The following is a 96,453-nucleotide window of genomic DNA, read 5'->3' on the forward strand; positions in this document are numbered from 1 at the left end:
CGCAAAGCCGCCGCTCGAACCTACGAACCGCTTTGGCAGGTCGTCGGACACGTCTGCAACCTCTTCACTGAAGAAGAATGCTACAACTTCTTCAAGGCCGCAGGCTATGAAACCGAATAGATTGGGAACGCTCTAGCGTAAGTGATTGTTCCATTTCTGGAATAGTCGTCTATCCGCGCCTGCAAGTCCGAACGCGTGAGACTTGCCATGGGCGACGAAAGGAAATCTTTCAGTGTTCGCCTTAGCTCTCGCTCAACGGCCCTACCGGTCGATAGGCCGGACAAGCGCAGGTCGGCGTAGATCCGAAGCACTTGCTCGACTGAAAGCTGCGATGCTGCGATGCGCTCCGCCTCTAACCGTTCGACTTCCACCGCCGCGACCCTATCGACACCCCTGATTGCCTCGGCCTCGATTTCTGCGGCAAGAGCGCGGGCCTCGGACAACCTGACGTCCGGCCACGCGCCGAGGGTGTGCTTTCTCTTTGGGCCGCCTTTGACGCGCTTCTCGAACACCCAAGAGGATCGTTTCACCCCGACCCGTAGCATGAGCCCGCGTCGCAAGGCGTCCGCGTAGATATCCCGCCCTTTGATCGGCGGCTTGATGCTTTCCAGGAAACGGTCGGTCAGTTTTCGCTTGCTGTGATCTTTGGGGGACAATTGGGGGACATTTCTGCTTGGCTTCAGGGGGACTTCTATGGATGACAGTAGACAAAAACTGATTGGGGACAAGCGCTCAGGCCATTTAAAAACTTAAAATTTTTGCAAGTATCTCGGATGTGACTGGACGATGGCGGACGACTTGGCACGATACGCCCAATTCTAGATGGTCACTGACTTCTAATCAGCAGGTTCGGGATTCGAGTCCTCGTGGGGTCGCCAAGAATTTCTTTAGCTACTTGAATTTTATAGGGGGCTATTCTACCCAAGGCTTCCCCCTTTTGCGGCCGGAACAACGCGGAACTCAGACGCCAGAAGCCGCAGACGAAGAGCCGCTGCATACTCGAAAGGCCGACGCCGAGTTTCCTGTCCTTCCGCCACTCAGATCGCGTTCGCGCAGCGCAGCCGGAGGACGTCCATCACCAACTGCGGCAACTCGAGGCAGGGCTGTTCAATCACCTGGCCATCGAGCCGCAACACCAGGGTGTGGAAATGACCCGCCCCCTTTGCTTCGGCCGGAATGATCGAGAAATGGGTGAGCCGGCCATAGGGAACGAAGATGTCGTTGGTCGCGTACCAGGCGACGCCGCGGCGATGCGCGGGCTCACCCCGGTTGAGGATCACGAGTTCCTTCGGCGAGTCGAGGATCATCACCCCTGTCGAGACGGCCCGTTTCCCCGCCGCATCGACACAACTCCGTCCCGCAGATTCGAAATGCACCGGCTCCAACGGCCCTTCGGTGCGTCGGCGGATTTCGAGCAACGCCGAGCCGAAGACGATATCGGCATCGGTAAACTCGACCTCCGGGAACTCCGGAAGCGCCGCCTTCGGGACAGCAGGCGCCGGAGAGAGCTTCGCGCGGACGAAATCCGTGACCCTGTCCATCAACTCGGACGACACCTGGTTGAACTCGAGCTTCAGCCGGTTGGCGTCCTTAAGATACACCGTCCAGATTCCCTGAAGACGGTCGCTGAAGCTTCCGACCGCGGCCACGTCGTCCCAGGCGACCTGAGTCCGGGTCACGCTCCCGTCCTCGAGGCGCGCGAGGAAGAACCCGTCGTCATCGACGGCGAAGACAGCCTCGTACAGATCCATCCCTGGTCTGAGCTGCCGCCGGTCGGCATTGCGCGGAACCTTCAGGAGAAAACGCGCATGCTCATGTTCAGGAAAGAAGGTGCGGAATCTTGGCGGTATGTCTGCGGCGGCCTTAACTTCCGTGAGCCAGGGGCCGAAGGCGTCGTATTCCTTGCGGTCCTCGGGACTGGCGGCGTGATACCAGTTGACCGGTTTCGAGACGGTGTCATTGGCGTGTGTCATCGCTTCCTCCTCGAGTTTCCGGAAATGGGCCGACAGCAGGTCGAGCCCCTGCGACGCGGCAAGGCTGTCATCCGGCGCAAGGCGCGCGAAAGTCTCCCGCAGCCCCTGCCTGCGTCTTTCCGTTATGTGCGTCGCCAGCGCGGCGCCCGCCGGCGTCAGTTCGACCCGATAGCTGCGCTCGTCCTCCGGGATGTCCCGCCGCCCCAGGAGCCCCAGGTCCTCGAGACGGCGCAACACCGCGGTCAGGCTGCCCTTCTGCATATTAAGACCACGACTGATCCGCGTCGGCGAGAGCGGCCCGTCCTCGGCGAGCGCCATCACCACCATGACTTCGCTCTCGAGAAGACGCCTGCCACCAAACTCCGCGCTGTAGAGAAGCGGGGCGATGTGCACGGGCAAATGGCGCAGGAATTCACTCAGGCTGCGGCCGAGCCTGTCGGCAGAGGAGGCCATCACGGACTCCACATTGTTTGATTTCTAACTATACCGCGAAAGCAGTAAAAAGTCAAAGAAATCCGGGGCACAGTCGGCGTGGTCAGTGCTGTTCCCGACCTCAGCAGAAGAAGCTGGGACGGCATCGGCGGTGCCGAGGCGCGGGTGCGGTTTCCATCCTTCCAGGCCGGTGTCACGGGATCGCGAAACTCAGGCAGGCTCGTCCCAACGAACGGACGCGAGCAAGGTGCGGCGCGACGAGGCGAGGTGCACGCGAAACAGTGCCAGCGCCGCCCTGTCGTCACCGGCGTCGAGCGCCTCGATGATCGCGAGATGTTCGCGGCAGGCCACGCGGTTGCGTTCTGCCTCGTCCGCCTTGTTCCAGCGGTAGTGGTAGTGGAAGATCAGTGGCACGATCTCGAAGAAATCATCAGCGAAACGGTTCTTCAAAAGCTCCATAAGAAGCCTGTGAAACCGCTCGTCGAGCCGCGGAAGGGCAAGCGCGCTCGCCGTATCGCGCTCCGCGACCTCGCGGAAGGCCGGTGCCATGGCGATGAGCTCGGCGCGCGCTGCGCTCTCGGGTCCATCCGCCAACAGCACCTCGAATGCCTTCAGTTCGAACATCTCCCGCACGTCGAACAGTTCGATGGCGAAGGCGCGCGTGAAACCGCGCAGGACCCAATGCCGGTTCGGCTGCTTCTCGATTAACCCGAAGCGCGAAAAGCGGATCAGGAACTCGCGTACCGCCGAGGGGCTGGTGCCGAAAGTGCGCGCCAGTTCGCTCTCGCGCAAAACTGCTCCCGGCTCCAGATCGCCGCCGAGAACATATTCCATGAAACGCGTCTCAATCTTCTGCGCCGTCGTCTGTGTCTCCTCGTCGCCGAAGCGGTCGGTGCCTTGCGGCGCGCGAAGCACGGTCTTGTAGCGCCCGTTCCAGGCGATCAGGCCCTGCGCCCGCAGCCGGTCCAGCACCGCCCGGACCGTCGTGCGCGAGACACTCAAGTGTTCGGCGATGACGCTCTCCGAGGGCAACCGCCCCCGCGCACCGACGTCGTCCAGAATATCGAGGGCACGGTTGTAGGCGTCCTTGAAGACGGCACTTGATCTGGCCATGGCACGACTCCCGCGTAGGATGCGCATTGAGGTACTACGGCCGCGCGAGTATGTCGAACCGAACCGTGTAGTGTCTCGCTGACTGCCTGGGAGCGGGACACGGCCTGTCAATCGAACCGAGGCAACCGGGAGGTTCCGATGAAGAGATCCAAGATCAACGAAATCATGGCGGCGGCGGACGAGATGATCCGCTCGTTCGGCTTCACCCTGCCGCCGTTTGCCTATTGGACGCCCGAGGAGTTCCGCGACAATGCGGTGAGCGCGGCGCGGGTGATTGACGCTCGGATGGGCTGGGACATCACCGATTTCGGGCAAGGCGATTTCGACCGGCTCGGCCTCTTTCTCTTCACGCTGCGCAATGGCGAGCTGAGCGACCTGAGACGTGGCGGCGGCATGTGCTATGCCGAGAAGCTGTTGATTTCGCGACAAGATCAGATCTCGCCGATGCACCGCCACGTGGTGAAGGCGGAAGACATCATCAACCGGGGAGGCGCGACCATGGCGATCGAGCTCTTCGGTTCCGACCCAGACGGGAATTTCGACCAGGGCGCGGGCGGCATGGTGATGTGCGACGGGATCGCACGGCCCTTTAAACCCGGCGAGGTCCTGCTCTTCCAACCCGGCGAGAGCGTGACCTTGATGCCCGGCGACTGGCATGCCTTCTGGGGCGAGGGCGGCGACGTGCTGATCGGCGAGGTCTCGACGGTGAATGACGACCTGACCGACAACATTTACCGCGACCCGATCGGCCGGTTTTCCGAGATCGAGGAGGACGTCGCACCGACGCATCTTCTGGTGAGCGACTACGAGATCTGGCTGCGCTGACGCAGCCGATTCCAGACCCGCGGCTTAGGATAGCCACGTCGCAGCCGGCACAGCCCAAGCGTGTGGCCGCGGGTCAGGGCGTGACGGAGTCGGTCTTGGCTCCGCCGTCCGGCTGCGCCGGCGCCAGCGTGGCACACCCGCGGCCGGCCCGCTTCGAGGCGTAGAGCGCGTCGTCGGCCGCAGCCAGCAGCGCCTCAATGCTCCGGTAGGGAGCCCGCTCGCTCGTCGTCACCCCGATCGAGCCCGAGATCCGCAACCGGTCACCGCCTCTCTGGATCGGCTCCTCGAGCCGCCGGATAATGCGGCTGGAGATCTCCATCAGGAGAGAGGTATCGACCAGCCCCAGGAAGACCACGGTGAACTCGTCCCCACCGACGCGGGCGACGATGTCGTTCCGGCGCGTTTCGCGGACAAGACACCGGGCGACGATCTGTAGAACCTCGTCGCCGGCAGCATGGCCATGGGTGTCGTTGACCTGCTTGAAATAGTCGATATCGAGATGCAGAAGGCCGAAGGCGATCCGGTCGCGAACCAGTCGCGCCAGGACATGGTCCAAAGCGCGACGGTTTTTCAGCCCCGTCAACGTATCCGTGAATGCCTGCTCCTCGGCGGCGATCTTCGCTCCCTGCAGGCGCAGGTTCAGTTTTTTCGACTCGTTCAGCGCCGCGGATTTCGCCTCGACGAGATAAAGCATCTCGACGGCGAGATCCGTGACGGCGAAATCGGCGGCCGTCAGGTCATAGAAGCGGACCGCGTCGACAAGAGAAAACCCGAAGGAGAGGTTCAGGAGCGCGCCCTCCCGTTCGCCGAGCGACACGATGACCGCCTTCAGGTTCCGCTGTGATGCATTTGCCTGGGACAGCGTGAGGGAGAGCCGACCACCTTCGGCCTGGAGGAGATCAAAGACACTCCGCGCACCGCGCGGCCTGCGGATCTCGAAGAGCCGGAACAGGTTCTCGCCCACCAGATCGCGGCGCGGAAAGAGTTTCTGCAACGTCCGGGCGGCGCGGAGGATATGTCCGTCCGGTCCGACCACCATATGCATCGGCATCAGCCGGTCGAGCGCTGAGTCCGCAAGCGACAGCCCGGTCTCGGCGGCGGTCGAGCCTCCTTGGGGCCGGGAGCTGACGGTTGCGGACGTGACCTCGGGCCGGCTCACCGACGCACCTCCTGCACCCTGCTGAACGGTCGCGCCAACGAGAAACTACGGCCTTCGGAAAATTCGGCATCGAGAAGGCTGATCCGGATCACGATCTCCCCCCCATCCAGCTCCACGTGTTCGAGAAAAACGAGCGCTCCGTAATCGTCGGCCAGCGCCCGGAGGATCCCCATCAGAACGTAGGCGAAGCCGCGATCTGCACCGTGAACACGAAGCTCGAACTGCCCGTCCTCACCGCCGAAGAGCTCGAGGCCGGGCATCTCGAGATCGGGCACGGCGAGCCGCGCGCGATCCGGCAGATCGTCCAGAGACGATAGGAATTCTGCGAAGGTGACACCACCGAACCGCAAGAGGCGGCGGATCGCCTCGGTATTGGGGTGGCTGATGAGATAGGTGCCGACATCCTCAAGCACCATGTCCACCGGCTTGTCGAGCCTTTGCGTCACGTTATCAAGCAGATCATGCGTCAGCGTGTCGTCGTAGACGAGCATCGCCTCGAATCCGGCGGCGCTGATGCCGATCTTCTCGGCGATATCCGACCAGAGCGCATCCCCATAGGTGTCCCTGACGAAGCATTGGATGGATCGATTGACGAGACCGTGCATGGGATGGCCATTCCTCCGCCGAGGAGGCTAAGAAATTTGGCTTAAGAAAGTGACAACGTCGACCAGCGACCAATCGTAGGGAAGGGAAAAGAAGTGGTTCGGTCAGGCAAGACCCAGCCAGTCGGGAAGATGACCGATATCGGGAAGGACGACGGCGGCATGTCCGGCGAGATGCTCGCGCCTTGCCGGGCCGGACAGTACCGCAATCGGCACCATGCCGGCCGCCGCACCGGCGTGGAGATCATGGGTCGAGTCGCCAACCATCGCTACCTGCTCCGGCGGGAGGCCGATCGTCTCGCAGAAGGCAAGGCACTGGCCGGGATCCGGTTTCGCCCCATGACCGCTGTCTGCGCCGACGACGAAATCAAAACATGCAAGGGCACCAATGCTGGATAGCTGCTCCCTCGCAGCGGCCTCCGCATCGTTGGTGGCGACGCCAAGGACCAAGCCACTGGCCTTGAGCTGCGCCAAGAGCGGCACCAGCGGGACGGCCTCGACCGGCGTGAGCCACTTTGAGCTCGCGATCAGATAATCCACAAGTTGAGCGCGATCCATTTCCGGCAGTTCCGGCAAAAGTGCTGCGACCGAGTCATCCACTGTGCCAGCAATTGCCACGCTATCAGGCGCAAAGCGTCGCGCCAGCCGGTCGAGCCGGATGCGGCTGGCGAGAAGGTCGGCATGACCGGTATCGCCGTCGGCGAGGTCCAGAACGAGGTCGGCCGCCCATCCCCCCCAGGTCGCCTGAAAGTCGAACAGCGTCCCGTCCTTGTCGAAGAGCAATCCGCGGATCTTCGGCATCGCAGGTTCCTCTCAGGTCCAGTTCGGCAGCGCACCGCCTGAAAGCGCCTGCCGCGCCGCGAGCGGCGCACGATAGTCCAGCCGCGCCGAATCGCAGAAGGCAATAACCCAGTCGTCATCCATGACCAGGAAATCCAGCACGGAGGCAAGGAAGAGCGGGTCTTCCGCCCCGGCTTTCGCGTCTTGCAAAGACGCGCCGGTCGCGCCGAGAAAGACCGGCAGGAGCGCGTCATTCCCGATCAGCCAGGCGAGCGCTGTGATCGCCAGCGTCTCTGCGGAGTCTCTGTGCATCGGTGGTCCGTAAAACTCTGAGAAAGGTTTCATTAACCAATCTCAAGAATGATGCAACGGAACAAGAGCCGGAGAGAGCTCGACACAGGAGTGTGGCGATATGCCAGGCAGAATTCTGGTTGTTGACGATGTTGCCACCAACAGGATCATCCTGAAGGTCAAGCTCGCGAGCGCCGCCTACGAAGTGCTTCAGGCCGGTGGCGGCGCGGAAGCGCTCAGGATGGCACAGCGCGACCGGCCGGATCTGATCCTGCTCGATTCGGCGATGCCGGATCTGGACGGGCTGGAGGTCTGCCGCAGGCTCAAGGCCGACAAGCGCACGGCAGAAATCCCGATCATCATGGTGACGGCACGAGACGATCCGGCGTCCAGAATCGCCGCGCTGGAAGCCGGTGCAGAAGATTTCATGTCCAAGCCGCTGGACGACATCGGCCTGCTCGCGCGGGTGCGCTCGCTGCTGCGCGCAAGCGGGATCGCCTCGGAACTGGCGCTTCGGGAAGGGACGCGGCAGGCGCTCGGATTCGCCGAACCGACCTGCGACTTCGCGCCCGCCGGCCGGTTCTGCCTGATAGCTGCGGACGAGGCCACGGCCACCCTCTGGCGCCACGGGCTGGCCGACAGGCTGCGCGACCAACTGGAAGTCTGCGCTCCGCACGACGCGCTGAAGGAGGCCGGCAAGACCGCGCCGGATCTCTATGTGATCGCCGCCGACCTCACCCGCGACGGCGAGGGGCTGATGTTGCTGTCCGAGCTTCGCTCCCGCCAGAGCACGCGGCACGCCGGCATCATCATCGCTGTTGATCGCGCGGCGCAGACTGCGGCGAGCATGGCGCTGGACATGGGGGCATCCGACATCGTCACCCTTCCGATCGATTTTGACGAGTTGGCACTCCGCATGCGCGCGCAGTTCGCCCGCAAGCGCCAGGGCGACCGGTTGCGCTCCCGCGTCCGCGACGGCTTGCAACTCGCGGTGACCGACCCGTTGACCGGCCTCTTCAACCGCCGCTATGCGATGTCCCACTTGACCCGGGTGCGGGACCGGGCGCTCGCCGCAGACCGGACCTTTGCGGCCATGCTGATCGATCTCGACCGCTTCAAGCAGGTGAACGACACCCATGGTCATGCAGCCGGGGACGTCGTACTGAAATCGGTGTCGGAAATCCTCAGCGCCAACCTGCGCAGCGTCGATCTGGTGGCGCGGATCGGTGGCGAGGAATTCCTTGCCATCCTCCCGGACATCGTGCCGCGTGCCGCCAGGAAGACTGCCGAGCGTCTCCGCGAAGCTGTAAGCGGCCGGCCGATAGCCTTGCCGAGCGGGACAGTTGGCGGTGAACCTGTCACGATGCTCCAGACGGTCTCGATCGGCCTGGTGACCGGTGGCGGCGGACCGGCCGGCTCGGATGTCAGCTTGACCGAGTTGCTCGAGCGGGCGGACAAGGCGCTCTACGAAGCCAAGAAATGCGGCCGCAACCGCGTCGCTCTCGCCGCTGCGGGACGCGCGGCGGCCTGACCGCCACCTGTGAAGCCTCAGATAGCTCTTCACCCGGTTCCGAGGTAGGATGCAGTCGCCGAACTCCGGCCCGAGATACCGAAAAGATGATCAGTCCCCGAAGTGGCGCCCGCCTTGTCTCCTCGAACGAAGTCAGCGGTGGTGTCCGACTCCGATCCGGCGCGGCCGATCAACCGAAGTAGACGGCCTGGAACCGAAAGGCGTAGACGACGACGATCGTGGTGGCCGCGACGATATCGATCCAGGGCGTCACCATGCCGTAGCGCCGCGACAGACCGGCGGAAATCGGGAGCACGAACATCGTGCCGGCACCGAGACCCGCGATCATTCCATGCACTCCGGCAAGCTGAAATCCGATCCAGAGCCCGGAAATGCAAAGAACCGCCGAACAGGACTGAGCCACCGAATGAGCGCGGCTGTCGCCCTTGGCCAGGAGCGCACTCAAATAGGGCATGCAGAGAACCGAAATCGCACCATTGAGGGCCAAGAGAGCCAGATACCCACCTGCGTCGGAATACCGGGGGTCATAAAGGAACCTCACCAGCGGCTCGGCGAGAAAGGACAGGGCCGCAAAGACCGGCAGAGTTCCGGCGAAGATGAAAATTTTCATCTTGCGCATCACCGCCGGAAAGTCCTTCGGACGTTCGCCTGAGATCCGCGACAGCGTCGGGAAGGCTACGGATTCGAGAATCCTGACGACGAGATCGCCGAGCGCCCAGGACATTGTCGTGGCGATGGTGATCAAGCCAAGCGTATCAAGCGGGATCAGGAAACCCATGAGTGCCTTGTTTCCCTGGCCCGCGAAGTACGTCATCAGCGTCGCGAGCAGGATCCAGCGCCCAAAGGTGACGATTTCCACGAGGGCATCGCGTTCGAGCCGGAAGCGGTGCTCGAAAGGCGGCAACATCCGGTAGCTGAGGAAAAGCTGGAGGCAGGCGCCCAGCAGCCCTCCGATGACCAGCGCCCAGACATTCTGAAGATACCAAGCAACCAGGACGTTCAGCGCTGTCGTGCCGACCTGTACCAACAGCCCCAACAGCGTCAGACGGCCGAGTTGCATCTTGCGCCGGCAGGTGGCCGAGGAGATGGACGTCACGCCCTTGATGCTGGAGGACACCGACAGGGCACAGAGCAGTGGGAACAGCACGGGCTCGTCGTAGATCCGCGAAATCGGCCAGGCGAGCAGGCAGAGCACGATAGTGATGCCGACGCCGCGGATGGCCTGGATCGTCCATGCGGTCCGCAGGAATTCCGGATCGTCGCCTCGCGGGCTACGGATCACCGAGGGCACCGTCCCAAGGTCGCTCAAAAGCGAAAGCGCCATCATGAAGACGGACGCGAGGCTCATCAGTCCGAACACTTCCGGAGCCAGAAGCCGGGTCAGCACGAGCGTCGAGAGCAAACGGATCATGTATTGCAGGCCGAAGCCGGTAGTGGTCCAGACGGTCCCACGCAGGGCTGTCGCCCGAAGGCCGGACCCCTTCAGGACACGCGGGACGATATCGACGACAGACATGATGGTCGGTTGCTTTCCGCCAGTTTCTACAGCACTCGAAATGGACTTGGCGCCATCGGGAAATTGGCGAGGGAAGATGGCAATTTCCGGGCGAGCATTAGCCGATGCTCGGTCCGAGTTCCACTCAAAAGCTCGGATTGGAACAATACCGGATGGCGTCATCGGCGTTGGACGGCGACGCGCAAGTTCCCCAAGCACAGAAACGACACCTCGTTCGACAGCGTGAGCATTCCGCTTGACGCTCCTCTGCCGAAAACCTAAGAAACGCGGACTGTAGGGGTATAGCTCAGCTGGTAGAGCGACGGTCTCCAAAACCGTAGGTCGCGGGTTCGAACCCTGCTGCCCCTGCCATTCAGCTTGCACGGTTTGTTTGGCTCGCTTGGCGGTATCGGAAAGCCCCCGACGGGTCGGATCCGAGTGCCCTACCCCGCTCTTGACCCGTGATGCCCCACCTAAGTGAGAATCACGACCACACCGCATGCCTCCCGTCAACGCAGCACCGGGACTCCAAGCGCCGTCCGGACCGTTCCAGTCTGTATTCCCACATTGGCCGACAGAACAGCGGACTGTTGGGACCGGGTGTCCAGAGAGGGTCGGGCAACAGGCTGTCTGTCGGCTCGTCGGTCTCCACCTCACGCAAGCGCGGATGTGAGGATCGCGGCTTCACCGGATGTCAGGCGGCGGCGCGCCGGAGCGCTGTCGCCGAACAGTCGCTCAACCGGCAATCCGACATCTGTTGCCAATTCCGGGAGCGCGCCGACATCTTCGGGCAGGACAGTCTCGAAGCCGAATCCACCCGCGGTCAGGATCTCGTGCCGGTCCAACAATAGCTGCACATAGGTCACCGAAGTCGCTTCGAGATCGACCGATATCCCCGGCAGCGCGAGAAGATCCTCCGCCCGCACCAGCACTTCGGCGCCGGCGAAGAGCAGGCCGGTGCGCTGCCCGGCAATCAGGAGACGGTGCGACCGCGCGAGCCGGAGAGGGCCCTCCGGCTGACCGGCGCCAAGCGCCCCTGCGGCAATGCGCACGGGCCGAAGCTGCGGCGCCATGTGAAGCCGTATGCCGTTCACCCTTTCCAGCGCGACTCGGAGAACCGGTTGCGGGCTTGCATCGCGCGTCAGCACGAGATCGCCCGGCCGGATCGCCTCGACCGCACGCGGTCCGGCCGGGGTATCGATGAGCGTTCCCGCGACAACGCCGAGCACGGAGCGCTCAGGCCACCGACGCGCGCGTGCCTCGGCCCGCGGCGTCGTGGTGACCCGGGCGATCCACAGATCGGTGTCGGGCGGCGGCAGTTCGCCGATAAACAGAACCAGGGGCTGCCCTGCGCCAGCGCGCTCAATCCGGCTTGCCGCGTAGGCCCGGCGCCCGTCGGTCAGAACGAACCCACGATCGAGAAGCTGGTCGGCGTCAATCTCCACCGCATCTCGAACTTTCGGTGGCGCTACGCGCCCGCAGATACGTCGCGCGGTCCGCGCCGCACGCCGGTGAAGCTCGGCGCGTTCCGCGCCGGGGTCGAGGCGCACGATCCCTTCCGGCCCGTCCAGTCGCAGCGCCGCGCCGCTCCACCGCCATGTCGCATCCGGGCGCATGTCCTCCGCCGCCGCGCCCCGGACTCCGTCGACCCAGGTTTGCGACCAACGGATGGCGAAACTGCCCTGTGGGCCCGTTACCATCTGCATCTGACTGCTCGATCTCAATTTATCCTTATTACCCAACGGGTAGCATAAATCAGCTTAGACAGGAAGCCTGTCCGCACGAAGGCCCATCAAGATCCCACTTGAGTTCTGGACGATCACCACAGTTCGTCGCGGGGCCTCGCTGCGCGGACCGCAGGGTGAACGTCCGCGAGTGCCCCGACCACCCGGCGCTCAGGCTCCCATCCGCCGGTTCGGCCCTTTCCCTCCGGACCGCACACTGTCAGAACGGCAGCATGAAGGATTTTCTCGTCATCGGCGGCGGCATCGCCGGAGTTTCCGCGGCGGCCGAACTGGCCGCGCACGGGTCCGTGGTGGTGCTCGAGACCGAGGCGGCGCTCGGCTACCACGCTTCGGGCCGCTCGGCAGCGATGTTCCTTGAGGGCTATGGCAATCGAGTCGTGCGGGCTCTGAACGCGGCCAGCGCACCGGCGCACCAGGAGATCGGCGTGCTCACGCCCCGCAGCTTCCTGATTGTCGGCGGGCTGGGGCAGGAGGCGGCTTTCGCCGAAAGCCGGGAAGCCTTCGGCGCGGAGGAGATCACGCCGGCCGAGGCCGCTTCGATCTGGCCGATCCTCGACACCGGACATTGCACCAAAGCCGCCTGGCTCGACACGGCGGCGGATCTCGATACCGACCTGCTGTTGCAGCATTTCGCCCGCAGGGCCCGGAAGGCCGGCGCTGAGATCCTGACCCGAGCGCCGGCCACCGAGATCAGCCGCACGCCGGACGGTTGGCGCGTCGGCACGCCGGATGGACCTCACCACGCCCGCCATCTCGTCAATGCCGCCGGCGCCTGGTCCGACCTCGTCGCGCAGACCGCCGGCATCGCCCCGCTCGGCATCCGCCCTCTGCGCCGCTCGATGGCCCGCCTGCCCGCTCCGGACGGGCTCGACACCCGCGACTGGCCCTTCGTCGATGCCGCCGACGAGAGCTGGTATGCCAAACCCGATGCGGGCGCGTGGCTGGTCTCTCCGGGCGACGAGGACCCTGTGGAGCCGCACGACGCCTGGGCGGACGACATGGTCATCGCCGAGGGCCTGGCCCGCTATCAGGACTTTGCCCGAGTCGATGTCACCCGGGTCGAGACGACCTGGGCCGGGCTGCGTAGCTTTGCTCCCGACCGCGCGCTGGTGATCGGACGGGACCCGGCCGATCCCACCTTCCTGTGGTGCGCCGGCCAGGGTGGCTACGGTTTCCAGACCGCGCCGGCCGCCGCGCGCCTACTGGCCGCGCTCGCCACCGGCACGCCGCCAGACCTCGACGCCGCGCTGGTCGCCGCCCTCCTGCCTGCCCGCTTCGCCCGCTAGAGTCGCAGGCCCCGGAAAGCCTCGACCCGACCGAGCAGGCCGCGCCTGCGACGGTGGATCATATTGATAAATCCGGACTGCTATCCCACCTCTTCGCCGGCCAAAGGACGCACCGCCCTCCCCGACCGCGGACGCCCGGGCGCCGGATGCGGGTGATCGGCACGCCGCGCCGGCAGGACACAGGAAGATCCCGGAATGGACTGGAACACCTATCTCGACGAAATGAACCGCCACCTGAGCGAGCTCGGCAAGGCGACACCGGCGACCACCAAGGGCTTCGGAACGCTGACCCGGGCCGCCAAGGAGAACGGTGTTCTCGACCTCAAAGCCAAGGAATTCGTTGCCCTCGGCATCTCGATCGCGATGCGTTGCGAGCCTTGCATCGGCTTCCATGTAAAGGCGCTTCATAAGGCCGGCGGCACCCGCGAGGAGCTCGCCGACGTCCTGGCGATCTCGATCCAGATGGGGGGCGGCCCCTCGCTCATGTATGCCGCCAAGACGCTAAGCGCCTGGGACCAACTGGTCGGGGAGGCCGGCTGAGACCGCGACCTTGTGCGGGCGGCGCCTCGGTGCCGGCCGGTTGTCTCGCCACCGCCTCCGGGCTGGCGGCGCTGTGAGGCATGCCGGCCGCCGAGATGCCCGCGAACGTTGCATTTTTCTTCGAAGCGGGCCAGAAATTCCCTGACAGTTCTTTTTCCGGAGGTATTCCCATGCCGACCCGCCGCCGTTTCCTGACCGCCTCCGCCGCCCTCGCCGCGGCGCCGCTCCTGCCTGTGTCGGGACTGGCCCAGACCACCGCCGCCACACCCGAGGAGAGCGCCCAGATCGACCCACGCTTTCTGCCGCAGGTGGTCCGGATCAAACAGCAGTTCCTTCCCGGCCAGTTGCTGATCCTGCCGCGCTCGCATTTCCTCTATTTCGTTGTCGAACCGCGCAAGGCGATCCGCTACGGGGTCGGTGTCGGCAGGGCGGGGCTCGAATTCACCGGCACTGCAACGATCGACGTCAAGAAGGAATGGCCGACCTGGAGACCGACCGACGAGATGATCGCCCGCGAACCGGACACCTACGCGAAGTTCAACGGCACCGATTACGTGATGCCCGGTGGCCCCGGTAATCCGCTCGGCGCCCGCGCGCTCTATCTGTTCCAGAACGGCAAGGACACGTTTTTCCGGATCCACGGCACTAACGCACCCGACTCGATCGGCCGTTCGGTTTCCAACGGTTGCATCCGGATGCTGAACGCCCATGTCATCGACCTCTACGACCGCGTGCCACTCGGCACCGTGGTAACGGTGCTTTGACCGCGCCGGTTCATCCGCCCCGCATGCAGCGCTGCCGCCTCTGCGGCCAGCCGCTTGCAGTCCGACAGGACGGGGATGTCTGCGACGGCCCGACCTGCCGGACCCGCGCCCGGATCGAACAGAACTATGAGATTGCCGCCAGGCGGCAGGCGAAGAGGGACCGTTTCTTCGAAATGTCAGTCCGCCGCGCCGCGCCGCTCTTCGACGAGCTCGCCCGCCGCCTCGGCGTCGAGGACCCGGACACGCTTCCAAAGGTCATGACCCCCTATATCGAACCGCCAGTCGAGGCGCGTTCGCTGGACGAGGTTCTGGACCTCGCCAGCCATATCGCGAAGATCACCGAGAAGGCATTCGCCGACGGCGAGGCCGATCTGAATCTCTACGGACGGTTCACCGTGTCCTTCGGCGACGTCGAAGAAAAGCCCCGGATGACCCGGGACGAGTCACAGGAGACGCCTGCAACATCCGACGAGGCGACGACGCTCGAGGAGTTCTTCGAACGCCGCGAGGCGGAGGCCGGCGACGAGCCGCTCGCGCTCACCGCCACCTGCATCGCATGCGGCGGCAATTGTTGCACGCGCGGTCTCGCCCACCATGCCTACCTGACGCCGGTCGACATCGCCTATTTCAGGCACCGGCGGCCCGACGCCACTCCGGCAAGCGTTATCGCCTACTACATGTCGCACCTCCCGGCGCGGTCGATCGCCCGCGCCTGCCTCTATCTCACCGAAACCGGATGCGCGCAGCCGCGCGAACTCCGGTCGGTGACCTGCAACCGTTTCCAATGCGGCCCGCGGCGGGAGATGAAGGAACAGCTCGACGCGCAGGGCGCCGGGATGTCGGCTGTGGTCGGCCTCGCGATCGATCACGACCGGATTCCGGAGGAGACGGGCGAGATGATCCGCGTTGTCACCGTGAAAGACGGCAAGGTCACCGTCCACGACGACCTTCGCCTCGGCGCGCTCCCCGATCACGGCCCCGAGGATTGACTTTGTCGGCTATACCCTGATCGAAAAGCCAAGCTCAACGGCGTTGATCCGCAGACATGGCTCACTTGGGTCCTGTGCCGCATCGCCGATCACAAGATCACGCGCCTCGACGAACTGATGCCTTGGAGTTACGTTGCACAAGCAGCGTAACAGCCCTCGCCAGAACCCCACGGGGCAGGTCTGCCGGACAGCCCCCCGGAACCAGCCAAACCGTTGCAATCAGGCGGGGTCCATTTACGTCCACACATGACAGCCCCATTCAAAAAAAGGCGGCGCCGAAGCGCCGCCGTCTTGAACTTGGCAAGACCTGAATTCGGTCGCTTACGCGGCCTTTTTCTTCCGGCGCAGTGCGCCCAGACCACCGAGACCGGCGACCATCAGCCAGCCGGCTGCGGGCAGCGGCACAGGCGCGACGGCCCGGAACGAACCGATCAGCTGAGCGGTGTTTTCCTGGCCCTCTGCGGTCAAGAAGGTGTCAAGCAGGCTGCCGTTGAACAGGAAGCCCTGGATGTCGAATACATACTTGGTGCTGCCGATCATGAAGGTGTCGGACGCGCCGACATTCAAGGTCGCGGTCACGATATCGTCACAGTCCGAAACGCTTCCGATCGGGCAGCTGCCATCGTTGGGCGTTTCTTCATGCGTGAACGAGAACTTCGAGGTGATATCGCCATATCCCGCAACATTGACGGTGACGTCCAGATCAATCGACGCCAGCGAAGGCGAAAAGATTGGAAAGTTCAGGTGTACGAAATCGCCGAGCGTGAAATTGACCCCGTCGGTCGCATCGAAAGACGGCGGCGCGGCGCCGGTGAAATCATAGCCGCTTTGTGGACCGCTACTATCCACGGGATCGCCCCAGCGAGCAGAGACGGTGTTGTCGCCAACCCCGGTTCCGTTGTCGATCGTGATCGTTCCACCCGCGGGATTGGCGACGGCGTTGGACCAGGCACCTGTTACGCTGTTGATGGTCAGAGTCGCGGCCGAGGCGCCGGCCGCTCCGACGAGCAGTGCGATGGCCGACACCGCTCCAAGTTTTGTTACCAATCTCATCTTAGTCATGGATTCCCCCATTACCTGTTTCCTCTCAATTTTTCGACTTGCACGCTCAGGTGCCTACCAAGTGTCGACGAAGAGGCGGCTTTCCAGAAAAGTATGACACCTTCGCTTCGCGGGTGATCGCCCGTAAAGCACTTGAGAAGGCGCCGCGCGTTCAAATCGCCGCAGGAAAAGGTTAACGGATTTTTCAACGAAATGTGAACAAAAAACGTCATTTCTGAGGCAAGACTCGGCGAAAAGTGGCGCCTATCGGGCAGAGTGTTTCCATATCGTGGAAGATGCTTGGCCGTTAGGCCTTATTGTTTTGATTCAGGCACATTTTTCTTGGTGCCTCGGATATGATCGAGTGCGTTTAGCGCGCGCCTTTCTCGAGCCAGGATGTCTTTGTCAGAGCGAATCCGGTTGAGCGGGGCAGGACGCTTGCTTCCCGTCCCTGCTTGGTTCCCCTGCAACCATAGCCCACCCCAGTGCTGGGTCTGATCATCTCTGATCAATCGAGATTGGGAGGGATAGCTCCGTTGTGGATGCTCTCTCTTTGGGTATGCCCTAAGTCGAATTGCGAGGAACGAGAGATCACGATGTCTGCGGGCTTTGCACCGGCATCGGAAACAGGCTAACACTCATTGAACCGTTCTTCCCCCAGCCCGCGTCACCGCGCGCCGAAACCGATACGGGAACCCCGGCGATGAAGACCCTCCGCCCAAGTCTGCTGCGCCTCGGCACCGCTGCCCTTCTCGCCACTGCCTCCCTGCCGGCCGACGCCCTGGAGAGCGTCACGCTCACCGTTCCGGGCGGCGACCCAGCCCTGCTGAAGCGTCTGGAGAACGCCTCGATGGTGAAGCAGGCGCAGAAGGAGGATCGCACGGACACCGAGGACCTTCTGGCCACGGCGCGCGCCGAATACAAACGCATGATCTCGACGCTCTACGGCCTGGGCTATTACGGCGGCGTGGTCAGCGTGAAAGTGGATGGCCGCGAGGCCGCCGACATCTCTCCGCTGTCGCCGCCGAAGACGATCCGCAGCATCGACATCTCCGTCCAACCCGGCCCCGAGTTCCGTTTCTCGGAAGCCAGCGTGACGCCGCTGGCACCGGGGACCGAACTGCCGAAGGAGTATGCGCCCGGAGAGATCGCCGAGGCGAGCGTCATCGGCAAGGCCGCGGTGGCCGCGACTGGTGCCTGGCGCGACATCGGCCATGCCAAGGCCGATCTCGCGGCCGAGGACATCACCGCCAACCACGCCAATTCCACCATCCGCTCGCGCCTCACGCTCGATCCGGGTCCGAAGCTCCGCTTCGGCCCTCTCATCGTGACCGGCAACGAGCGGATGCGCACCGACCGCATCCGCGCCATCGCCGGCCTGCCCACCGGCGAGACCTATTCACCACAGGAGTTGAACGACGCCGGCGAGCGCCTGCGCCGCTCCCGCGTGTTCCGCTCGGTCTCGCTGCGCGAGGCGACCGAGATCGGCCCCGATGACCAGATCGCAATCGAGGCGACGCTGATCGAGCAGAAACCGCGCCGCTTCGGCATCGGCGCCGAGGTCTCGACCCAGGAAGGCGGCGTGATCAACGCCTTCTGGATGCATCGTAATCTCTTCGGCGGCGCGGAAAACCTGCGCTTCGACCTCGATATCGAGAATATCGGCACCACCGCTCCCGACAACGGCGTGGACTACCTGTTCTCGGCACTCTTCGTCCGCCCGGCGACCTTCATCCCCGATATCGACGCTCTGCTGCTTGCCAGCGTCGAACATGTCGACGATCCGGGCTATATCGCCAACATAGCCGAGATCGGCGGCGGCATCGCGTGGCACTATTCCGACAGCCTGGAATTTCAAGCCGGGCTGGGCTTTCGTGCCTCCAGCGTTGAGGATGCCTTCGGCGAGCGCGATTACACGATGCTGACGCTGCCGCTCGGACTCGTCTGGGACAAGCGCAACGATGAGTTCGACCCGAGCAAGGGGTTCTATCTCGGTGCGGACCTGACGCCCTTTGCTGGAATCTCCAACATGCAGGACGGCGCGCTCTTCGAACTCGACGCCCGCAAATATCTGGGCTTCGGCGAGGAGCGCAACACGGTGCTGGCGGGCCGGATGCAATGGGGCAGCCTGTTCGGACCGGAGATCCCGGAAGCGCCTGAAGACTACCTGTTCTTCGCCGGCGGCGGCGGCTCGGTGCGCGGTCAGCCTTTCCAGTCGCTGGGCGCGGGCTTTTTCGACGACACGATCTTTGGCGGCCGCTCCTATGTCGCGCTGTCGGGCGAGCTGAGGTCCTATGTCTCTGGCAATATCGGCGTCGTGGGCTTCGTCGACGCGGCCTATGTCGGCGCTGAGGAGTTCTACGACGGCTCCGGCAGCTGGATGTCGGGCGCCGGCGTCGGCCTCCGCTACAAGACCGGCTTCGGCCCGATCCGCGTCGATTTCGCTACACCGGTCGAGGGCGGCCCCGAAGACGCAGACCCGCTGCAGATCTATATCGGTATCGGACAGGCCTTCTGATGCGACATGCCCGCTACGCCGCACTCGCCGGCGCACTTCTGCTCGCCGCACCCCTGAATGCCCAGTCCGAGGAGGACGGCGGCGGCTTTATCCAGCGGTTCCTGCAGGACAAGCTCTCCTCGGCGGGCCGCGAGGTGCAGATCCGCGGCTTCGAGGGGTTGCTTGGCGGCCAGGCCCGGCTCAGGGAACTTACCATCGCCGATGCCGATGGCATCTGGCTCACCCTTCGCGACGCCCGGCTTGACTGGAGCCGCGCAGCGCTCTTGCGCGGGAACCTCCTGGTCGACACGTTGTCGGCGGGCGAGATCATCCTCGACCGCCTGCCCGCACCGGCCTCTCCGGATGAAAAAGCGCTTCCCGAGGCGCCGAAGGCCGAGGCTCCGGGCTTCGCGCTGCCGGAACTGCCCGTCTCGATCCGGATAGACAACCTGGCCATCGACCGCGCAGAGATCGGTCAGGCGGTGATGGGCGAGGCCGCAACACTCACCTTCGACGGATCGGTCCGGCTCGCCGATGGCGAGGGCGACGTCTCGCTCGTGACCCGACGGCTCGACGGCCCCGATGACGATATCAGCCTCGCTGGCGGCTTCTCCAACGAGACGCGCGTGCTTTCGCTCGACTTGAGCATGGAGGAAACCGGCGGCGGGCTCGTCGGCCGAATGCTCAAGCTGCCCGGCGCGCCGTCGCTTGCCTTTTTCGTGCGCGGTGAGGGACCGCTCGACGATTTTACCGCCGATATCGGGTTGCAGACCGATGGCGAAGACCGGATCGCCGGCCGGGTCGCGCTCGCCGGCGACGGTGCCGGCGGGAGCACCTTCGATGCCGATCTCGGCGGCAATGTCACCCCCCTGCTGCCTGAGGAGTTCCACCCCTTCTTCGGCGAGGAACTCCGCCTCAGCGCAGCAGGAAGCCGAAGCGCGGACGGTGTTCTCAACTTGCCCGACGTCTCGCTTAGCACTGCGGCCCTCGATCTCGCGGGCAGCCTGCGCCTCGGCGCGGATGGCCTGCCGACGGCCTTCGACCTGTCGGGCGAGATAGGCGATGCCGACGGCAAACCGCTGCGCCTGCCGGTCTCGGGGCCGGGCACTTTCATCGACCGCGCAGCGATCACCGCCGGGTTCGACTCCGCCCAGAGCGACCGCTGGACGCTGGTGGCCGATGTCGAGGGGCTCTCGGCCGAAACCGTGGCGCTCGACCGCCTCGGGCTCGATGGTGTCGGCCGTATCTCCCGCGAGAACGGCGCGAGCGTCACGGCCGACCTCATCTTCGACGTCTCGGGCCTCGCGCTCGCCGATCCCGGTCTCTCCGAAGCCATCGGGGACGCCTTCACGGGCGGCAGCTCGCTCACCTGGCAGCAGGGCGGCGCGCTGGAGGTCACGCGCCTTTATCTCGACGGCGCGGATTACGGAACGACGATGCTCGGCCAGGTGCGCGTCGCCCAGCGCAGCCTGAAGCTCTCCGGCGAGGGGCGTCTGCGTGCCGACGACATCTCGCGCTTCTCCACCCTTGCGGGCCGGCCGCTCACCGGCAATGCCGCGCTAGACATCGCAGGCCAGGGCGATCCGCTCGGCGGCCAGTTCGCAATCGAGGCCGATGTCACCGCCACCGGCCTCTCGATCGGCCAGGAAACGGCCGACCGGCTGCTCGACGGGCCGGTGACGATTTCGACGACGGCGCGTCGTGACACCGAAGGCACGCGGCTCGATCATCTCGACCTGCGGAGTCGTGCCGTCACGCTGGATGCCCGGGGAGAAGTCGGCAGCGGACGTTCCGATGTCAGCTTCGAGGCCGCGCTTACCGACGTGAGCCTCGTGCTACCCGGCCACGAGGGCGAGGCGACGCTGGCGGGGAACGCACGCGAGACCGAGCCGGGCGATTGGCAGGTAGGGATGGACCTTACCGGCCCGTATGCGCTCACGGGCTGGGTCGGCGGGCGGGTCAAGCCGGGCGAGAGCGACGTCTCGCTCGATCTCTCGATTCCGGACATCGCGCCGCTGGTGCCGGGCCACGAGGGCCCGCTCAACGTCAACGGACGCGCCGTCGAGGCCGCCGAGGGCGCGTGGGATGTCGATCTGGACCTTGCCGGCCCCTACGAATTGGCCGCCGCGGTCGTCGGGCGGGTCAACCCGGGTGCAACCGATGTCGATCTCGACATCAACTTGCCCGACATCGCGCCGCTGGTGCCGGGCCATTCCGGCGCGGTGGCGCTCAAGGGCAATGCCGCCGAGACCGGCACCGGCGGCTGGCGCTTCCGGCTCGGCGGCGATGGCCCCTATGAATCCAGTGTCGATTTCGACGCTGCCGTCGGCGATGGACCGGGCACGGTCAACTTCCGCGCCGCCCTGCCCGATGTCGCGCCGCTCGCGCCGGGCGTCACCGGCCCATTCAGCGCGGAAGGAACGGCATCGGAGACCGGCGGCGGGCGCTGGAACGTCGATTTCGACGCCTCCGGCCCCTATGACGCAATGGCGGCCATCAAGGGCGTGGCCGGCGGCGGGCAGAGCGATCTCGCACTCGATGTCTCGGTGCCCGATCTCGGCCGACTGGTGCCGCAGATGCCCCAGCTCGCCGGTCCGCTCCGCGCCCGCGGCACCGCCGCCGAGGCCGGCGACGGGCGTTGGAAGATCGATTTCGACGCCTCCGGACCGCAGGCCGCGACGGCCGCGCTCAACGGCCTCGTCGGCGCGACCGGCTCCGATGTCGCGCTATCTCTCGCGCTGCCCCGCGTTTCTGCTTTCGCGCCCGGCGTGCCCGGATCGCTTCGCGCCGACATCACGGCGAAGCAGGACGCCGACTCTGTCTGGCAGGTCGGCCTCGACGCGACCGGCCCCTATCGGAGTAGCGTCACCGCCGATGCCAGCTATGGCGGCACGGAAACACGCGTCGATTTCAGGGCCGGCCTGCCCGATATCGGCGCCCTCGCCCCGGCCTATTCAGGGCCGATCTCGCTTGAAGGCAGCGCAAACTCTGCCGATCTCGCGCTCTGGAACGTCCTGCTTGACGCCGGCCTGCCCTATAACGGCACCGCCTCGGTGGCCGGCCGCGTCGCCGGCGGGGACACCGAACTCAAACTGTCGCTCAGTCTACCTTCGATCGCCCCCTTTGCCCCCGGCCTTGTCGGCGGCGTCTCCGCCGATGGAACAGTGTCGCAGGCGACCGGCGGATATCGCGTCTCGCTCAACACGCGCGGGCCGCAGAGCGCATCCACCACGATCAGCGGCACGGTCGCCCAGGACTTCGCCACCGTCGCGCTTTCCGCGCGTGGCACCGCACCGCTGGCGCTCGCCAATGCCGCGATTTCGCCGCGGGCACTTCTGGGCACGGCCGCCTTCGACATCTCGGTCAATGGCCGGCCTGCGCTCGACTCCGTGTCGGGCAATGTCACGGTGAACGGGGCCGAGCTGGTCCTTCCGACGCTGCGCCAGCGCTTCACCGGCATCAATATCGGCGTCGGTTTGTCGGGTGGCAACATCCGGCTCGACGCCTCGGCGCAAAACACCAGTGGCGGCGGGGTCGCAGCGAGCGGCACGATCGCGCTTGCCAGCCTGGCGGCGGATCTCCGCGCCACGCTCGATGGTCTCGTGCTGGCCGATCCAACGCTCTTTACGACGACGCTCAACGGCGCGCTGTCGGTCTCCGGCCCGCTCACCGGAGGCGCCGCGATCACCGGGCGGGTCGATGTCGGGCGCACCGAGATCCGCGTCCCCGATGGCGGGCTCGGTTTCGGCGGCACGATCCCGGACATGCGCCATGTCAACGAGCCGGGCGCGGTCTATTTGACCCGGCAGCGCGCCGGCCTCGTCGAGACCGAGAGGTCGTCTTCCGGTGGCGGTGGCGGTGGCGGACCTGCTTTCCGGCTCGACGTCACGGTCAATGCACCCGAGCAGATTTTCATCCGCGGGCGTGGCCTCGATGCCGAGCTCGGCGGCGCGCTGCTGGTGCGCGGCACCACTGCCGTGCCGGAACCGGTGGGCGAGATCGAGCTGATTCGCGGTCGACTCGACATCCTCGGCCAGCGGCTCAACATGACCAATGGCCTTGTCACTCTCGCCGGCGGGCTCACGCCCTACATGAACCTCACCGCCAGCGCCACGCGCGAGGAATTCGAGATCCTCGTGCAGATTATCGGCCCGATCGACGATCCCGAGTTCAATCTCTCCTCGGTACCGCCGCTCCCCGAGGACGAGGTACTCGCGCATTTCCTCTTCGGCAAGAGCGTGACCGACCTGTCGCCATTCCAGGCGGTGCAACTGGCCAACGCTGTCGCCCAGCTGACCGGGCGCGGCGGCATCGGCCTCCTCGGCGGGATCCGCGAGGGGCTGGGACTCGACGATCTCGACATTGCGGAGGGCGATGACGGCAGCACCGAGGTGCGGGCCGGGAAATACATCTCCGACCGGATCTACACCGAGTTCGTGGCCGACAGCGACGGTGACACCGAGGTCGACGTGAATATCGACGTCACCAAGTATTTCACGATCAGGGGCACCGCGGATTCCAACGGCGAGAGCGCAATCGGTATCTATTTCGAGCGCGATTACTGAGGTCGCCGCATGCCGGACAATGTGTCATAGCCATCGGGACAGCCGATGGCATATCCTGTCGCGTGAAGACGTCAGTCGAAGAAACGGAGCTATTCATGCGACAGAGACATGTCCTTCTCGCATCGCTCGCCGGCCTTCTGCTTGCCGGGTGCGTCTCGAACACCCCGCCCGGCAAGAATGGCGGCACTGAGCAGCTCCGCGCGTCTCTGACCCCGACGCTCCAATGGGCCGGCGTGTCGGACGCCTGCATCGCGCAACTGCCGTCCTCGACGCTGGCCGAGGTCAAGGGGATCACATCCAAGAGCGCGCGGAGCAGCATGGATGTGCTGCAGCGCCGCCAGCGGATCCGCACTGCCGCCGGCAAGGTCTGCACGACGATCTGAAGCTGCGGATCGCGCGCGCAGGATCAGCTCCCGCGATAGGTTGAATAGCCGTAAGGCGAGAGCAAAAGGGGTACGTGGTAATGCGTCGCCTCTGCCATGCCGAAGCGGATCGGAACGACGTCGAGAAAGAGCGGCGCCGCGCCGGCCTGACCGCTCTCGACTAGGTAGCTTCCGGCGTGGAAGACCAGTTCGTAGGCGCCCGGCTCGAAGAGGTCCTCCGGCAGGATCGGCCCGTCGGTCCGGCCGTCCGCATTGGTGATACGCCGGGACAGGAACTGCCGCGCCTCGCCTTCGATGCGAAACAGCTCGATCTCGAGGCCCGCCGCCGGTTTTCCCAGCGCGGTGTCCAGAACATGTGTCGTCAGATAGCCCGCCATCGTCGTCTCCATCTTGCCTCTGCCCCGCCGAGACGGGAAACTCCCCGCGCAATGAAGCCAGACCGGAGAGACGGATGCAACGCTACCCGCGCGACATGAGAGGCCACGGCCCCACGCCCCCGAAGGTCGTCTGGCCCGGAAACGCGAAGATCGCCGTCCAGATCGTGGTGAACTACGAGGAGGGAGGCGAGAACTGCCTATTGCATGGCGACGCCGCCTCCGAGGCCTTCCTCTCCGAGATCGTCGGCGCGGCGCCCTGGCCGGGTCAGCGGCACTGGAACATGGAGAGCCTCTACGAATACGGCGCCCGCGCCGGTTTCTGGCGGCTGCAACGGCTCTTCACCGGGCGCGGCATCCCGGTCACCGTCTATGGCGTTGCCACCGCGCTCGCCCGTTCGCCCGAACAGGTGAAGGCGATGAAGGAGGCCGACTGGGAGATCGCCTCTCACGGGCTGAAGTGGATCGAATACAAGGATGTCGCCGAAGCGGAGGAGGCCGCCGACATGGAGGAAGCGGTCCGCCTGCATACCGAGGTCACCGGCGCCCCGCCACGCGGCTGGTACACCGGGCGCTCGTCCATGAACACGGTGGCGCTCGCCGCGCGCCGGGGCAGCTTCGACTATGTCGCCGATTGCTACGCCGACGACCTGCCCTACTGGATCCGCGTCGAAGGCCGCGACCAGCTCGCCGTGCCCTATACGCTCGACGCCAATGACATGCGCTTCGCCACGCCCCAGGGCTTCAACACCGGCGACGACTTCTTCGCCTATCTCCGCGACAGTTTCGACTGCCTCTATGCCGAAGGTGCGGCGGGCGCCCCGAAGATGCTCTCGATCGGGCTGCACTGCCGCCTCATCGGCCGCCCCGGCCGCCTGCCCGGCCTGGAGCGCTTCCTCGACCACGCGACCTCGCATGACGGCGTCTGGTTCGCCCGCCGCATCGATATCGCGGAGCACTGGGCGGCGCATTATCCACCGCGACAGGCACCGCGCCCAAGCGAAATGAACCTCGATGGCTTCGTCGCGGCCTTTGGCGGCATCTTCGAGTATTCGCCCTGGATCGCCGAACGTGCCCATGCGCTCGAACTCGGCCCTGCACATGATAGCGCGACGGGCGTCCATTCCGCTCTCGCCCGCGCCTTCCGGTCCGCCAGCGAAGAGGAGCGCTTCGGTGTGCTCCGGGCCCATCCCGACCTCGCAGGCAAGCTCGCCCAGGCGAGGCGTCTCACCGAGGACAGCACCGCCGAACAGGCAAGCGCCGGGCTCGACGCGCTGACCGATGCCGAACGTGCCGCCTTCACCGAACTCAACGACGCCTATGTCGGTCGGTTCGGCTTTCCCTTTATCATCGCCGTGCGGGACCACGACAAGTCCGGCATCCTCGCCGCCTTCCGCCGCCGCCTCGGGAATGACCGGGAAACGGAATTCGCCGAGGCCTGCCGGCAGGTCGAGCGGATCGCCGAACTGCGCCTCATGGCAATGGATCTCTGATGCCCGACATATCGCCAGAGCCGCTGACGCCCGACGCCTTTTCTCCCTTCGGCGATGTCCTGGAGGCGGAAGGTCCGCCCGAGAAATGGATCAATGCCGGCGCCTGCGCCCGGTTCCACGACCGCGCCCGGCTCGATTTCGGCCACGGACGGGCCGGCATTTCGCTCTTCCGGGCCGAGCCGCGCGCCCTGCCCTACGCCTTCGACCTCGTCGAACGCCACCCCGATGGCAGCCAGGCTTTCCTGCCGATGAGCGCACATGGCTTTCTCGTCATCGTCGCGCCCGATACCGGCGGTCGGCCAGGCACGCCCCGCGCCTTTCTGACAGCCCCCGGCCAGGGGATCAACTTCCTCCGCGGCACCTGGCACGGCGTGCTGACACCGCTTCACGCTCCCGGCCTCTTTGCGGTGGTCGACCGGATCGGCGACGGGCCGAATCTGGAGGAGTTCACCTTTCCGGAGAGCTGGGTGGTGACAGAGGCCTGACAGCGCGCGTCGGACGATCGACCTAAACTCTTTGGTAGCTCACAGGCGGGTTCGGAGCGGATCTCAGGGCAGCGGCACCTGGGCAAACAAGCGATCGTGTCAGATTTCGGTTTGACTTGCGAACATTATTTCCATAATTCATGAATTATGGAAAAGACAGATGCGACCTCGGCCTTCTTTGCCCTCTCCCAACCGACCCGGCTGGATATCTTCCGAATGCTGGTGCGTTCGGGAGAGCATGGGCACCATGCCGGTGAGATCTCGGAGGCGCTCGACCTCCGACAGAACACACTGTCCAACAATCTTTCGGTGTTGCTGACCGCCGGGCTGGTCGCGCGTCATCGCGAGGGCCGGAACATTCGCTACACGGCCAACACCGAGACGATCCGCGACCTGCTCGGATTCCTGCTCGAGGGTTGCTGCCAGTCGCGCCCCGAAATCTGCGCGCCGATCTTCGCGCGCTCCCCCCAAAGCATGGTGACTCCCATGTCTCAGGACAACTACACCGTACTTTTCCTCTGCACAGGTAATTCCGCCCGCTCGCTGATGGCCGAAGCCATCATGGAGCGCGAGGGGAAGGGAAGGTTCCGGGCCTTCTCTGCCGGTTCCCACCCCTCGCCGGATGGCCCGCATCCCTACGCGCTCGAGTTGCTGCGGAACCTCAACCACGACGTTTCGAGGACGCGCACCAAGAGCTGGGACGAGTTCGCCGCGGACAGCGCCCCGCAGCTCGATTTCGTCTTCACCGTCTGCGACAAGGCAGCGGCCGAGATCTGCCCGATCTGGCCGGGCCAGCCTATGAGCGCGCATTGGGGCGTGCCGGACCCGGTCGCGGCGGAGGGTAACGAGGCCCAACGCCGGCTCGCCTTCGCCGACGCCTACCGCATGATGCGCAACCGCATCTCGATCTTCACCAACCTGCCGATCGACACGCTGGACCGTTTCGCGCTGCAGAAACGCCTCGACGAGATCGGCAGGGAGAAATCGCTCGGCGAGGCACTCTGACGGCCTCGCCCCGCCGGGCCGGGTCGCCACGGCGCAAATCTGGATTGAAGCCCGCCGAAATGCGGCGCAGGACATGGCAAGGAAAGACTGAATGATCAGGATCGCGATCAATGGCCTCGGCCGCATGGGCAAGCTGGCGCTGCGTTCCTTTTTCGACCGGGGGATCGATGCAGAGATCGTCCTGCTCAACGACGCCGCGGGCACGCCGGAACAGCACGCGCTGCTGATGGAATTCGACACGGTCCACGGACGCTGGCTGGCCGATATCGCTTACGGCCCCGACAGTCTGACGGTCGACGGCCAGGAGATGCGCCTGACCTGCGAGAGGCGCATCGAGGACCTGCCGCTGGCGGATATGGGCATCGACGTCGTCGTCGACTGCACCGGCGTCTTCAAGACCGGCGCAAAGGTTCAGCCCTATTTCGAGGCCGGCGTGAAAAAGGTCGTGGTCTCGGCGCCCGTCAAGGATGGCGGCGCGGTGAACCTCGTCTATGGCGTCAACCACGACATCTACGATGCCGCGCAGCACAACCTCGTCACCGCTGCCTCCTGCACCACCAACTGCCTCGCGCCGGTGGTCAAGGTCATCCATGAGGGGATCGGCATCAAGCATGGTTCGATGACCACGATCCACGACGTGACCAATACCCAGACCATCGTCGACCGGCCTGCTAAGGACATGCGCCGCGCCCGCTCGGCACTCAACTCGCTCATTCCGACCACGACCGGCTCGGCCACCGCGATCACGCTGATCTACCCGGAACTCAAGGGGCGGCTGAATGGCCACGCCGTACGGGTGCCGCTGCTCAACGCCTCGCTCACCGATTGCGTCTTCGAAGTCGAACGGGAAACCAGCGTCGAGGAGGTAAACGCCCTCTTCAAGGCGGCAGCAGACGGCCCGCTCGAAGGCATCCTCGGCTACGAGACGCGCCCGCTGGTCTCTTGCGACTACATCAACGACGAGCGCAGCGCGATCGTCGACGCGCTCTCGACCATGGTGGTGAACGGCACCCAGGTTAAAGTCTATGCCTGGTATGACAACGAATACGGCTACGCCTTCCGCCTTGCCGACGTCACCCGTCTCGTCGTGGACAGGCTCTGATGGAAGACCGCAAACAGGGGCTCGCGGCCTATGTCGCCGTGACGGCGGCGTACTGGGCCTTCATGCTCACCGACGGCGCTCTCCGCATGCTGGTGCTGCTGCATTTCCACACGCTCGGCTTCTCCCCGATCCAGCTCGCCTACCTCTTCCTGCTCTATGAGTTCATGGGCATGGTGACCAACCTCTCCGCCGGATGGGTCGCCGCCCGCTTCGGGCTGACCCCGACGCTCTATGCCGGTCTGAGCTTGCAAATCCTGGCGCTCATCGCTCTGGCCAATCTGGACCCCGACTGGATGCTTGCCACGTCGGTTGTCTACGTGATGCTCGTCCAGGGCTTGTCGGGCGTCGCCAAGGACCTCGCCAAGATGTCCTCGAAGAGCGCGGTGAAACTGCTCGCGCCCACGACGGACGACGGGCTCTTCCGCTGGGTTGCCTATCTGACGGGCTCCAAGAACGCAGTGAAGGGGATCGGCTTCCTGCTCGGCACGCTGCTCCTCGGCTGGGTGGGTTTCACCGGCTCGGTCATCGCCATGGCGACCGTGCTCGCCACGATCCTCGTCGCCATCGCAGCCTTCATGCCCGCCGGCCTGCCGCGGGGCCGCAAGGGCACCAAGTTCCGCGAGGTCTTCTCGAAGAACCGCAACGTGAACCTGCTCTCTGCCGCCCGCGTTTTCCTCTTCGGGGCGCGCGACGTCTGGTTCGTCGTCGGCATCCCGATCTATTTCTACGCCGTGCTCTCGGACGGCACGGAGGACGGCAACCGCCTCGCCTTCTTCCAGATCGGCACCTTCATGGCACTCTGGATCATCGCCTATGGCGTGGTTCAGGCCTGGGCGCCGGGGCTGCTGAAGGCAAAGGAAAAGACCACCGACCAGATCGTCGCGCTCGCCATCCGCTGGGTCGGCCTGTTGACCGTCATCCCTGCCGCGCTCGCCATCGCCGCGCTCGTCGCCAGTGGACCGGCCGGGTGGCTAACGATCACGCTGGTGGCGGGGTTGATGGTCTTCGGCTTCGTCTTCGCGGTGAACTCCTCGGTCCATTCCTACCTTATCCTCGCCTTCACCGAAGACACGCGGGTGACGATGGATGTCGGATTTTACTACATGTCGAACGCCGTCGGCCGGCTCCTCGGCACGCTCCTTTCCGGCCTTTCCTACCAGATGGGCGGCCTGCCGCTGACACTCGGCACAGCAGCGTTGATGGCCTTCCTCTCCTGGCACGCCGCCCGCCGCCTCCAGGCGCCCGCCCCTACGCCGCAGGAAAGTTGACGCCATGAGCCGCTTCGAACGCTACTTGAGCCTCTGGGTCGCGCTCGCCATGGTCGCGGGCTTGATCCTTGGCAATGTCGCTCCCGGACTCGTGGAACTCATTGCGCGTTCCGAAATCGCATCCGTGAACCTCGTCGTCGCGGTGCTGATCTGGGCGATGGTCTACCCGATGATGGTTGGCGTGGATCTCGGTTCGATCCGAGACGTCGCAAGGGCCCCAAGGGGGCTCGTCATCACGCTTGTCGTCAACTGGCTCGTCAAGCCCTTCACAATGGCCGCGCTGGCCGTGCTGTTCTTCGAGACAGTTTTCGCGCCCTGGATCGCGCCCGCCGACGCGCAGCAATACATCGCCGGGCTGATCCTCCTCGGGGCGGCCCCCTGCACGGCGATGGTCTTCGTCTGGTCGAACCTGACGCGCGGCGACCCGAACTACACGCTGGTTCAGGTGACGGTGAACGACCTCATCATGGTCTTTGCCTTCGCGCCGATCGTCGCCTTCCTTCTGGGCGTCACGGATATCACCGTGCCCTGGGAGACGCTGCTCCTGTCGGTCGTGCTCTACATCGTGCTGCCGCTTGCCGCCGGTATGGCGACGCGGGCGAAACTCGGCGACACAATCTCCATCGACGCCTTCAAGGCCCGAATTTCGCCGGTCTCCGCCGTTGCGCTGGCGGTCACAGTAGCAATCCTGTTCGCCCTCCAGGCCGGGACCATCGTCGCGAAACCCGGCGTGATCCTGCTCATCGCCGTTCCGATTGTCCTGCAGAGCTATGCGATCTTCGCCCTGGCCTATGGCGCCGCATGGATCGCACGGGTTCCCCACCGGATCGCCGCGCCCTGCGCAATGATCGGCACGTCAAACTTCTTCGAACTGGCCGTGGCAGTCGCGATCTCGCTTTTCGGCCTCGGCTCGGGTGCGGCGCTGGCCACGGTCGTGGGCGTGCTGGTGGAAGTTCCGGTCATGCTCTCTCTGGTGGGCTTCGCAAACCGGACCTGTTCGAGGTTCCCCTGAAGGGACCGGGCACGGCGCCCGCCGGAAACACACCCTGAAACGGCGACGCCCCGCCCGGAGTGCGGGCGGGGCGTTTGCCTGGATGAGACCTGCTTCTTGTCTCTGTTCTTGCTTGTTATTCGCTTGTCCTGACCCTCAGGCCATACGTTCCGGCTTCGGGGTTGACCAGACGCGCCGATACGTCGTCGGTCCAGATCCGGTTCATCGACGCCCGTCCCGCCGCGCTGCGCTCGCCGCGGTTGGGATTATGACGTGCCTCGCCGAAGGCATATTCGTAATCGCGCGGTAAATCTCTCAACTCGTAATACGGCGTCGGCGCGGCCAGCGCGATCTCGGACGCGGCGAGCAGAACCGGTTTGCGCGCCATTGCTGCGGGCACGGCCCCGGGCATCCCCGTGCCCGTTTCGACCGCTGCCTGTCCTGCCGCTGCCGCCATCACCATGGCGAGCAGGGGTGCCGGAATGGCCCGCAACATCGTAGAAGTCCCTACTACATGTTGCGGGGAGGATGCAGGAACGGCCGAATCCTGTAAAGCGATTTTTCGTTAATCGCTGCAGGTCATTTCGTGCCGAACATCCGGTCGCCGGCATCGCCCAGGCCCGGAACGATGTAGCCATGGTCATTGAGATGGCTGTCGAGCGCCGCGGTGACAATGGGGACGTCGGGATGCGCCTCTTTCATTCGCGCCACGCCTTCGGGCGCAGCCAGCAGACAGAGGAAGCGGATATTGGTGGCACCGGCCTGTTTCAGGAGGTCGACCGCGGCGGCCGAGGAATTGCCGGTGGCGAGCATCGGGTCGACGACGATGACGAGGCGGTCGCCGAGATCCTCGGGGACCTTGAAGTAATATTGCACCGGATGCAGCGTCTCGGGGTCCCGGTAGAGGCCGACGAAACCAACCCGTGCGCCGGGGATCAGCTCGAGGATGCCGTCCAGCAATCCGTTGCCGGCGCGCAGGATCGAGATCAGCGCCATCTTCTTGCCGGCGAGCATCGGCGCCTGCATCTCGCAAAGCGGCGTGTCGATGGTCACCTGCTCGGTATCGAGCTCGCGCGTCACCTCGTAGGCAATGAGCTGGCTGATCTCGCGCAGGAGCTGGCGGAACTTGTGTGTCGAGGTGTTCTTGTTGCGCATGATGGTCAGCTTGTGCTGCACCAGCGGGTGATCAACGATCGTCAGGTGGTCAAACATCGGCTCTTTTCGCTCCGCTCGGACTTCGCTTCCGGCTCTTGAAATCGCAGATGCCGGGCGCGGCGGCAAGCGGCCGGGGCGCGGCAAAATCAGCGGGACGGTCCGGAATGCCTGCTTCTTCGATTGTCCTGCTAGAGAAAGCTCCGCCCCGGTCCACTCGAGGGCACGCCGAGATGCCGGGCGACGGAGGCCGCGACGTCGGTAAAGGCGATCTGTCCGAGGCTGCCCTGCCCGACGCCGTAGCAAAGCACCGGCACGCGCTCCCGAGTGTGGTCCGTGCCGCGCCAGGTCGGGTCGTTGCCGTGGTCGGCGGTGAAGACCATGAGGTCACCGGGCCGCAGCCGCGGCAGGATCCTGCCGATCTCCGCATCGAACCATTCCAGCGCCCGCGCGTAGCCCGAGACATCCCGGCGGTGGCCGTAAAGACTGTCGAACTCGACAAAATTGGCGAAGGTCAGGCTGCCCTTCGGCGCCTCGTCGACGAGATCGGAGAGATGCTCCATCAGCCGCGCATCCGGCCCGGTGCGAACCTCGTCGATGCCGCGCATCGAGAAGATGTCGCCGATCTTGCCCACCGCCTGCACCCGCCCGCCAGCAGCGTGGACCCAGTCGCAGAGCGTCGGCGCGGGCGGTGCGATGGCATAGTCGTGCCGGTTGGACGTGCGGGTGAACCCCTCCTCGGGAGAACCCACGAAGGGGCGCGATATCACCCGGCCGACCCGCATCGCGTGCAGCCGCGGCGCGAGCCGGCGACAGAGTTCCTGAAGCCGTTCCTCTCCGAAGCTCTCCTCGTGGGCGGCCACCTGGAAGACGCTGTCGGCAGAGGTGTAGCAGATCGGCCAGCCGGTCTCCATGTGCCGCGCACCGAGCCGGTCGAGGATCTCGGTGCCCGAGGCGTGGCAATTGCCGAGAATGTCCTCGACGCCGGCAATCTCGCGCACGGCCTCGACCACCGCTTCCGGGAAGGCCGGTTCCATTTTGGGAAAGAAATGCCACTCCCAGGGCACCGGAACGCCCGCCAGTTCCCAGTGGCCCGATGGCGTGTCCTTGCCCGGCGAGGCTTCGGTGGCCGCGCCGAACCGCCCGTAGGGCTGCATTCCCATGCCGGGGGCCGACACGCCGCCGCCGAGCCGCACCGCCTGGCCGAGCCCGAGCGCGTCGAGATTTGGCATCCTGAGCGGGCCGCTGCGCCCCTGCTCCGCAAAGCCCTCGTCGCAGGCCTTGGCAATGTGCAGCAGCGTGTTTGCGCCCTCGTCTGGCACGCCATCGTTGAAGAAACGGTCGGCATCCGGCGCGCCGCCGCAGCCCACCGAATCCAACACAACGAGAAAGGCACGAGTCATGAGGCGATCCTTTCATGAAGCAGCGGCGGTGCGGGCGCGCCCGTCTCGGTGATCTCGTAGGCGGCACGAAGGTCGCGCGCAGCGCGCTCCGCGGCATCCTCACTCGCGGCATGGACCTGTGCCAGCGGTCGCCGTGCCGAAACCCGCGTACCGATCGCCGCCAGCGCATCGAACCCGACCGAGTGGTCGAGCCGGTCGCCCTCGCGCAGCCGGCCGCCCCCCAGCGTGACCACGGCCATGCCGACTGCCTCGGTGTCGATCCGTGCGACGATGCCGGGGGCATCGGGGAACACGTCGCGCACCACCGGCGCCTCGGCGAGGTGCCGCCGCCAGCTCCCGACGAAATCCGCCGGCCCGCCGAGCGCGTGGATCATCCGCTCGAATGTCTCGGCCGCTTCGCCGGAGTCCAGCACCGTACCGATGCGCGCGGCACCGTCTTCGGGTCCGTCTGCGAGACCGCAAAGCGCCAGCAGCTCGCCGCCGAGCGCCAGCGTCAACTCTTTCAGCGGCCCTGACGGGACCTCTCCGGTCAGAAGCTTCATCGAGGCCGCGACTTCCAGCGCGTTGCCTGCCGTCTCGATCAGCGGCTGGCCCATCTCGGTGATGAGCGCATTCGTGCGACAGCCGGCGCCTTCGGCGGTCTCCACCAACGCCCGCGCAAGTGCCCGCGCATCCTCGGGGGTCTTCATGAAGGCGCCCGAGCCGCATTTCACGTCGAGCACCAGCGCCTCGAGCCCGGCTGCCAATTTCTTCGACAGGATGGAGGCCGTGATCAGGTCGATGCTCTCGACCGTGCCGGTCACGTCGCGGATCGCGTAGAGGCGCTTGTCCGAGGGCGCGATGTTGCCCGATGCGCCGACGATGGCGCAGCCGACCGTGCCCACGATCTCGCGCAGTTGCGCCTCAGAAACTTCAGCCGTGTAGCCCGGGATCGCCTCCAGCTTGTCGAGCGTGCCGCCGGTATGGCCGAGGCCGCGGCCCGAGATCATCGGCACATAGGCACCGCAGGCTGCCAGCGCGGGCGCAAGCGGCAGCGAGACGCAATCGCCCACCCCACCGGTTGAATGCTTGTCGACCACCGGGCCGGGCATGTCCCAGGCGAGCACCTTGCCGCTGTCGCGCATCGCCCGGGTCAGCGCAACGCGGCGCGCCTCGTCGAGCGGTGCGCGACAGATCCCCATGGCGAAGGCGCCGACCTGCGCGTCGGTGACCTCGCCCGCGCCAATCGCGGCGCCGAACCAGGCCATCTCGTCGACCGACGGCCGCGCCCCCACGCGAAGTCTGGCCAGGATCCGCTTGGCCTCCATCCGCTCAGGCCCTGTCCATGTGGTCTGCCGAAAACGCGCCGGGCAGCAACTCCGCGACCGTCATGACCAGCTCGGCACCATCGGTTGTCGCCATGGTCACCTTCACATCGCCGTCGACGGCAAATTCCCGGAGCTTCTGCCGGCAACCGCCGCAGGGCGGCACGGGCGCCGGGCTATCAGCGATCACCGCCACCTCGGCAATGGCGTATTCCCCCGCCGCGGCCATCGCGGCAATCGCGCCGGCCTCTGCGCAAGTTCCTTCGGGATAGGCCACGTTCTCCACGTTGCAGCCGGAATGGATCGCCCCCGAGGGCGTGCGCAGCGCCGCGCCGACCCGGAAGTTCGAATAGGGCACATAGGCGTTCTCTCGGACCGCGCGGGCGGCCTCCAGAAGGGTGGTGTCAGTCATGGCAAGCTCCGTTTCGACCACTCTGTGCCCGGTCGCGCGACGATGCAAGGGGAGGAAACCCGGCAGCGTCCACCGCATCGACTAAGGTCAAAATGCTGCACTGCGGCGACATGCCTCGGCGCCGCAGCATACGTTAGCGCCCAAAGAAGCCGCACCTTACCGGGCAACAGACTTGCGTAACCGCCCCCCTTTTGCGTAACTCCTGCGAAATTCGGAGGGAGAGACACGATGGGATATTCCGACGTCTATGACGCCTGGAAAGCGGACGCGAACGCGTTCTGGATGAAGGCGGCCGAGGAGATCGCCTGGTATCAACCGCCGTCGAAGGCGCTGTTCGACGACAAGGCCCCGATGTACGAGTGGTTCTCGGACGGGATGGTCAATGCCTGCTACAACGCCGTGGACCGCCACGTCGAGGCCGGCCGCGGCGACCAGCTCGCGATCATGCACGAAAGCCCGATCACCCATTCGACCAAGGGCATCACCTATTCCGAGCTGCGCGACCGCGTGGCCTCCCTTGCCGGCGCGCTGAAGATGCGCGGCGTCGAGAAGGGCGACCGGGTCATCATCTACATGCCGATGATTCCCGAGGCGCTGGAGGCGATGCTCGCGTGTGCGCGCATCGGCGCGATCCATTCGGTCGTCTTCGGCGGCTTTGCCGCGCATGAGCTCGCGGTCCGGATCGATGACGCCACGCCGAAGGCGATCATCGCCGCGTCCTGCGGCCTCGAGCCGGGCCGCGTGGTCCACTACAAACCGCTGCTTGACGACGCCATCGAGCAGGCCACGCACAAGCCCGAATTCTGCGTCGTGTTCCAGCGCGAGCAGGAAGTGGCCAAGCTCGTGGAGGGGCGCGACTTCTCTTGGCACGGCTTCCAATACGGCGTCAAGCCAGCCGAATGCGTGCCCGTCGAGGGCAATCACCCGGCCTATATCCTCTACACCTCCGGCACCACCGGCCAGCCCAAGGGCGTGGTGCGTTCGACCGCCGGCCACCTCGTCGCGCTGCAATGGACGATGAAGAACATCTACAAAGTCGGCCCCGGCGAGCGTTTCTGGGCCGCCTCGGATGTCGGCTGGGTCGTCGGGCATTCCTATATCGCCTACGGGCCGCTGATCGCCGGCGCGGAGACCATTGTCTTCGAGGGCAAGCCGATCGGCACGCCGCATGCCGGCGTGTTCTGGAAGATCATCCAGAACCACCGGGTAAAGAGCTTCTTCACTGCGCCAACCGCGCTGCGCGCGATCAAGCGCGAGGATCCGAAGGGCGAGTGGATCAAGCGTTACAAGCTGCACGACCTGCAGGCGCTGTTCCTCGCCGGCGAGCGAGCCGACCCGGACACGGTGAAATGGGCGCAGGAACATCTCCGCGTGCCGGTGATCGACCACTGGTGGCAGACCGAGACCGGCTGGGCCATCGCCGCCAACCCGATCGGGATCGAGGAGCTTCCAGTGAAGCTCGGCAGCCCGTCGGTGCCGATGCCCGGCTATGACGTGCATATCCTCGACGAGGGCGGGCACGAGGTCGCAGCGGGCGAGATGGGCGCCATCGCCATCAAGCTGCCCTTGCCGCCGGGCACGCTGCAGACGCTGTGGAATGCCGAGGAGCGCTACCGGAAGTCCTATCTCTCCCACTTCCCCGGCTATTACGAGACCGGCGACGCGGGCTACAAGGACGAGGACGGCTATCTCTACATCATGGCCCGGACCGACGACGTCATCAACGTCGCCGGCCACCGGCTCTCGACGGGTGCCATGGAAGAGGTTCTCGCCGCCCACCCGGATGTCGCCGAATGCGCGGTCATCGGCGTCGCCGACGAGCTCAAGGGCCAGTTGCCGCTTGGCTTCCTCTGCCTGAACGCCAACCACGGGCGCACGCCGGAAGACGTGATCAAGGAATGCGTCTTCATGGTGCGCGACCAGATCGGGCCTGTCGCGGCCTTCAAGCATGCCTGCGTCGTCGATCGCCTGCCGAAGACGCGGTCGGGCAAGATCCTGCGCGCGACGATGCAGAAGATCGCCGACAGCCAGGAGTTCAAGATGCCGGCGACGATCGACGACCCAGCGATCCTCGACGAGATCACCGAGGTGCTCAAAGGGGCCGGCTACGCCAAATAGGCCCGCCGGCCAAAGTACGGAAAATCGGGACGCGCGCCCCGCACGTTGCCGGGGCGCGCACGTCCATTCGAAGTCGCTCTACGCTGTGTTCGACGCGCCGGGAACGGATCCCAGGCGGCCGTGACCCGCGGCTGCGCGCCGAAAGCAGACATCGTGGCTCCGGAGTGATACCATCCGAGGACGCGCCCTTCGATTTTCGAACAGGACCGTCCATGACACGCATCGCACCCCGGTCCGAGGCCGATGGGGTCCTTAGTGCCCTGACCCTCGGTTTCGTTGCCGATCCTTTCATGCGCTGGCTCTACCCGGAACCGGACGCCTTCCTGAAGCATTTTCCCCGCGTCATGGACCTCTTTGGAGGACGGGCCTTCGACCACGGCGCCGCGCATCGAAACGACGACTGCTCCGCCGGCGCCCTGTGGCTGCCGCCCGGCGTCCACCCGGACGAGGAAAACCTCGTCGCATATTTCGAGCAGACCGTCGCGCCGGACAAGCACGACGCGCTCTTTGCGACCTTCGAACAGATGGACGGATTTCACCCTGAAACCCCGTGCTGGCATTTGGCCTTCATTGCTGTCGACCCGGCGCTTCAGGGCAAGGGGATCGGCTCAGTCCTGATGGAGGCGGCGCTCAGGCAATGCGACGCCGACGGACGGCCAGCCTATCTGGAATCGACGAACCCGGCGAACCTGTCGCTCTACCGCCGCTTCGGATTCGAACAGGTCGGAGTGATCGAGACCGGACGGGCCCCGCCCCTGTTCCCGATGTTCCGCCCGGCCGGCTGAGCCTGCGCCTAAAGCGACCGCGTCAGACGAACTGCTCCCGGATCAGCCGTTCCTCGAGCCCGTGGCCCGGGTCGAAGAGGATCCGGTGACGCAGCCGCGGCTCCGAACGGATGATGACGGTCACCGCATTGCGAACCGACGAGCGGCTGTCCGCCTCGGCCATGACCGGGCGCTTGTCCGGCTGCAGGACGTCGAACCGGACCTCCGCCGTCGACGGCAGCAGCGCACCGCGCCAGCGCCGCGGCCGGAAGGCCGACATCGCGGTCAACGCCAGAACCTCCGAGCCCACCGGCACGATCGGGCCGTGGGCGGAATAGTTGTAGGCAGTCGACCCGGCGGGCGTGGAAACCAGCGCGCCGTCCGCCACCAGTTCCTCCATGCGCACCCTCCCGTCGACCGAGATCCGGAGCTTGGCGACCTGCGGCCCGGCGCGAAGCAGCGAGACCTCGTTGATCGCCAATGCATCGTGCTTCGCGCCATCGGCGGTGATCGCCCGCATCGCCAGCGGCGTGATCACCTCTTCCTCCGCGGCCTCCAGCCGTTCGATCAGCCCCTCCGCCGCGTAAGCGTTCATCAGGAACCCCACGGTGCCGCGATTCATCCCGTAGACCGGCGTGTCGAGATGCTGCGTGTCGTGCAGCGTGTGCAGCATGAAGCCGTCGCCGCCGAGCGCGACGATGAAATCCGCCTCCACGGCATCGCACCGCCCGTAGCGCCGCTCGAGCTCCACCAGCGCACCCTGCGCAACATGGGCGCGACTCGCCGTGAATGAAATCTTCGCCATGCCCAAGGGGCCTCCCGCCGCGCCCGTCGTTTCGCAAACGTCATCCCCCGGCGCTATCGGAAACGCAACCCTCTCCTGGCGGCGCGCGGCCCGTCGATGCCGCATCTTCCCGGGTTTTGTCTTGCCGCGCCATGAGCTACATCCCGGCTGAACGACACAAGCGGACCGCGCGCGGCCGCCCCGAGAAGGAATGCGACCATGACCCAGGATACCGGCTTCTTCACCGAGGATCTCGCAACCCGAGACAACGAGATCGCCGAGGCGATCGGCCTCGAGCTCGGCCGCCAGCGAGACGAGATCGAACTCATCGCGTCGGAGAACATCGTCAGCCGCGCGGTGCTGGAGGCCCAAGGCTCGGTGATGACCAACAAATATGCCGAAGGCTACCCGGGCAAGCGCTACTATGGCGGCTGCCAGTATGTCGATATCGCCGAGACCCTCGCCATCGAGCGGGCCAAGGAGCTGTTCGGCTGCGGCTTCGCCAACGTGCAGCCCAATTCGGGCAGCCAGATGAACCAGGCGGTGTTCCTCGCCCTGCTGCAACCTGGCGACACTTTCATGGGGCTGGACCTTAACTCGGGTGGCCACCTGACCCACGGCTCGCCGGTCAACATGTCCGGCAAATGGTTCAACGTCGTCTCCTACGGCGTGCGCCAGCAGGATCACCTGCTCGACATGGAGGACATCCGCGCCAAGGCCCTCGAGCACAAGCCGAAGCTGATCGTCGCCGGCGGCACCGCCTATAGCCGGGTCTGGGACTGGGCCGCCTTCCGCGCGATTGCCGACGAGGTGGGCGCCTACCTGATGGTCGACATGGCGCATATCGCCGGTCTGGTCGCCGGTGGCGCGCATCCGTCGCCGCTGCCGCATGCCCATGTGGTGACGACCACGACGCACAAGTCGCTGCGCGGCCCGCGGGGCGGCATGATCCTGACCAATGACGCCGACGTCGCCAAGAAGGTGAACTCGGCCGTCTTCCCCGGCCTTCAGGGCGGCCCGCTGATGCATGTCATCGCCGCCAAGGCCGTGGCCTTCGGTGAGGCCCTCCGGCCGGAATTCAAGGACTACGCTGCGGCGGTCGTCGCCAATGCCCGCGCGATGGCGGACGAGTTGATGAAGGGCGGCATTGACATCGTCTCCGGCGGCACCGACAACCACCTGATGCTCGCCGACCTTCGCCCCAAAGGCGTGACCGGCAAGGCCGCCGAGAAAGCGCTCGGGCGAGCACATATCACCTGCAACAAGAACGGCGTGCCGTTCGACCCCGAGAAGCCCTTCGTGACCTCCGGCATCCGCCTCGGCACGCCGGCCGGCACCACCCGCGGCTTCGGCGAGGACGAGTTCCGCGCCATCGCCCGGATGATCACCGAAGTGGTCGACGGGCTTGCAGCGAATGGTGAGGAGGGCAACGGCGAGGTCGAGGAGAAGGTCAAGGCAGAGGCAACGGCGCTCTGCGCCCGCTTCCCGCTCTACCCCGACCTCTGAACGCGCGGAGGGCGGGGCACCGCGCCGAGATCCACCTAGCGCGCCGCCTCAATGACCGCCGCGAGCTCCGCCTCCGAAAGCGCCACCGGGTTGGCCTTCATCGAAGACGAGCTTGCGGCAGCTTTCGAGGCCGCGGCCCGGTCCGCTGCCGAAACGCCCTGTGCGTCGAGCCCGGCCAACCCGGCGGCCCGCGACCATGCCGCGAGCCGTTCGAAGGCTGACTCTGGCGCACCGCCGAGGGCCTCGGAGATCCAGCCCCGGATCTCCGCGATCCGTGCCAGGCTCGCTGGCTCCGTCATCCCCGCCGCGTTCGCTGCCAGCCCGTGGGGCAGCAGCACGCCGCAGAGAGCGCCATGCGCCGCGCCAGACATCCCGCCAAGCGGCCCGGCCAACCCATGGATCGCTCCGAGCCCGGCATTTGACAGCGCCAGCCCACCGCAGAGCGAGACCCAGGCCATCGTGTCCCGCCCCGCCGAGTCCTCCCGTTCCATCAGCCGGCTCAGCGCGCCGAGACCCGCCGGGATGGCGGCGCGGCAAAGCGCATCGGTCAAGGGATTGGCGCGCGTGCAGAGATAGGGCTCGATCACCTGGGTGATCGCATCGAGCCCCGCGGCAAGGGTCACCGCACGCGGGCAGCCATCGGTCAGGCCCGGATCGATCACGGCGAGCGCGGGCAGCATCGCCCGGTCGCGCAGCGACACCTTGCGCCGTGCCTCCGGCACCGAGATCACCGCGTTGCGCGTGACCTCGGTGCCGGTGCCGGCCGTTGTCGGCAGGGCGGCGAACGGAAGGGCCGGGACCTCCAGCGGCAGGCCCCGGCCCACCACCTCTAGATGGTCGAGCATCGGGCGCGTCGCCGGCGCCAGCGCCGCGATCGCCTTGCCCGTGTCGATCGCGGCGCCGCCGCCGATGGCCACGACGGCCTCCGTGCCGCCCTCCCGCGCCTGCTCCACGCCGGTCTCGATCAGCGCCACGTCGGGCTCGCCGGACGCCGAAAACGGCAGAACCGACCGCCCCGCCGCCTCCAGTCCCACGCGGAGCCATTCCGACCGCGACGCGTCGGCACCGGTGACGAGCAGGATTCGCTGCCCCATCCCGGCGAGATCGCCGATCGCGCGACGAGCCGCACCACGCCCAAAGCGGATCTCTGTCGCCGTTGCGAAAACAAATTCCGGAATCATGACACACTCCCTGTCGTGCTGGCCTTGTCGCGCGGAAGCCCGCCGGCCGCGTCGCTCGGGTTGGGCTGTCGCGAGACCGGGGGTATCGCCTTGGGCCGCCAATGGACAGCGATTCGCTCGGGCGGCGTGAGGCGGCTTCATAAACAATGCCGAAAATACCTCCTTTCCGCGGCCTGCCAGCGGGTGATTGCTGTTCCCGCGGCGGGCAAAGCCCTCTATGACGCGGCGGACAAGAAACGACATTGGGGAGGCAGAGATGACCGGGATCCAGGAGTACTGGCAGAACTATATCGATGGCGAATGGGTTGATGGCGGCGCGGGCCGCATCGACGTCATCGACCCGGCCACCGGGCAGCTGCTCGCCGTCCACGCGTTGGCAGATGCGCGGGACGTGGATTTCGCGGTGCAGGCGGCCCGGCAGGTGCATCTCGCGGGCGAGTTGGCCGGCCTCAGGCCCGTCGACCGTGGCCGGATGGTCCAGGCAATGGGCCGCTTCCTCATCGACAATCTGGACGAGATCGCCCCGGTCCTGACGCGCGAACAGGGCAAGACGCTCTGGGAGGCACGGGTCGAGATCCACGGCGCGGCGCGCTATTTCGAGTATTACGGCAACCAGGCGGAGACGCTCGAAGGCCGCTCGATCCCGCTCGGCGCGCGCTATTTCGACTTCACCGTGTTGGAACCCTATGGCGTTTCTGGGCAGATCATCCCCTGGAACTACCCGCTGGAAATGACCGCCCGGTCGCTCGCGCCGGCGCTGGCCACGGGCAATGCCTGCGTCATCAAGTCTCCGGAACTGGCGCCGCTCAGCCTGAGATGGATCGCGCTGGCCGCCGAGGCGGCGGGCCTGCCCTCGGGCGCGGTCAACATTCTCTGTGGCTACGGGCGCGAGGCGGGTGCGGCTCTGACGCATCACCCGCGTGTGAACCAGCTCGTCTTCACCGGCTCGGTGCCGACCGGCATCGCCGTGGCCAAGGCCGCCGCGCTCAATGTCGTGCCCTGCGTGCTGGAACTCGGCGGCAAGTCGGCGGCGATCGTTCACGAGGATGCCGATCTCGACGCCTTCGTCGAGGATGTCCGCTGGGGGATCTATCTCAATGCCGGGCAGACCTGTTCGGCGATGTCCCGCGTCATCGTGCACGAAAGCCGGCATGACGAACTGGTCGACCGGATCGCCGACATGGCCGAGGGGCTCTCGGTCGGCCCCGGCATCGACCGGCCCGCTTTCGGCGCCTCGATGGGCGCGATGATCAGCGAGCTTCAGAGGGACCGCGCCGAGTCCATGGTCACCGAAGCGATCAGTGCTGGCGCCAATCTTGCCACCGGCGGGCGGCGGCCGAAGAACCATGTCGGCGCTTTCCTCGAACCCACCGTTCTGACCGACGTGACCCAGGACATGGCCATCGCCAACGATGAGGTCTTCGGGCCGGTCCTCTCGGTGCTCCGGTTCCGCGAGGAGGACGACGCGATCGAGATGGCGAACGCGACGCCCTACGGGCTGGTCGGCGGCGTCTTCACCCGCGATCTCGACCGGGCCACGGCGGCCGCCCGGCGGCTGCGCGCAGGCCAGGTCTTCGTCAACGAATGGTATGCGGGCGGTGTCGAAACGCCGTTCGGCGGCTACGGCAAGTCCGGCTACGGGCGGGAAAAGGGGCGCGAGGCGCTCTGGAACTACGTTCAGACCAAGAACGTGGCAATCCGGCTGGGCTGAAGCGGCCCGATCCGGCGGCGACTCCTCCATAGCTGCGTCCCGACCTCGGCGAAATGCCGGACGCCGCGCGACAGACCGTCGCCGGGGTGGGCGGATTCGCCTCTGCCGGATCAGCCATGAATCTCTTGACGCCTTGAAAACAAAGGCATTCACTTCTCTTGCGCGTGACCGAAATACCAGGGCCGGAACCGGTCGAAATGCACGCCTTGATAAACATTCAAGAAATAGCATATAACGCCGGCTGCCCCGAAAAGAGGAATCTCAAGATGATCGCTAGGCTGCTCATCCTGCTCGCATTGCTGGCCCTGCCCGGTCTCGCCCTGGCCCAGGACGCGCCGGTGGCGCGCAACATGGACGTCACCGCGTGGAAGGCCGTCTTCGGCCGCATCGAGGCGCGCGACCGCGTACCCGCGCGCTCCCGGCTCGGCGGAACGCTCGTGGAGATTGCGGTCTCCGAGGGCTCCCGCGTTACACCCGGCGAGGTGATCGCCCGAGTGGTGGACGAGAAACTGAACCTCCAGCTCGGCGCCATCGACGCGCAGCTCAGCTCGCTGACGGCGCAGCTCGAGAATGCCGAGGCCGAGCTCGCCCGCGGCGAGAACCTGCTGCAGCGCGGCGTGACCACGGCGCAGCGACTCGACGCTCTGCGCACCCAGGTCGATGTCATCCGGGGTCAGATCGGCGCGCAGGAAGCCCAGCGGGCGGTGCTCGAGCAGCAGGAGGCCGAGGGCGCCGTTCTGGCGCCGATCGAAGGCACGGTGCTTTCGGTGCCGGTGACGCAAGGCTCGGTCGTGCTGCCCGGCGAGACCATCGCCGAGATCGGTGGCGGCGGTTTCTACCTTCGGCTCGCCGTGCCGGAGCGCCATGCCACTAAGCTCGAGGAAGGCGCACAAATCCTCATCGAGGGACCCGGCGGCGAGATGCAGGGCCAACTCGCCAAGATCTATCCGCTGATCGAGAACGGCCGCGTTCTGGCCGATGTCGATGTCGAGGGCCTGTCCACCGACTTCGTCGACGCCCGCGTGCTGGTGCGCCTGCCGGTGGCGTCGGAGCCGGCTGTGGTCGTACCGGCGACCGCGGTCGAGACCCGCATGGGTCTCGATTTCGTCACCATCGCCGGTCCGGACGGCACGCCGATCGCCCGGAGCGTCGTGCCGGGCGAGCCTTTCGAGCAGGAAGGCGAGACCCTCGTGCGGATCCTCTCCGGCCTCGAGGGCGGCGAGACGCTGGTGACCGACCATGACTGACCCCGTCTCGAAGGAATCGCTCGGCATTGCCGGCGGCCTGACCCGTGCCTTCATCAACTCGGCGCTCACCCCGCTGATGATCCTCGCCGCGCTCGCCATGGGCCTCGTGGCGCTTATCTCGCTGCCGCGCGAGGAAGAGCCTCAGATCTCCGTCCCGCTCGTCGACATCCACATCCAGGCGCCGGGCCTGCGGGCGCAGGACGCCGTCAAGCTCGTCACCGAGCCGATGGAGACCATCGTCAAGGGCATCAACGAAGTCGAGCATGTCTATTCCCAGACCTCGGACGACTATTCGATGGTCACCGCCCGTTTCCTCGTGGGCACCTCGGCCGACACCGCAATCCTGCGAGTCCACGACAAGGTCCGCGCCAATCTCGACCGAATTCCCGTCGGCATCGATGCGCCGCTGATCGTCGGCCGCGGCATCGACGACGTTGCGATCGTCTCGCTGACCCTCTCGCCGAAGGATCCCGCGAGCGGCTTGAGTGCCAACGACCTCACCCGGCTCGCGCGCGAGCTTCAAGTGGAGATGGCCAAGATCGAGGATGTGGGGCTCACCTATCTCGTCGGCGAGGCCTCCGAGGCAATCCGCATCGCGCCCGACCCCGAGCGACTGGCGCTCTACGGCGTGACCCTGCAGCAGCTCGCCGCCAAGGTCGAGGGCGCGAACAATGCCTTTTCCACCGGCCTCGTGCGCGACGAGGGCGAGCAGATTGCGCTGGTCGCCGGCGAGACGCTCAAGGCACCGGTCGAGGTCGCCAACCTGCTGCTCACCACCCGCGACAACCGGCCTGTCTATGTCCGCGACGTCGCGAATGTGAGCTTCGTGCCCGACACGTCGGACCGGATCGTCTCGAACGTCATCCGCACCGAGGACGGCGAGATCATCCGCACCCCCGCGGTCACACTCGCGCTGGCCAAGCGCGCGGGCGCCAATGCCGTGGTCGTGGCCGAGCAGATCCTGCACCGGGTCCACCTGCTCGAGGAAGAGTTGATCCCCGACACCGTTCAAGTGGACGTCACCCGCGACTATGGCGAGACCGCCAACGAAAAGGCGAACGAACTCCTGTTTCACCTTGGCCTCGCGACGGTCTCCATCGTCGCGCTGGTGCTCTTCGCCATCGGCTGGCGCGAATCCATCGTCGTCGCGGTGGTGATCCCGGTCACCATCCTGCTGACGCTGTTCGCCGCCTGGATCATGGGCTACACGCTCAATCGTGTCTCGCTCTTCGCGTTGATCTTCTCGATCGGTATCCTCGTCGACGACGCCATCGTGGTGATCGAGAACATTGCCCGCCACTGGGCGCTGCCCTACAAGGGAACCCGGGTCGAGAAGGCGATCCGCGCGGTAGCCGAGGTCGGCAACCCGACCATCGTCGCCACGCTCACGGTCGTCGCCGCGCTCCTGCCGATGCTCTTCGTATCGGGCCTCATGGGGCCCTACATGTCGCCGATTCCGGCGAATGCCTCCGCGGCGATGATCTTCTCCTTCTTCGTCGCGGTCATCATCACCCCCTGGCTGATGGTGAAGATCGCCGGCCGGGCGCCAGCGCATGACCCCAATGACGAGGCGCATCACGGCGGCACGCTGGGACGGATCTATTCGGCTGTCGCCCGGCCGCTGCTCCGGACGAAGTTCGGAAGCCTCGTCTTCCTGCTCGCCGCCGCCGTGCTCTCCTTCGGCTCGCTCGGCGCGCTCTACACGCGCGACGTGACGGTGAAGCTGCTGCCCTTCGACAACAAGTCGGAGCTTTCAGTGGTCATCGACCTGCCGGAGGGCGCGAGTGTGGAGGACACCGATGCGGTTGCACAGGCGGTCGCACGGGAGGTGCTCCAGCTCGAGGAAGTCGTTTCGGTCCAGACCCATGCCAACGACGCCTCGCCCTTCAACTTCAACGGCCTCGTGCGGCACTACTACCTGCGGGCGCAGCCGCAGATGGGCGACGTGCAGATCAACCTGACGCCCAAGGGCGAGCGCGAACGCTCCAGCCACGAGATCGCGCTGGAAATCCGGGAGCGGATCGCCGGAATCGACGTGCCCGAAGGCACCAACCTCAAGACGGTCGAGCCGCCCCCGGGGCCGCCGGTCATCGCGACGCTGCTCGCCGAGGTCTACGGGCCCGATGCTGAAACCCGCCGGGAGGCGGCCGAGAAGATCCGCGAAGCCTTCGCCTCGGTTCCCTACGTGGTCGATGTCGACGACAGCTTCGGCGTCCAGCCGCGGCGGCTGCGCGCGACAATCTCGACCGACGAGCTGGAATTCTTCGGCGTCGACGAGCAGGACGTGTTCACAACGCTAAGCATCCTCAACGCCGGCCAGACCGTCGGTTATTCGCATCGCGGCGAGGGCCGCTACCCGATCCCGATCACGGTCGAGCGCGGCAAGGAGGACCGCGTGGTGGACGAGCGCTTCCTGTCGACGCCGATCCCGGCCAACGTGCTGCCCGGCGCGCGGGGCGTGGTGGAGCTTGGCGACGTGGTACGGATCACCGAGGAACACGCCTCCTACCCGGTCTTCCGCCATAACGGCCGCGCTGCCGAGATGGTCACCGCCGAACTCGCGGGCGATTTCGAGGCGCCGCTCTACGGCATGTTGGCCGTCGCCGACAAGATCGAGGAGATAGACTGGCCCGAGGGCCTCAAGCCCGAGATCCGGCTCAACGGCCAACCCGAGGACGAGAGCACCGTCACGCTGCTCTGGGACGGCGAATGGGAGGTGACCTTCGTCACGTTCCGCGACATGGGTGCGGCCTTCGCCGTGGCGCTGCTCGGCATCTACATCCTTGTCGTCGCGCAGTTCGGCTCGTTCAAGCTGCCGCTCGTCATCCTGACGCCGGTTCCGCTCACCTTCCTTGGCATCATCTTCGGCCACTGGCTGTTCAACGCGCCGTTCTCGGCGCCCTCGATGATCGGCTTCATCGCGCTTGCCGGCATCATCGTGCGGAACTCGATCCTGCTGGTCGATTTTATCCGCAATGCGGATCCGACCCAGGACAAGGTCGAGACGCTGATCGAGGCCGGAGCGATCCGGTTCAAGCCGATCCTGCTGACCGCCGTGGCAGCGATGATCGGCGCGGTGGTCATCCTGACCGACCCGATCTTCCAGGGGCTCGCGCTCTCGCTGCTCTTCGGCCTGCTGAGCTCGACCCTGCTGACAGTTCTGGTGATTCCGGCGATCTACCGGGTATTCCGGACCTGATTCGACGCGGGCGGCCCGGCCGGGCCGCCCGCGTCAAAAAACTTGGAGGTGAAGATGCGAATCCTGTTCACCGGCGGATCCGGCAAGGCCGGACGCCATGTCTGCCGCTATTTGCGCGACCAGGGGCACCGGGTCGTCAATGTCGACCTGACGCCGCTTGGCGAGCCGGGCATCGACAACCTGACCGCCGACATCACCGACTCGGGCGCAATGTTCAACGTGATGACCAGCTATGCCGATTTCGACGAGCTGGAGCCGGGCACCGGCGTGCCGCGATTCGACGCGGTGGTTCATTTCGCCGCCATCCCGCGGATCCTGATCGCACCCGACCACGAGACCTTCCGCGTCAACACGATCGGCACCTACAACGTGATCGAGGCAGCGGTGAAGCTTGGCATCCGCAAAATCGTCTTCGCCTCCTCCGAGACCACCTATGGGGTCTGCTTTGCCGATGGTGTGGCCGATCCCGAATACCTGCCCGTCGACGAAGAGTACGACGTCAACCCGATGGACAGCTACGGCCTCTCCAAGGTCGTCAACGAGAAGACCGGCCGTACATTCCAGCGCCGGTCGGGCGCCGACATCTACGGGCTCCGTATCGGTAACGTGATCGAGCCGCACGAATACGAGACGCTGTTCCCCGGCTTCTTTGCAGACCCGGCGAAGCGCCGGCGCAACCTCTTCTGCTATATCGACGCGCGCGATCTCGGCCAGATCGTCGACCTCTGCCTGAAGACGGACGGCCTGGGCTTCCAGGTCTTCAATGCCGGCAACGACAGCAACGGCATCAACCTGCCCAATACCGAACTCCTCGCCCGCTTCTTCCCCGACGTGCCGGTCACGCGGGCGCTCGACGAAACCGAGGCGCTGTTTTCCAACCGGAAGATCCGCGAGATACTGGGCTTCCGCGAACAACACGACTGGCGCAACTACGTCCCGGAGGACACGCAATGAGCAAACCCGTCATCGGATTTATCGGCATCGGCCTGATGGGCCACGGCATAGCCAAGAACATCCTCGAAGGCGGCTACCCCCTCGTCACCATGGCGCACCGCAACCGCGCCCCGCTCGAGGATCTGGTGTCGCGCGGCGCGACCGAAGCGGCGGGCACGGCGGAGCTTGCCCGGCAATGCGACATCATCTTCCTCTGCGTCACCGGCTCACCGCAGATCGAGGCATTGGTCCGTGGCGCGGATGGAATCGCGGCCAATGCCAAGCCGGGGAGCATCCTTGTCGATTGTTCGACGGCCGATCCCACCAGCACCGAGGGTCTCGCCGAGGAGCTTGCCGAAAAGGGCATCTCGATGGCCGACGCACCACTCGGTGGCACCCCGGCCCAGGCGGAGGAGGGCGAGCTCTCGGCGATCGTCGGCGCCGACCCGGAGACCTTTGCCCGCATCGAGCCGGTTCTGGCGACATGGGCCGCCAATGTCCTGCATCTCGGCCCGGTCGGCCAGGGTCACAAGATGAAGCTGATCAACAATTTCATCTCGCTCGGTCAGGGTGCGCTTCTCGCTGAGGGCATGGCGATGGCGCGCAAGGCGGGGCTCACCGTCGAGCAGTTCCACACCGTCATCGGTTCGAGCCGCATGCATAACGGCTTCTACGACACTTTCATGAAATGGACGCTCGAACACGACGAGAATGCCCACAAGTTCACCATTTCCAACGCCCACAAGGACATGCGCTACCTCGCCAGTCTCGCCATCGCCACCGGCGCGGTGACCCCTGTACAGGCAGCGCTGCGCAATGACCTCTGCGCGATGGAGGCGGCCGGACAGGGTGGACGTTACGTGCCGATGCTTGCCGATTTCATCGCAGAGGTGAACGGTCTGGACACGGAAACGTCGGAGTGAACGACTGCGTCCGGCCGGCGAGGTCCCGGAACGGCGTCCTGCGGACGCCCTCCGGAGCGCGCCGGGCCATCGGGGAAGGGCACAACGCCGAAGTCGTCGGGCGTTCCGAAGCAAGAGGCGGGCCGTCGGGAAAAAGCCTGAAAAGGCCGCTTGACGCCGCCCGCCCCGCGGCCTAGAACGCCGCTCACGCCGCGCGGCACAGGCTGTCGCAGGCGTACGGCGAGCGGTTGTAGCTCAGTTGGTTAGAGTGCCGGCCTGTCACGCCGGAGGTCGCGGGTTCGAGCCCCGTCAACCGCGCCATCGCCACCCGGACAAAGGGCCCCTGCCTCGGCGGGGGCCTTGTCGTATCGAACCACCCCAACTTCGCCTCGGCATCGCAGACAATAATTTCAACGGGTTGGCGAAGTTCCTCCCCTCACCTCTCGGAAGCCTCCGGTTTGTGGAGCTTCTCCGGTACGGCGCGCCTCAGGAACCTCAACGCCCGAACCATCGCGCGGTGCGGACAGTGCCAAACTCCTCCTTGTGGGTGCGTCCCTCGAAAGAGGGAGCGTGGTAGACGGACTTGAGAGACGGGCCCGTCAGGAAATCCAGGTCCGCCCAGCCAAGGCGGCCGTCTCCGAACTCGACAAGGCAGCTCCCCGTGCCGGTGTTCGGGCTCGGCACGCCGCCACGTGTCTTGGCGAGAATGGAACTTGCCACGGCGCGGGCCTGGCTCTCCGCGAAGGATCCAGCTTTCGGCAATCCGGTCTTTGCCACGTCGCCGATGGCGTAGACGTTGGGCACGGATGTCTCCATCGAACTCAGGTCAATCGGAATCCATCCACCCTCGGTCAGCCCGCTGTCGATGACGACCTCGGGGGCCTGATGCTTGGGAACACCGAGGAACAAGGCACAGGGAAGCTCTGTCCCGTCGTCGAGCACCGCCGTCCCGCGATCCGCTTCAAGCGCCATTACCGTTCGGGACAGGAGCACACGAATTCCTGCCGCCTCGAAGGCCTCCATCAAGGCTCGCGAAAGGTCGGCGGAGGCGGGCATCGGGCTCGACAGTGGAGAGACCAGCGTGATCTCGCACTGGTCCCGCACGCCCCGTTCGGTCAGGTAGTGGTGGAGCGTCAGGGCGCATTCGCTCGGCGCCGGCGGGCATTTGTAAGGAAAGCCGCAGATCCCCACAATCGCCGGACCTTTCGAAAACCCGGGCAAAACCTCGCGCAGCCGGTTTGCCCCGGGCACCGAGTAGAACTCGTGGCCGTGCTCGGCCAATCCAGGGGTCGCGGCGATGTCGAAGTCGGTACCAAGAGCGATCACGAGGAAGTCGGCCGAATGGACGCCTTGGTCTGTCGTCACGCGTCGCGCCTCCGGATCGATGGCGGTGATCGTCTCCTGCACAAGACGCACGCCGGGCCGGGCAAAGCTGCGATAGGGAAGGCGCACCGCCTCCAACGTTGCCCCGCCGAACATCACGTCGAACTTGGAGTAGCCGAAGACAAAACTGTCGCCCTTGTCGATCAGGGTGACGTCCGCTTCCTCTCCCATCGCTTCCGACAGAAGAGTAGCCAGTTCCATGCCGCCGAACCCGGCTCCCAGTACAAGAACTCGAGACACGGTCTTATCCCTTTTCGGCAGGTACCGTCATCGGAGGGGTCCGCAGATTGCAGGCTGTCTCCGGGATGAGGTTCCGGTTGCATTCCCGCACAACGCTAGAGGGCTACATGCCGGTGCGGCAAGCCGTCTTTGACTTTCGCTGTGCTTCGGGACCGCCGCGGACAAGATTTCCGTGCGACAGAATCGATTATGGGCATAGCATTGGCACGGGTCCCGTCTGCCAGGGACCATCGCTGCGCGTATCTCCGGGCCGGTCCGCGCCCGGACGAATGATCGGCGGTATCGACCCGTGGCCACATCGGATCTCGGACGTAAAGAAGGGCTCGAACGTGCTTGAAAAGAAGAAATACCCGATCGCAGAGATCTATGTGCCCACCAAACGGAAGAAGACCCTCGAACCTGCCAAGGTCGAGGCGCTTGCCGAGAGCATCATCGATATTGGCCAGACGACCCCGATCCGCTTACGGCAGGGCAAGGGGCGTTACGTCCTGATCGAGGGGCTGCATCGGCTCGAGGCGCTTCGTGCATTGGGAGAGGAGAGCGTCGAGGCCTATCTGGTTCACTCCCGGTTGCACTAGAACGATGAGCGTCCTCCGAAGTGCCGAAAGCGCGCCGTCGAAGCGAACGACTTTCCGTGGGGGCGGCGGAAGACCCGGGGCCGCTTTAGCGCTCCAGCATGTCCACCCTGCCCTCTCGCGCGCGGTAGACGACACCCTGCCGGTCGTCCAGAAGATCCGTTTCCTCGATTGAAAGCCCGAGGATTGCGCCGCGGAGAAGCTGCGAGGTGACGCCATGCGTGACCACGATCGACGCCGCGGGGACGGCCGCCAGAAAGGATGCGACCCGCGCCTGCATCTCCTCGAGACGCTCGCCGCGGGGGGCGGAGAACTTCCATAGGAAAGAACCCGGATTCGCCCCGGCATCGGGCGCGGCACGCAGGATATCGTCATATCCGAGCCCCTGCCAGTCGCCCATCGCGACCTCGGCCAACCGTGCGTCGGTGATCGGCCGTACCTCCGGGAGCGCCAGTTTCGCCGTCTCGAGTGCCCGCCCCTGCGGACTGCAATAGACCGGCAGACTCGCGGCGCCGGCCGCGCGAAGGATTTCACCCTGCCGGACCGCCTGTGCCCGTCCGCGTTCGGTCAGAGGAGAATCCAGCCCGCCCTGCATCCGTCCAAGGACGTTCCAGACCGTCTCGCCATGGCGCAGAATGAACATCGTTCCCTCGATCGGAGTTGTCTGCCCGACACTGGGTTTCAGCCAGGGCGAACCCCGGCTGTCGCCCGCGTTTACGGTGTCAGTAGACCTTCGGAACATAGAGCTCGTCGGGAAGCACCTTGCGCTCGTAATCGGGATTGTATCTCCGCTCCGGCAGCTCGACCTTCTCGTGCTCGACAGGCTCGTACGGGATCTTTGTCAGGATATGCTCGATGCAGTTCAGCCGCTCGCGCTTCTTGTCGTTCCCTTCGACGATATACCACGGCGCCTCGGGGATGTTGGTGCGGGCGAACATCTCCTCCTTGGCCTTGGTGTATTGCTCCCAGCGAACGCGGGACTGAAGGTCCATGGGGCTCAGCTTCCACTGCTTCATCGGATCGTGAATGCGGACCTGGAACCGGAGCTGCTGCTCGGCATCGGTGATCGAGAACCAGTATTTCAACAGGATGATACCGTTGCGGACCAGCATCCGCTCGAATTCCGGCACATCGCGGAAGAACAACTCGACCTGGTCCTCGGTCGCAAACCCCATCACCCGTTCAACGCCGGCACGGTTGTACCAGGAACGGTCGAAGAGAACGATCTCGCCGCCCGCCGGCAGGTGGGGAACGTAGCGCTGGAAATACCAGCTCGACTGCTCGCGACGGTTGGGCGCCGGCAGCGCCACCACGCGGGCCACGCGCGGATTCAGACGCTGGGTGATGCGCTTGATCACCCCGCCCTTGCCGGCCGAGTCGCGCCCCTCGAACAGGATGCAGACCTTAGCTCCTGTCGCCTCGACCCAGTCCTGCACCTTGATCAGCTCCGCCTGGAGCCGCAGCAGGTTGCGGAAATAGACACGGCGGTCGAGCAGGTCGGGATGCGCGTTGCGATAGATCTTGCGGATCTCCCGGCTCAGCATGGGTTCGGAGAATTCCAGCTCGAAGGTCTCGTCCAGCGTTTCCTCGAGCTCGGCCTCGAGCCAGTCCTTGTGCATGTCGTCTAGCGGGTCGTCGTCGTACTGGTCGTCCATCATCTGCCATCCATCCTGAAACCGTCCGGCGCCGCCGAAGCGCCGCCGCATCCGCGCCTACCACCTGATTGTAACAAGTCAAGCCACGCGCCCCGACCCGCTCCTGCCCGGCGGCGAGGCTCCAAGCGCGCTGCAGGTATTTCGCAGTGTTTGTCGGCGCCGGTTCCAATTGGACCACAGTCCTGGGGTTATATCCTCGTGCAGTGTCGCAAAGGGGGCGTCGTCAGGTCGCTCCCGCGCCGTTCCCCATTTCATTGCGACCCGACTTAGCATGGCCGGCGAAAGTGTGAGATTGTGAGGAAAATGTTTAAAGCAAATGACGTCAGGACAGACACGCAAGTTTTTCGCAGGAGGCGCCCCGCACCGACATCTGCGAGACCTGCACCCAGACCGCGCTGGAGCAGTTCCTCGAAGCGCTGGACGCCTCCATGGCACCGCTTCTCAACCTGACCGGACTGTCGATGCTCAACCCGCCCGAAGCCGTTGTCGAGACGGAACTGCTGGAGCCCGATGGCTCGAACACCCGATACCTGTTGCGCGGCCGGGCCGAAATCGAGGGCTATTTCGAAAGGCTTTCGGAACGGCTGGCCTCCACCCAGCATGTCGAGCGGGATCGCGGCATTCGAGCAAGGCGGGCGCTCTGGAGCGGAACCTTCCGCGCCATCCGGGTTTCGAACGGCGCGCCGATTACGCTCAATGCAAGCTACAGGCTCGAGTTCGACGAGGCCGGCCTCGTCATGCACCAGTCGACCCGACTCGCGCCAAGCCGGTCGCGCTGAGCCGGAAGCCCGATATCTATGGGAGTTGGTGTGCGGTCGGAGTAATGCCTCCCGGCCGACGGGCCGTTAGAGATCCATGCCTTGCGGACCCGCCGCAACGAGCCGCTCGGCCCGAGCCGGCCGGCGCAGCATGATATAGAGCCCGGAAGCGAGGATGATCGCCGCACCGCCCCAGGTCATAATTCCCGGCCGCTCGCCGAAGACCGCGATGCCGAGCCCGACGCCAAAGATGAGCCGCGTGTAGCGGAAGGGAGTGACCGCCGAAACCTCGCCCACGCGCATCGCCTGGGTCAGCGCCGAATAGGCGGCGATGCCGAACCCCGTGCCAGCGAGAAGCGACAGCACCGCAGAAGTCGCCGGGACTGCGGCGCCGCCAGTAACAGCAAGAAGCAACAGGCCGGTGGGGACCAGCACCGAGAAGCCGCAGAGGCCGATCTGGGCGAAGGAGAGGCTTCTGGGCGCGGCCCGGGTCGCGAGATCGCGCCCGGCAAACCCGGCCATGCCGAGTATGGCGACGACCGCGGTGGCGTCGAACCCAGTGGCACCGGGCCGGAGGATCAGCAGCACGCCGCCGAACCCAGCGCAGATCGCCAGCCAGCGCCCCGCCCCCACCCGCTCCCTGAAGACCATCGCGGCGCCGGCGACGACGACGAGCGGCGTCGCCTGAAGGATCGCCGAGGCAGTCGAGAGGGGCGTCAGCGCGATGGCGAGCGTGTAGAAGAGCCGCCCGCAGCATTCGAACCCCGCCCGCAGGACCATCGACGGTGCGAGCATCGCCGGGTGCAGCACCGGCTCGCTGCGGAGCAGGGACAGCGCGGCGAAGCCGATCGTGCCGAAGAGGCCGAAAAGCGCGATCACCTGACCGACCGGCATCTGCGCCGAGGCGGATTTGAGCAGCATGTCCTCGAGCGCGAAGCCTGCCATCGCCGCGACCATGAACCCCGCGCCGACCAGGTTGTCGGACAGGTTGCGCATCTCAGTCGAGCGCAGCTGGGTCTTCCCCGAGCAACCTGAGCATCTCCTGCGCCGCAGCGGCAGGGGCAAGCTCCCCTTCCGCGACGAGCCGGCCCAGAGCGTCCATCCGGCGACGCGCCTCGGTGGAGGCCGAGAGCCGGGCCAGCAGGCCCTGCCGCACCTCCTCCTCGAACCAGTGCCGCGCCTGCCGGGCGCGGCGGGCGTCCCAATGACCGTTCTCCCGGCGCCATTCCGCCAGCGCGGTCATCTCGTCCCAGGCCTTTTCGAGGCCGTCGCGCGCCACGGCCGAGACGGTCATCGCCTTTGGGAAATCCTTCGGGTCCTCGGGACGTTTCCGGAGCAGGTGCAGGGCGCCGGCGTAGTCGGCGCAGGTCCGCATCGCAACAGGCTTCAACTCGCCATCGGCCTTGTTGACGAGGATCAGGTCGGCGATCTCCATGATGCCGCGCTTGACTCCCTGGAGCTCGTCGCCACCCGCGGGTGCCAGCAGCAGCAGGAAGATGTCCGACATCTCCGCCACCATCGTCTCGGATTGCCCGACCCCCACCGTCTCGATCAGCACCACGTCGTACCCCGCCGCCTCGCAGAGCGCGACCACTTCGCGGGTCCGCCGCGCAACGCCGCCAAGCTGGCTCTGGCTCGGACTCGGGCGGATAAAGGCGTTTGGGTTGCGCGATAGCTCCTCCATCCGCGTCTTGTCGCCGAGAATCGAACCGCCCGAGCGCGCCGAGGAAGGGTCCACGGCAAGCACCGCGACCTTCAGTCCGCGCTCCGTGAGCATCATGCCGAAGGCTTCGATGAAGGTCGATTTGCCGACACCGGGCGTGCCCGACAGGCCGAGCCGGAGCGCCTGCCGCCCGTTCCCCGCGATCTGCCTTCCCAGCTCCACGGCCATGGCCCGGTGATCGGTGCGGTTGCTCTCCACAAGCGTGATCGCGCGTGCCAGCGCCCGGCGCTCGCCCGCCAAAACCCGTTGTGCAAGATCGTCGATATCCATCCACTCGTCCCCCGGTTTCGTTCCGGACCCGTCTTTCGGATGCCGAGGGCCAAATGTCCAGAACCGTCCCCCCCGGGCGTTTCGCCGCGCGGGCCGGCGCAGAACAGCGGAGAGCCTCGCGCTATCCGATAGCCGCGCCGTGCTGTTGACCTGTGCGACGTTTTGCGGCCCCTTGCTGGCAGATATCACTGCAAAGGATCCCCAATGCGCCGGCCCCTCATCGTCGCTGCCCTGCTGTTTCTCTCCCTGCCGGCTTGCGCCGAGGATGGCCAATTCTCGGTCTCGCTCTCCGGCATCCCCGCGGGCGTGCTCGCCTACAGCGGGTCCGAATCCGGCGGACGCTACACCACCCGGGGCGAGGCCGCCTCGACCGGGCTGGCGCGCGGGCTCTACCCGACGCAGGTGACCACGGTCGCCTCCGGTCGGGTCGAAGGAAACCGCTATACCCCTGAAATCTACAAGGAATCGACGACGAAAAAGGGCGAGACCAAAACCACCGCCTTCCGCTATTTGAACGGCCGGCCGGAGATCACCAAGAATCCGCCAGACACGCGGCGCAAATCCTATCACGCCGATCCCCAAGGGCAGGCCGGCACCGTCGACCCGATGACCGCCGCATACGCGATCCTGCGTGACCGCCCCGCGGGGCTCGCCTGCAACCTCGACATCTCGCCCTATGACGGCCGCGAACGGACGCGCATCCGCCTCTCGGGCGGAAAGCGGGAGGGCGACACGCTCACCTGCCCCGGCACCTATTCCCGCGTCGCAGGCTTCTCGGACAAGGACATGGCCGAGCGCGTGCACTGGCCGTTCACCGTGGTCTACAGCATCCTTCCCGACGGCACCCACCGGGTAAGCAAGGTGACCGTCCCGACAAGCCTTGGCAAGCTGCGCATGACCCGGCACTGAGCCGGCGCGCCGCTCCTCGTGGCGGAGATCCTGCCGCTTCCGACACTGCGCCAGCGCCTCCTCAGGGCGCCGCGCCGAGCCCCTCGAGCACCGCGCGAGCCGCCCGCAGGCCCGGCGCCTCCTCGCCCGCTCCCAGCCGGTCCATCGTCAGCCGCATCGCGGCGCGCTGTGCCTGCGGCCGTTCCAGCGCATCGAGCAGCGCCGGGGCAAGGTTCCCGGCACGGCACATCCGTCCGGTGAACTCGGGCACGGCACGGGTTTCCGATACCAGGTTCACCAGCGTCACCGTGTCCACCAGCAGCATGCGCTCGACCATCATGCGGGTGAGCCAGTTTGCGTCGTAGCCGATCACCATCGGCGTCTCCGCCGCCGCCAGTTCCAGCGACACCGTGCCGGAGGCCGCAAGCGCGACATCCGCGGCCGCGAAGGCGGCGCGCTTTTCCGCCGTGACATCGCTGTTTGCTCGTCCGCGCGGATCGAGCAGGATCGGCGCGCCGGGCCAGTCCGCGAGCGCCGCCGCCATCGCCTCGGCCTTTGCCGCAACCGTCGGCACGACGATCCGCGCCTCGGGCCGCCGGGCCAGAACCTGCGCGAGCGTCTCGCCGAAGACCGGCGCAAGCCGCTTGATCTCGCTTCCCCGAGAGCCCGGCAGGGCGAGGATCAGCGGTGCATCGGCGGGGATTCCGCGGTCGGACCGGAATGCCACCGCCTCTTCCGCCGTCGCCTGCGGTTCGGCCACGATCGGGTGGCCGACGAAATCGCATCGCATGCCATGCGCTTCCATGTAGGGCGGCTCGAAGGGCAGGAGCGCCAGCACCTGGTCGACCGACGGTGCCATCTTCGCCGCGCGTTCCGGACGCCACGCCCAGACCGTCGGGGCGACGTAGTGGACAGTCCGCTGCCCGGGCTGGCGCTCGCGCACCTCGCGCACGAGCCGCAGGCAGAAGGCCGGCAGGTCGATGGTGATCAGGACATCGGGCGCGAAGCGTTCCACCGCCTCGACAGTCTCGAAAAGCCGCCTCCGCAGCGACAGGTATTTCGGCAGGATCTCGACGATCCCCATCAGCGACAGTTCCGACATCGGAAAGAGGCTCTCGAGCCCCGCCGCTTCCATCTCCGTGCCACCGATGCCGCGAAACGTCACGTCCGGCGCCAGCTCTCGCAGCCCGGCCATCAGCGCCGCTCCTAGGCGGTCGCCAGACGGCTCTCCCGCGACGATGAAAACCCGCATCTCAGCCGCCTCTCGGTCGGACCCAGAGGAAGAGCCCGGCCGCATCGGCCGCCTCAAGCGCCGCCTCCCGATCGAGCAGGATCACGCCGCCGGCTTCGATCACGACGCCGCGCAGACCGGCCTCGCCGGCCGCGCGGATCGTCGCCGGGCCGATGGTCGGAAGGTCGACGCGGCGGTCCTGACCGGGCTTTGGCGCCTTGAACAACAGTCCGCCCTCGGGAAGCCCGTCCGGGCGATGACGGAGCGAGGCGAGCATCCAGTCGGTGCCGGGCATGGCCTCGATCGCCAGCGCCTGACGGCGGGCGACCACACAGGCCTGACCGACATCGGCCGCGCCCATCGCCGTCACGATCGCCTCGCCGCGGGCGGCGTCCTTGCGGTCCTCCGGGCCGGGCTGGGCGCGCGTCGGCACGCCCGGTTCGGGCAGCAGTTCGGGCAGGATCTCGTGGGCGCCGCGCACCGCCATTCCGTTCTCCTCGAAAAGCGCGATCAGCTCGCGCAATGCTCCATCGTCGCCCTTGCCAAGCGCGCGCACAAGCCGCGGCACCAGCAATAGCGTCGGAAAGTCGAGATATCTCAGGCTCAGCTTCGGCCGCGTGATACCGCCCGCGAAACAGACCTCGTGCACGCCCTCCCGCCGCAGGCGGCGCACCAGCCCGCCGAGGCTCTCGAGCCGAAACCGGATATCCGGCGGTACCGCCTCTGGCGCACCGGAATAGGCGCAGACCATCAGCTCCCGCCCCGCCTGGCGCCAGCGCTCGGCCAGAAGCTCCGGCAGGCGCCCGTTTCCGGCGATCAGGGCCAGCATGCGCCGCCCTATTCCGGCATGTGGAAGCTGCGCTCACTGTCGCCGCGGATGAAATCGACGATCTGCTGCACGTAGTCGCTGTCCGATGCCTCGCCGAGCGCCGCCGCGCGCTCCTGGAAGGTGCCGCCCTCGGCCGCCAGTGCCTTGTAGGCGGCGCGCAGTTCGGCGATGTCGATCCGCTCCAGCCCGCGCCGCTTCAGCCCGATCAGGTTCAGCCCGACGAGGTGCGCATCATCGCCCTGCACCATGCCGAAGGGAATCACGTCCTTCACGACCTTGGAGAGGCCGCCGATGATCGCGCCCTGGCCAATCCGCACCCATTGGTGCACGCCCGAGATACCGCCGATGATCACGTCATCCCCGACGGTGACATGGCCGGCAAGGCCGGAATTGTTGACAAGGATCACCCGGTCTCCGACCTGGCAGTCATGCGCGACGTGGCTGCCGGCCATCAGCAGGCAGTCGTCTCCCACCCTCGTGACGCCCCCCCCGCCCTCGGTGCCGGGGTTGATCGTCACATGTTCGCGGATACGCGTGCGGGCACCAATCAGGAGGCAGGTATCCTCTCCGTGGAATTTCAGGTCCTGCGGGATCTCGCCGATCACAGCAAAGGGAAAGACCACCGTGTCGTTGCCGATCGTGGTGTCGCCGGTGACCACGACATGGGACTTGATCACCACGCCTTCGCCGAGCTTCACTTTCGGCCCGATGACCGAGAACGGCCCGATGCTCACACCCGGCCCGATCACCGCCCCCTCATCGATGACCGCCATGGGGTGAATGCGGGCGGTTGCGTCGATGGCCATGCTCAGCTCTCCGCGGAATCGGTCTTGGGCAGTTGTACCATGGCGGAAAATTCCGCCTCTGCGGCAAGTTCGCCGTTGACGATGGCGCGCCCCTCGAACTTGCCGATGCGGGACCCGGCGCGTTTCACCTCGACATGCAGCTCCAGCACGTCGCCCGGCACAACCGGCCTGCGGAACTTCGCCTTGTCGACGGTGGTGAAGTAGATCATCAGCTGCTCGGAGATCCCGCGCGAGAGACCGATCAGCACCGCCGAAGTCTGTGCCATCGCCTCGATCACCAGCACGCCGGGCATCACCGGGTGGCCGGGGAAATGGCCCTGGAAATGCGGCTCGTTGAAGGTCACGTTCTTGATCCCGACGGCGCTCTTTCCGGGGTCGATATCGCGCACATGGTCGATCATCAGGAAGGGGTAGCGGTGCGGCAGGATCTTGAGGATCTTCTCGTGATCCGCCTCAAGCAATGCTTGGATCTCTTCGGTCATGTCTCAGGCAGCCTCGTTGTCGTCTTCCGGCCGCACCCGCGGCTTCCGGGCGTCCTACACTGCGCGTTGCCTCGCGGCAAGCGACGCGGTCGGAGCGGGATGACGGAGGACAGGTCCCCGGCGCGTCCCGGCAGGGCCTGCGGCTGCGTGATCCTCTCCGGGAGGACGTCGCGCAGGAAGATCTCTACAGCGCTGGCCGCCACGAGGGCAGCGGCGGCAAGATCGCCTTACGCTTCGGGACCAGTATCGAGGAGCCAGCCACCGGGACCGGCGACGCGATCGGGCAGGAACGCGATGAGCGTTTCGTGCACAATGCAGGTAGCGAAGAATGCGGTGAAAAGATCACCCATCGAAATCTGTGCGAGCCATTCCATAACGGTCTCCTTCTAAAAAATACTCCGCTGAGAGTCGCTTTTAAATGGGGCGGGCTCGTGACGAATGATTGTGAAAACTCGTACATTCTCGCCTGTCCCGAAGCGCAAGCGTCAATGGGCGGAGCACCGAAGAGATCTGGAGCCCGGCTCGGAACCGAAACGTCTTGCGAAAGGCGCACAGGAGGCCGAACCCGGCGATCAAGTCTTGGACGATCCTTGGCCGCGGTATACCCAGTTGAAGGTTCCCGCCCGTCTCGCAGGTCCGATCCATGCTCTACGCCTACCGATCCACCGAAACCACCCTCGACCCGATCGACCCGGCCGGAGCCGGGCTCGGCGACGCCGTCTGGATCGACCTCTTCCTGGCGCGGCCCGAACAGGTTGCGGCGGTCGAAGCGCTCGGGGTCCAGGTGCCGGAGCTTGCGGACATGGAGGAGTTGCAGCTCTCCAGCCGGCTCTACCGGCTCGGCGGGGCGAATTACATGACAGTCGTGCTTCCAGGGATGTCGCCCGACGGCCGCCGCCTGTCGCTCCCGCTCTGCCTCGTGCTGGGCCCGGAACGGCTCGTGACCGTGCGCTTCCACGCGCCCGAGGCGCTCGCCGCCTATCCCGAACGCGCCGGCAAGAGCGGGGCCGGCTGTGGGTCGCCGGCACGCATCTGTCTCGGCCTCGTCGAGGAGATGGTCGACCAGCTCTCAGACACGCTGGAGGAGATCGGCCGCGCGCTCGACACGACCTCCGGTGAGGTCTTCGATGGCGGCAAGCTCAACCGGACCGTGATGCTGCAACGCGCGCTGGAAACCACCGGCCGGTTCGGCGTGCGCATCGGCGCGGCGCGCCATTCGCTGCTGACGCTGGAGCGCGCGATAAATTATCTCGAACAGTTCCCGACCGGCACGGACGACCCGAAGACGATCCGGCACTTGCTGCACGGCCAGGCGCGCGACATCGCGGCGCTCTCGGTCCATGCCGACTACCTCGCCGCCCGCGCCTCTGTGGTGACCGACGCGACGCTCGGGATGATCGGGCTGGAGCAGAACAAGTCGGTCTCGATGCTCTCGGCGCTTGTCGCCCTGTTCGCACCGGCGATGCTGATCGCCTCCATCTACGGGATGAACTTCACCTGGATGCCCGAGCTCGACAGCAGGTGGGGGTTTGCGCTGGCGCTGGCCGGGATGGGGATCTCGGGCATCGCCACCTACATCTTCTTCCGGAGACGCGGATGGATGTGAGGCCGAAGGTGCAACATGGACATCGGGCGAAGGCGCGCGGGCTCGGAACTTGTTCCCCAACGGCCCGCCGGCCCATAATCCGGGAAATACCGGCTCGCCGGAGACCTTCGCGCGGACTCTCCCTTCGCTGCGTCAGCCGGAGAGCGTGTAGCGATGCAGGTGGTGGAACATTCCGTCCTGGCCCTCGCCGAAGAGACAGATTTCCCGGATGCGGAAGGGACGCGGCAGGAGCGGCTCGACCACCGGCTCAAGGCGCGCGGCGATTTCCTGCGCGTCTTCCGCGAGCAGCGGACCCGAGAGCGTGAGATGGAAGCGGAATTCCTCCATCACATACGGGTAGCCCCATTGCTGAAGCAGCACCTCCTGGCGCGGCGTGAGTCCGGGTGCGCGGCGGCGGGCCAGTTCGGCCTCTTCGGGGGCGGCGCGGAAGCCGTCGAGCGTCTCGACAATGCGGGCGGCAAGCAGCGCGAGTTGCACTGTATCGCCCTCGGGCATGAGCGCGAGAAAACTGTCCAGTTGCGACAGGGTCAGCCCGTCCAGCAGCACCGGCGCAAGCGAGGATGCCAGCGCTTCCGTCGCGTTGTGAAGCTCGGCCACGTCGAAGCCGGGCTTCAGCCGGAAGGGCGGCTTCAGCGTCCCGTGAAAGCCGTATTTCCGGGGCGTTCCGGTGATCTCGGCCACCGGCATCGGAAGTCCGGGCAGCACAGGATGGGCCAGCCTGCGGCCCGCGCGCGGATCCCAGCCCAGCCAGGCGGCCCCGAAATCGGCGAGCCGGCCCGGCGGCGGCGCATAGAAAATCGCGTAACGCGTGAAACCATCCATGGCGTGCCTCCTTCGATGCGCCTAGCACAGTGCGCGGCGACGGGCGAGAGCGGAGAGAGGGAGAACCGGCGATGGGCGAGTTGATTCTGGCGAACGCGCAACTGGTCCTGCCGAACGAGGTGATCCTCGGCGCGCTGCGGATCACGGAGGGGCGGATCGTCGGGATTGATCCCGGCCGCGCTGTGCCGGCGGGCGCGGTGGATTGCGAGGGCGACATGGTGATGCCCGGACTCATCGAGCTGCACACCGACAATCTCGAGCGCCATATCCAACCGCGCCCGAAGGTCGACTGGCCGCATGACGCGGCAATCATCGCGCATGACGGCGAGATGGCCAGCGTCGGCATCACCACGGTCTTCGACGCGATGCGGGTCGGCTCGGTGCTCGAAGGCAAGACCGATTACCGTGCCTATGCCCGCCAGCTCGCCAACGAGCTTCTGCACCTTCGGGCGCAGGGCGCGCTCCGGGTCAGCCACTTCCTGCACCTGCGTGCAGAGATCTGCTCGCAGACCCTGGTGCAGGAGATGGCCAGCTTCGGGCCGGGCGACCGGATCGGCATCGTGTCGCTCATGGACCACACGCCCGGTCAGCGGCAGTTCCGCGACATCTCCCGGCTCAAGCAATACGTGCAGGGCAAGCGCGGATTGTCGGACGCGGATTTCGAGGCGCATGTCGAACAGATGAAAGGGCTCCAGGCAAAGCACGGCGCGTTGCACGAGCGGATGGCGGTCGAGGAGGCGCGGCGCTACGGCGCGGTGCTGACGAGCCATGACGACACGCTGGAAGCGCATGTCGAGACCTCGGCCGCCCACGGCGTACGTCTGGCGGAGTTTCCCACCACGCTGGAGGCGGCCGCCGCCTGCCGGGCGCGGGGGATCGCGGTCATGATGGGCGCGCCGAACCTGATCCGCGGCGGCAGCCACTCGGGCAATGTCGCGGCACAGGACCTCGCCGAGGCCGACCTGCTTGACATCGTGAGTTCCGACTACGTCCCCGCGGCGCTGCTCTCGGCGGCGCTGATGCTGGGAGATCTCTGGGGCGATGTCGCGCGTGGGATGCGCAGCGTGACCCAGGCTCCCGCCGACGCGGTCGGACTGGCCGATCGCGGGCGGCTGGAACCCGGCGCGCGGGCCGATGTGATCCGGGTGCATCGGGTGGCCGGCGCCGGCGCATTGCGCGGCGTCTGGGTCGCGGGGCGGCGGGTCGGATAGTAGATCAGCCGGCGTTTTGGCGCTCCGGAAAGACCGGGAGGCGGCGATGACTTCCCGCTACCGGTGCAGCGCCAATCCGTCGATACGCGCCTCGATCCGGTCCAGCATGGCGAGGTAATCGGGGCTTTCGACATCCCCGTAGGTCTGCTCGAACTCGTCGCCGGACATGATCTCGGGGATGCCTCCAAAGGGCACGATGACGTCGTTTTCGCCTTCGATCCGCGCAATCAGGTCCGGCCAATCCTCCGCCGGCGCGGCCATAAGAGTATTCGACATCCGGATCCCGGAGTTGTTGGCGGCCAAGTCGGTGAAATCGAAGCCACCCGACTTCAGCGTATCGTAGAGCTCCTTGAATTCCCCGACCGACACCGCGAATCCGCGGTTGCTCGCGGCCTGCAGCGCGGCGGCTGTCGTGAAATGCCTCCGGCTGTCGATGCGCCCGTTCAGCGTGAGCGCGCTGCAATCCTGCTCCGGCTTGTCGGCGACCGGAGCATCGCCGACAAGACCGCCGACGATCAACGTGAAATCCCGCGCGCCGCAGACGCGCGTCAGCGCGAGAATGGCCGAGGTATAAGCGTTCTGGAGACCTTCGGTGCGGCTTCCTTCGAGCGCGGCTTCGAGCGTGAACACAAGATAAGGCAGGTAGCTTCCCTCGCTCGGAAGCTCTCCCTGATCCATCGCAGCCAGGAGCGAGAGGTAGTAGCGATCGACGTCCTCCGCGCCGGGCAGATCCGAGCCCCGCATGGTTCCGAACAATCCGCGCATGACGCCGTTCTGGCCCATTTCGTTCAGCTCGAGATCGAAGGACACGACGTCGCCGCGAATCTGCATTGCCGTCGCAGCGTCCAGAACGGAATCTCCGAACCCGTCGCCGACAATCAGGTTCGCCCCGATGCGTCCGGCCTCGAGCGCCAGGTCCGGAGAAACGGCATGGCGTCCGATCTGCACGGCGGACAGCGTGAGACGGTCGTCGAATTCCGGAGCGGTGGCAAGCAGGTTCAGCCACTTCGTTCTGCCGGCGAAGGACAGCGGAACGGATGCCGTGCCGTCGATCTCGCCGTCCCGCACGGCCACCCGGCCGCGGAAGCCGGGAACGAACCGCGCTCCCAGGCGTATGACGCTGTTCAACTGGGTCTCGGTTGTCGAAAACGGCTCCGGCACGGGCTGATCGGGTTGAATGGCCGCGCGGACACCGCGCACGAAGGCACGCGTTTCGACAACGTCTTCGGGCACCGGCGGGCCCCCGAATGCGATTGCGGGCTGGTCCTCCAGGAATAGCATGGCGAGCACCGCCACCGAGACGACGAGAACTAGCGTCAGCGTGAGCAACACTCTCAGCAATCTGGCAGCCAACCAAACCAAAATGAAATCCTCAAAAACCGCGACATTCAGGGATACGACCGGCAAGCGAAATCTCTACCTGCCGGACAGGGAGGCTACAGAGCCCGCCCGCGCACTGAAACGCCGCCATTGACCTGACCGGGTCGCGAGCGGCCGTCAGAGGCCGAAACCGACCTCGGTGCGGCTTGTCGGCGCCAGCGCACCGAGACAATCGGGTGCCTCGCCCTTCGCGGCGGTGCATTCTGCGACGCCGTTGACGAGAAGCCTGGAGACATCCTCGCAGGACTGGCCGGCAAGGTCGAACTGCACCACCTTGGTCTTGCCATCGGTCAGGGCGCCGAACTCGAGGATCAGGAGGCGGCTCACGGTGCCCTCGCCATCGAAAACCGCGACTTCGAAGGAGATTGCCTCGAGATCGGCACCCGTGGCGTTCTGCGCCACATAGGTGAGTCGGCAGCCGGCATCGGCAGGTTTCAGGCTGTTCAGTTCCAGTCCGAACCTGGCCTCCTGTGCGATACCGGGCGATGCAGCGAGGCTCGACGCGGCCGCGAGGGCCAGTGCAAAGGCTTTGGGTGAAGTCATCGGGAACGCCCCCTCCTGTCGGCAAGTCTTTCCTCGACATCGTGCTAGCACGCAGGCGGCAGACCGCAAAGCCTCGTTTTCCGGCCGGTTTTCGCGATGTGGCCGCTCCGGGACGTCGCCTTCGGACCGTCCCTCTCCGAAACTGGCTGCGGTCTCCGCCACGCCGCGCTGCGGCATATTCGCCCGCACCGGGTGTCTTCCGCAGCGAAAAGACTATTCTTTCACCACGCCATCGTAGAGATTTCGGCGAAGGGGGGGAGGAACGTATGCCGACGGGACGGTCAACCGGATCTCCCCCGCCGCCTCGTGGTACCCTTGATCCGGTCCTAGGATGGAACCATGAACAGGCTCGTGAACACGCCGTGGGACAAGCTCGAAGTCGGGATGGAAGCGGAACTGCGACGCACCTGCCGTTCCGACGATTTCTATGTCTTCGCCAATACCAGCGGCAACATGAACCCCATGCACCTGCCGCGCGAGGATGGCGACGGCGATGGCGTTCCCGAGGCCGTTGCGCCCTCGATGTGGGTCGGCGCGCTGATTTCGGCGGTGCTCGGCAACAAGCTTCCCGGACCCGGAACGCTCTACAAGTCCCAGAAACTGGAGTTCCTCAACCGCGCCCATGACGGTGACGAGTTGGTGATCAAGGTCCGGGTCACCGCGCTCGCCGCCGACCGCTCGGTCCGCCTGGCGACCCGCGTGGAGAAGCTCGACGGCACAGTGGTCGTCGATGGCGAGGCAGAAGTCTATGCGCCCGAGAAGGGCCAGAGCTTCGAGCTCGACGACATTCCCGGTCTCACAGTGCAGCGCCACGTCCATTTTGACGCGCTGCTCGACAAGGCCGAACCGCTTGAACCGATCCCGACTTCGGTCGTTGCGCCGGAGAACGCCAGTTCGCTCGGTGGCGCGATCCTCGGCTGGAAGCACACGCTGATCACGCCGATCCTGGTGGGCGACGCCGCGCTGATCCAGGAAGCGGCCGAAGAGATCGGCGAGGACATCTCGGGCCTCGAAATCCTGCACGAACCGGACCACGCTGCCGCCGCTGCGAAATCCGTGGCGCTGGTTCACGAGGGGCGCGCGCAGGCGGTGATGAAGGGCCAGTTGCATACCGACGTGCTGCTCGCCCAGATCGTCAAGCGCGACGGCGGCCTGCGCACTGGGCGGCGTCTTAGCCATGTCTTCGTAATGGACGTGCCGGGGCTCAAACACCTGCTGCTGATCTCGGATGCGGCGATCAATATCGCGCCCGATCTCGAGACGAAGGTGGATATCGTGCAGAACGCGGTCGACCTGGCGCATGCGCTCGGAATCGAGGTTCCCAAGGTCGGCGTCCTGTCTGCGGTAGAGCAGGTCAACCCGAAGATCCCTTCGACGCTCGACGCCGCCGCTCTCGCCAAGATGGCCGACCGGGGCCAGATCCGCGGCGCGCTCGTGGACGGCCCGCTTGCGATGGACAATGCCATCGACATCGGCGCGGCGATCACCAAGGGTATCCAGTCGGCGGTGGCAGGCAATGCCGAAATCCTGATCGTGCCGAATCTCGAATCGGGCAACATGCTGGCAAAGGAGCTGACGTTCCTCGCGCATGCCGAGGCGGGCGGGATCGTCCTCGGCGCCAAGGTGCCGGTCATCCTCACCAGCCGCGCCGACGACGACAAGGCGCGACTGGCCTCCTGCGCCGTCGCCGCGCTCTACGCCAATCGCCGCTGAACGGGCGCCGCAGCCCACTTCTCCCAGCCTTCCCGCTTTCGGCAATGACCTTCCTATTGCCTGAAAGCGGGCACCGGACCGGCCATCCTTCCTGATCTACCTGCCCTCTGTTACGAGTTTGCGGTTATGGAGTGGAGCCTTTGGGCAAGGAAAAATCGAGCTTTTGGACGACCGGGATCTGGGTGCTGCTGCGCTATCTCGCGATGCCGGTCATGATTGGTGTTGCCGTCTATGTCTTCGGCGGCCCGACGCAGCGGACCAAGATCAACGGCCGCGCCTACGCAATGGTGCAGCCGCTGCACGAGGCCTATCTCGAACGGACCGGCCAGTCCGAACTCCTTCAAACGCGCGTTCATTTCAGGGATCCCGACCTCGACGGCACCGCCGCTGTGCGGCTTGGCGATCTGCCGGTCGCCGCGAAGGTTCCGGTAGTAAATCTCTCCGACCTGCCCAGGCTCAAAGGGCCGAGCAGGACCAGGCTCCCGGACCTGCCGGAGCCGATCGAGGATACGGTTGTGTTCCTGATGACCAAGCCACTGGCTATCGCGACGTCACCCCGTCCGATTCGGCGCCCCGATCCGGAGAGCTAAGCTCCCCGCGCCTATTCAGTGGACGTTGACCGGCGTCATGTCGTTCTGCCGCGCCAGCGCGAAAGCGAGGCTGCGTCCGCGCACCAAGGCCAGCCGCTGGCCGGTCTCGTCATGCACCGCATAGAGGTCGCCAAGCGGTCCCGCCTGCCGGCGGATCTCGTCGGGCAGTTCGGCCGCCTCGACCGGGCGCACATAAACGATCGGCCGCAGGACAGTCTCGGTCTCGTCGAGCAGAAGCTTATGATCCATGTGGGCCTCCTTTTCCGTCCCGCCGGTTGATCCGGATCGTCTGAACCACCGTCTCGGGCCGAACCTGTTCGAGATCGACATGCAGAAGCCCGTTCTCCGTCGTCGCGCCGGTCACCTCGACGCCGTCGGCCAGCACGAAACTGCGCTGGAATTGCCGTGCAGCGATGCCACGATAGAGGAAGACACGCTCTGCCGTCGCGTCGGACTGACGCCCGCGGATCACCAGCTGGCGATCCTCGACCGTGATCGACAGGTCCGTCTCGGCAAACCCCGCCACCGCGAGGGTGATCCGAAAATGGCGTTCGCCGGACTGCTCGATATTGTACGGCGGATATCCGTCGTTGCCCGCTTTCGCGGTCTGTTCGACGAGGCGTTCGAGCTGCTCGAATCCCAGCAGGAAGGGATGAGAGCCCAGGGCGGTCTTGGTCATCGGGCACGTCCTTTCACGAAGCGACCATGCATAGTTCGGGCCCCGAGTCCGGGCGCCCGCAGTCAAATATGGGTTTGCTCCGCGGCCCATGCAAGCGTCGCGACGTGCCATACTTGAAGGTTTGTCTTGGCTGACGCCGCCCGCAGGATCTATATTCGCTCCGTTGACGACGAGCGTCGAGGCAGGACCCCAATGAACGCACCGACCGAAATGGACCAACTCGAGGTCAAGCGTGTGGAGTTGCAGGTTCTCACTCGCGAACACCGCGACCTCGACGAGGCGATCGCCGCGCTCGAAGCTACCGGAACGGCCGATCCCTTCACCATTCGCCGGCTCAAGAAGCAGAAGCTGCGGCTGAAGGACAAGATCGCGATCCTCGAGGACGAGATCACCCCCGACATCATCGCCTGAGCGGCGCCCGCAAGCGTCCTGCGGCCGTTGCGCTGACCGGCGCGGCTGCTATTGTGCGCATCCGTTCTGCGAGGAGGGTCAGATGCCGCAGCCAAAAGTGGGGATCATCATGGGAAGCCAGTCGGACTGGCCGACCATGAAGGAGGCCGCGACGATCCTCGACGAGCTCCAGGTGCCCTATGAGGCCCGGATCGTCTCAGCCCACCGCACGCCGGACCGGCTCTGGGAATACGGCAAGACCGCCGCCGCGCGTGGGCTCAAGGCCATCATCGCGGGCGCCGGCGGCGCGGCCCACCTGCCCGGCATGATGGCCTCCAAGACCCGAGTGCCGGTTATCGGCGTTCCGGTCCAGACCCGCGCGCTCTCGGGCGTCGATTCGCTCTATTCCATCGTCCAGATGCCCAGGGGTTTCCCGGTCGCCACCATGGCCATCGGCGCGGCCGGCGCAGCCAATGGCGGGCTGATGGCGGCTGCGATCCTCGCCAACGAGGATGCCGCGCTGGCCGAGCGGCTCGACGCCTGGCGCGCGGCGCTCTCGGCCTCGATTCCGGAGGTTCCGGAGGAATGAGCCGGATCGGCTTCATCGGTACCGGTGCCATCGCCACCCCGATGGTGCGCAGCCTTGCCGCCCGAGGCCACGAGATCACCGTGACCCGTCGCAGCGACGCGGTGGCCTCAGCGCTGGCCGCCGAGTTCGGCGTCGCCGTGGCGGAGGCACGCGACGCCCTTGCCACCGAGGGGACATTACGCTTGCAGACGGTCGAGGCCCTTCGTCACGGCGGTGCCGGCGAGGTGCTCTGCGGCGCGCTCGACGCAATCGAGACCCGGCTGAACGGATAGGATCATGACCCAGCTTCCTCCCGGCGCGACGATCGGCATCCTCGGCGGAGGCCAGCTCGGCCGCATGCTCTCGGTCGCCGCCGCGCGTCTCGGCTACCGCTGTCACATCTATGAGCCCGGCGCGGCACCGGCCGCCGATGTCGCCGCCGCGAGCACCCGCGCGCCCTACGAGGACGCCACAGCGCTCGAAGCCTTCGCCCGCGCCGTCGACGTCGTGACCTTCGAATTCGAGAACGTGCCGGCCGAGGCGCTCGACCGTATCGAGGCGCTGCGGCCGCTGCGCCCCAACCACAGGGCGCTGGCCGTGAGTCAGGACCGGCTGACCGAGAAGGATTTCCTGTCCGGGCTCGGGCTGGCGACCGCGCCCTACGCCAATGTCGAAAGCCGCGCCGATCTCGACGCCGCGCTTGCGACCATCGGCCCCCCCGCGATCCTTAAGACGCGGCTGCTCGGCTATGACGGCAAGGGCCAGGTGCGGATCACCGCGGTCGACCAGGCCGAAGAGGCCTTTGCCGCGATGGCCGGTGCACCCGCGCTTCTCGAGGGTTTCGTCGATTTCTCGATGGAGATCTCGGTAATCGCCGCCCGCAGCACCCACGGCGAGGTGGCCTGCTTCGACCCCGGCCGCAACCATCACGAGGGCGGCATCCTGCGCCGCACCGAGGTTCCAGCCCCGATCCCGGCCGCGCTCCGGACCGACGCCGTGCTGCTCGCCGGCCGCATCCTCAACGCGCTGGACTATGTCGGCGTGCTCGGTGTCGAGCTCTTCGTCACGCCGGCTGGTCTGGTGATCAACGAGATCGCACCGCGGGTGCACAATTCCGGCCACTGGACCCAGAATGGCTGTGCCGTTGACCAGTTCGAGCAGCATATCCGCGCCATTGCCGGCTGGCCGCTCGGCGACGGGAGCCGGCATGCCAATGTCACCATGGAGAACCTGATCGGTGAGGACATGGACCGCGTCCCGGACCTCGCCCGCGATCCGGACGTCGCCCTCCATCTCTACGGCAAGGCCGAAACCCGCCCGGGCCGCAAGATGGGCCATGCCAACCGGATTTCGTCGGTCTCGGGCTGACACCTCCGGCGCAGCGCATGGCCCGGTCCGTATTATCGGCCTGCGAGACCTTCCCGGCGCCCGGCCGAAACCGGCCCGGCGCCTCACCAACCCGCATCGGCCTGCCCGTCACTCGACCCGGAACACCTTATCGCGCGACGTCTCGCCCCGGATCAGCGTGAGCGCCGAGGGTGCGATCCCGAGTGCCTTCGCCAGCAGCTTGCGCACCGCCGCATTGGCTTTCCCCCCCTCGGGCGCCACGGTCACGTAGACCCGGATTCCCGCCTCGCCCGCCTCCAGCGCGTTGCGCGACGCCTTCGGCGTGACCCGCACCGCGATCTCCGCTTCCGGCTGCGCCAGTTCGCCCAACTCGCCTTTCCGCATCGCCCCTTCCCGCGACCTCTCAACATTCCTAGGGTAGCAGCGGCACGAGGAGAGGACCACGATGGCGACGGGGTTTTACTGGGACGAGCGCTGCTTCTGGCACGGTGGCGGGAACTACGCGATGACGATGCCGGTGGGCGGGCTGGTCCAGCCGATGCCCGGCGGCCTGCCGGAACACCCCGAGGCCAAGCGGCGGCTGCTCAACCTGATCCGCGTGACTGGCCTCGCGGACCATCTCGACATGCGCGGCGCCGAGCCCGCGAGCGAAGAGGAGTTGCTGCGCGTCCATCCCATCAGCTATCTCCGGGAGTTCCGCCGGGTTTCGGACGAGGGCGGCGGAGAGCTCGGCCTGCGCGCGCCCTTCGGACCCGGCGGCTTCGAGATCGCCGCCCTCTCGGCCGGCCTCGCCCGCGCCGCGCTTTTCGACGTCCTGCGCGGCCGCTTCGAAAATGCCTATGCGCTCTCCCGCCCGCCGGGCCACCATTGCCTGCCGGAAATTCCCAACGGCTTCTGCCTGCTCGCCAATATCGCCATCGCCGTCGAGGCGGCGCTGGCCGAGGGCCTCGCTGGCCGCGTCGCGATCGTCGATTGGGACGTGCATCACGGCAACGGCACCGAGGCCATCTTCTACGACCGCGCCGACGTGCTGACGATCTCGCTGCACCAGGAGCGCAACTACCCGTTCGACACCGGAGACGCCGAAGACCGCGGCGCTGGCGCAGGCCGCGGCGCGAATCTCAACATCCCGCTGCCGCCTGGTACTGGGCACCACGGCTATCTCGCCGCCTTCGACCGGCTGGTGCTACCCGCGCTCGACGCCTTCGAACCGGAGGTGATCGTCGTCGCCTGCGGCTACGACGCCGCCGCCATAGACCCGCTCTCGCGCATGCTGGCCGGCGCCGACACGTTCCGCGCGCTCACCGAACGCGTCCGCGGTGCCGCCGAGACGCTCTGCGACGGGCGGCTCGTTCTTGTTCACGAGGGCGGTTATTCGGAGGCCTATGCACCGTTTTGCGGCCATGCCGTGCTGGAGGCGCTTGCCGACACCCCGGTGACGGCCCCGGACCCGCTCGCGGAGACCGTCATCGCCCGCCAGCCCGGCCCGCGCCACGACCGCATGGTCGACGAGCTCATTGCGGATCTGGAAACCCTCTTTGGCGCCAACCTTTCTGGAGGACCGTAGGCGTTCCCGCCTGAGCGGCGCCCCCCCCCCCGACACGGCTCAATTATCGGCAGGCATCCGGGAGCACATGATGAAGTGGGACGAATTCGAGAGATGGGGCGAGTGGATCTCGCACTGGGCCGCGGAGTATCACCGGACCCTGCGTGACCGCCCTGTGCGTGCCCCGACGGCGCCGGGCGACACCGCGGCCAGGATCGCCCCGGTCCCGCCGGAGGCGGGCGAGGCAATGGAGGCCATCCTCGACGATTTCGAAACCATCGTGATGCCCGGGATGACGCATTGGCAGCACCCGCGCTTCTTCGCCTATTTCCCCGCCAATGCCGCCCCGCCCTCGATGCTGGCCGACATACTGGTGACCACGATCGCTGCGCAATGCATGCTCTGGCAGACCTCGCCGGCCGCGACCGAGCTCGAGCAGGTCATGGTGGACTGGCTGCGGCAGGCCCTGGGCCTTCCCGCGGGATATGCCGGCGTGATCCAGGACAGCGCCTCGTCTGCCACCCTGTCGGCGGTCCTGACGATGCGCGAGCTGGCCATCGGGTTCTCCGGCAACCGCGAGGGCCTGAACGCCAAGGGCAACATGCGGATCTATTGCTCCGATCAGGTGCATTCCTCGATCGATCGGGCCTGCTGGGTCGCCGGGATCGGCCAGCAGAACCTGGTCAAGATCGGGACCACCGGCCCGCGCCACGCGGTGGACGTGGCAGCCCTTCAACGCGCCATCGCGGAGGATCGCGCGGCGGGGCACGTTCCGGCGGGGATCATCGCCATTACCGGCGGAACCGGCATCGGCGCCTCCGACAGGCACGGACCCGTCCTCGAAGTGGCGCGGCGCGAGGGGCTCTACAGCCACCTGGACGCTGCCTGGGCGGGGTCAGCGATGATCTGCCCGGAATTCCGCGACGATTTTTGGGACGGCGTCGCAGGGTTCGACAGCATCGTCCTCAATTCCCACAAGTGGCTGGGGGCGCAGTTCGACTGCTCGGTGCAGTTCCTAAAGGACCCCGCGGCGCAACTGGACACGCTCAAGATCGAGCCCGAATACCTGAAGACGACCGGGGGCGGCGTCACCAACTATTCCGAATGGACAATCCCGCTCGGCCGCAGGTTCCGCGCGCTGAAGATCTGGTTCCTGATCCGCTCTTACGGGCTCGAGGGGCTGCGCGACCGCATCCGCAACCATGTCGCGTGGGCTGGCGAGGTCTGCGAGGCGATCCGCGCACTCGACGGGTTCGAGATCGTCACCGAACCGATCTTGAGCCTGTTCTCCTTCCGCGCCCCGGGTGACGACGCGTGCCAGCAGCGGCTGGTGGACGCACTGAACAATGACGGGCGCATCTACCTGACCCAGGGCACCTTCGGCGGCCGCAAGGTGATCCGCTTCCAGGTGGGCCAGTTCGACACGACCCGCGACGACGTGATGATGGCGGCGGATGTGATCGACGAGGTCTGGAACAGGATCCGGTGATGGACCACCGTCGCCGTGGACCGCGGGTAAGTGCATCTTGGCGCTGGTTCTCGGCCGGGTCCGGCCTTACCTAGGGAGCAAAGCTCGCAGGAGAGAGAATGCCCCGACCGAACCAGACCGTCCTCGATTTCCTTGCCGCCCGCCGCTCGAGGCCGGCAAAGACACTCACCACGCCGGTGCCGGACGCCGCGGCGCTGCGGCCGCTGCTGACCATCGCCGCGCGCACGCCCGATCACAAGAAGCTCGAACCCTGGCGCTTCATCGTGCTGGAGAAGCCTGCGCTCCAGCGCCTTGCGGAAAGGATCCCGGACCGCGCGGCCGCGCTCGGCATCGCCGTTGAACAGGCCGAAAAGACCGTGCGCCAGTTTGCCGACGCCGATCTCGTCGTCGCGGTGATCTCCCGTCCCGTGCCGAATGACGCCGTGCCGGAGATCGAGCAGATCCTCTCCGCCGGCGCGGCCTGCCAGAACCTGCTGACCGCCGCGCTCGCTGCCGGCTGGGGCGCCAACTGGCTGACCAGCTGGGCGGCCTTCGACCGGCCGTTCCTCGAGTCGGGCCTCGGCCTGGCGCCCAATGAATTTGTCGCGGGCTTCCTCCATATCGGCACCGAGACGGCGACACCGCCAGAACGCCCGCGCCCCGATCTCGACGCCATTACCGAATGGGTCCGGACCTGACGATGCTGGGAGATTTCGCCAAGGCCGTCGGACAGCTCTCCGACCGCCGGTTCCTGCGTGTTTTCCTGCTCGGGCTCGGGCTCACAATCGCGCTGCTGGCCGCAGCCACCTGGGCGCTGGTCTGGTTGATCGGCGGCCTGCTGCCGGAGAGTTTCACGCTTTTCGGCCTGTCCGTCGGCGTGCCGGGAGACATCCTCTCCTTTGCCATGATCGGGCTGATGCTCGTCGCCTCCGTCTTTCTCATGGTCCCCGTGGCCTCCGCCTTCACCGGCTTCTTTCTCGACGATATCGCAGAGGCCGTCGAAGCCCGACATTACCCGGATCTGCCGCCGGCCGACCGCGTCCAAATTGGGGAGGCACTCCGGGACTCTGTCAGCTTCCTCGGTGTCATTCTCGTCGTGAACCTGCTGGCGCTGATCCTCTATTTCCTCGTCGGCCCGTTTGCGCCGCTGATGTTCTGGGTGGTCAACGGCTTCCTGCTCGGGCGGGAGTATTTTCAGCTCGTCGCCATGCGCCGGGTCGGGCGCGCCGGTGCCAGGGCCGCGCGGCGCCGCAACATGCCGCAGATCTGGCTCGCCGGCACGCTGATGGCCGCGCCGCTCTCGATTCCGATCGTCAATCTCTTCGTGCCGATCCTCGGGGCAGCGACCTTCACCCACCTCTATCACCGGCTTGAAACACCCGGGATTGCCCGCACTTTGGCTTGATCCGGCGCCGGCCCGGCAGGAGACTGCCTTCTTTCGGCCGGAAAAGGCACACGCATTCGTGAGGGAACAGTCCCACTGTAGACTCGTTTAATAGCTAAACGATATGAGACATGCGAATCGGGAGGTCCGCTTTTCGACCCTCGAAAGGAGACTATTGATGCTGACCAGGCGCCATTTCATCACGACCACGGCCGCGTTGTTCTCGGCCCCGATCGCCGCACCGGCATTCGCCGCCCAGGACCAATGGGCGGCTTGGGACGCCCAGGTGACGCCAGCCAACTACAACCCCTCGGTCTCGAACCCCTGGGGGCTGAACCCGCGCTTCCTTCCCCGCGTTGTCGAGGCGAATCCGGGGCTCGCGCCCGGCGAGATCCATGTCGATGCCGTCGCACGCTACCTCTACCACATTCAGGAGGGCGGCACGGCGATGCGATACGGCGTCGCCATCGGTCGCGGGAACCTCTACGAGCCGGGGACCTATACTGTGGGCCGCAAGGCGAAATGGCCTTCCTGGACGCCGACCGCCCAGATGGTCAAGCGCGAGCCGGAGATCTATGCGAAATTCGCCGACGGCGAACCGGGCGGCCCGCAGAATCCGCTCGGCTCACGCGCCCTCTACCTCTATGTCGGCAACCGCGACACGATGCTGAGGATCCACGGCACGCCGCTCTCGCGCTCCATCGGAAGCCGTGCGAGTTCCGGCTGCGTCCGCATGGTCATGGCCCATATAATCGGCCTCTATGACCAGGTCTCGGTCGGAACGACGGCGCGCCTCTACCCGGCGGACGACTTCATCACCGCGTCGAACTGACGCCGGCGCCCCGCGGCGGCGGCGACCTGTCTGGCGTGATCAGATGCTGGGCGAGAAGGTCTCCGGCGCCCGGGCGCAGATCGGCTGGCCGTTCTTCGCCCGCAGCGGCAAGTAGGTCGTCTCGACCGGTCCCCTGTATTGATACCAGTAGCAGCCGTTTTCCGGCTGAATGATCACCGTGTCCAGGTTCTGGTTCGGCGCGGCATTGGCAATCAGGCCCTCGGGAAGCTCGTCGGCGGACAGCGTCCGCCCTTCCATCCCTTCCGACGGCACTGCCATGTTGCAGGCCCCCAGAAGCAGAGCCATGGTGGTTGCTGCAACGATCCGCGCCGTCTTCATTTCGCACTCTCCATTTTCGGCCGCTGACCCGAACCTTCCCATCGCTTCGCAGCGGTTCAACAGGGCGGGTTTCTGCCTGTATTGCTGGTCCCGATATCTAGAGACCATCGGCCCGGAGAGGCAAGCGCCGCAGGCCGCCGTCGCGTCCGAAAGGCACGGAAGCGCGGCGCTGTGACTTTTTCCCACCTCTGGGAGCGAAGCCGAAGCCGCGCGCCGCTCAGTCCTGCGCCGGCGCGCTCCGCTCGGCACCGGGTCCGAACCTGTCGTAGAGCGAGAAATCCGCGACCGTGATCGTGCCGCTGAGGATCACCCAGCAGGTGATTGCCCAAAGCGGCAAGGCGATGACCGTGACGATCTTCGCCTTGCGTTTCAGCTGCGGGTCGGTCGGCGCGGAGGCCGGCGTTCCCGGAACCACATCCCCCGCTTCGCCCTGTGTGGTCAGCCGGAGAGGCAGCACGATGAAGAGCACCATGAACCAGATCACGGCCAGAAGGACAAGCGCGGAGGTGATGGCCATTCAGCCCACCTGCTCGAGTTCGATCAGGCAGCCGTTGAAATCCTTCGGGTGCAGGAAAAGAACCGGGTTCTTGTGCGCACCGATCTTCGGCTCGCCGTTGCCGAGAACACGCGCGCCCTTCTCCACGAGTTGGTCGCGGGCTGCGAGGATGTCCTCGACCTCGAAGCACATGTGGTGGATGCCGCCGGCCGGGTTCTTGTCGAGGAAACCCTGGATCGGGGATTTCTCGCCCAGCGGGTAGAGCAGCTCGACCTTGGTGTTGGGCAGTTCGATGAAGACCACGGTCACGCCGTGGTCGGGCTCATCCTGCGGTTCGCCGACCTTCGCGCCGAGGGTGCTGCGATACTGCTCTGCAGCTGCTTCGAGATCCGGCACGGCGATGGCGACGTGGTTGAGACGTCCGATCATGATCGACTCCTTTACGAGGGCGTTTCGCGCGCCTTATCGCGCCACGGGGCCGGGGTCCGCAAGCCGGCTGCCTGCGACCCAGCGTCCGTTTACCGTCCATTAGTTAGAATCACCTCTTCTGGACAGAGCCGGAGAAGGGGAAGCACCATGCCCGACGAACTCGCCGCCCGTATGATGGCGCGCAAGCCGACGCCCGAACGTCCGCTCCTGGGCCTGACGATCCTGGTTGTCGAAGACAGCCGGTTTGCCTGTGAGGCCATGCGGCTGCTCTGCCTGCGCAGTGGCGCGCGGATCCGCCGGGCCGATTGCCTGGCTTCGGCGCACAAGCATCTCGCGGTCTACCGCCCGAGCGCGGTGATCGTTGACATGGGCCTGCCGGACGGCAATGGCGCGGAGCTGATCCGCGAACTCGTCGCCTCCGATCAGCGCGCGCCGGTGATCCTGGCGACCAGCGGCGATCCGTCGGTTGCGACCGAGGCGCTTGCGGCCGGTGCGGACGGCTTCCTCGAGAAGCCCATCATCAGCCTCGCCGCCTTTCAGCAGGCTGTGCTGGTCCACCTTCCGGCCGACGCCCGCCCCCGGACCCCGCATGTGGTCAGCGGCGACATCGTCTCGCCGGACCTGTTCGCGCTCAAGGACGATCTCTCCCACATTGCGGAAGTCATCTCGCAGCCGATGGATGACGAGCAGATGGAATATCTCGCGCAGTTCCTCGCCTCCGTCGCCCGCAGCGCCGGCGATCCGGATCTCGACCGGGCCGCGCAGACGCTCCGCCGGGCGGTGCTGGACCGCAAGCCTCCGCGCCGCGCCATCGGCGCGATCAGCGATCTGGTCGAGACCCGGCTGACCGGTACCGGCCCGATCTGACGTCACCAGGGAAAATCTATTCCTGCGGGATCACTCGGAGCGACAGCTCGCGCAACTGCTCGTTGGTGGGTTCGCTTGGCGCCCCCATCATCAGGTCCTCGGCGCGCTGGTTCATCGGGAACAGCATGACCTCGCGGATATTCGCCTCGTCGGCCAGCAGCATGACGATCCGGTCGATCCCCGCGGCGCAACCACCGTGCGGCGGCGCACCATATTTGAAGGCGTTGACCATGCCGCCGAAGCGCTTGATCACCTCCTCCTTCGGATAACCCGCGATCTCGAACGCCTTGAACATGATCTCTGGGCGGTGGTTCCGGATCGCGCCCGACAGAATCTCGTAGCCGTTGCAGGAGCAGTCATACTGGTAACCCAGCACCTCCAGCGGGTCGCCCTCGAGCGCCTCAAGCCCGCCCTGCGGCATCGAGAACGGGTTGTGCTCGAAATCGATCTCGCCGGTCTCCTCGTCCTTCTCGTAGATCGGGAAGTCGACGACCCAGCAGAAGGCGAAGCGATCCGTGTCCGTGAGCCCGAGTTCGGCGCCGATCACGTCGCGGGCCTTGCCGGCCACGCGCTGGAACGCCTGCGGCTTGCCGCCCAGGAAAAAGGCGGCATCGCCCTTGCCGAGGCCGAGCTGCTGTCGGATCGCCTCGGTGCGCTCTGGACCGATGTTCTTGGCAAGCGGACCAGCGGCCTCCATGCCGTCCTCGCCGTCGCGCCAGAAGATATACCCCATCCCCGGCAGGCCCTCGGCCTGCGCGAACTTGTTCATCCGGTCGCAGAACTTGCGGCTGCCGCCCGTGGGGGCGGGGATGGCGCGGATCTGGGTGCCCTCCTGCTCCAGCAGCTTGGCGAAGATCGCGAAGCCCGAGCCGCGGAAATGCTCCGAGACGTCCTGCATCTTGATCGGGTTCCTCAGGTCCGGCTTGTCGGTTCCGTACCAGAGCGCGGCGTCACGATAGGAGATCTGCGGCCAGTGCTTGTCGACCTTCGCCCCCTTGCCGAACTCCTCGAACACGCCCTCCAGCACCGGCTGGATCGTGTCGAAGACGTCCTGCTGGGTGGCAAAGGACATCTCCATGTCGAGCTGGTAGAAATCGGTCGGCGAGCGGTCTGCGCGCGGGTCCTCGTCGCGGAAACAGGGCGCGATCTGGAAGTAGCGGTCGAAGCCCGCGACCATCATCAGTTGCTTGAACTGCTGCGGGGCCTGCGGCAGGGCGTAGAACTTGCCCGGATGCAGGCGCGACGGCACGAGAAAGTCGCGCGCGCCTTCGGGCGAGGAGGCGGTGATGATCGGCGTCTGGTATTCGCGGAATCCCTGGTCCCACATGCGCCGGCGCATCGAAGCGACGACGTCGGAGCGCAGCTTCATGTTCTCCTGCATCGCATCGCGGCGCAGGTCGAGGAAGCGGTAGCGCAGGCGGGTTTCCTCCGGGTATTCCTGATCGCCGAAGACCTGTAGCGGCAGTTCCTCGGCGGCGCCCAGCACCTCCAAATCACGGACATAGACCTCGATCTCACCCGTCGGCAGCTTGGGGTTGATGAGGCTCTCGTCCCGCGCCTTCACCTCGCCGTCGATGCGGATGCAGTATTCCGAGCGCAGCTTCTCGACCGCGGTGAAGACCGGGCTGTCGGGGTCGCAGATGAGCTGGGTGATCCCGTAATGGTCGCGCAGATCGATGAACAGCACGCCGCCATGGTCGCGGATCCGGTGGACCCAGCCGGCGAGGCGGATCGTGTCGCCCACGTTGTCGCGGGTGAGAGCGGCGCAGGTCGTGCTGCGATAGGCGTGCATATCGGGGCCCTTTCGGCGGATGCGATAGTCCGCGCCGATACACCGCCTGCGGACGGGGATGTCAAGCGGGGTGGCGGCCGTGCGTGCTCGATGCGCTATTACCGCAGGATCGGCGGGTCATCCGGGTCCATCCCCGGCGCTTTGATTTCGGTGATCTCCTCGCGCGGCGGCTCCGGGAGTTCGAAGCGCAGGCCAACACGGGCGAGCCGCGCCGCGATCGGATCGCTGGCGGCGAAGAAGGCCACGTCCATCTCGCCCGCTTCGAGCCCCGAGAATGTCAATGCCTCGCCGGCGGCCGCGGCAAGGGCGCGCTCTGCACCTGGGGCGGCGTCGATAAAGGCGAGGAGGTGGCTCCGCCGGCCGCCCGCATAGCGCACGCCCGCTAGGTAGACGAGCCGCGCCAGACCTGCGGCGGTGGCGAGCTTGGTATCGAGTCCGGTCAGCAGCCGTTCGGGCAGATCGCCCGGAGCGCTCAGTTCCTCGGGGCGCTCCTCGGTCTCCTCGGGGCGGTGGTCCAGCGTGCCCGCCAGCCAGTCGACAGCCTCGGCGGGCAGAACGATCTCGGACACGGCGCCGAGATTGACGCCAAGGCCGATCCCCTGTCCAGCGAGGAGCTTGACCACCTGGCGCCCGGAGAGGCCGGCATAGGGAGCGGGCCTGCCCAGGAAATCGCCGAGCCGCGCCTCGCGGTCGAAGACCAGCACAACCTGTCCGCCCTCGAGCGGGAAAAGCTGCGCCTCGATGCTCTTACCGTCAGAGTCCCGCTCCAGAAGCAGGAACAGCTCGCAATCGGCCAGCCGCTCATAGAACCGAAGCCGCGCCGCGCCGTCCTCGGGCGCGGCCGCCATTGCCGCGTGGGCCGCGTCCAGCGCGGTCGTCTCGTCGCTCATCCCATCACCTCTTTCACCCGCCTGCGCAGCGCCGGGAGCAGTTCGGCCGCGAACCAGGGGTTGCGTTTCAGCCACGCCGTATTGCGCCAGGACGGGTGGGGCAAGGGGAAGACGGCGGGCGCTGTGTCGCGCCAGGCGGCGACGGTGCGGGTCACGCCGCCCGCGGCGGCCCGGCCGAGATGGTATTTCTGGGCGTGGCCGCCGACCAGGATCGTCAGGCGAAAGGGTCCGGCATGTTCGAGCGCCGCCGCACGCCAGGTTTCGGCGCAGAGCCTCGGCGGTGGCAGGTCCGCCCCCTTCGAGTAGCCCGGAAAGCAGAAGGCCATCGGGATGATCGCAACGCGGCTACGGTCGTAGAAGGTATCCCGGTCGAGCCCGAGCCAGTCCCTGAGCCGGTCGCCCGAGGGATCGTGGAACGGGATGCCGGCAGCGTGAACCCGCGCGCCGGGCGCTTGCCCGGCGATCAGGAGCCGCGCGCCGGGGCGGAACCAGACCACCGGCCGAGGGGCGTGCGCCGTCTCTGTCGCGGCGAATCTGTTGGCGCAGAGACGGCAGGCCGCGATGCGGTTGGTGAGGTCCTCCGGTGGAATCGTCGCAGCTCCTTGTTCTCAAGCCATTTCAAAACAATAAAAAAATATTATTGCGAAATTTCTAGAAATATCGAATCATATTGTCATGAACACTCAAACCCCCTGCCCCATGCCGCTCGAGAATGCGGCCTCCACATTCGCCGCGCTTGGCTCCGAGCAGCGGCTTACCGTGCTCCGCACGCTGGTGCGCGCGGGTGATGCCGGGCTCTCCATCGGCGAGCTCGGCGCACGCGCCGGCGTCAGCGGCTCGACGCTGACCCATCATGTCCGGATCCTGTCGCAGGCGGGCCTTTTGCGCCAGACCAAGAGAGGGCGCAGCGTGATCTGCGCCGCTCCGGATTTCGACGAGATCCAGGCGCTCTGCGACTTCCTGCTCTCCGAATGCTGCGCCGACTGCGCAGCCCGGATCGAAAGCCCGGCCCATGAGTGATACCACCCAAACCCCGCAAAGGCCGCCGGACCTCTGGCGCAGGATAGACAAGGTGTGGCTGTTCATCGCCCTCCTGCCGCTCGCTGTTGTCGTTATCGATCCGCCTCAGGCGCTGCCAGTCCTCACATTCGGCCTCGCCGCGCTCGGCCATACAGCGCCCTTTATCATCTTTGCCGTGCTCGCCGTGGCGCTCATGAAGGCGACTGGCGCGGAATCCCTGCTGGCCCGCGCCTTCGAGGGAAACGAGATCCGCATGATCTTCCTCGCCGCCGCCGCCGGTGGGCTATCGCCCTTCTGCTCCTGCGAGGTCATCCCTTTCATCGCCGCAATGCTTGCCCTCGGCGCGCCGCTCTCGGCGGTGATGGCCTTCTGGCTCGCGTCGCCGCTGATGGATCCGGCGATGTTCCTCATTACCTCCGGCACGCTCGGATGGGATTTCGCCGTAGCCAAGACCGTCGCAGCCGTCGGGCTCGGCCTCTTCGGTGGTTTCGGCGTGTGGGCGTTCTCGCAGAGCCCGGTCTTCATCGACCCGCTACGCAAGCGGACGCCCTCCGGCGGCTGCGGGTCCGGCTGCGGCTGCGGGACGCGGGCGCCGTTTTCGGGCACGCCGGTCTGGAGGTTCTGGCCCGATCCGGAGCGCCGTGAAGCCTTCCGGGAGTCGATACGCGAGAACGGCCCTTTCCTCCTCAAATGGCTGTTGCTGGCCTATCTGATCGAGGCGCTGATGCTGGAATACGTCCCCGCCGAGGCGATCGCCGGCCTGCTCGGCGGCGAAGGTCTGCAGCCGATCCTGCTCGGCGCCCTCGTCGGAGCGCCGGCCTATCTCAACGGCTATGCCGCTGTGCCGCTGATCGACGCGCTGCTGAAGCAGGGCATGGCGGACGGCGCCGCGATGTCCTTCGCGCTGGCCGGTGGCGTGAGTTGCATCCCCGCGGCGGTGGCGGTCTGGGCGCTGGTCAAGCCGCGGGTCTTCGCCGGCTATCTCGGCTTCGCCATGTTCGGCGCGCTGGCGGCCGGCCTCGCCTGGGGCGCGATCGCCTGAGCGGGACGGCGTTGCCGGACGTGGGACGACGCAGTCCAGCGCCTCCCCGCCAACGCCGGCAACGAGAACACCTACCGGCACTACAAAAGCAACGTGACGGTGGGCTACGATCCTTCCCAAGGCATCCTGAAGAGGGAGATCGTGGATGCCGACCCTGAGGTCAGCCAGGAGGTCTCGGAAGCGCTGTTCCGCTATGCCGGGGAGTTGGTGGATAACCTGATGGATCGGATCCGCGGTGTGGAGGGAAACATCGCCCGACTGCAGAGGCTGATCGCCCAGCTCCGCGCCTCGATGAGCGAGAGCAACAACGGCGAAGTTTCGCCGGCGCCAATCTCCCGCCAGTTCCGGATCGCAGAAGAAGAGCTGGCGACCCGTCAATTGCTGTTGCAGCAGGCCGCCCGGCAACTCGAACTGGTACGGATCGAGGCGAACCGGCAGGTGCGTTACATGGCCATCGGGGTGCGCCCGGTGGCGCCCGACGAGCCGACCTATCCGCGCGCCTTCGGGAACACGCTGCTGGCATTCCTGATCTTTGCAGGTATCTATCTCATGATCTCGCAGACCGCTTCGGTGCTACGCGAACAGATAACGTCCTGACGGAGGCCCCCATGATCGACGTGACCGTCGGCAACCTGACGATCGGCAACGACCGTCCGCTCACCCTGATCGCCGGACCCTGCCAGCTTCAGACGCGCAACCATGCGCTGATGATCGCGTCGACGCTGGCGGCGGCCTGCGACGAGGCCGGGCTCGGCTTCGTCTTCAAGGCGTCCTTCGACAAGGCGAACCGGACGTCGCTCGAAGGCCGCCGCGGCCCCGGCATCGAGGCCGGGCTCGAGATGCTCGCGGAGGTGCGCTCCCGCACCGGCTGCCCGGTGCTGACCGATGTCCATGCCCCCGAGCAGTGCGCGCAAGCCGCCGAGGCCGTCGACATCCTGCAGATCCCCGCCTTCCTCTGCCGCCAGACCGACTTGCTGCTCGCCGCCGGCGAGACCGGCGCGGCGATTAACGTCAAGAAAGGTCAGTTCCTTGCCCCCTGGGACATGGAGCACGTGGCGGAAAAGATCGCCTCGACCGGCAATCGCCGCATTCTCCTGACCGAGCGCGGCAGCTCCTTCGGCTACAACGCGCTTGTGGCCGACATGCGCAGCCTGCCGCAGATGATGTCGACCGGGTACCCTGTGGTTATGGACGCCACCCATGCCGTCCAGCAGCCCGGCGGCCTGGGTGGCGCCAGCGGCGGACAGCGTGAATTCGCCCCGGTGATGGCGCGCGCTGCAACCGCTCTCGGCGTTGCCGCGGTCTTCATCGAAACCCACGAGGCCCCCGAAACCGCGCCCTCGGACGGTCCGAACATGATTCCGTTGGACGAGATGCCCGAGTTGCTCGGCGTTCTCGCATCGATCGACCGGATCGCGAAGGCCAGCCCCGTGCGCCTCTGACCGGCGTTTCCCGGAGCCCGGAAATTTTTGCAGGAGGGCTTGCGGCGACCACCGGCAGCAAGTAAGAACCGCTCCGCTGCTGGGGTGTAGCCAAGTGGTAAGGCAGCGGTTTTTGGTACCGTGTATCGTAGGTTCGAATCCTACCACCCCAGCCAGTAGATCCAGCGACAAGAGGTCAAGACCACCGGGAGCACCGGAGAGGCAGAAAGTGCCCCGGAAGATGCCCCGACACCCGCGACACCCGTTTACAGTGGAACGGGCACGACGGGTGCCGAGGTTTAGGCAGTCTGGCGAGGTATAGCCACCGCCCCGTCAGAGTAGCCCGTAGTCCACCCCGTTCGCCCGGAAGCCCACATCGTCCCAGTGGTTCTCCCGCCGGTCCCCCAGCTGCATGTGGTCGGGGTTGATACATCGTCGGTTATTGCACCGGTGACGGATCACCTCAGCGCTGTTGGCGGCGTAGTGGTTGAACAAGCAGAAGATGAACCGATACACCCGTTCCTGACGACCCAGAAACCGAAACTTCTGCGGACCGACCGTCTGAGTGACGTAGCAGCCGTTCTCATCCACGGTGGCCTCGTCCAGCAGTGAGTTGGCCCTCGCAAGGGCCTCCTCGTAGTTGTTTTGCAGAACGTCCTCGAACCATGCTCTGCCATCGTCACGGAGCTCGATATACGGACGATCAGTCTGCATCGATGAACTCCACGTCGATGCTGGAAGTGCTTCCAGGCATGGCCCCGATCTTCGCCTTGTAGCCCTCTGGACCGTGAACGTGACCACGATCGACCCAGTAGTCGGGGTGGACCCAGATCGCCCGAGCAAAGTCCTTCCCGTCCCACTTGACCTTCTCATTCCGCCATCGAAGCTCAGACATCAGGTGGCGTAGCTGGTTTGCGTTTCCTCCGAGGTCCCGCTTGATGAACTCGATCAGGTCTTCCTGAGGAACGGCGAACTGCTTGATTTCGGCAAGGTGCTCCTCAAGCTGCTCCAAGACCACCTGCCGGGACGAATTCTGGATCCGCATCATGATCGGGTTCGACGCCGTGGCGAGGTTCAGACTCGTGGCGTCGAAGTCTCCTGCTTGCCGGCGATCCATGAGCCGGTGATAGAGAGCGGCTAGACTTTCTTCGTCCTCCATATGGTTACGAACCCGACCGACCAACTCCTGGAACTCCTTCGCTCGGGGGCCAGAGGCGTGGCCATCATGATCCACGTCGATGACATAGTAACGACGGTCGTCAGCCTCGATCCAGAGAGGGAGGTGGTTAGAGGTGAACAGGAAACAGCAGCATTGCCGAACTTGCTGCACCTCCCGCCCCTTGGCTTCTGAGGTGGTGACTGCCTCAGTAATGTAGGTCTTCAGCGTGTTCCCTTGCGACGAGTCCGGCTTGAGCTTCAGTTCCTCCGAGATGATCAGCTTGCTAAGCAGCATCGTAGAGTTGAACTTTCCGGTGAGCTTCTCGACGCTGTTCTGGGTTTTTGAGTTTGCCTGCCCGAACAAGTGGCTGACCAGCTGGCATAGGGTGCTTTTCCCGGTTCCCTTCCTCCGAGAATAAAGAAATGGAGCCCACACCGGTTTGCCAGCCTCGTTCTGAAGGCACCACGAAAGCCAGTCCTTAGGGTCAGGACTCACTTAGGCAGCCAGAGGATGACGATGGCTGCGATGCAGATGGCCGACAGGAACAGGTCTCTCGGGTCGCTCAGCGCATACCACTGCTGCAGGAAATAGACCCGCAGCATCGTCTCCAATGGCATCGGCGGACGCCCGCCCTTCGGCCTAGCCTTGGGATAGTGCGGTTCTATCAGCGCCAGAAGCCGACGCCACGGCACCACTGCGTCCATCTCCGTTAGGAACTGCTCACGCCGCGTGCGCTTCTTCTTCATCGCCTGCGTCATGCTCGGGAAGGCGGGCTGTTTCGGCATCGTCGGCGCTCCTCTCGCGGATACACAGACCCTATCAGATCACGCCCAGAGGCGAAGGTTCTTCAGACTTTCCTTAGACGATACCGGATTGCTGCCCATCTTTCTGGGCAAGTCGCGGCATGAGGCGAGCAGAGTGCATGAGACCTGCGCGCCGACGATGATCGACGGCTATTCCCGCATGGACGAAGCCGCTCCACCACTCCCCTCCTCCAGGGTCCACCAGACCGGGTCCCAGGCTCACTCGTCCCCAAACTGCCCCAGTTTATGCCCCAGGTCGGCTGGAGGGAGAGGGGTAACTATCGGGAACATAGGCTTACAGGGAATCCTACCACCCCAGCCAAATGTCATTTTTCGCAGAGTTCGGCTGCTTGCCTGCCGTTATGCGTGCCGCGGCTGTAGTCGTTTCCGCCAACATATCAAATGGTTGGCGGAAGGTGGCTATCACCTCGCCCTCCTCCCATGTGCAGTTCGATAGCACGAAGTTCAGGAGCCGCCGCTTATCGCGAGCGGGCTGGCGTTCGAACAGGGCCTGAGCGTTCCGGGCCAGATCGAGAATCCTAAGGCCCTCTTCCATGTAAGACTGCTCGGCTTCCTCGTGCCGCTCGATGTCACGTTGCAGGCGCCGCTGCTCCTCGCGCCACTTGCCCGACATCTCCTCGAAGAACTCGCTGCTCATCTTCCCGTCGAGCTTGTCGACATACATCGCACTGATCCTCTCGCCGAGTCGGGTGTGCTCGGCCTGGAGCCGGGCGATCGCCTCGCCGAAATAGGCGATATTGGAGAGGTATTTCGTCTCCTTCGGCGTCGCGGTCATGCCAATCTGAGTAGCGGACGAGAAGTATTCGAGGATCTCGCGCCAGGCCGAGTCCTCGGCGGCGCTGCCCCGGTGACATTCGTCGATCACGATGAGATCGAAGAAACCGGGCGAAAACTCGCGGAACAGCTTTTGCCGTTCCTCCGGCCCGGTGATGGCCTGATAGAGACCGAGATAGACCTCGTAGGCGGTGTCGATGCGGCGCTTCCTGTCGAGCGCGGGGGTCAGGTCCTCGGTGCTGCCGTCCTGCCGCTCGATGGTCTTGGCGTTGGTCGACAGCTTGGCCATCGTTCCGCCGAAGGGGCGGAAGTCGTTGACCATCGTCTGGTCGATGAGGACGTTGCGGTCGGCGAGGAACAGGATACGTTTCTTCCGGCCAGCCTTCCAGAGGCGCCAGATGATCTGGAACGCTGTGTATGTCTTGCCGGTTCCCGTCGCCATGACCAGCAGGACGCGATCCTGCCCCTTGGCGATGGCCTCGATCGCGGCATTGACTGCGTTGACCTGGTAGTAGCGAGGCGTCTTGCCGCTTCCGTCGTCGTAGTAATCCTGGAGCATAATCTGCTCCGCTTCGCCATCGAGGCCCTTCCAGGCGCGAAACCGGGTCCAGAGATCCGCCGGTTCCGGAAAGTCGTCAAGCGACAGCGTGATTTCACGCGGAGTGCTGGCATCCAGCGCCGGGTTTTCCTCAGGGTCGAGGCTTTGGTCGATGAAGATGCTGCCGTCGCCATAGATTGCGCCGAGAATGTCGGTCTGCCCATTGTCCGGTCGCGGCACGTTATGGCGGGCGTGAAGGTCGCCGAACTCGATCCGAAGCTTGAGGTGTTTCTCGACGATATCCTCGATCGGAATCGGCGGCGCAGGGACCACGCTCCGCACATGCTCAAACTCGGCAAGCAATGCGGCGGCGTCGCGCTCGATGGCCTCTTCGGCAAGGTAGGGAACGTGTCGACTCATCTTTTCTCCTTCATCTGCATCAGCGGGGTCGCGCCCTGATTGTTTACTCACCCCTGGCCTTCTTTGCTTCCTCTGCCAACCGGGCGATCTCGTCGCGGGTCATGCCTCTGGTCGTCCGGAGAAGCGCCGACACCTCGACGGGCGCGCGCTTGATGATATCGGCCAGGTCGGCCGGCATACGTCCCGCGAGGGCCAGCAGCTCGTCGACGTCGCACTCGATGATCTGCGCGATCGCGCGGACTTTTTCCTCGGTCGGCGGGGTGAACTCCTCGCGCTCGACCTTCGAGAGGTAGGTCGGGCTCACCCCGATCTTCTTGGCCATCTCGCGCAAGCCAATCTCCCTTGCTTCCCGTTCGCGGCGGACGAATGCGCCGAACTTCAGATCCTCGCCGGTCATGCCCAACTATCCCCTGTTTAGTGAACAGGTAACAAATGAATCGGCAGCAGTCAAGATGGTGCGTCCCTTGGCGCGACGCCAACGATATATCGCGATGTTTCCCGCCGACGCACGTGATCGCACAGGCTCCGTACGTCGACATCAACGCGATTGGGGCCGGGCAGTCCGCGAGCCGCATCACGCGACTGCTCGGATATGCGCCATTTTTGACGTGGCGGCAGTCTTCGGCAAGTGATACCTTACTTCAGCAAATCTTCGAGGCATGAGATGCATTACGAGGACGTCGCCTTCAAGAAGGGCGAGACCTTGTGGGGACACGCAGAGGCCTACGGGTTCCCGGGTGGGGATTGGACAAAGATCTGGGACGACGCGAAGAACGCCGCTCTGAGGGCAAAGCGCGGTGAGCCACGAAAGATCCAGGTCGGCGACGTGATCCAGATCCCCATCGGCTGGACAATACTCAAGACCACAATGACCAAGCACCCGAGTCGGAACGGCATCGTCTTCGTCGCCTCCCGCACCGGGCGCGAAGGCAAGCAACTCCGCTGGGCGCAAACCGTGGATCGCCACAACCAGCCCTTCGGAGGGGCGCCCTACGGCAAGCCCAGATTCGTTATTGATCCCGCCTCGCCGCCAGATGACAACCTGCCGTTTTATTTCACCGATGCCGAGCTCACGGCGAAGTCTAAGCGCCGCAAGGAATTCGTCGATGCGCCATTCCGCAACGCACCGTCGGTTGCGCTCGGCAAGACTGAATGGCGCGCGATGCTGTCCATTGCCGTCTACACGGAAAAGCGCGTGACGCTGCTCGACACCTATGTCTGGGGCTTCGACAAAGGGACTGACGACAAGCTCACCCACGTCCCCGCGCGCAAGGCGAACGCGGCCGAGCGTAAGAACCACCTGAAGCTGATGCAGAACGGATTCGGGCTCAAGGATCTGCCGGGCACGAAGGCCGATTTCAAGGATATGGGATGGTCCTTCAGGCTCGGATGACTCGGCCAGTTGGGGTCCGGCGGCGGGCGTTCGTCCTCGGTGTCGTCGCGGCCTGTCTTGGCCTGCCGGCCGGGGCAAAGCAGAGGAGACTGGCGATGCCCAGGTTTATCAAGCTCACCTTCACGGGCATCCAGGACAAGCCGGTCGGGAGTCTCGTGATTGGCCCGGAAGGCATGGACGTTGCCGAGGCGATAGCCGCGCTCGGCGTCGCCGATCCCTCGGAACCGGACGGGCCGAGCGAACTGCTGCTCGCAGAAGCCGGCCTCTCGGCGCTCTTCGCCATAGCCACCTCGGCGCTTGAGCCGCTTGCCGATGCAGAGGCGAGTGTTCTCGACGTCTTGATACAGGATGAAGCGGCACAGATCCGGCGAGTGCTGACTGAGACCGATGCGTCGACATTTCTCGACAGGATCGCCGCTGCCCTTCCTGAAGTGGCGGGCGCGGCGGAAACCTTCAGCAACTGGCGCTTCCGGACCAATCTCTGACCCCACTGGCCACCGCCGGGCAAATCCAGCGACGAGCTGGCGTTGGGCCATTTTAGTTGTACGGCCGCGTCCTGGCCCCAAGGTGCGGCCGTTTTCCTTTTTTCGGCCGTGGCACGGTCAGAGGAAACTGGTTGAACGTGGCAAAGTGGACTCGCTGCGTCGTGGGATGACGAAAACCGCAACCAATCTGATCCACCGGTGAGGGAATACTGCATGAACCGACCGATCACCGACTTCTTCGCTGTCATGGCACTGCTCATAGCAATCGGATGAGCGTCTATGCGCCTCTACCGTCGGGTAAAGGACCCGCACCGAGATGCGCGAACAGGCCGTGATCCGAATAGCGACTCGCGTCACGGCAAAGTCCATATCAGTCGAAGAGAAATGTGGCCGCTTCCTGCGCATGTCCTCGACCATCCGGTCGCGCTGCGGCGTGGTTTTTTCCTCTGCCGTGGGAACCTCCTGTCTGACGATTGAGAAGACCCCAATCGTCAGTCCAATGGACCCATCAGCGAAGCGTGACGGTCAGATCAGCGCGATACGCCCGCCACAGGCGCCCCTGCCGCGCGAGCGGCTTCGTCCATGCTCTTTTTCTGTGTAAGTTGCGGCAGTCAGAGGCGCCAGATCGGCGAACGGCTATTCGGTCTGGTTGGCGAAATCGAGCGACTTGACGTACCACAACGACGATGAGTCCGAGACCGGGTTTGCTGGGTATGCAGGGTTATTGCCAATGTCCCGCAACGGCGCAGAGCACTTACTCGTCTGGTTCGATACCGCCGTGTGAAAGAGTCACCTGGGTTTCAATCGATATCACCCGGCATTCCTCACAAGGCGCGTGGTACGCCGCCGAACAATCTTTTTAAGATGCCCCTAAGATCCGTGCACTCAATCTGGTGCGCGAGACCTATGTGGAAATCGGCCCGACGCTCTCGGCAGAACAGCTTGAAGCGCGTCACGGATGGGAGGTGTCGCGCGAGACGCTGCGCAAATGAATGATCGAAGACGGGCTGTGACCCAGATCCCGGGCAACCAGCTCAGCGATTGCGAGCGCTGCTGTTAGCCCGGGACTTTCGATGCCGTAAAGGTTCACGAGGCCCGGAAGTGCCTCGACGCGGATATCGAAATCAGCAGCCGGGGCGCCAGGGCCCGAGAGCTTCGGGCGGCAGCCGGAATAGTCCGGGGCAAGTGCATTGTCCGGCAATCCGGGCCAGTAGCGGCGGACCGCGTCGTAGAAACCCGTTCCGCGCTCCGGGTGGACATGATAGTCGACGTGGGTTTCCAGCAGACCCTCGGGCAGCCATTCAACATCCGGGCCGAAGCGGAGATTGCCGGCAATGTCGATCGTGGCGTGCACGCCGAGCCCGCCATCGACCGGTGCGGGATAGATCAGCCGGGAGAATGGTGCCCGGCCGATAAGGCGGTAGTAGTTGCCCTTGGCCAGACGGTAGGCGGGGATTGCGTCGGGCGGCACGCCGGCAATGCAACGGGCAACGCGCGGGGCGGCAAGACCGGCGCTATTGACCAGGCAGGTGGCCGAGATCTCCGTTGGATCCGATCCGCCGGTGCGGATGGCGAAGCCCTCGGCCGTCGGTTCAGCCCGCTCGAAGGGCGTGCGCAGGGCGACATGCCCCCCCTGCCCTTCAATCCCGGCAATCAGCGCCAGAAAGAACTGGTGGCTGTCGAAGATCCCGGTCTCGGGCGAAAGCAGGCCGCCATGCGACGCCACCGCGGGCTCCAGAAACGTCACCTCCGCTGCCGACAACAGCCGCAGACCTTCGACGCCGTTGGCCTCCCCGCGCGCCTTCAGCTCCTCGATCTTCGATACCTCGTCCGCGCCGGTCGCCACGACGATCTTACCGCATTTTCGGAAGGCGATGCCGCGCGACCCGAGATACTCGTAGAGGAGCCGCCGTCCGGCGACGCAGAGCTCATGCTTGAGGCTGCCGGTAGGGTAGTAGAGGCCGGCGTGAATCACCTCGCTGTTGCGTGAGGAGATCCCCTCGCCCGGGTGTGCCGCGGCCTCCAGAACGAGAACCGAACGACCACCATCGGCAAGCCGCGCGGCGCATGCAAGCCCGACGGCACCGGCGCCGATCACGACCGCGTCGAAATCGGCCATGGCTCAGATCTTCTCCCTGCATCATTCGAAATGTCGAACGTGGATGCTAAATGGCAAGAACGCGCAATTAGTGTCAACGCCTTCCCCAAAGAATCCAACGCCGGCGCTGAACAAGAGAAGCCGTTTCTCCGCGATCGGTGTTTTTGCCGGCGCGTGCGACCGGCCACAGGATCGGCCGGGTGCGCTGGATTCCACCGACAGGTTTTCCGTTGTCTGACGTCAGCACACTGTGGAAAGAATCAAGGGTTTGAGCGACGGAGGGTTCTGGTTCATCGAAGCCACCAAGGAGAGCAGATGAACAAGGCTTCCGGAACATCAAAGGATGCCACTGGCAAGCTGGTCAGCCGATACCGTCACTTGCAGGGACAACCCTTGTCAGGCCGTTCGCAGTGCTGCGGGTCGCAAGAGGGAGATTGCCTGGCTGGGGCTGGATTTATCTCATCACGAACGGGCCGCCTTCATGAGCTCCCTGATCGGCACCGCGAAGCTGAACGGCATCGACCCGCAGGCCTAGCTCGCCGACATCATCGCCCGGATCTCCGACCTGCCGGTCTCGCGGCTGCCGGAATTGCTGCCCTCGGCGTGGAAACCCGCCACTCCGGAAGTCAGGGCCGCCTGACCGCGGCCCTCTTCGGAGGCTTACAAAACAAGCGCCCGCAGCCTGCGCGGAGCGGAAATTAGTCGATTTTTGGTAAAGGCTGCTGAACGGACAGAACGATCACTGCCGCGCCCGTGTCGCCCGCACTTTCCATACCCCTACCCAGGGCTTTAGCCGTCGAACCGTCTGCGCGAGTGCACCGACCAAAACTGCGCACATCAGGGTTTTGTAAACGATGCCCATCGTGCCCTCGATCAAGATCGCGTGCGCCACACTTCCGATGACTACCACGACGGCAGCTGAAGTATGAGCTAGCCGCCAGACTTGCGGGCGCAAACGCAGTCTCTTCCGAAATGCAGCCAATAGTGCCAAAGCGATCAAAGCCCACATCGCCACGACGCCGAACATCGAGAACGCCGTCGGCGCAGTGAAAGTCAGCGCGTCGATCATGTCAGGCGGACTCGTGACCCAGAGGCCGGCAACATGCACACAAATTGCGAGCAACAGGCCCGCCCCTATCCAGCGATGGATCCTTCGCCCGACTGACATTGGTAGTCCGGGAAGGAGCCCTGAGGCCAGCAATGGCTGCACCAGCAAGAGCGCCAGCGCGATTACACCGGCGAATCCTGCCGCTATGAATCCTGCCGCTATATAGACAGCTCCACGGTATTGCAGGAACTCGCTACCCGCCGCCGCGACCAAAGGCACGACGATTACGCAAGCAAGCGCACCCCAGATTAGGATCGCCCCAATGATGGCCACGGTCACACGGGTTGCAGCACAAAATCCGCTCTCAGGCTCTTGTCACGAGAACTCGACATAACCGGGCGTAGAAACACCGTCTCGAATTCACCACTATCATAGGCAAGATGCCCGTGCGGCTGTCCGAAAGCCGGCACGATCTGGGGCATCTCAAGTTGGAATGCACCATCTCTGTCGGTCAGCGTTGCGCCATGGCTCCGCGGGTCGCGCTCGTAGCCTTCTGTCGTGTGCGCCCAGATCTGGATGCGAATGCCCTCTAGAGGCGTACCATCACCGGCGCGGCACACAGTACCAGTCATAAAGAAACCGCCGCCACCGATCCGGTCCACGATGGGCGCGCCAGGGAGGTAGTTGTTCGACCCACCGCGCATCGATTTCGTCGGAGCCAGGCCCTTCGCGCGAGCGGGCGAAAGCAGCGCTGTCCCGGATGCGATCACTGCGGCTGGCCGACAGAAACCGCTGGAGGCGCCGGGGGGTGGTGTTGCTGGACGCGGCCAGTTGTTCGAGGCCGAAATCAGGAGAAGACATGCCGTTGCGAATGGCCTCGCGAATGAAGGAAAGCGGGGCATGGGCTGTTTCCGGCGTATTGTCGCCCTCTTTGTCGGAGACGTCTCTCCGCCCGCAGGACCGGAACTGGACCCTCAGCCAGGATGGGGGGAAAGTCAGGGACAGCGCGGGTTGCTTTGACCGGAGCATCGCACTGGAAGGAAGGAAATCGCGCGGAACTCCGTCGAAGGAGGGAGCAGCAACGAGCAGTCTGTCCGCATCAAGGGCCGGGCCGAGACACTCCGAGAGAACTGTCGTGTAGAAGACGACGCCAATGGCATCGGCTAGAGGCGTTGGTCGCTCGGGATCCAACATCCGCCTGACCTCGCAGACGGCGGCCGTGGGGCCGACCCGGAGGCCATAGACGACGTTGTCGAATTGGTTCGCGGTTTCGAGGATTGAACCGGTCAGGAAATCGCCCAGCGTGATTGCGGTGCGGGCGGAGGTGCGCAGGATCGGCTCGCCCCTCCGGGCGGCTTCTTTGGCCACTTTTGACGCGAAGAATGGATCGTTCAGGGCGAACGCCATGTCTTCGAATGCCGCGTAACAGGCCGACGCCTCGACGGGCCACGCTGGGTCGAAGAGGGCATCCGGCGGGATTCTGTTCCGTTCAAGGATGGCGTAGATGTCGCCACCGCGCTCGACAAAGGGGTTGGCGAGTTGCTGCAGAAGCACCGCGCGCGTGAACCTCGGCCCGGAGCCTGCTGCCATGATATCTCCTCCTGTGCCGGCCAAGTGGTTTCAGGCTGTGCCCAACACGCCAAATTTCGATACGACGCGGCGCACACGGCACATTAACGCATTCCGCGATGTGGTAGAGTCGGAGGCGCGTTTCGCATAGCACGGCACGTGAGCCGGGTGAGAAACCATGTGCAAGATGATCCGTTTTCTCGCGAGATCAAAATCGTTGCGATGGTCGGTCCGGATTCCAACGAAGATTTTGAACTGGTCGAGGAGGCAACTTGCTACGCAGGTCGTTGGATCCGGCCGCCGCACCGACATCTGCCAATTCGCCATGACTGCCTCCTACGCCACAAACCAAAGGGCTGTCAGACATGAAAGACCGTACCACGACCCCGAAATTCGATCACCAGATGAGCCGCCGTGGATTCTTCGCGGGCACGGCCGCCGCAGGCGCCGCGGTCACGGCGGCAGGAATCCTCGGGACGGCACCGGGGCGCGCCTCGGCACAGGCCGCAAGTGCCCCGGTAATCACGCCTATTACGGAGATGACCATGCCGCTTTCGAAGGCGAAGGAGCCATTTCCCATTGAGCTCGTCCGTGCAGCGCGTGAACTCTTCAGCTTTCCCAACTGGCAGGCCGGCGGTGACGATTCCGTCTACTACAACCTGAACATTCCCGAGTTCTTCAATTGCGGTCTCACCCCGCCAGTGATGGAACCACGGCCGCTCGAGCGGGCGATCAATCAGGATCTCGAGAACCTGACATTCACTGCCAGGGACGGGTCCCAGACCCCACCGCTCAAGAAATATCTCGTCGGGCCCTAGGTGTTTGATCCCACGGTTTGATGGTGCGATCCATTCGCTGGAATGGAAGGAAGCCCTATGGGACAGGTACGTCACGGCAGCGCCACGACCACGCACGCCATCCGAGCAGCAATACAGCGATCGCAAGCTTCGACCGCGGCGCTAAGCCGGGAGCTTGGCATCAATCCGAAGACCGTCGCGAAGTGGCGAAAGCGCGAGACGGTGGAAGATCGCAAGACGGGGCCGAGGGATCCTCGCTCCACTGTTCTCAGCGATACCGAGGAGGCGATGGTTGTCGCTTTCCGAAGGCACACGCTGCTGCCGCTGGATGACTGTCTCTATGCCCTCCAGCCGTCGATCCCGCACCTGACACGATCGTCGCTGCATCGCTGTCTTCAGCGGCATGGGATCTCGCGGCTGCCGGATGTCGAAGGGGACAAACCCAAGCGGCAGCGGTTCAAACGCTATCCCATCGGGTTCTTTCACATCGACATTGCCGAGGTGCAGACCGCCGAGGGCAAGCTCTATCTCTTCGTTGCCATCGATCGAACCAGCAAGTTCGCGGTCGCCCAGCTTATCGAGAAAGCCGACCGACGAACCGCGTGGGAGTTCCTGGAACACCTGCTGGAGGTGGTTCCGTACCGAATCCACACGATCCTGACCGACAACGTCCTATGTCGGGAAGCTTTGGCGGCTTGAAGCATCAGGTCTTGGAGCATCCGGTATTCCGGATGCCCTGATATGGTTGCCCAGACGGGTTTCGCCGTCAAGAAACGGTCTCTCCCATA

At 65.5% G+C, this 96,453-nt stretch carries 93 protein-coding genes, 3 tRNA genes and 5 pseudogenes; 53 read left to right on the plus strand and 48 right to left on the minus strand.

All coding sequences use genetic code 11. The features are described from left to right. Positions 1–104: 104 nt before the first annotated feature. The 3 genes from EU800_RS15740 to EU800_RS15750 form a co-directional block, all read right to left on the minus strand. Entirely contained in the window at positions 105–656 is a 552-nt protein-coding gene (locus EU800_RS15740; RefSeq protein ID WP_165354690.1) for an integrase arm-type DNA-binding domain-containing protein, read from the minus strand. Between the two features lie 381 nt (positions 657–1,037). Next, complete coding sequence (locus tag EU800_RS15745; protein ID WP_129633995.1) at positions 1,038–2,426, minus strand: MarR family winged helix-turn-helix transcriptional regulator; 1,389 nt, start codon at positions 2,424–2,426, stop codon at positions 1,038–1,040. Between the two features lie 189 nt (positions 2,427–2,615). Continuing rightward, on the minus strand, positions 2,616–3,518 hold the full coding sequence (locus tag EU800_RS15750; protein WP_129633996.1) for a GntR family transcriptional regulator: 903 nt from the start codon (positions 3,516–3,518) through the stop codon (positions 2,616–2,618). A 138-nt stretch (positions 3,519–3,656) separates the two neighbouring features. On the opposite strand from EU800_RS15750, the gene EU800_RS15755 reads away from it, so the two are divergent. After that, the gene (locus EU800_RS15755; RefSeq protein WP_129633997.1) at positions 3,657–4,343 is read left to right on the plus strand and encodes a D-lyxose/D-mannose family sugar isomerase; all 687 of its coding nucleotides are present in this window, start codon (positions 3,657–3,659) and stop codon (positions 4,341–4,343) included. Between the two features lie 73 nt (positions 4,344–4,416). Here EU800_RS15755 and EU800_RS15760 read toward each other — a convergent pair whose 3' ends face one another. The 4 genes from EU800_RS15760 to EU800_RS15775 all read right to left on the minus strand — a co-directional run bounded on the left by EU800_RS15760 (position 4,417) and on the right by EU800_RS15775 (position 7,196). Next, positions 4,417–5,502, minus strand: coding sequence for a diguanylate cyclase (locus tag EU800_RS15760; RefSeq protein WP_242500601.1), 1,086 nt, complete (start codon positions 5,500–5,502; stop codon positions 4,417–4,419). Continuing rightward, positions 5,499–6,107, minus strand: a complete 609-nt coding sequence (locus EU800_RS15765; RefSeq protein ID WP_129633998.1) for a heme NO-binding domain-containing protein — start codon at positions 6,105–6,107, stop codon at positions 5,499–5,501. The genes EU800_RS15760 and EU800_RS15765 overlap by 4 nt, the downstream gene beginning before the upstream one ends. Before the next feature lie 102 nt (positions 6,108–6,209). Further along, on the minus strand, positions 6,210–6,905 hold the full coding sequence (locus EU800_RS15770) for an HAD family hydrolase (RefSeq protein ID WP_129633999.1): 696 nt from the start codon (positions 6,903–6,905) through the stop codon (positions 6,210–6,212). Between the two features lie 12 nt (positions 6,906–6,917). Further along, complete coding sequence (locus tag EU800_RS15775) at positions 6,918–7,196, minus strand: DUF3572 domain-containing protein (RefSeq protein ID WP_129634000.1); 279 nt, start codon at positions 7,194–7,196, stop codon at positions 6,918–6,920. Between the two features lie 100 nt (positions 7,197–7,296). On the opposite strand from EU800_RS15775, the gene EU800_RS15780 reads away from it, so the two are divergent. Next, positions 7,297–8,706: a diguanylate cyclase gene (locus EU800_RS15780; protein ID WP_129634001.1), complete on the plus strand. Its 1,410-nt coding sequence runs from the start codon at positions 7,297–7,299 to the stop codon at positions 8,704–8,706. A 169-nt stretch (positions 8,707–8,875) separates the two neighbouring features. Here the strand turns inward: EU800_RS15780 and EU800_RS15785 are convergent, their stop codons facing one another. Continuing rightward, positions 8,876–10,534, minus strand: a complete 1,659-nt coding sequence (locus EU800_RS15785; protein WP_129634002.1) for an oligosaccharide flippase family protein — start codon at positions 10,532–10,534, stop codon at positions 8,876–8,878. Between EU800_RS15785 and EU800_RS15790 the strand changes: the two genes are divergently transcribed. Further along, positions 10,498–10,573: transfer RNA gene (locus tag EU800_RS15790), tRNA-Trp, on the plus strand. The genes EU800_RS15785 and EU800_RS15790 overlap by 37 nt on opposite strands. Before the next feature lie 281 nt (positions 10,574–10,854). Here EU800_RS15790 and EU800_RS15795 read toward each other — a convergent pair. Continuing rightward, entirely contained in the window at positions 10,855–11,907 is a 1,053-nt protein-coding gene (locus EU800_RS15795) for a Hint domain-containing protein (RefSeq protein WP_129634003.1), read from the minus strand. A 251-nt stretch (positions 11,908–12,158) separates the two neighbouring features. On the opposite strand from EU800_RS15795, the gene EU800_RS15800 reads away from it, so the two are divergent. The 5 genes and pseudogenes from EU800_RS15800 to EU800_RS15820 form a co-directional block, all read left to right on the plus strand. Further along, on the plus strand, positions 12,159–13,232 hold the full coding sequence (locus EU800_RS15800; RefSeq protein WP_129634004.1) for an FAD-binding oxidoreductase: 1,074 nt from the start codon (positions 12,159–12,161) through the stop codon (positions 13,230–13,232). Between the two features lie 195 nt (positions 13,233–13,427). Beyond that, positions 13,428–13,772: a carboxymuconolactone decarboxylase family protein gene (locus EU800_RS15805; protein ID WP_129634005.1), complete on the plus strand. Its 345-nt coding sequence runs from the start codon at positions 13,428–13,430 to the stop codon at positions 13,770–13,772. Between the two features lie 170 nt (positions 13,773–13,942). Next, complete coding sequence (locus tag EU800_RS15810) at positions 13,943–14,536, plus strand: L,D-transpeptidase (protein WP_129634006.1); 594 nt, start codon at positions 13,943–13,945, stop codon at positions 14,534–14,536. Between the two features lie 23 nt (positions 14,537–14,559). Further along, entirely contained in the window at positions 14,560–15,525 is a 966-nt protein-coding gene (locus EU800_RS15815) for a hypothetical protein (protein WP_129634007.1), read from the plus strand. Between the two features lie 10 nt (positions 15,526–15,535). Further along, positions 15,536–15,675, plus strand: a pseudogene (locus EU800_RS15820) (transposase domain-containing protein); the annotation flags it as partial. Positions 15,676–15,846: 171 nt separating this feature from the next. Here EU800_RS15820 and EU800_RS27255 read toward each other — a convergent pair. Continuing rightward, positions 15,847–16,587, minus strand: a complete 741-nt coding sequence (locus EU800_RS27255) for a THxN family PEP-CTERM protein (RefSeq protein ID WP_207209923.1) — start codon at positions 16,585–16,587, stop codon at positions 15,847–15,849. Between the two features lie 682 nt (positions 16,588–17,269). On the opposite strand from EU800_RS27255, the gene EU800_RS15830 reads away from it, so the two are divergent. The 3 genes from EU800_RS15830 (at position 17,270) to EU800_RS15840 (ending at position 24,011) form a co-directional block, all read left to right on the plus strand. Continuing rightward, complete coding sequence (locus EU800_RS15830; RefSeq protein ID WP_129634008.1) at positions 17,270–19,084, plus strand: autotransporter assembly complex family protein; 1,815 nt, start codon at positions 17,270–17,272, stop codon at positions 19,082–19,084. Further along, positions 19,084–23,628, plus strand: a complete 4,545-nt coding sequence (locus tag EU800_RS15835; RefSeq protein WP_129634009.1) for a translocation/assembly module TamB domain-containing protein — start codon at positions 19,084–19,086, stop codon at positions 23,626–23,628. Before EU800_RS15830 ends, EU800_RS15835 begins: the two co-directional genes overlap by 1 nt. Before the next feature lie 95 nt (positions 23,629–23,723). Then, complete coding sequence (locus EU800_RS15840) at positions 23,724–24,011, plus strand: hypothetical protein (protein WP_129634010.1); 288 nt, start codon at positions 23,724–23,726, stop codon at positions 24,009–24,011. A gap of 23 nt (positions 24,012–24,034) precedes the next feature. Here EU800_RS15840 and uraH read toward each other — a convergent pair whose 3' ends face one another. Next, complete coding sequence (gene uraH / locus EU800_RS15845) at positions 24,035–24,388, minus strand: hydroxyisourate hydrolase (RefSeq protein ID WP_129634011.1); 354 nt, start codon at positions 24,386–24,388, stop codon at positions 24,035–24,037. 74 nt (positions 24,389–24,462) lie between these two features. Here uraH and puuE point away from each other — a divergent pair, with 74 nt between their 5' ends. The 6 genes from puuE to arsB all read left to right on the plus strand — a co-directional run bounded on the left by puuE (position 24,463) and on the right by arsB (position 30,750). Next, positions 24,463–25,878, plus strand: coding sequence for an allantoinase PuuE (gene puuE, locus EU800_RS15850; protein WP_129634012.1), 1,416 nt, complete (start codon positions 24,463–24,465; stop codon positions 25,876–25,878). Then, entirely contained in the window at positions 25,878–26,363 is a 486-nt protein-coding gene (locus EU800_RS15855) for an ureidoglycolate lyase (RefSeq protein WP_129634013.1), read from the plus strand. Before puuE ends, EU800_RS15855 begins: the two co-directional genes overlap by 1 nt. Positions 26,364–26,510: 147 nt before the next feature. After that, a complete protein-coding gene (locus EU800_RS15860; RefSeq protein ID WP_129634014.1) occupies positions 26,511–27,368 on the plus strand; it encodes a metalloregulator ArsR/SmtB family transcription factor in 858 nt (285 codons plus the stop codon). Between the two features lie 91 nt (positions 27,369–27,459). Then, positions 27,460–28,470, plus strand: coding sequence for an ArsJ-associated glyceraldehyde-3-phosphate dehydrogenase (locus EU800_RS15865; RefSeq protein ID WP_129634015.1), 1,011 nt, complete (start codon positions 27,460–27,462; stop codon positions 28,468–28,470). Next, positions 28,470–29,738, plus strand: coding sequence for an organoarsenical effux MFS transporter ArsJ (gene arsJ / locus EU800_RS15870; RefSeq protein ID WP_129634016.1), 1,269 nt, complete (start codon positions 28,470–28,472; stop codon positions 29,736–29,738). Before EU800_RS15865 ends, arsJ begins: the two co-directional genes overlap by 1 nt. A 4-nt stretch (positions 29,739–29,742) precedes the next feature. Continuing rightward, a complete protein-coding gene (gene arsB / locus EU800_RS15875) occupies positions 29,743–30,750 on the plus strand; it encodes an ACR3 family arsenite efflux transporter (protein ID WP_129634017.1) in 1,008 nt (335 codons plus the stop codon). A 115-nt stretch (positions 30,751–30,865) separates the two neighbouring features. On the opposite strand, the gene EU800_RS15880 is transcribed toward arsB, so the two are convergent. From EU800_RS15880 to EU800_RS15900, 5 genes are all read right to left on the minus strand, one after another. After that, positions 30,866–31,225, minus strand: a complete 360-nt coding sequence (locus EU800_RS15880) for a hypothetical protein (RefSeq protein ID WP_129634018.1) — start codon at positions 31,223–31,225, stop codon at positions 30,866–30,868. An 83-nt stretch (positions 31,226–31,308) separates the two neighbouring features. Next, positions 31,309–31,941, minus strand: a complete 633-nt coding sequence (upp, locus tag EU800_RS15885) for a uracil phosphoribosyltransferase (RefSeq protein WP_129634019.1) — start codon at positions 31,939–31,941, stop codon at positions 31,309–31,311. A 131-nt stretch (positions 31,942–32,072) separates the two neighbouring features. Continuing rightward, positions 32,073–33,284 (minus strand): phosphopentomutase, encoded by a 1,212-nt coding sequence (locus EU800_RS15890; RefSeq protein ID WP_129634020.1) that lies wholly within the window; start codon positions 33,282–33,284, stop codon positions 32,073–32,075. Next, the gene (locus EU800_RS15895; protein WP_129634021.1) at positions 33,281–34,591 is read right to left on the minus strand and encodes a thymidine phosphorylase; all 1,311 of its coding nucleotides are present in this window, start codon (positions 34,589–34,591) and stop codon (positions 33,281–33,283) included. Before EU800_RS15895 ends, EU800_RS15890 begins: the two co-directional genes overlap by 4 nt. Positions 34,592–34,595: 4 nt before the next feature. Next, positions 34,596–35,000: a cytidine deaminase gene (locus tag EU800_RS15900; RefSeq protein WP_165354691.1), complete on the minus strand. Its 405-nt coding sequence runs from the start codon at positions 34,998–35,000 to the stop codon at positions 34,596–34,598. A gap of 228 nt (positions 35,001–35,228) precedes the next feature. Between EU800_RS15900 and EU800_RS15905 the strand changes: the two genes are divergently transcribed. Together EU800_RS15905 and EU800_RS15910 are read left to right on the plus strand one after the other, a co-directional pair. Beyond that, positions 35,229–37,118 carry a propionyl-CoA synthetase gene (locus EU800_RS15905; protein ID WP_129634023.1) on the plus strand — a complete coding sequence of 630 codons (1,890 nt, stop codon included), beginning with the start codon at positions 35,229–35,231 and terminating at the stop codon, positions 37,116–37,118. Between the two features lie 212 nt (positions 37,119–37,330). Beyond that, positions 37,331–37,903 carry an N-acetyltransferase gene (locus EU800_RS15910; protein WP_129634024.1) on the plus strand — a complete coding sequence of 191 codons (573 nt, stop codon included), beginning with the start codon at positions 37,331–37,333 and terminating at the stop codon, positions 37,901–37,903. A 22-nt stretch (positions 37,904–37,925) separates the two neighbouring features. On the opposite strand, the gene EU800_RS15915 is transcribed toward EU800_RS15910, so the two are convergent. Further along, positions 37,926–38,687: an NAD kinase gene (locus EU800_RS15915; protein WP_129634025.1), complete on the minus strand. Its 762-nt coding sequence runs from the start codon at positions 38,685–38,687 to the stop codon at positions 37,926–37,928. Between the two features lie 198 nt (positions 38,688–38,885). Between EU800_RS15915 and glyA the strand changes: the two genes are divergently transcribed. Next, positions 38,886–40,172 (plus strand): serine hydroxymethyltransferase, encoded by a 1,287-nt coding sequence (glyA, locus tag EU800_RS15920; RefSeq protein ID WP_129634026.1) that lies wholly within the window; start codon positions 38,886–38,888, stop codon positions 40,170–40,172. A 35-nt stretch (positions 40,173–40,207) separates the two neighbouring features. On the opposite strand, the gene EU800_RS15925 is transcribed toward glyA, so the two are convergent. Continuing rightward, positions 40,208–41,350: an iron-containing alcohol dehydrogenase gene (locus EU800_RS15925; protein WP_371685641.1), complete on the minus strand. Its 1,143-nt coding sequence runs from the start codon at positions 41,348–41,350 to the stop codon at positions 40,208–40,210. A gap of 259 nt (positions 41,351–41,609) precedes the next feature. Between EU800_RS15925 and EU800_RS15930 the strand changes: the two genes are divergently transcribed. The 6 genes from EU800_RS15930 (at position 41,610) to EU800_RS15955 (ending at position 49,666) form a co-directional block, all read left to right on the plus strand. Further along, on the plus strand, positions 41,610–43,064 hold the full coding sequence (locus tag EU800_RS15930) for an aldehyde dehydrogenase family protein (protein WP_129634028.1): 1,455 nt from the start codon (positions 41,610–41,612) through the stop codon (positions 43,062–43,064). 266 nt (positions 43,065–43,330) lie between these two features. Continuing rightward, positions 43,331–44,311: an efflux RND transporter periplasmic adaptor subunit gene (locus EU800_RS15935; RefSeq protein WP_129634029.1), complete on the plus strand. Its 981-nt coding sequence runs from the start codon at positions 43,331–43,333 to the stop codon at positions 44,309–44,311. After that, positions 44,304–47,510: an efflux RND transporter permease subunit gene (locus EU800_RS15940; protein WP_129634030.1), complete on the plus strand. Its 3,207-nt coding sequence runs from the start codon at positions 44,304–44,306 to the stop codon at positions 47,508–47,510. The genes EU800_RS15935 and EU800_RS15940 overlap by 8 nt, the downstream gene beginning before the upstream one ends. 54 nt (positions 47,511–47,564) lie before the next feature. Beyond that, positions 47,565–48,464: an NAD(P)-dependent oxidoreductase gene (locus EU800_RS15945; RefSeq protein ID WP_129634031.1), complete on the plus strand. Its 900-nt coding sequence runs from the start codon at positions 47,565–47,567 to the stop codon at positions 48,462–48,464. Continuing rightward, on the plus strand, positions 48,461–49,366 hold the full coding sequence (locus EU800_RS15950) for an NAD(P)-dependent oxidoreductase (RefSeq protein ID WP_129634032.1): 906 nt from the start codon (positions 48,461–48,463) through the stop codon (positions 49,364–49,366). Before EU800_RS15945 ends, EU800_RS15950 begins: the two co-directional genes overlap by 4 nt. Positions 49,367–49,589: 223 nt before the next feature. Then, positions 49,590–49,666 (plus strand) — tRNA-Asp (locus EU800_RS15955). A 174-nt stretch (positions 49,667–49,840) separates the two neighbouring features. Here EU800_RS15955 and EU800_RS15960 read toward each other — a convergent pair. Further along, positions 49,841–50,968, minus strand: coding sequence for an NAD(P)/FAD-dependent oxidoreductase (locus EU800_RS15960; protein ID WP_207209924.1), 1,128 nt, complete (start codon positions 50,966–50,968; stop codon positions 49,841–49,843). 329 nt (positions 50,969–51,297) lie between these two features. Between EU800_RS15960 and EU800_RS15965 the strand changes: the two genes are divergently transcribed. Then, complete coding sequence (locus tag EU800_RS15965) at positions 51,298–51,546, plus strand: ParB N-terminal domain-containing protein (RefSeq protein WP_129634080.1); 249 nt, start codon at positions 51,298–51,300, stop codon at positions 51,544–51,546. Positions 51,547–51,631: 85 nt separating this feature from the next. Here EU800_RS15965 and EU800_RS15970 read toward each other — a convergent pair whose 3' ends face one another. Next, complete coding sequence (locus EU800_RS15970) at positions 51,632–52,186, minus strand: histidine phosphatase family protein (protein WP_165354693.1); 555 nt, start codon at positions 52,184–52,186, stop codon at positions 51,632–51,634. 79 nt (positions 52,187–52,265) lie between these two features. Next, on the minus strand, positions 52,266–53,201 hold the full coding sequence (gene ppk2 / locus EU800_RS15975; RefSeq protein ID WP_242500602.1) for a polyphosphate kinase 2: 936 nt from the start codon (positions 53,199–53,201) through the stop codon (positions 52,266–52,268). 425 nt (positions 53,202–53,626) lie between these two features. Here ppk2 and EU800_RS15980 point away from each other — a divergent pair, with 425 nt between their 5' ends. Then, positions 53,627–53,977, plus strand: coding sequence for a hypothetical protein (locus EU800_RS15980; RefSeq protein ID WP_129634034.1), 351 nt, complete (start codon positions 53,627–53,629; stop codon positions 53,975–53,977). A 66-nt stretch (positions 53,978–54,043) separates the two neighbouring features. Here the strand turns inward: EU800_RS15980 and EU800_RS15985 are convergent, their stop codons facing one another. Further along, the gene (locus EU800_RS15985; RefSeq protein WP_129634035.1) at positions 54,044–54,952 is read right to left on the minus strand and encodes a DMT family transporter; all 909 of its coding nucleotides are present in this window, start codon (positions 54,950–54,952) and stop codon (positions 54,044–54,046) included. Between the two features lies 1 nt (position 54,953). Next, positions 54,954–55,949 (minus strand): methylmalonyl Co-A mutase-associated GTPase MeaB, encoded by a 996-nt coding sequence (gene meaB, locus EU800_RS15990; protein ID WP_129634036.1) that lies wholly within the window; start codon positions 55,947–55,949, stop codon positions 54,954–54,956. A 204-nt stretch (positions 55,950–56,153) separates the two neighbouring features. Here meaB and EU800_RS15995 point away from each other — a divergent pair, with 204 nt between their 5' ends. Continuing rightward, positions 56,154–56,858, plus strand: coding sequence for a DUF3108 domain-containing protein (locus tag EU800_RS15995; RefSeq protein ID WP_129634037.1), 705 nt, complete (start codon positions 56,154–56,156; stop codon positions 56,856–56,858). A 61-nt stretch (positions 56,859–56,919) separates the two neighbouring features. Here the strand turns inward: EU800_RS15995 and lpxB are convergent, their stop codons facing one another. The 5 genes from lpxB to EU800_RS26910 all read right to left on the minus strand — a co-directional run bounded on the left by lpxB (position 56,920) and on the right by EU800_RS26910 (position 60,559). Beyond that, on the minus strand, positions 56,920–58,089 hold the full coding sequence (lpxB, locus tag EU800_RS16000) for a lipid-A-disaccharide synthase (RefSeq protein ID WP_129634038.1): 1,170 nt from the start codon (positions 58,087–58,089) through the stop codon (positions 56,920–56,922). 1 nt (position 58,090) lies between these two features. After that, on the minus strand, positions 58,091–58,897 hold the full coding sequence (locus EU800_RS16005; RefSeq protein WP_129634039.1) for an LpxI family protein: 807 nt from the start codon (positions 58,895–58,897) through the stop codon (positions 58,091–58,093). A gap of 8 nt (positions 58,898–58,905) precedes the next feature. After that, positions 58,906–59,703: an acyl-ACP--UDP-N-acetylglucosamine O-acyltransferase gene (lpxA, locus tag EU800_RS16010; protein ID WP_129634040.1), complete on the minus strand. Its 798-nt coding sequence runs from the start codon at positions 59,701–59,703 to the stop codon at positions 58,906–58,908. Between the two features lie 2 nt (positions 59,704–59,705). After that, positions 59,706–60,185 (minus strand): 3-hydroxyacyl-ACP dehydratase FabZ, encoded by a 480-nt coding sequence (gene fabZ, locus EU800_RS16015; RefSeq protein ID WP_129634041.1) that lies wholly within the window; start codon positions 60,183–60,185, stop codon positions 59,706–59,708. Positions 60,186–60,412: 227 nt separating this feature from the next. Next, positions 60,413–60,559, minus strand: coding sequence for a hypothetical protein (locus EU800_RS26910; RefSeq protein WP_165354694.1), 147 nt, complete (start codon positions 60,557–60,559; stop codon positions 60,413–60,415). 269 nt (positions 60,560–60,828) lie between these two features. On the opposite strand from EU800_RS26910, the gene EU800_RS16020 reads away from it, so the two are divergent. Then, the gene (locus EU800_RS16020) at positions 60,829–61,791 is read left to right on the plus strand and encodes a CorA family divalent cation transporter (RefSeq protein WP_129634042.1); all 963 of its coding nucleotides are present in this window, start codon (positions 60,829–60,831) and stop codon (positions 61,789–61,791) included. A gap of 132 nt (positions 61,792–61,923) precedes the next feature. Here EU800_RS16020 and EU800_RS16025 read toward each other — a convergent pair whose 3' ends face one another. Beyond that, positions 61,924–62,613 (minus strand): DUF1045 domain-containing protein, encoded by a 690-nt coding sequence (locus EU800_RS16025; protein ID WP_129634043.1) that lies wholly within the window; start codon positions 62,611–62,613, stop codon positions 61,924–61,926. A gap of 71 nt (positions 62,614–62,684) precedes the next feature. Here EU800_RS16025 and EU800_RS16030 point away from each other — a divergent pair, with 71 nt between their 5' ends. Next, positions 62,685–63,824, plus strand: coding sequence for an alpha-D-ribose 1-methylphosphonate 5-triphosphate diphosphatase (locus EU800_RS16030; protein ID WP_129634044.1), 1,140 nt, complete (start codon positions 62,685–62,687; stop codon positions 63,822–63,824). A 57-nt stretch (positions 63,825–63,881) separates the two neighbouring features. Here the strand turns inward: EU800_RS16030 and EU800_RS16035 are convergent, their stop codons facing one another. Continuing rightward, positions 63,882–65,156 (minus strand): hypothetical protein, encoded by a 1,275-nt coding sequence (locus EU800_RS16035; RefSeq protein ID WP_242500605.1) that lies wholly within the window; start codon positions 65,154–65,156, stop codon positions 63,882–63,884. A 165-nt stretch (positions 65,157–65,321) separates the two neighbouring features. Beyond that, entirely contained in the window at positions 65,322–65,747 is a 426-nt protein-coding gene (locus tag EU800_RS16040; protein WP_242500603.1) for a hypothetical protein, read from the minus strand. Positions 65,748–66,086: 339 nt separating this feature from the next. On the opposite strand from EU800_RS16040, the gene EU800_RS16045 reads away from it, so the two are divergent. Continuing rightward, complete coding sequence (locus EU800_RS16045) at positions 66,087–67,460, plus strand: bifunctional enoyl-CoA hydratase/phosphate acetyltransferase (protein WP_129634046.1); 1,374 nt, start codon at positions 66,087–66,089, stop codon at positions 67,458–67,460. A gap of 140 nt (positions 67,461–67,600) precedes the next feature. Further along, positions 67,601–68,050, plus strand: coding sequence for a hypothetical protein (locus tag EU800_RS16050; protein ID WP_129634047.1), 450 nt, complete (start codon positions 67,601–67,603; stop codon positions 68,048–68,050). Between the two features lie 15 nt (positions 68,051–68,065). Here the strand turns inward: EU800_RS16050 and EU800_RS16055 are convergent, their stop codons facing one another. Both EU800_RS16055 and EU800_RS16060 read right to left on the minus strand, forming a co-directional pair. Then, positions 68,066–68,299, minus strand: a complete 234-nt coding sequence (locus EU800_RS16055; protein ID WP_129634048.1) for a DUF1150 family protein — start codon at positions 68,297–68,299, stop codon at positions 68,066–68,068. Then, complete coding sequence (locus EU800_RS16060; protein ID WP_129634049.1) at positions 68,289–68,729, minus strand: Hsp20 family protein; 441 nt, start codon at positions 68,727–68,729, stop codon at positions 68,289–68,291. Before EU800_RS16060 ends, EU800_RS16055 begins: the two co-directional genes overlap by 11 nt. Before the next feature lie 192 nt (positions 68,730–68,921). Between EU800_RS16060 and EU800_RS16065 the strand changes: the two genes are divergently transcribed. The 4 genes from EU800_RS16065 (at position 68,922) to EU800_RS16080 (ending at position 71,055) form a co-directional block, all read left to right on the plus strand. Next, positions 68,922–69,140 (plus strand): YdcH family protein, encoded by a 219-nt coding sequence (locus EU800_RS16065; protein WP_129634050.1) that lies wholly within the window; start codon positions 68,922–68,924, stop codon positions 69,138–69,140. A gap of 82 nt (positions 69,141–69,222) precedes the next feature. Beyond that, positions 69,223–69,708 (plus strand): 5-(carboxyamino)imidazole ribonucleotide mutase, encoded by a 486-nt coding sequence (gene purE, locus EU800_RS16070; RefSeq protein ID WP_129634051.1) that lies wholly within the window; start codon positions 69,223–69,225, stop codon positions 69,706–69,708. Next, complete coding sequence (locus tag EU800_RS16075) at positions 69,705–69,980, plus strand: NAD(P)-binding domain-containing protein (protein WP_129634052.1); 276 nt, start codon at positions 69,705–69,707, stop codon at positions 69,978–69,980. Before purE ends, EU800_RS16075 begins: the two co-directional genes overlap by 4 nt. A gap of 4 nt (positions 69,981–69,984) precedes the next feature. After that, a complete protein-coding gene (locus tag EU800_RS16080; RefSeq protein WP_129634053.1) occupies positions 69,985–71,055 on the plus strand; it encodes a 5-(carboxyamino)imidazole ribonucleotide synthase in 1,071 nt (356 codons plus the stop codon). Positions 71,056–71,163: 108 nt separating this feature from the next. Here EU800_RS16080 and EU800_RS16085 read toward each other — a convergent pair whose 3' ends face one another. After that, positions 71,164–71,418, minus strand: coding sequence for a DUF167 domain-containing protein (locus tag EU800_RS16085; RefSeq protein ID WP_129634054.1), 255 nt, complete (start codon positions 71,416–71,418; stop codon positions 71,164–71,166). Between the two features lie 61 nt (positions 71,419–71,479). Here EU800_RS16085 and EU800_RS16090 point away from each other — a divergent pair, with 61 nt between their 5' ends. From EU800_RS16090 to EU800_RS16110, 5 genes are all read left to right on the plus strand, one after another. Further along, positions 71,480–72,601, plus strand: coding sequence for a class II histone deacetylase (locus tag EU800_RS16090; protein ID WP_129634055.1), 1,122 nt, complete (start codon positions 71,480–71,482; stop codon positions 72,599–72,601). 70 nt (positions 72,602–72,671) lie between these two features. Continuing rightward, positions 72,672–74,069 carry a pyridoxal-dependent decarboxylase gene (locus EU800_RS16095; protein WP_129634056.1) on the plus strand — a complete coding sequence of 466 codons (1,398 nt, stop codon included), beginning with the start codon at positions 72,672–72,674 and terminating at the stop codon, positions 74,067–74,069. 98 nt (positions 74,070–74,167) lie between these two features. Further along, positions 74,168–74,746: a nitroreductase gene (locus EU800_RS16100; protein WP_129634057.1), complete on the plus strand. Its 579-nt coding sequence runs from the start codon at positions 74,168–74,170 to the stop codon at positions 74,744–74,746. 2 nt (positions 74,747–74,748) lie between these two features. Beyond that, positions 74,749–75,453 carry an EI24 domain-containing protein gene (locus tag EU800_RS16105; RefSeq protein ID WP_129634058.1) on the plus strand — a complete coding sequence of 235 codons (705 nt, stop codon included), beginning with the start codon at positions 74,749–74,751 and terminating at the stop codon, positions 75,451–75,453. A gap of 157 nt (positions 75,454–75,610) precedes the next feature. Continuing rightward, positions 75,611–76,264, plus strand: coding sequence for a L,D-transpeptidase (locus EU800_RS16110; protein ID WP_129634059.1), 654 nt, complete (start codon positions 75,611–75,613; stop codon positions 76,262–76,264). A 39-nt stretch (positions 76,265–76,303) separates the two neighbouring features. On the opposite strand, the gene EU800_RS16115 is transcribed toward EU800_RS16110, so the two are convergent. The 3 genes from EU800_RS16115 to mce form a co-directional block, all read right to left on the minus strand. Further along, entirely contained in the window at positions 76,304–76,603 is a 300-nt protein-coding gene (locus tag EU800_RS16115) for a hypothetical protein (protein WP_129634060.1), read from the minus strand. A gap of 217 nt (positions 76,604–76,820) precedes the next feature. After that, positions 76,821–77,120, minus strand: a complete 300-nt coding sequence (locus tag EU800_RS16120) for a DUF1467 family protein (RefSeq protein ID WP_129634061.1) — start codon at positions 77,118–77,120, stop codon at positions 76,821–76,823. Continuing rightward, positions 77,121–77,528, minus strand: coding sequence for a methylmalonyl-CoA epimerase (gene mce, locus EU800_RS16125; protein ID WP_129634062.1), 408 nt, complete (start codon positions 77,526–77,528; stop codon positions 77,121–77,123). Positions 77,529–77,675: 147 nt separating this feature from the next. Here mce and EU800_RS16130 point away from each other — a divergent pair, with 147 nt between their 5' ends. Beyond that, a complete protein-coding gene (locus tag EU800_RS16130) occupies positions 77,676–78,395 on the plus strand; it encodes a response regulator (protein ID WP_129634063.1) in 720 nt (239 codons plus the stop codon). Positions 78,396–78,411: 16 nt separating this feature from the next. On the opposite strand, the gene aspS is transcribed toward EU800_RS16130, so the two are convergent. From aspS to EU800_RS16145, 3 genes are all read right to left on the minus strand, one after another. Beyond that, complete coding sequence (gene aspS / locus EU800_RS16135) at positions 78,412–80,187, minus strand: aspartate--tRNA ligase (RefSeq protein WP_129634064.1); 1,776 nt, start codon at positions 80,185–80,187, stop codon at positions 78,412–78,414. Between the two features lie 98 nt (positions 80,188–80,285). Next, complete coding sequence (locus EU800_RS16140; protein WP_129634065.1) at positions 80,286–81,077, minus strand: SseB family protein; 792 nt, start codon at positions 81,075–81,077, stop codon at positions 80,286–80,288. Further along, positions 81,074–81,667: a uracil-DNA glycosylase family protein gene (locus EU800_RS16145; protein ID WP_129634066.1), complete on the minus strand. Its 594-nt coding sequence runs from the start codon at positions 81,665–81,667 to the stop codon at positions 81,074–81,076. Before EU800_RS16145 ends, EU800_RS16140 begins: the two co-directional genes overlap by 4 nt. An 85-nt stretch (positions 81,668–81,752) precedes the next feature. On the opposite strand from EU800_RS16145, the gene EU800_RS16150 reads away from it, so the two are divergent. The 5 genes from EU800_RS16150 (at position 81,753) to EU800_RS16170 (ending at position 84,736) form a co-directional block, all read left to right on the plus strand. Further along, positions 81,753–82,097, plus strand: a complete 345-nt coding sequence (locus EU800_RS16150; RefSeq protein WP_242500604.1) for a helix-turn-helix transcriptional regulator — start codon at positions 81,753–81,755, stop codon at positions 82,095–82,097. Beyond that, entirely contained in the window at positions 82,090–83,139 is a 1,050-nt protein-coding gene (locus EU800_RS16155) for a permease (protein ID WP_129634067.1), read from the plus strand. Before EU800_RS16150 ends, EU800_RS16155 begins: the two co-directional genes overlap by 8 nt. Before the next feature lie 99 nt (positions 83,140–83,238). Next, positions 83,239–83,736: a hypothetical protein gene (locus EU800_RS16160; RefSeq protein ID WP_129634068.1), complete on the plus strand. Its 498-nt coding sequence runs from the start codon at positions 83,239–83,241 to the stop codon at positions 83,734–83,736. An 11-nt stretch (positions 83,737–83,747) separates the two neighbouring features. After that, on the plus strand, positions 83,748–84,581 hold the full coding sequence (gene kdsA, locus EU800_RS16165) for a 3-deoxy-8-phosphooctulonate synthase (RefSeq protein ID WP_129634069.1): 834 nt from the start codon (positions 83,748–83,750) through the stop codon (positions 84,579–84,581). 80 nt (positions 84,582–84,661) lie between these two features. Beyond that, positions 84,662–84,736: transfer RNA gene (locus EU800_RS16170), tRNA-Gln, on the plus strand. 157 nt (positions 84,737–84,893) lie between these two features. Here the strand turns inward: EU800_RS16170 and EU800_RS16175 are convergent. The 5 genes and pseudogenes from EU800_RS16175 to EU800_RS16195 all read right to left on the minus strand — a co-directional run bounded on the left by EU800_RS16175 (position 84,894) and on the right by EU800_RS16195 (position 88,672). After that, positions 84,894–85,274: an HNH endonuclease gene (locus EU800_RS16175; RefSeq protein ID WP_129634070.1), complete on the minus strand. Its 381-nt coding sequence runs from the start codon at positions 85,272–85,274 to the stop codon at positions 84,894–84,896. After that, positions 85,264–86,214, minus strand: coding sequence for a primase-helicase family protein (locus EU800_RS16180; protein WP_371685639.1), 951 nt, complete (start codon positions 86,212–86,214; stop codon positions 85,264–85,266). The genes EU800_RS16175 and EU800_RS16180 overlap by 11 nt, the downstream gene beginning before the upstream one ends. Before the next feature lie 59 nt (positions 86,215–86,273). Further along, a pseudogene (locus EU800_RS16185) lies at positions 86,274–86,504 on the minus strand (transposase); the annotation flags it as partial. A 751-nt stretch (positions 86,505–87,255) separates the two neighbouring features. Next, a pseudogene (locus EU800_RS29115) lies at positions 87,256–88,047 on the minus strand (DEAD/DEAH box helicase family protein); the annotation flags it as partial. Positions 88,048–88,318: 271 nt separating this feature from the next. Next, positions 88,319–88,672, minus strand: coding sequence for a helix-turn-helix domain-containing protein (locus EU800_RS16195; RefSeq protein ID WP_129634072.1), 354 nt, complete (start codon positions 88,670–88,672; stop codon positions 88,319–88,321). Positions 88,673–88,939: 267 nt separating this feature from the next. Between EU800_RS16195 and EU800_RS16200 the strand changes: the two genes are divergently transcribed. Both EU800_RS16200 and EU800_RS16205 read left to right on the plus strand, forming a co-directional pair. Then, positions 88,940–89,668, plus strand: a complete 729-nt coding sequence (locus tag EU800_RS16200; RefSeq protein WP_129634073.1) for a hypothetical protein — start codon at positions 88,940–88,942, stop codon at positions 89,666–89,668. A gap of 95 nt (positions 89,669–89,763) precedes the next feature. Next, entirely contained in the window at positions 89,764–90,153 is a 390-nt protein-coding gene (locus EU800_RS16205) for a hypothetical protein (RefSeq protein WP_129634074.1), read from the plus strand. Positions 90,154–91,105: 952 nt separating this feature from the next. On the opposite strand, the gene EU800_RS16215 is transcribed toward EU800_RS16205, so the two are convergent. Beyond that, positions 91,106–92,272: an NAD(P)/FAD-dependent oxidoreductase gene (locus tag EU800_RS16215; RefSeq protein ID WP_129634075.1), complete on the minus strand. Its 1,167-nt coding sequence runs from the start codon at positions 92,270–92,272 to the stop codon at positions 91,106–91,108. 445 nt (positions 92,273–92,717) lie between these two features. Here EU800_RS16215 and EU800_RS16220 point away from each other — a divergent pair. Continuing rightward, positions 92,718–92,891 (plus strand): annotated as a pseudogene (locus tag EU800_RS16220) (transposase domain-containing protein); the annotation flags it as partial. Between the two features lie 99 nt (positions 92,892–92,990). Here EU800_RS16220 and EU800_RS16225 read toward each other — a convergent pair. Together EU800_RS16225 and EU800_RS27570 are read right to left on the minus strand one after the other, a co-directional pair. After that, positions 92,991–93,638, minus strand: a complete 648-nt coding sequence (locus tag EU800_RS16225; RefSeq protein ID WP_371685640.1) for a ferric reductase-like transmembrane domain-containing protein — start codon at positions 93,636–93,638, stop codon at positions 92,991–92,993. Beyond that, positions 93,635–94,069, minus strand: a complete 435-nt coding sequence (locus EU800_RS27570) for a twin-arginine translocation pathway signal (RefSeq protein ID WP_129634076.1) — start codon at positions 94,067–94,069, stop codon at positions 93,635–93,637. The genes EU800_RS16225 and EU800_RS27570 overlap by 4 nt, the downstream gene beginning before the upstream one ends. Before the next feature lie 1,164 nt (positions 94,070–95,233). Between EU800_RS27570 and EU800_RS26920 the strand changes: the two genes are divergently transcribed. Both EU800_RS26920 and EU800_RS16240 read left to right on the plus strand, forming a co-directional pair. Beyond that, a complete protein-coding gene (locus EU800_RS26920; protein WP_165354696.1) occupies positions 95,234–95,686 on the plus strand; it encodes a hypothetical protein in 453 nt (150 codons plus the stop codon). Between the two features lie 57 nt (positions 95,687–95,743). After that, positions 95,744–96,334 (plus strand): annotated as a pseudogene (locus EU800_RS16240) (IS481 family transposase); the annotation flags it as partial. Positions 96,335–96,453: the final 119 nt, after the last annotated feature.

It is taken from the genome of Tropicimonas sp. IMCC6043 (genome assembly GCF_004146235.1).
Taxonomy (GTDB): domain Bacteria; phylum Pseudomonadota; class Alphaproteobacteria; order Rhodobacterales; family Rhodobacteraceae; genus Tropicimonas.

What these genes read in the sequence shown, in the direction of transcription:
- EU800_RS15905 (WP_129634023.1), top strand. Translation starts at nt 35,229, where the DNA reads ATGGGATATTCCGACGTCTATGACGCCTGGAAAGCGGACGCGAACGCG.
- EU800_RS16030 (WP_129634044.1), top strand. Translation starts at nt 62,685, where the DNA reads ATGGGCGAGTTGATTCTGGCGAACGCGCAACTGGTCCTGCCGAACGAG.
- EU800_RS16075 (WP_129634052.1), top strand. Translation starts at nt 69,705, where the DNA reads ATGAGCCGGATCGGCTTCATCGGTACCGGTGCCATCGCCACCCCGATG.
- EU800_RS15940 (WP_129634030.1), top strand. Translation starts at nt 44,304, where the DNA reads ATGACTGACCCCGTCTCGAAGGAATCGCTCGGCATTGCCGGCGGCCTG.
- lpxA (WP_129634040.1), bottom strand. Translation starts at nt 59,703, where the DNA reads ATGGCCATCGACGCAACCGCCCGCATTCACCCCATGGCGGTCATCGAT.
- EU800_RS16040 (WP_242500603.1), bottom strand. Translation starts at nt 65,747, where the DNA reads ATGACTTCACCCAAAGCCTTTGCACTGGCCCTCGCGGCCGCGTCGAGC.
- EU800_RS15835 (WP_129634009.1), top strand. Translation starts at nt 19,084, where the DNA reads ATGCGACATGCCCGCTACGCCGCACTCGCCGGCGCACTTCTGCTCGCC.
- EU800_RS15745 (WP_129633995.1), bottom strand. Translation starts at nt 2,426, where the DNA reads ATGGCCTCCTCTGCCGACAGGCTCGGCCGCAGCCTGAGTGAATTCCTG.
- EU800_RS15930 (WP_129634028.1), top strand. Translation starts at nt 41,610, where the DNA reads ATGACCGGGATCCAGGAGTACTGGCAGAACTATATCGATGGCGAATGG.
- EU800_RS15780 (WP_129634001.1), top strand. Translation starts at nt 7,297, where the DNA reads ATGCCAGGCAGAATTCTGGTTGTTGACGATGTTGCCACCAACAGGATC.
- EU800_RS16200 (WP_129634073.1), top strand. Translation starts at nt 88,940, where the DNA reads ATGCATTACGAGGACGTCGCCTTCAAGAAGGGCGAGACCTTGTGGGGA.
- glyA (WP_129634026.1), top strand. Translation starts at nt 38,886, where the DNA reads ATGACCCAGGATACCGGCTTCTTCACCGAGGATCTCGCAACCCGAGAC.
- EU800_RS16065 (WP_129634050.1), top strand. Translation starts at nt 68,922, where the DNA reads ATGAACGCACCGACCGAAATGGACCAACTCGAGGTCAAGCGTGTGGAG.
- EU800_RS15755 (WP_129633997.1), top strand. Translation starts at nt 3,657, where the DNA reads ATGAAGAGATCCAAGATCAACGAAATCATGGCGGCGGCGGACGAGATG.
- EU800_RS16105 (WP_129634058.1), top strand. Translation starts at nt 74,749, where the DNA reads ATGCTGGGAGATTTCGCCAAGGCCGTCGGACAGCTCTCCGACCGCCGG.
- EU800_RS26910 (WP_165354694.1), bottom strand. Translation starts at nt 60,559, where the DNA reads ATGGAATGGCTCGCACAGATTTCGATGGGTGATCTTTTCACCGCATTC.
- EU800_RS16045 (WP_129634046.1), top strand. Translation starts at nt 66,087, where the DNA reads ATGAACAGGCTCGTGAACACGCCGTGGGACAAGCTCGAAGTCGGGATG.
- EU800_RS16150 (WP_242500604.1), top strand. Translation starts at nt 81,753, where the DNA reads ATGAACACTCAAACCCCCTGCCCCATGCCGCTCGAGAATGCGGCCTCC.
- EU800_RS16130 (WP_129634063.1), top strand. Translation starts at nt 77,676, where the DNA reads ATGCCCGACGAACTCGCCGCCCGTATGATGGCGCGCAAGCCGACGCCC.
- EU800_RS15970 (WP_165354693.1), bottom strand. Translation starts at nt 52,186, where the DNA reads ATGTTCATTCTGCGCCATGGCGAGACGGTCTGGAACGTCCTTGGACGG.
- EU800_RS15795 (WP_129634003.1), bottom strand. Translation starts at nt 11,907, where the DNA reads ATGCAGATGGTAACGGGCCCACAGGGCAGTTTCGCCATCCGTTGGTCG.
- EU800_RS15775 (WP_129634000.1), bottom strand. Translation starts at nt 7,196, where the DNA reads ATGCACAGAGACTCCGCAGAGACGCTGGCGATCACAGCGCTCGCCTGG.
- lpxB (WP_129634038.1), bottom strand. Translation starts at nt 58,089, where the DNA reads ATGCGGGTTTTCATCGTCGCGGGAGAGCCGTCTGGCGACCGCCTAGGA.
- EU800_RS15915 (WP_129634025.1), bottom strand. Translation starts at nt 38,687, where the DNA reads ATGGCGAAGATTTCATTCACGGCGAGTCGCGCCCATGTTGCGCAGGGT.
- EU800_RS15840 (WP_129634010.1), top strand. Translation starts at nt 23,724, where the DNA reads ATGCGACAGAGACATGTCCTTCTCGCATCGCTCGCCGGCCTTCTGCTT.
- EU800_RS15880 (WP_129634018.1), bottom strand. Translation starts at nt 31,225, where the DNA reads ATGTTGCGGGCCATTCCGGCACCCCTGCTCGCCATGGTGATGGCGGCA.
- EU800_RS16090 (WP_129634055.1), top strand. Translation starts at nt 71,480, where the DNA reads ATGGCGACGGGGTTTTACTGGGACGAGCGCTGCTTCTGGCACGGTGGC.
- EU800_RS27255 (WP_207209923.1), bottom strand. Translation starts at nt 16,587, where the DNA reads ATGACTAAGATGAGATTGGTAACAAAACTTGGAGCGGTGTCGGCCATC.
- EU800_RS16085 (WP_129634054.1), bottom strand. Translation starts at nt 71,418, where the DNA reads ATGCGGAAAGGCGAGTTGGGCGAACTGGCGCAGCCGGAAGCGGAGATC.
- EU800_RS15995 (WP_129634037.1), top strand. Translation starts at nt 56,154, where the DNA reads ATGCGCCGGCCCCTCATCGTCGCTGCCCTGCTGTTTCTCTCCCTGCCG.
- EU800_RS16080 (WP_129634053.1), top strand. Translation starts at nt 69,985, where the DNA reads ATGACCCAGCTTCCTCCCGGCGCGACGATCGGCATCCTCGGCGGAGGC.
- EU800_RS16215 (WP_129634075.1), bottom strand. Translation starts at nt 92,272, where the DNA reads ATGGCCGATTTCGACGCGGTCGTGATCGGCGCCGGTGCCGTCGGGCTT.
- puuE (WP_129634012.1), top strand. Translation starts at nt 24,463, where the DNA reads ATGCAACGCTACCCGCGCGACATGAGAGGCCACGGCCCCACGCCCCCG.
- EU800_RS15805 (WP_129634005.1), top strand. Translation starts at nt 13,428, where the DNA reads ATGGACTGGAACACCTATCTCGACGAAATGAACCGCCACCTGAGCGAG.
- EU800_RS16140 (WP_129634065.1), bottom strand. Translation starts at nt 81,077, where the DNA reads ATGAGCGACGAGACGACCGCGCTGGACGCGGCCCACGCGGCAATGGCG.
- EU800_RS15810 (WP_129634006.1), top strand. Translation starts at nt 13,943, where the DNA reads ATGCCGACCCGCCGCCGTTTCCTGACCGCCTCCGCCGCCCTCGCCGCG.
- EU800_RS15910 (WP_129634024.1), top strand. Translation starts at nt 37,331, where the DNA reads ATGACACGCATCGCACCCCGGTCCGAGGCCGATGGGGTCCTTAGTGCC.
- EU800_RS15985 (WP_129634035.1), bottom strand. Translation starts at nt 54,952, where the DNA reads ATGCGCAACCTGTCCGACAACCTGGTCGGCGCGGGGTTCATGGTCGCG.
- upp (WP_129634019.1), bottom strand. Translation starts at nt 31,941, where the DNA reads ATGTTTGACCACCTGACGATCGTTGATCACCCGCTGGTGCAGCACAAG.
- EU800_RS16195 (WP_129634072.1), bottom strand. Translation starts at nt 88,672, where the DNA reads ATGACCGGCGAGGATCTGAAGTTCGGCGCATTCGTCCGCCGCGAACGG.
- EU800_RS16095 (WP_129634056.1), top strand. Translation starts at nt 72,672, where the DNA reads ATGAAGTGGGACGAATTCGAGAGATGGGGCGAGTGGATCTCGCACTGG.
- uraH (WP_129634011.1), bottom strand. Translation starts at nt 24,388, where the DNA reads ATGGCGGGCTATCTGACGACACATGTTCTGGACACCGCGCTGGGAAAA.
- EU800_RS16115 (WP_129634060.1), bottom strand. Translation starts at nt 76,603, where the DNA reads ATGAAGACGGCGCGGATCGTTGCAGCAACCACCATGGCTCTGCTTCTG.
- EU800_RS15950 (WP_129634032.1), top strand. Translation starts at nt 48,461, where the DNA reads ATGAGCAAACCCGTCATCGGATTTATCGGCATCGGCCTGATGGGCCAC.
- EU800_RS15935 (WP_129634029.1), top strand. Translation starts at nt 43,331, where the DNA reads ATGATCGCTAGGCTGCTCATCCTGCTCGCATTGCTGGCCCTGCCCGGT.
- fabZ (WP_129634041.1), bottom strand. Translation starts at nt 60,185, where the DNA reads ATGACCGAAGAGATCCAAGCATTGCTTGAGGCGGATCACGAGAAGATC.
- EU800_RS15860 (WP_129634014.1), top strand. Translation starts at nt 26,511, where the DNA reads ATGGAAAAGACAGATGCGACCTCGGCCTTCTTTGCCCTCTCCCAACCG.
- EU800_RS16175 (WP_129634070.1), bottom strand. Translation starts at nt 85,274, where the DNA reads ATGCAGACTGATCGTCCGTATATCGAGCTCCGTGACGATGGCAGAGCA.
- EU800_RS16060 (WP_129634049.1), bottom strand. Translation starts at nt 68,729, where the DNA reads ATGACCAAGACCGCCCTGGGCTCTCATCCCTTCCTGCTGGGATTCGAG.
- mce (WP_129634062.1), bottom strand. Translation starts at nt 77,528, where the DNA reads ATGATCGGACGTCTCAACCACGTCGCCATCGCCGTGCCGGATCTCGAA.
- EU800_RS16155 (WP_129634067.1), top strand. Translation starts at nt 82,090, where the DNA reads ATGAGTGATACCACCCAAACCCCGCAAAGGCCGCCGGACCTCTGGCGC.
- EU800_RS15900 (WP_165354691.1), bottom strand. Translation starts at nt 35,000, where the DNA reads ATGACTGACACCACCCTTCTGGAGGCCGCCCGCGCGGTCCGAGAGAAC.
- EU800_RS16100 (WP_129634057.1), top strand. Translation starts at nt 74,168, where the DNA reads ATGCCCCGACCGAACCAGACCGTCCTCGATTTCCTTGCCGCCCGCCGC.
- EU800_RS15855 (WP_129634013.1), top strand. Translation starts at nt 25,878, where the DNA reads ATGCCCGACATATCGCCAGAGCCGCTGACGCCCGACGCCTTTTCTCCC.
- EU800_RS16005 (WP_129634039.1), bottom strand. Translation starts at nt 58,897, where the DNA reads ATGCTGGCCCTGATCGCCGGAAACGGGCGCCTGCCGGAGCTTCTGGCC.
- EU800_RS15800 (WP_129634004.1), top strand. Translation starts at nt 12,159, where the DNA reads ATGAAGGATTTTCTCGTCATCGGCGGCGGCATCGCCGGAGTTTCCGCG.
- kdsA (WP_129634069.1), top strand. Translation starts at nt 83,748, where the DNA reads ATGATCGACGTGACCGTCGGCAACCTGACGATCGGCAACGACCGTCCG.
- EU800_RS16110 (WP_129634059.1), top strand. Translation starts at nt 75,611, where the DNA reads ATGCTGACCAGGCGCCATTTCATCACGACCACGGCCGCGTTGTTCTCG.
- EU800_RS15830 (WP_129634008.1), top strand. Translation starts at nt 17,270, where the DNA reads ATGAAGACCCTCCGCCCAAGTCTGCTGCGCCTCGGCACCGCTGCCCTT.
- EU800_RS26920 (WP_165354696.1), top strand. Translation starts at nt 95,234, where the DNA reads ATGAAAGACCGTACCACGACCCCGAAATTCGATCACCAGATGAGCCGC.
- EU800_RS15770 (WP_129633999.1), bottom strand. Translation starts at nt 6,905, where the DNA reads ATGCCGAAGATCCGCGGATTGCTCTTCGACAAGGACGGGACGCTGTTC.
- EU800_RS15980 (WP_129634034.1), top strand. Translation starts at nt 53,627, where the DNA reads ATGGCACCGCTTCTCAACCTGACCGGACTGTCGATGCTCAACCCGCCC.
- EU800_RS16055 (WP_129634048.1), bottom strand. Translation starts at nt 68,299, where the DNA reads ATGGATCATAAGCTTCTGCTCGACGAGACCGAGACTGTCCTGCGGCCG.
- EU800_RS15865 (WP_129634015.1), top strand. Translation starts at nt 27,460, where the DNA reads ATGATCAGGATCGCGATCAATGGCCTCGGCCGCATGGGCAAGCTGGCG.
- EU800_RS16025 (WP_129634043.1), bottom strand. Translation starts at nt 62,613, where the DNA reads ATGGATGGTTTCACGCGTTACGCGATTTTCTATGCGCCGCCGCCGGGC.
- aspS (WP_129634064.1), bottom strand. Translation starts at nt 80,187, where the DNA reads ATGCACGCCTATCGCAGCACGACCTGCGCCGCTCTCACCCGCGACAAC.
- EU800_RS16205 (WP_129634074.1), top strand. Translation starts at nt 89,764, where the DNA reads ATGCCCAGGTTTATCAAGCTCACCTTCACGGGCATCCAGGACAAGCCG.
- EU800_RS15815 (WP_129634007.1), top strand. Translation starts at nt 14,560, where the DNA reads ATGCAGCGCTGCCGCCTCTGCGGCCAGCCGCTTGCAGTCCGACAGGAC.
- EU800_RS15895 (WP_129634021.1), bottom strand. Translation starts at nt 34,591, where the DNA reads ATGGAGGCCAAGCGGATCCTGGCCAGACTTCGCGTGGGGGCGCGGCCG.
- EU800_RS16120 (WP_129634061.1), bottom strand. Translation starts at nt 77,120, where the DNA reads ATGGCCATCACCTCCGCGCTTGTCCTTCTGGCCGTGATCTGGTTCATG.
- ppk2 (WP_242500602.1), bottom strand. Translation starts at nt 53,201, where the DNA reads ATGATGGACGACCAGTACGACGACGACCCGCTAGACGACATGCACAAG.
- arsB (WP_129634017.1), top strand. Translation starts at nt 29,743, where the DNA reads ATGAGCCGCTTCGAACGCTACTTGAGCCTCTGGGTCGCGCTCGCCATG.
- EU800_RS15765 (WP_129633998.1), bottom strand. Translation starts at nt 6,107, where the DNA reads ATGCACGGTCTCGTCAATCGATCCATCCAATGCTTCGTCAGGGACACC.
- EU800_RS15750 (WP_129633996.1), bottom strand. Translation starts at nt 3,518, where the DNA reads ATGGCCAGATCAAGTGCCGTCTTCAAGGACGCCTACAACCGTGCCCTC.
- arsJ (WP_129634016.1), top strand. Translation starts at nt 28,470, where the DNA reads ATGGAAGACCGCAAACAGGGGCTCGCGGCCTATGTCGCCGTGACGGCG.
- purE (WP_129634051.1), top strand. Translation starts at nt 69,223, where the DNA reads ATGCCGCAGCCAAAAGTGGGGATCATCATGGGAAGCCAGTCGGACTGG.
- meaB (WP_129634036.1), bottom strand. Translation starts at nt 55,949, where the DNA reads ATGGATATCGACGATCTTGCACAACGGGTTTTGGCGGGCGAGCGCCGG.
- EU800_RS16020 (WP_129634042.1), top strand. Translation starts at nt 60,829, where the DNA reads ATGCTCTACGCCTACCGATCCACCGAAACCACCCTCGACCCGATCGAC.
- EU800_RS15890 (WP_129634020.1), bottom strand. Translation starts at nt 33,284, where the DNA reads ATGACTCGTGCCTTTCTCGTTGTGTTGGATTCGGTGGGCTGCGGCGGC.
- EU800_RS15945 (WP_129634031.1), top strand. Translation starts at nt 47,565, where the DNA reads ATGCGAATCCTGTTCACCGGCGGATCCGGCAAGGCCGGACGCCATGTC.